Below are 111,699 nucleotides of genomic sequence, written 5' to 3'. Positions count from 1 at the left end.
GCTGACCAACCTCGGTCGGAACACCTCCAGGTCGACAGGGGCAACCGCTACCTTCCGAGCGCGATGCTGTTCTTCGAGAACGGATACGCCGGTCTCGACCACTTCGGCCAGTGGTTCCCCGACCTCGCCGACCTCGACGCGTCACCGGAGACCCGGGGTGCCGCTCGCGCCGCCACGTTCACGACGGAAGCAGCGGCAATCGAAGAAGTCGCCCGGATCTGGGCGGATTCGGGCATCGTCGACCCGAGCGACAAGTACTACGTCTTCTTCGACTCGCATGATGTCGACGAGGACCGAGCCGAACGAGCCGAGCTGCTCCAGTTGATCGAATTCCTCGGTCTCGAACGAGTCGACGCCCCGGCCGAGGCCGCCGGGGGCGAAGTCTGGGTGCGCACCGACCCACGCCTTGCTGTCGAATGTGCACGGTGTTTGTGAACAGATGACAGACATCGTTTTCACGCGCAGCGGCGACGGCTGGATCCCGAAGGTGATCCACGAGGACGGCGAGCTGAAGCTGATGCTCGCCGCCGGGGCCGACGCCAACCACGACCCTCGAACGTTCACGTTCCCGATCGGGGAAGCCCACCTCGCGGTGATCCGGGAGGACCTGGCCAGACACTTGCTGCTGTGGAGTGCGGTCCTTCCGCTGTGCGACGCCGCCGGAACCCGGGGCCAGCTCGACGAGGACGCTGCCGTCGCGCTCCTGGACCCGATCCTGCTCTCCCCGCCCTCGGATGTTGACGCGCTCTTTCGGCGCATCCGGTGGGACAGGAGTCGTCTCGTCGCCCACGGCGCCGACATCGAGCTGCTGGAGCGCGGCCAGGTCTGCGAGGCGATGCGCACGGCGACGGAGCTGTCGAACGCGAAACGTGCCCAGGAGTATCACGCGAACCGCCGTCGCGGCGAGCGCGGAGTAGTCCTCGGGCCACTCGACACTGAGATTCTGAGGTACACGGGCCAGTATCTGCACGGCGCGACGGTTCCACGGCGGAGCCCCGATGCCGTCGACCCCGCACTGCTGCCCCAGGTCATGCGCGTGATCGCCACCGCGGAGCAGGCGTGCGCCGGGATGCGGATCGGCCTCGATCCGCGGCGGGGAAAACGGGCCACCGACAAGCGCGACTGGGATCGGATGGCGGCGACGGTCGACGCGGCAGTGCGCCGCGCGTACCCCGAACTCGTCGATGACGCGGTGCGGACGGTGAGCTTCCTGATGTGCTCGGAGGCCGCGGACCGCTCCCAGCGGACACCGGTGGAGGACGACGAGGAGACCGCCGGCGACCACGGTAAGACGGTCCTGTCGTTCACCGATGACAAGGGCGGCGAGAAGAAGTGGGTACGGGGCGGTCCTCGCACCGCCTCCGCCGAGTTCTGGGAGTTCGTCGCCGATCGCTCTGCCGGGGACAACGAAGTGTTCACCATCGAGGACGAGGAGATGGGCGAGGGGATTCAGCTGCACTTCTACGCTGACTCCATCGCCCGGATCACGACCGTGCGACACGGGGAAGCCGGGTCGGATCCGCAGTACCAGGTCGAGTACAGCCTGGTCGACGGGATGGGCGGGTACCGGCACCTGGTGAGCGCCTTCGTCCGCGGCGGCTGCGCCGCACTCGAACAGCACGGTCCCTGGATGTCGGGCGTCGCCGAGTTCGAGCGCGCACGTCGTCGGCGCGACGCCCGGTAATCCCAAAGGGAACTCGTCGGGCACTTGGGCCCGAGGCTGGTGCCGAGGCCAGCGTCGCCAGTCGCGCCACGCCGGCCGGCGCCGGCTGCGTGCGGGCAACATCGGCGATCACGGTACGCGCCAGAGGCCGACACCGAACCTCGGCCGGCGCGATACTGTCCGCGTCCACGACCATTTCCGCCAACACGCTGTGCGCTTCAAGGCATCGCCGAGCCGGACCTAGAAATCCTATCGGCATTGACGAAGGTGGCGTTTATTTCCAAGCGCTGCTACCGCCAACGCAATAACGTTCCCAACCCCAGCCCCGACCTCTACACGCTCCCGTTCACTGGCTTGAACTTTCGTGGATTATGATGGAGCCTTGCGGGCAATGTATATCATCCAATTCTTTCCAAATGGGTCAACCAGATCCCAAGTGCGAAGTATTCGGAAGCGGCCACGCGACAGAACATCCACGAACTCGCCACGCTGCCAAGACTTACGATAGCGGACTGGCTGGCCACCATAGTCATTCTTCGCCAGCCATCCTTCACTAGAGCTACTCTCAACCGTGGTCGATATGAATAGAACGCCACCATCTTCAAGCAAATGCCACATTCGTTCGATAGCAAGGATGGCCGTTTGCTTTGGGAATAAGTGTATGAACGACTGGGCGTACACGGCATCAAATTTGCTTGAGAAGTTCGCCGTGAGGAAGTCGCCGATGAGTACTGTTCGGCCTGGATTACGTCGGCGAGCATACGAGGCCATTTGTGCCGATATGTCCACCCCTGTAGGGATCAGGCACAGTTCAGTCATAATTGACATCGCAAGACCCACCGCACAACCCACGTCCAGCACGCGCCGTTCTCCAGCAACAAACGAAGAAACGCGCTCAACCTGGGTTCTGGTGTTTTCAACGTGATACGCCGACTTGACCTCATACTCGTCAGCTAGGCCGTCGTACGTGACGCGATGCCGACGGCCAAGCTCGCCCGCATCGGCACCCAGCACGACAGCAAGATTACCAGCGCCGATGCCGAGATGGAACCCGGTAAGTCCGACCATTTTCCGATCTGCGATGAAGAGCTAAGCTATGTCCATCCATAGATGGGAGGCATGGTCGACATGTCAAATGCAATCGTCCGCTTAGCCTTGGTCGCGCCGACCGGTTCGGGTAAGACCACCACCGCTTGGCTTATGCAGAAGATGACTCCAGGCGCCGTAGTTGTCTCCGTGGCACAACCACTACATGATGTCGAGGAGTTCCTATACCGGCTCCTCGCGCGCCCGTCACCATCGGTGACCGGGACGCAGGATGGCGTTCTTCTACAGAGCATCCGCGATCTACTCTTCATGCGGGAGCCGCAATTCCTGAGCAGGATCTTCAAGGAGACTGTCGACCGTTGCTCAGGCTTTCCTCTAGTCGTTAATGATGACTGCCGCCTCGGCTCAAAGCCCACTCTGGACACACTTGGATTCACCTACGTCTGGATCGAGGGAGACCATGGCCGTCGACGCATGGACGCGACACCTGCTGAAGTCACCGACCACGCCCACGACGCAGTCATTCCTAGATCCATGTGTCGGTATGTAATTTCAAACAGGGGCGGCGTTGGAGATTTGGTGACCGAGATCCGTCATCTACTCAAAGAACTGGGGTTGGACGTTGCTAAATGAAAGCTTCATTGGCGGATGGCTTTCCGGCACCGCGATCGCCGCAGCGATCGAAGATCACGAGATTTACGTTTCTCCGTTCGATCCGGCCGCAATAAACCCAAATTCTTACAATTACCGATTGGGCGCTAGCATCTCTCGGCTGGTCTCACCTGAGATCGATCTACGAGTAGAGGATGAGTTTGAAGAGATGACGATCGAGCCAGAAGGACTCGTACTACTACCTGGCGAATGCTATCTGGGCCATACGGTAGAAGTTTTCGGTTCCTCCGTTTACGCGTCTTTGGTAACGGGGCGCAGTTCCATAGGCCGAAAATTCATAACCAACCACGTGACAGCAGGTTTAATTGATGTCGGGTTCTGCGGACAGATTACACTGGAGATAACTGTTCAGCGCCCGACCAGGGTCTACGAGGGCTCTCACTTCGGGCAGATATTCTGGTTCTCACTACTGGGAAATGCTCAAATTCAGTACCAGGGGAAATATCAAGGACAGCGCGGAGCGACGCCAGCCCGACTAGGTCCGGAGAACTTGCAGCCTGCAATCTCGAACCCACCCCTCTCCCGTATCCAGCCTGCGGCGCGGGCACAAATGGTTTCACCAGCTGGACTCTTCAACGGTCCGTGATATCTATCAATCAGACATTCCATGGCGAGCTTGGTTACGTCTCGGCCGATATGCGTTTAGCATCGTACAGCCCGATTCGCGATACGATCCAGGTTCGAATCGATGGGAACCACGGGTCAGTCTTAGAGAGGCGGTAGCATGGGCTTTCAGGGCCGAGGAAGTCGGAGTGCTCAGACGACCACGTGAATGCCCCCCAATAGACGACCTTATCGCCAATGACATATGCGTAAACGTATGGGTCTTCAGTATAGTATGTTACCGTTACGGTCAGAGAACAGTTTCCCTTCAGTACGCCAGTCAGCGCAGCCATTTCGGTGGTCAAGCTTCGGACCGAATTCGAGGCGGCGTTATTTCTTCGCTCTTGAGCGACAGGATCCACACCCCCCGGCAGCACCTGTTTCGCGACGTAATCGGGATGCATGCAATACATGGCGATGTCGATGTGGCCCTCGACGCGGCCCATCCGGAGATCCTCATAGACTTGACGGACGATATCTGACATCGAGCGCATCCGGCCGGCAAGAAGTGCGACTTTTAAGGGCTCACCTTGATCGGTCTTAGCAAGAGCCGCCTCGATATCCCTCACGATTCCGGGTCGAGCCAAGTGCATATTGTAGAATAGCTTTCGATCCTGAACTTTCGGCTGGATACTGGCCTTGATCTCGATCAAGGTCCAAACTATAGCGTTAGCCCCGAGCAAGTAGAAGAATGTGACATACCGCTGAAGTGGCGGGGCAAAGGTGAACACCATGACACCAACAGTCGCGGTTCCAGCCACGATGGCATTCCAATATTTGACTAGGAATCTGTAAACTTGCACCAATCGTTCTTCCATATTTTAACGATCCTCCTCGGCAGCCGCGATCCTGCGCCAACTTGATTCCGCACCAGAGTACTGTTTGGACGCAACCCCCATTACCACGTGCTCCGGCAGTAGCGGCATAGGACTACTCCGCCCTTAGCCCACGACCGGCCAACCCAGCCCAATGGCCTTCGCATTGACCCACACCGCGCCGTCTGCAAATTTAGAGACGGGTCGAAGGACCCGGCAGCGCTGAGGAGTGGTGACGAGGACGCCCACAAGCCGCTACCGCAAGTCCAAACGGAGTGATTGTGTTCCGCGCCAGTCCTCGGAGGGCTGGCGTTGTTGCGATAGCGGTTGCGAGATGCCGCAGGCTGTCAACAACCGCGGTCACGGTCGATCCTGAACTCTAACTATCGGGAATCACGCATGGACCGGCGTGAGCGGCGGCGTTCACCCTCGTCAACTCCCCCGCAGCGGGCCAAGGCGCACCCACTCAGAGCGCCACGATCGCCGCAGTCTCCGCCGGCAACTGGATCCGGTCCCGCATCACGGTGACCCCCTCCCCCGTAGCCAGCAGCACCCGCCGCGCCACCCCAGGCAGCGACACTCCCTGCCCCCGCCCAGCCAGGTTCGCCACGACCAGCGTGTCTCCCCGCCGCATCACCAGAAACTGGTCCCCGTGCTGCACAGAAACAGCGTTCAGCCGAGGATCAGAGAGGTCAGGAAGAGACCGTCGCAGAGCGATCAACCGCTGGTAAAACGCCAACATCGAAGCATGCTCAGGCTTGTCCAGCTCCGCCCAGTCCAACCGCGACCGCACGAACGTCTCCGGGTCCTGCGGGTCGGGCACGTCCCCTTCAGGCCACCCGTGCGAGGCGAACTCCCGCCGCCGCCCGGTGCGCACCGCTGAGGCCAACTCCGGCTCCGGATGCGAGGTGAAGAACTGCCAGGGCGTAGAGGCAGCCCACTCCTCCCCCATGAACAGCATGGGAGTGAACGGCGCCGTCAACAGCAACGTAGCCCCAACGCGGAGCAGCGAAGGCGACAGCGAAGCCGAGATCCGATCCCCGGTAGCTCGGTTCCCAATCTGGTCATGGTTCTGCAGGTAGGCCACGAACCGATGCCCAGGCACCCGAGGATCAACAGGCCGCCCATGGTGCCGGTTCCGGAAGCTGGACCAGGTCCCGGCGTGGAAGAACCCGCCCGTCAGCACGTCAGACAACGTCTCCAGGGACCCGAAGTCCCCGTAGTAACCCTGCCGCTCCCCCGTCAGCAACGTGTGCAGGGCGTGGTGCGCGTCGTCGTTCCACTGGGCGTGCAGCCCGAACCCACCCGCCTCGCGCGGCGTGATGACCCGCGGGTCGTTGAGGTCCGATTCGGCGATCAGCGACAGCGGCCGCCCCAGGTGCGTCGACAACGACTCGACGGAGACGGCCAGCTCTTCCAGGATGGGAACGGCCCGCGAGTCGTGCAGCGCGTGCACAGCATCCAGACGCAGCCCGTCGACGTGGTAGTCGCGCAGCCACATGAGCACGCTGTCGATGATGTAGCGGCGTACCTCGTCGGAGTGCGGGCCGTCCAGGTTGATCGAGCGGCCCCAACTGTTGCTCTGCTCGGCGAGGTAGGGCCCGAACTGCGGCGCGTAGGCCCCGGAGGGCCCGAAATGGTTGTAGACAACGTCGAGGATCACCCCCAGACCGCGAGCGTGGGCGGCGTCGACGAACCGTTTCAGGCCGTCGGGGCCGCCGTAGGGCTCGTGTGGGGCGTACCAGCAGACGCCGTCGTACCCCCAGTTGTGTTCGCCGTTGAAGGCGTTGACCGGGAGCAGCTCGATCAGGTCGACGCCCAGCGACACCAGGTGGTCGAGGCGGTCGATGGCCGCGTCGAAGGTGCCTTCCGGAGTGAAGGTGCCGATGTGCAGCTCGTAGAGGATGCTGCCGGGCAGTTGCCGGCCGGTCCACGCGCTGTCGGACCACGCGAAGGCGGCGTGGTCGTAGCGGCGGCTCGGCCCGTGCACTCCCGCAGGTTGCCACGGTGACCGGGGGTCGGGCAGTGGGGTTTCGTCGTCGTTCAGCAGAAAGGAGTAGTCGAGGCCGGCGTCGGGCACGTCGACCCGCCACCAGCCGTCGGCGGCGGCGCGCATCTCGTGGTCGGTGTCGCCGGCCAGGCGCAGCCGCACCCGCTCGGCGTCCGGCGCCCACACGCTGAATTCGGTCATCACGCAGCCTCCACGGAAGTGGTGGAAGGAGTCAGCAGAGCCACGGGATAGTCGGCCAGAAGGTCGTCCAGAGGGGTCTCCCCGCCACTGTAGACCCGGCCGGTGAACAGGTCCTTCATCTCGTGAACGGGAAGTGACAGAGCTGTGTCACACCACCCACCGGCGCGTGCCAGGCCCAGCGGCAGCCGGGTCGCCACGGCGATCGCGCCGCCCCGGTCGAAGGCCACCACGTGCCGGCCCACCGGCCCGTGCGCGGGCACCGGCCGGTAGGTGGTGAACAGCTCCGGGTGCGCCCGCCGCAACCGCAGGGTCCGCGACACGACGAGCAGCTTCGCCGCTCCGTCGGTTTCGACCGGGGGACGCCAGCCGCCGTCGATGCGTGCCAGCAACTCTCGGCGTACGTCGAAGTCGACCGGGCGGCGGTTGTCCGGGTCGACGAGGGAGTTGTCCCACAGCTCGGTGCCCTGGTAGGTGTCCGGCACACCGGGCATGGTGAGTTGGATCAGCTTCTGCCCGAGCGAGTTGCACCAGCCGGCCGGGGCGATGGCGGCGGCGAGTTCGCTCAGCTCGTCGTGCAGGCTCGGGTCGTCGTACATCTGGTCGACCACTGCGTGCACTGCCTGCTCGAAGGCCGCGTCGGGGTCCGCCCAACTGGTCGAGGCCCCGGCCTCCCGGGCGGCCTTCTCGACGTACGCGTGCAGCCGCTCCCGCTCGATCGGCCAGGCGCCGACGGCGGTCTGCCAGAGCAGGTGGGCGAAGGCCGGGTCGGGCAGCGGGGCGTACGCCATCCAGGTCTTGACCTGCTCGGCCCAGCGGCCCGGCAGTTCGCTGAGCACGGCGAGGCGGGCCCGGACGTCCTCGCCGCGTTTGGTGTCGTGGGTGGAGAGGGTGGTCATGCTGGCCGGCCAGCGGACCTGTTGGGCCGCGGCGAAGCGGTGGAACTCCGCCGGCGGCACCCCGAAGTGGGAGGGGTCGTCGCCGACCTCGTTGAGCGCCACGAACCGGGTCCAGCGGTAGAACGCGGTGTCCTCGACGCCCTTGGCCATCACCGCGCCGGTGAGCTGCGGGAACCGCATGCCCAGCTCGTCGTCGGGGTTGCGTAGTCGGCGGGTGACAGCGTCCAGGGCGCCGGCCAGGTCGGGGCGGCGGCGGCCGGCCTCGGAGCGGGCGGCGGCGAGGTGCCGGGCGCCGTGCGGTGGGTAGCCCCGGTAGACGGCGAACGCGGTGGCCAGCTCGGCGAGCGCCGCGCGGGCCTGCTCGGTGGGCACCTCGGGGGCGAGGGCGGCCAGCCGGGTCAGCTCGGCGGCGAGCAGTTGGGTGGCGGCGGCCAGCTTCGTGGAGTGGGTCAGGTCCTCCCAGGAGGTGTGCTGCCCGGTGAGGCGGTTGTCCAGCGCGGTGAAGTCCCCCTCGGCGTCGGTGTCGACGAAAAGTCCGCCGACAGCGGCCATGGCGTCGTAGCCGGTGGTGCCGTCCACCGGCCAGTCCGGCAGTTCCTCGCCGTACTCCAGGATCTTCTCCACCACGAGCCAGGCGTCGGGTGCGGCGGCCCGCAACCGGGCCAGGTAGCCGGCCGGGTCGCGCAGGCCGTCCGGGTGGTCGACGCGGATGCCGTCGACCTCCCCGGCGGCGGCCCAGCGCAGGATCAGCTCGTGGGTGGCGGCGAAGACCGCCGGGTCCTCCACGCGCAGACCCGCCAGGCCCGCGATGGCGAAGAACCGGCGGTACGTCAGCTCGGCGTCACCGCGCCGCCAGGAGACCAGCTCGTAGTGCTGCCGGTCGTGCACCTCGCGGGCGTTGCCGTCGCCGGTGCCGTCGGCGAGCGGGAAGCGGTGCTCGTGGTAGCGCAGCTCCCCGTCGACCACCTTGAGGTCGTCCAGAGCGGCCGGGTCGTCGGCCAGCACCGGCAGCAGCAGCCGGCCCCGGTCCCAGTCGATGTCGAACCAGTCGGCGTACGACGAGTCGCGCCCTCGGCGCAGCACGTCCCACCAGGCGGGGTTGGCGGCCGGGACGGCGACCCCGGCGTGGTTGGGCACGATGTCGACGACCAGGCCGAGCTGCTTGTCGCGCAGCGCGGCCAGCAGCCGCTGCCGGGCGGCCTCCCCGCCCAGCTCCGGGTTGACGGCCCGGTGGTCGACCACGTCGTAGCCGTGCTGGGAGCCGGGGGTGGCGGTCAGCAGCGGGGCGCTGTAGAGGTGGCTGACGCCGAGGTCGTCCAGGTAGTCGACGATCGCGGCGGTGGCGTCCAGGTCGAAGCCGGGGCGGACCTGGATCCGGTACGTGGCCTTGGGAGGGGTGGCCGGCATGTCAGATCGTCCTCTCCAGCACGACGAGGGAGCGGTCCAGCACCCGGATGGTGCCGCCCGCGCTGATCACCGTGGCGTCGCCCGGCTCGGGTTCGGCGGTGCTGATCACCCGTTCCCACTTCTGGCCGTACTCGCTGCCGGGCATGGTGAAGTCCAGCGGCGCGTCGTGGGCGTTGAAGCAGAGCAGGAACGACGCATCGTGGTGCTTCTGGCCGTACTGGCCGCGTTCACGGATGCCCTCGCCGTTGACGAAGAGCGCCACCGAGCGGCCGAAGTCGTTGCCCCAGTCCTCGCCGGTCATCTCCCGCCCGTCCGGGGTGTGCCAGGCCAGGTCGGGCAGCGGCTCGTCGATGCCGCGCCCGTTCACCGGCAGGCCGGTGAAGAAGCGGCGACGCCGGAACACCTGGTGACGTTTGCGGAACGCGGTGAGCGTCTGCACGAACTCCAGCAGCTGCTCGTCGACGTTGTCCCAGTCGACCCAGGCCAGCTCGCTGTCCTGGCAGTAGACGTTGTTGTTGCCGTGCTGGGTGCGGCCCAGCTCGTCACCGTGGCCGATCATCGGCACGCCCTGCGACAGCATCAGTGTGGCCAGGAAGTTACGCCGCTGCTTGGCCCGCAGCGCGAGGACCGCCTCGTCGTCGGTGTCGCCCTCGACCCCGCAGTTCCACGACCGGTTGTGGCTCTCGCCGTCGCGATTTTCCTCGCCGTTGGCCTCGTTGTGCTTGTCGTTGTAGGACACCAGGTCGTTGAGGGTGAACCCGTCGTGCACCGTGACGAAGTTGATGCTGTGGAACGGTCGGCGGCCGTCGTCCTGGTAGAGGTCGGCCGAGCCGGAGATCCGGGACGCGAACTCGGCGAGGGTGGCCGGCTCACCGCGCCAGAAGTCCCGCACCGTGTCGCGGTACTTGCCGTTCCACTCCGTCCACAGCGGCGGAAAGTTGCCCACCTGGTAGCCGCCGGGGCCGACGTCCCACGGTTCGGCGATGAGCTTCACCCGGCTGACCACCGGGTCCTGCTGCACCACCTCGAAGAACGTGGAGAGCCGGTCCACCTCGTAGAACTCGCGGGCCAGGGTGGCCGCCAGGTCGAACCGGAAGCCGTCGACGTGCATCTCGGTCACCCAGTACCGCAGCGAATCCATGATCAGTTGCAGCGAGTGCGGGCTGCGCACGTTGAGGCTGTTGCCGGTGCCGGTGTAGTCGACGAAGTAGCGGCGGTCCTCCTCGCTGAGCCGGTAGTAGCTCGGGGCGTCCACGCCTTTGAAGCTCAGCGTCGGGCCGAGGTGGTTGCCCTCGGCGGTGTGGTTGTAGACGACGTCGAGGATGACCTCGATGCCGGCCGCGTGCAGCGCCTTGACCATGCCCCGGAACTCCTGCACCTGCTGGCCGGTGCGGCCCAGCGCGGAGTAGCCGTGGTGCGGGGCGAAGAAGCCGATGGTGTTGTAGCCCCAGTAGTTGCGCAACCCCAGGTCGACGAGGCGGTTGTCGTGGATGAACTGGTGCACCGGCATCAGTTCGATCGCCGTCACCCCGAGCCGGGTCAGGTAGTCGATCATCGGTGGGGAGGCGATGGCCGCGTACGTGCCGCGCAGCTCCTCCGGGATGTCCGGGTGGCGCATTGTCAGCCCGCGCACGTGCGCCTCGTAGATCACCGAGTGGTGGTAAGGGGTGCGCGGCGGCTTGTCGTTGCCCCAGTCGAAGTACGGGTTGACCACCACCGACTTCGGCATGAACGGCGCCGAGTCGGTCTCCGACATGCGCTCCGGCTCGTCCAGGTCGTAGTCGTAGACCGCCGGGTCCCACTGCACGTCACCGTCGATGGCCTTGGCGTACGGGTCGATCAGCAGCTTGTGCGGGTTGCACCGCAGCCCGTTGGCCGGGTCGTACGGGCCGTGCACCCGGTAGCCGTAGCGCTGGCCCGGCTCGATGCCCGGCAGGTACGCGTGCCACACGTAGGCGTCCACCTCGCGCAGCTCGACGCGGCGCTCCGCGCCGGTGTCCCACTCGTCGAAGAGGCACAGCTCGATCCGCTCGGCCACCTCGGAGAAGATGGCGAAGTTGGTGCCCATCCCATCGTAGGTGGCGCCCAGGGGGTACCGCTCGCCCGGCCAGACCTGCATGTCGCTCCTTAGACCATGGTTATGTGCGCACCGGCCGAGATCGCCCGCGCGCACGCAGGTAGTGCCCCCGGCCCGGTCGCGCCAATCCATCCTTTCAGGCGGTGAGCGGAAACCACCTGTCTGATGCGCACTACACCGATCGGGTGTCCTCCGTCACGATGACCCTTTTCAAGGTGCGTTCTTGGGTCCGATGGACTTTCCTTGACCGGGGACAAGCGTTCGCGCGTGCCCCGCCAGGCCCTTCGGCCACCCCTTACACCTCTCACTCCGCCGCCACTGATGTCGGCGCGTACCCCCATGCATGGACGGAGATTGATGTGACACTGCGGGTCGACGAGCAGTTCGCTGCCACCACCAAGGACCGGGCCCACCGGCCCACAGTGACCTCCCGACCCCCCGCGCAGTCCGGTCCCACAGCGCAGCCCGGCACGCCAGTGCCGGCGCAGTCCGGCCCCGGGGTCCCCCCGCAGACCCGCCGCATCCTCATGCTGTCCTGGGAGTACCCGCCGGTGCTCGTCGGCGGTCTCGGCCGACACGTGCACGCCCTCTCCGTCGCCCTCGCCGCCGCCGGCCACGAAGTCACCGTCGTCACCCGCCACAGCGAGGGCGCACCCCTGGAGGAGTACGCCGACGGCGTACGCATCCTGCGCGCCCCCGAAGACCCGGTCACCTTCCCCCTCGCCACCGGCTCACTGCTGGCCTGGACCATGGCCTTCAACCACACCCTCACCCGCACCGCCCTGCGCGCCACCCAGGCCGGCTCCTACGACGTCATCCACGCCCACGATTGGCTCGTCGCCCACACGGCTATGACGTTGCGCGACCACCTGGACATCCCGCTGGTCAGCACGATCCACGCCACCGAGGCCGGTCGGCACCAGGGCTGGCTGCCGGAGGAGATGAACCGCACCATCCACGGCGTCGAGCAGTGGCTCAGCAGCGAGTCCAACCGGGTGATCGTCTGCTCCGGTTACATGCGCGACGAGGTGAACGCGCTGTTCGGCGTACCGGCCGGGCGGGTCGACGTGGTCGCCAACGGCGTGGAACCGCACCGCTGGCGGGTGCCCGCGCGTGCCGTGGCCGCCGCCCGCGCCCGCTTCGCCGGGAACGGCCCGCTGGTCACCTTCGCCGGCCGTCTCGTGTACGAAAAGGGCGTGCAGCACCTGATCGCCGCGCTGCCCCGGCTGCGCGAGCGGCACCCCGGGCTGCGTGCCGTGATCGCCGGTGACGGCCCGTACCGCGCCGAGCTGGAGGCCGAGGTCCACCGCCGCGGCCTCGGCGGCATGGTCACCATGCCGGGCTTCCTGGGCGGCACCGACCTGCCGGCGCTGATGGCCGCGTCCGACTGCTTCGCCGTGCCGAGCATCTACGAGCCGTTCGGCATGGTCGCCCTGGAGGGCGCCGCGGCCGGTGCTCCCCTGGCCGTCGCCGCCACCGGTGGCCTCGGCGAGATCGTCGAGCCGGGCGTCACCGGGATGACCTTCCGCCCGCACGACCCGGACAGCCTCACCGACGCCGTGGACGCGCTGCTGTCGGATGCCGACCGTTCCCGCGTCATGGCCCGCCGCGCCCGCCGGATGGTCCACGACCAGTACGGCTGGGCCGCGATCGCCCAGCACACCGCCGCCAGCTACGCGGCCGCCATCCACCACGAGGCCGCATTCACCGCCGAGCGCGCCGAGCAGCGGATGTCGCAGGGCCGCGCCCTCCCGGCGCTCCCCGAGGGCAACCTGCTCGCCGCCGCCGGCCTGCGCTGACCTCGTCGTCCAGGCCCGAATCCGGCTCGGCCGGGACTCGGGCCTGGCCCCGGACTCGGGCCTGACCCCGGACTCGGGCCTGACCCCGGACTCGGGCCTGACCCCGGACTGGGGCGGGGTTGATCGACTCGGTTTTCTTGAAGTCGGGGTGTCCCGGTGCTGGGGATGCCCCGACTTTCGGTTGATCGACTCGGCTTCCTGAAAGTCGGGGGGTCCCTGCACGACGGACCCCGCGCCTTCAAGGAACCCGAGTCGATCATGGCGTGGCGTGGCGGGGCGGGGCGGGGCGTGGCGGGACGGGACGGGGCGGGGCGGGGCAGCGCGGGAACGCGGCAGGCCGCCGACCCGGAGGGGTCGACGGCCTGCTGGTGCAGCGAGGAGCGGGTCAGCGCTCGCCGAAGGGGACGTAGTCCCGCTCGGCGGAGCCGACGTAGACCTGCCGCGGACGGCCGATCTTGGTCTCCGGGTCGTTGATCATCTCGCGCCACTGGGCGATCCAGCCGGGGAGCCGGCCGAGCGCGAAGAGCACAGTGAACATCTTGGTCGGGAAACCCATGGCCTTGTAGATCAGGCCGGTGTAGAAGTCCACGTTCGGGTAGAGCCGACGGGAGACGAAGAAGTCGTCGGCGAGGGCGATCTCCTCCAGCTCCATGGCGATGTCCAGCAGCGGGTCCGGCTTGGCCATCCGGCCCAGCACGTCCTGCGCGGCCTTCTTGACGATCGCCGCCCGCGGGTCGTAGTTCTTGTAGACCCGGTGGCCGAAGCCCATCAGCTTGACGCCGTCCTGCTTGTCCTTGACCTTGCGGACGAAGGACCGGACGTCGCCGTCGCCGGCGTGGATCTGCTGGAGCATCTCCAGCACCGCCTGGTTGGCGCCGCCGTGCAGCGGGCCGAACAGCGCGTTCACGCCGGCCGAGACCGAGGCGAACAGGTTGGCGTTGCTGGAGCCGACCAGGCGGACCGTCGACGTGGAGCAGTTCTGCTCGTGGTCGGCGTGCAGGACGAAGAGCATGTCCAGCACCTTCGACATGACCGGGTCGACCTCGTACGGCTCCGCCGGCACGCCGAACGTCATCCGCAGCAGGTTGTCCACGTACCCGAGCGAGTTGTCCGGGTACAGCAGCGGCTGACCGATGGACTTCTTGTACGCGTACGAGGCGATGGTGGGGACCTTCGCCATCAGCCGGACCGTGGAGATCTCCACGTGCTCGGAGTCGAACGGGTCCAGGCTGTCCTGGTAGAAGGTGGACAGGGCGCTCACCGCGGACGAGAGCACCGCCATCGGGTGGGCGTCCCGGGGGAAGCCGTCGAAGAAGCGGCGCATCTCCTCGTGCAGCAGCGAGTGCCGCCGAATCCACTCGGTGAACTCGGTCAGCTGCTGCTCGGTCGGCAGCTCACCGTAGATGAGCAGGTAGGAGACCTCCAGGAAGGAGGACTTCTCGGCCAGCTGCTCGATCGGGTACCCCCGGTAACGCAGGATGCCCGCGTCGCCGTCGATGTAGGTGATCGCGGATGAGGCAGCGGCGGTGTTGACGAAACCGGGGTCGTACGTGGTCATCCCGGTTTCCTTCAGCAGCTTGCTCACCCCGATACCGGCGGGGCCCTCGACCGCAGGATGCACCGGCATCGACAGCTGCCCACCGGGGTGATCGAGCTTGACTTCCGTCATGTGGTTCCTCGCTTCGCCGGCAGATCTACGTTGAATTGCCTTCGCTTCTACCGTAATTGCGGCTTGGGGGACAACGCCCGCCGTGGTTCGGCGGTGAGGTATGCGTCACCCGATTCCCGACCGGACGGCCGGGAAACCCGGCATCCCGCCAGACGGGACCGGACCGGACCGGACCCGGAAGCCAGGTCAGGAGAGGGTGAGGCGTCGCAGCGTACCGTCCGTCGCGACCTGGAAGACGTCGAGCTGGTTGGTGCCGGCGTGGAACAGCTTGTCGTCGGCGAGCAGCGCGGCGAACCGGCGTCCGCCGGGGTCGGCCGGCACCACCGGGACGACGGCTCCGATGCGGCCGTTGACGGCGACGGCGAGCAGTGTGCCGTCCGGGATCCGGTCCGGGACGTCTCCCCAGACCAGCGCCGGAAGGGTGCCGGTGTCCGGGTCCGTGGCGGTGAACGCGGCCAGGTCGGCGACCCGGGCGCTGCCGGCGGCGGGGCCGGCGCGGACCTCGGTGCCGACCAGGGGGTGGGGTGCCGGCAGGGGTGGCGGGGCGGGCACGCCACCTCCGAAGGTGACCGGTTCGCCGGGGCGGTCGTAGAAGTGCTTCGTACCGTCGGTGCGGGGGGCCTGCCGGGCGGAGCGCCCGTCGACAGGCCAGGGCAGCCGGACGCCGGCCTCGTCGGCCACGGTGGGCAGCAGATCGACGTGTTCCCAGTTGCGGTCGTCCACCCGGCCGGTCTGCTGCCGGGGTTCCTTGACGAACGTCGGCACCCAGGCCACCTCGCCGGCGGCGGCCTTGATGGCGTCCATGCCCCGGCCCTGGGCGCCGGGGCGGAAGCTGACCCCGTGGTCGGCGGTCACCACGACGAGGGCCTGGTCGTAGAGGCCGTTGGCGCGCAGCGTCCGCAGCGTCTCGCCGATCAGCCGGTCGGTGTAGCCGAGCTGGGCGAGGTGCCGCTGCCGGGCCAGGTCGACCCACCCTGCGCCGTCGTTGGGCAGGTCCTCGGGGGCGTCGTAGCGCGCCCCGGACGGCAGGTACGCCCACGGTGAGTGCGGCATCAGCAGGTGCAGGAAGTGCAGGGTTGGCCGGGTGGTCGGCTTCAGCCCGGCCAGGAAGCTGGTGAACCGGGCCGGTTGGTTGTCGTCCAGGCTGTCCCAGCGGAACTTCGGGTCGGCCGGCACCGGTTCGGCGGCGTCCAGGCCGGCCTCGGCGCGGGTCTGCTCGCGGTAGGAGTCTTCCGGGTCGACAGCGCTCTCCGTCGGCCCGGCGACCCGGCCGAGCAGCTTGCCGGTCTCCCGGACCAGCACGCCGAGCCCCTGCTCCGGGGTGACCGGCTGCTCGCAGCGGCTGGGTGGGCAGAGCCGGGTGATGCTCTCCTCGGCGCGGATGTCGTACAGACCGCCGAAGGCGGTGAAGATGTTGTCCGGGTACTGCGAGTAGTGCGGGGCGACCGGCTTGGCCGGGTAGCGGCCGGTGAGCATCGCCGGCAGCGCGTTGGGCGTCCACCCGCTGACGCCGGTGGAGTTGCGGTACCAGGTGGAGCCGCCGGCCAGCTCGGCGAAGTGCGGGTACCGCCCGGCGTCGATCTTCCCGTCCGGGCCGAGCAGGCTGACCAGCGGCAGCTCGTCGAGGATCAGCATGACCACCGGCGGGTGCACGGCCGAGCCCTGCGCGGTGCCGGCCGCGCCGCCGTCGCCGCGCGGCAGGACCACCGCCGAGGTCGGTGAGGCGAGCAGGAAGAGCGCCACGAAGGCCACCGGGCCGGCGGCGGCCAGTCGCAGCGCCCGGCCCGGCGCCCGCCACCGCCGGTGCGCGGCCGCGCCGGCGGCTCCGGCCACCAGGGCCACCAGCAGCAGGGGTACGCCCCGAAGCGGCGTGACGTGTCGGCCCACCTGCACGGCGAGGGCGGCGACCAGCAGCCCGACCAGCGCGGTGTGGGTGAGGGCGCGGGCGGTCCGGCCGGCCAGTCGACTGAGCGCGCCGAGCAGCGCCACCGCGGCCGTGGGGAGCACCGTCACCAGAGCGAGCAGCAGCAGGATCTGGGCCGGGTCGGCGCGATGGAAGAGGAAGAAGTCGGGGCTGCGACCGAGCACGTCCAGCAGCGGCTGGGTGACCACGAGGCCGACCAGCGCGACGATCTCCAGCAGCCGGCCCAGCTCACCTCGCCAACCCCGGTCCCACCGTCCGGGGGTCGGGGGCGGCCGGTGGTGAGCGGCCGACGGGTCGACGGAGGCCGGTTCAGCCACCCATCACCGTCCGGTAGAGCGTGCGGGTGCCCGAGGGCAGTTCCAGCCGGTCGGTGATCCGTCCTCGGGCGGCGAGCAACGTCTCGAAGGTGTCGCGTCGATATTCCGGGAAGAGACCGGCGGGCTTGTTGGCCAGCAGCCGGGTCGCCATCGGGTCGTCCGGGTGGACGAACTCCACCACCACAGCGCCGCCCGGCGCGGTCAGCCCGGCCAGCCAGTCGATGACCTCCGGCAGCGGCACGTTGCGCCCGATCGCCAGGTGGTGCACGACGGCCAGGGCGAGCACCACGTCGGCGGACGCCCGCTCGGCGAAGCCGGCCCGCTCGACGCCCCGCCAGCCTCCACCGGGCGACGGGTCGGCCAGGTCCAGCACCAGCGGCAGGATGCGGCGCTGCCCCTCGGAGCGCAGCTGTCGGTACAGCTCGTCGACGACTGTCGGGTCCTGCTCGACGGCGACCACGTAGTCGGCGTGCCCGGCCGCCAGCCGGGAGTAGCGGCCGTCGTTGGCGCCGAGGTCGAGCACCAGGCGGGGGCGGGTGCCGGCGGCCACAGCTGTGGCCACGAACTGTTCCTTCGCCACCCGGTCGCGGGCCGAGTAGCCGCAGGTGCGTTGGTAGTCCGACCAGTGGCTCTCGGGCGGGCGGCGGTCCAGCTTGCGGACCAGCTTCTCGATGCCGCGGACGGTGGCGAGCAGCAGGTCCCGGGAGAAGCCGGCGGCCCGCAGTTGGTCGCGGACCTCGGTGGTGCTGGCGGCGGCGTTGCGCTGCTGCATGGCCCCGTGCAGGTGCAGGTGGGTCAGCACGCCGGGGCGCAGCCGGCGGGCCCCGTTGAACAGTGGCCGCAGCTCGTCGGCCTCGATGCCGTCGACCCGGGCGCGCAGCCACGGTTGGAAGTCGACGCCCAGGTGGGCGGTGAGCATCAGCGGGTAGAGCACTGTCTGGCAGAACTGCCGGTAGCCGGCCCACGGTTCGCCGTCGCGGACCGGCTCGAAGGAGCCGATGTCGATGAAGACCGGTTGGGCGCCGCGCCACTGGAGGTTGTACGCCGAGCCGTCCTTGGTGGTGAATCCCTCGCCGAGCGCGGCGGTCAGGATCTCCAGGTGCAGCAGGGCGGCGTCGCGCAGCATGCTGAACGACCACTCGTACGGGTGGGAGACGAACGGGATGCGCTCGTGGCGCAGCACGGCGGCCCACGGTGTTCCGGTCGCGGCGGGCACCAGGGTGGGCGGGGCGTCCTCGGTGGCACAGACCTTGCGCGCGGCGACGAGCGCCGGGAAGAACGTGCTGCCAGTCAGCGCCCGCCAGTGCTCGGCGGCCTGGGGGTCCAACCCGCGCAGCACCTCGTCGCCGACGTGGAAGACCCGGTTGGCGGGGTCGCGGAAGGAGGCCGGCTCGGGCCGTACCTCGGTGGGTGAGATCGCCATCGTCGGGGCTGGCCCGTTCAGCGCTGGTCGGTGGGTTGCCGGCGGAACCGGTCGACCAGCCGTCGCCAGTAGAGTTTCGCGGCGACCGCGGCGCCCGCCACCCCGCCGACGACCGCCTGCACGATCAGGCTGCCGGACCCCGCGTCCAGGTAGGCCAGATGTTCCACCGATCGCTCCTTGCCTCGCCGCCTCGACACCGGCGTCCCAGGCGTACACCGATGAGGCTTTTGACCCAGAAAGCCGGACTTGTCCCTCACCGTACGCCGGTCGTCCTCGCCGTCGCGGGCACATCGGCGTACTCCCAGCCTCACCACAGAATGCGGCCGGGACGGCCGGCCGCGCCGGTACGCTGCGGACGTGCGCTGGATGATCGTGGACGCGCCGCTGGACTCCTCCGGGGCAGGGCGCGGCGAGGAGCGGGCCCCGGCCGCGCTGCGCCGGGCCGGCCTGCGCGAGGCCCTGGGCGCCGACGACGACGGGCGGATCGACGAGGCGCGGTTGCGCGACCCGAACCGCGACCCGGCCAGCGGGGTGATCGGCGCGGCGGGCCTGGTCCGGGCCGGCGGCGCCATCGCCGCGCGGATCGGCGCGCTGATCGCGGACGGCCACCGACCACTGGTGCTCGGCGGCGACTGCGCGATCCTGCCCGGCATCTGCCGGGCCCTGCCCCCGGCGACCGACCTGTGGTTCGTCGACGCCCACCCGGACTTCCTCGACGGCACGACCTCGCCGACCGGTGAGGCCGCCGACATGGACCTCTCGGTGGTCACCGGCAACGGCCCCGCCGCCGCCGTCGGCCCCGGCGGCGCGCTGATCGAGCCGAACCGCGTCCACCTGCTCGGGCACCGCCCGGCCACCGACGAGAGCAGTCGGGTCGAGGAGGCCCGGATCGACCCGGCGATCCACCAGGTCAACGCCGCCGAGCTGCTGCGGCGTGGCGCGGCGACGGTCGGCGCGGGCCTGGCCGCCGACGGCGACGGACCGGCGTGGCTGCACCTCGACCTGGACGTGGTGGACCCGCGCGACCTGCCCGCGGTGACCTACCCCGAGCCGGACGGGCCGCGCTGGGCCGACCTGATCGCGCTGGTCACGCCGTTGGCCCGCGCCGACCGGCTGCTCGGGATGAGCGTGACCGACCTGAACACCGACGAGGACCCCGACGGGCGGCACACCCGCCGCGTCGTCGAGGTCCTCACCGAGATGCTGGTCGGCTGACCGGTCGGTCGCTCAGCTGCGCCGGTGGTGCATGCCCAGGCGCAGCAGCACGAACCGCAGCACTGTGGCGGCCAGGTTCGCGGCCACCAGCACTGCCAGCTCCACCGGCCGGGCCGGTACGGCGGAGACGACGTGCAGCACTGCCAACGCGCCACTTGTCAACGCCAGACCGAGGGCGAAGGCCAGCAACCCCTGCGCGTGGTGCCGGGCGGCGTGCCGGCGTCCGCTGATGCCGAACGTCAGCCGCCGGTTCGCTGCCGTGTTCGCCACCGCTGTCACCAGCAGCGCCAGCAGGTTCGCCGGCTGCGCGCCGAGGATGCCCCGGGTCGCCACGAACAGCAGCAGGTACGCGAGCGTGCTCGCCACCCCGACCGCCGCGAACCGGACCAGCTGCCGGGGCAACCCGACCGGCACCTGACCGGGCTGGGCACGCGGCGCGGTGAGCGGCGCCCGGCCGAGTTGTGCGCGCAGGTCGGTCAGGGGCAGCGCGCCGGTCAGCAGCGCCCGGCCCAGCCGGCCCACGCCACGCAGGTCGGCCAGCACGGTGGCGACGATGTCGACGCGGCTGTCCGGGTCGTCGACCCAGTCCACCGGCACCTCGTGGATGCGCAGCCCGGCCCGCTGGGCCAGCACCAGCAGCTCGGTGTCGAAGAACCAGCCGGTGTCGCGTACCAACGGCAGCAGCTCCGCGGCCACGTCGGCGCGGATCGCCTTGAACCCGCACTGCGCGTCGGAGAACCGCGCCGCCAGCGCCCCGCGCAGCAGGAGGTTGTAGGCCCGCGAGATCACCTCCCGCTTGGCGCCGCGCACCACCCGGGAGGTACGCGCCAGCCGGGTGCCGATCGCCAGGTCGGAGTGACCGGAGATGAGCGGCGCGACCAGTGGCAACAGCGCCGCCAGGTCGGTGGAGAGGTCCACGTCCATGTACGCCAGCACCGGCGCGGACGACGCCGACCAGGCGGCGGAGAGTGCCCTCCCCCGCCCCTTGGCGTCCAGGTGCAGCACCTCGACGCCGGGCAGCTCGCCGGCGAGGCCGTCGGCCACCTTCAGGGTGTCGTCGACGCTGGCGTTGTCGGCGATGGTGATCTGGAACGGGTACGGGAAGTTCGCGCTCAGATGGGCGTGCAGTCGCCGTACGCACGACCCGAGGTCGACCTCCTCGTTGTAGACCGGGATCACCACGTCCAGCACGGCGGCCGTGGGTCGGGCCCGGACGGTGGCCCGTGGTCCGCCCAGCGCGGTCACGACGCCTCCGTACCGGCGCTGAGGTCGTAGACGGTGACCCCGTCGACGGTCTGCGCCGTGAACGTCTGCGCGACCCAGGCGGCGATCTCCTGGGAGGCCGAGCTGCCGCCGTTGGCCCGGAAGCCACCGCCACCGACGAAGTAGTGGATCTTTCCCTCGCGGACGTACCGCTGGAACTGCGCGAGGGTCGGTGACGGGTCGCTGCCGTTGAAGCCACCGATTGGCATCACCGGTTCGCCGGTGGCGAGCTGATAGCCGGACGCGTTGTTCGAGCCGATGGTCGCCGCCACCCAGGTGTACTCGGCGCTGTCGTGCTCCAGCAGCTCGCGGAGCGCGGCGCTGGGCTCACGGGCGTCGAGCAGCCCGCCCATTCCCCCACCTGCCGGGCGTCCCTGGCCGCCAGGAACCTGACCACCGCCCGGGAAGCCGGGTGCGCCGTTACGACCACCGGCGGAAAAGCCGGGCCCCTGACGGCCGTTCTGGCCGCCGCCTGGGAGTTGGCCGCCGCCGTTCTGGCCGCCGCCGGGGAATTGGCCGCCGCCGGGGAGTTGACCGGCGGTCGGCAGTTCCGTGCCGCCGCGCGGTTGCCCGCCGGGGAAACCGCCCCGGCCGAACCCGCCGGCCACGGACGGGCCGGCGCTCGGGATCGACCCGGTGTGCGGGGTCGCGGCGGTCTGCACCGCGTACGCCACCGGGCCGGCGAGGGCAGCCGCCGCGCCAAGGCCCAGCACCATTGGCACCAGCCGGCGGGGCAGTCGGGTGACCAGCAGGAGCAGCACCGCCCCGACCAAGCCCGCGACGAGCACCGTGGGCCGCAGCCACGGGTACCAGTCGGGGCTGCGGCCGAGCAGCACCCACGCCCACCACACGGTGACCGCGAGTGTGCCCGCGAGCGTCGCCGTGGCGGCCAGCGGACGCCATCGCTGCCAACGAGGCCCGGCAGCTTCGGCGGACCCGGACGCGGGCAGCGGTCGGCGTTGCCCCCAGAGCAGCGTCACACCGATGCCGACCAGCGCGCCGATCGCCGGTGCGAGCGCCACAGTGTAGTAAGCGTGGAAGATCCCGGACATGAAGCTGAAGATCAGGCCGGTGACCAGTAGCCAGCCGCCCCAGAGCAGCAGCCCGGCGCGGGTTCGGTCGGTGCGGGCCGCCCTTCCGGCCAGCAGCAGGCCGACCACCAGCAGGATCAGCGCGGCCGGCAGCAGCCAGGAGATCTGACCACCGATCTCGCCCCCGAACATCCGCAGCACGCCGTTCTGCCCGGAGAACGGGCCACCGCCGCCGCCCGGTCGTGCGCCACCGCCGCCGACGCTACCGACCTCCTCGCCGGTGATCCGGCCGAGGCCGTTGTAGCCGAGGGTCAACTCCAGGATGCTGTTGCCCTGCGAGCCGCCGATGTACGGGCGGGCGCCGGCCGGCACCAGCTCGACCAACGCCACCCACCAGCCGGCGGAGACCACCACCGCCAACCCGGCCAGCAGCAACTGCCGGACCCGCCGCCACAGCCCGGTCGGCGCGGCCAGCAGGTACACGCCAGCGAAGACCGGAACCACCAGGAACGCCTGCAACATCTTGGTGAGGAAGCCGAAGCCGACCAGCACACCGACCAGCACGATCCACCGGGTGCTGGCCGTCTCCAGCGCGCGCACTGTCGCGTACGCCCCGGCGACCAGCAGCAGGACCAGCAGCGCGTCGGGATTGTTGAACCGGAACATCAGCGTCGCCACCGGGGTGAGGGCGAGGACCGCCCCGGCGATCAGACCGGCGGCCGGCCCGTACCAGCGCTTCACCGTCGCGTGGAGCACGCCGACCGAGGCGACCCCACAGAGCGCCTGCGGCACGAGCATCGCCCAGCTGTTCAGCCCGAAGACGCGCACGGACATTGCCATCAGCCACAGCGACGCGGGTGTCTTGTCGACGGTGATGGAGTTCGCGGCGTCCGACGAGCCGTAGAGGAACGCCTTCCAGCTCATCGAGCCGGCCTGCACGGCCGCCGCGTAGAACGAGTTCGCCCAGCCGGACGCGCCCAGGCCCCACAGGTAGAGCAGGCCGGTGACGAGCAGCAGGATCACCAGCGCGGGCCGGGCCCAGGCCGGCGAGCGGCGCGTCGGCGGCGAGTGCTCGTCGGGGCGGGCGGCCGTCGGCGGCTCGGGTGCGGCGGGTGCCGTCAGCAGGGTCTCGGTTCTGTCCATGCGGCCAGCCTTGAGGGCTCGACTGGCGCGACCCCGTGCGCGAACTATGCGTCAGCTGTGGGATTGGGCAACCGGACGGTGAACAGTGTCCGACCTGGACGGCTGTCCACCCCGACCGTGCCGTGGTGGGCCTCCACCACCGCCGCGACGATCGCGAGACCGAGGCCGGTGCTGCCGTGCGCGCGGGAGCGGGAGCTGTCGCCCCGGGCGAACCGCTCGAACATCTCCGGTTGCAGCTCCACCGGCACCCCAGGCCCGTCGTCGGCGACGATCAGCACGGCACTGGCGGCGTCGACGGCCAGCGTGGTGGTGACAGTGCTGCCGGGCGGGGTGTGCACCCGGGCGTTGGTGAGCAGGTTCGCCACCACCTGGTGCAGCCGGGCGGCGTCGCCGGGCACCCGGATCGCCACCTCGGGCAGTTCGAGCTGCCAGCGGTGTTCGGGACCGGCGACGTGCGCGTCGCTGACCGCGTCCACCACCAGGGCGGTCAGGTCCACCGGTTCGACAGCGAGCGGCCGGCCGGTGTCGAGGCGGGCCAGCAGCAGCAGGTCGTCGACGAGGCTGGTCATCCTGGTGCTCTCCGACTCCACCCGACGCAGGGCATGCGCCACGTCGGCGGGCACCTCGTCGCGGCCACGCCGGGCCACCTCGGCGTAGCCGCGGATCGCCGCGAGAGGCGTCCGCAGTTCGTGGCTGGCGTCGGCGACGAACTGGCGTACCCGGGTCTCGCTGGCCTGCCGGGCGGTGAGCGCGTCGGCGACGTGGCCCAGCATCCGGTTCAGCGCCGCACCGACCTGACCGACCTCGGTGCGCGGGTCGGTGTCGGCGGCCGGGACCCGGACGGCGAGCGCCACCTCCCCCCGGTCCAGGGGCAGCTCGGTGACGCGGGTCGCGGTGGCGGCCACCCGGTTGAGCGGTCGCAGGGTCGCCCGCACGATCAGCGCGCCCGCCACACCGGCGAGCAGCAGCCCGACCGCTGCCACCCCGGCCTGCGCGGCGACGAGCGCCCAGACGGTCTCCTGGACGCCGGAGAGGGGGATCGCGACGACGCGTACCCGGCCGTCCCAGTACTGCCGGGCCACGGCCCGGTAGTCACCGCGATCGCCGAGGTCGACGGTGCGCGGCCTGGCGTCGACCGGCAGGTCCGCCAGCACGGCGACCTCCCCCACCGCGACGGACTGTTCGTCGGGGAACGGATCGGCGCTGGAGACGCTCCTGGTCAGGGTCCGGGCGCTGGTCACCCGGCCATCGGTGATCTCGGCGACCACCGCGCCGGAGGGCAACCCGGGCGGGATGCCCGGTCCGTCGCCGGGAAACGCCGGCCGTCCCGGCCGGTCGCCCCGCATGGCCGTCGCGGGGGCCAACTGGGCGTCGAGCCGGTCGATCAGGAAATGCCGCAGCGCCACAGTGGTCAGGCCGCCGATGGCGACGCTGACCAACGCCAGCAGCGCGAGCAGCGCGAACACCAGTCGGGTACGCAGGGAGCGCCCGGCCAGCCACCGACGGGCGGCGCGCAGCGGGCGGCGCCTACTCGGCGGGTTTGAGGACATAACCCGCGCCGCGCAGCGTGTGGATCATCGGCGCCCGACCGGCGTCGATCTTCTTGCGCAGGTACGAGATGTACAGCTCCACCACGTTGGCCTGGCCGCCGAAGTCGTAGTTCCACACCCGGTCGAGGATCTGCGCCTTGCTGAGCACCCGACGCGGGTTGCGCATCAGGTACCGCAGCAGCTCGAACTCGGTAGCGGTGAGGGTGACGAGCTGACCGGCCCGGCGGACCTCGTGGCTGTCCTCGTCGAGACTGAGGTCACCGACAGTCAGCACCGCCTCCTCCCGGGCGGCGATCGCCAGCCCGGAGCGGCGCAGCAGCGCGCGCAGCCGGGCGATCACCTCCTCCAGGCTGAACGGCTTGGTCACGTAGTCGTCGCCGCCGACTGTCAACCCGGCGATGCGTTCCTCGACAGCGTCGCGGGCGGTCAGGAAGAGCACCGGCACTGTGGGGGCGTGCTCGCGCAGCCGACGCAGCACCTGGAAGCCGTCCAGGTCGGGCAGCATCACGTCGAGCACCACGGCGTCCGGCTGGAACTGTCGGGCGGTGCTCAACGCCGCCATGCCGTTGCCGGCGGTGCGGACCTGCCAGCCCTCGTAGCGCAGGGCCATCGACAGGAGGTCGGTGAGCGTGGGTTCGTCGTCGACCACCAGCACCCGGACGGGTTCACCGTCGGGGCGACGCAGCTCGATCCGGCTCGGCGCGGCCTGCCCGTTCATGACCATGGGCCCCATGGTGGCCGCCACGCCTGTGCCGCGCCCCTGCGGAAGCTGTGCGCGAGCTGTGCGGCCGGGCCGACGCGACGCCGGCGACACCACGGGTCAGCCCCGCCTCGTGATCACTCGGACACCCCGTACGCGTCGGTGCGCACGAACCGCATGCTCCAGCCGCCGGCCTCGTCGGGCCGATCGCGTTCGTAGAGGTGGTCGGGGCCGGGCTGCACCGGGCCCGTGCCGTCCGGGTGCCGCATGATCCAACGTTGGGGTGGGGCGCCGTCCGACCCGGCCGGCAGCAGCCGGACCAGGCCGTCCGCGGGCCCGCCGACGAAGCGTACGGTGACCTCGCTCATCGCGGCGTCCCCTCGGGTGACCGTGCCGGCACAATCGGTGACACCGGCTCTGGCTCGCAAGCTACCGCACCCGCAGCCCTGGCGCAGCGAGGTGCGCGGGGCCCGTCCGCCCCGAGTCGGGCTCCGGTTTGCCCAGCTCGGCGCTCGGGTACCGGCACCTGAGCACCCGTCGTCGACGGGGCGAGGACGAGGAGCTGTCGATGCGGATGCTGGACGGGCGGTACCGGCTCGAACAGCGCATCGGTGTGGGCGGGATGTCCGAGGTGTGGCGGGCCTACGACCAGGTGCTGGACCGGCCGGTCGCGGTGAAGCTCATCTCGCCCGGCCGCGACGATCGGGACGGCCCGGTGGACCGGATCCGCGCGGAGGCCCGGTCCGCGGCCCGCCTGGAACACCCCAACGTGGCGACAGTGCACGACTTCGGCACCTCCTCGACGTGGCCCGGTCGACCGGTGCCCTACATCGTGATGGAACTGGCCGAGGGTGAGACGCTCGCCGTGCACCTGCGCGCCGGGCCGCTGGACTGGCAGATCGCGGTGCGGGTCTGCGCGGAGGTCGCCGCCGCGCTGGCCGCCGCGCACGCCGAGGGCATCGTGCACCGCGACGTCAAGCCCGCCAACGTCATGCTCACCCCGGCCGGCGTGAAGGTGCTCGACTTCGGCATCGCCATCGCCGCCGGGGAACCGGACCCGATGCCGACCGGGATGGTGCTCGGCACCCCGGCGTACCTGGCGCCCGAACAGCTGGACGAGGCGCCGGCCACCCCCGCCGCCGACATGTACGCCCTCGGCGTGCTGCTCTACTACAGCCTCACCGCCCGCCTGCCCTACCGCGCGGCGACCGCCAGCGAGCTGCTGCACGTCCGCCGCCGTCGGCCACCGGAGCCGCTGCCCGACATCGCCGGGCTCCCGCCGGAGGTCGCCGAGCTGTGCCACTCCTGCCTCGCCGACGACCCCGAGCAGCGTCCGACCAGCCTGGTCGCCGCGCTGCAGCTGGCCGAGGCGGTGGACGCCCGGGTGTATGTGCCGATGACGATCCCGACGACCCGCCGGCCGGCCCCGACGTCTCCGTGGACCGAACGGGCCGCCGCGGAGGCCACCGAGGCGGTGGCGCTGGTGGACCAGCCGAACCTGCCCGCCGGGCGCTGACCGCAGCACAGGCGGCGTTTCGCCGGGCGGCGAAGGGGTAGCCGGCCTGGTGAGCGACGGGAGAAACGCGATGCCGGATCAGAGTTCCTGGCTGCGTGAGGCCACAGCGACCGCCGAGGGCGGTCACGTACGCACCGACGATGGCGGGCTCTCCACCGCGCTGGCCTCACCGCTGGCGCCGCACTGCACGGGGTTGACCCCGGAGCAGTTGCTGGCCGCGGCCTTCGCCTCCTGCCTGCATCACGCGGCAGTGGAGGTGGCCGGGGAGATCACCGACGAGGCGCACACCGTGCAGGTCCGGGCGGAGGCGAAGCTGGGACGGGACAACGACGGTCGATACCGGGCCGACGTGCACGCGGAGATCTCCTCAGCCGGTCTGAGCCGAGAGCAACTGGCCGACCTGGTCGAGTACGCCGACCGGCTCTGGCCGTTCTCCAGCAGCGACACCAGCCGACACCGCCTAACCGTCACCCCAGCCGAAAACGGCCGACACTAACGCCACACCCCGCCCACCCACACGCCCCACACGCCCCACCGCACGCCCGCACGCCCGCACGCCCACCCCCCACCGCGCCGATCTTGCAGTTTCGGTTGTCGATATCAGGGGGGATGCCCCTCTATGTCGCGACAGAAAATGCAAGATCGGCGCGGTGGGGCGGGGGCGGGAGGGGCGGGGGTGGGCGGCCGATTGGTGGAGGTTTGGCTCGGGTGTTCGGGTGAGTGCTGGAGGTGGCCGGAGACGCAGCCGGCAGGGTGGCGGGGTGGGTGCATTCTGCCGGCAAGTCGGGAATAACCGTCTGGAGTGATGCGCGAGGTTGATCAGCTTCGCTGACGTTTTGCGCGCTAAAGTCGGCATGATCAGGGCAAATTGTGGCGCATGCCACCGTACGGGCTGGTGGCATCGGGCATTCAGGTCTTTAGCCTCGTCAGGTGCATCCCGACGACCCCTCCGACCAGAAGCTGACCGAAGCGCGCCCGACGACCCTTTCGGACGACGCCACATCAACCGAACGGACGATCGGCCGTCACCGCGCCGCCGAACCGTCGCGGCGTGCCCTGCTGGGCTCGACCCCGGTGCGGGTGGCGCTGGCCACCGGTGTCACGTGCTGCCTCAGCCTCGTCGCGGTCGCCACCGCGCGCGGCAACCACGACGACACCCCCCGCACTGTCGAGCCGCTCGCCGAGGCGGTGGCCGACCGCGCCGCCATCGCCGACGAACGCGCCTCCCGGTCGCTGGACCGTGACGCCGCCCCCGCCCGGATCCTGCCGCCCAGCCCGACGGCGAAGCCCACGCCGACTCCCACCGCCGTGCGCAAGGCGCCCAAGAAGCCGGTCAAGCCCCGCCGCCCCCGGCCGGTCGCCGGCCTCGACCAGGCACAGATGGACAACGCGAAGATCATCGTGGACGTCGGCCTGGAGATGAAGATGCCGCGTCGGGCCCTGGTGGTGGCACTGTCCACCGCCATGCAGGAGAGCAACCTCTACAACCTGGCCAGCGACGTCCTGCCGGAGTCGGCGGAGTACCCGAACCAGGGCAGCGGCTCCGACCACGACTCGGTCGGGCTGTTCCAGCAGCGGCCCAGCAGCGGCTGGGGCACTGTGGCCCAGCTGATGCGCCCGTCGTACGCCGCGCGGGCCTTCTACACGGCGCTCAACGAGATCCCCGGCTGGCAGGACATGAGCGTCACCGCCGCCGCGCAGTCCGTGCAGATCTCCGCCTACCCGGACGCGTACGCCCAGCACGAGGACCGGGCGACCACAGTTGCGGCGGCGCTCACCGCCTGAGCCGGGCACCCACGCCCACGCGTCTCAGCGACGGCCGGGCGGAGGCTCCACGCCCGCGTCCAGGCCGCCAACCCCGACCCGACTGCCCGGCACCCCAGCGGCCGCGGTGGGGGTGTCGGCGGGCACCTGGTCGACAGTCACCTGGCTGAGGATCTCGTCCACCCGCACCTCGCGCCGTCGGCGGGCGTCCAGCGCAGCCTCGAAGTCGCGTCGGGCCTGCACGGCCTCCGCGTATGCCCGCTCCCGCACCCGCCGTGCCTCCTCGCGGGCCTCGTCCAGCTCGGCGCGGGCCCGGGCGCGGATCTCGGCCGCCTCGCGCCGCACGGCGTCACCGGCATGCCGGGTGGCGGCGGCGTCGCTCAGGTCGAGCCGTTGCAGGAGCCCGCTGAGCCAGGCCGCCTCCTGGCGGATCTCGTCCCACTGTCGGGCCGCTCCGGCCGCGCCCTCGGCCCGCGCGGCGAGCCGGGACAACCGGATCCCCAACTCGTCCAGGCAGTAATCCACCTGCCGCTGGTCGTAACCGGTCTCAACGACGGAGAACCTCATACTGTCGCCCCCCAGGCAGCTGCTGTTACTTCCCCACCTGGATCCTCGGCCGCGACCGCTCGCGCCGAGGGGGTTCGGGAAAAATGTTCAGCATGCGCGCAGGTGGCGCGGGCGTCAGACCCGCTTGGGCAGCACGACGACCCGGCCGAAGAACTCGTCGATGCGGCGGACCACGTCGTTGAAGTCGTCCAGGTCGATCGGCTTGGTGACGTACGCGTTGGCCTGCAACGTGTAGCTGCCGACGATGTCGGTGTCGGCGTTGGAGGTGGTCAGCACGACGATCGGGATGGTCCGTAGATCCTCGTCCTGCTTGACCGCCCCGAGCACCTGCCGACCGTCCATCCGCGGCATGTTCAGATCCAGCAGGATCACGTCCGGTCGGCGGGCCTGCTGGTGCCGGCCCTCGGCGCGGAGGAACTCCATCGCCTCCTCGCCGTCACTCACCACGTCGATGATCTTCTCGACGTCGGAGTCCGCCAGTGCCTCCTCGATCATCAGCACGTCACCCGGGTCGTCGTCGACCACCAGGATGCGTACCGGCTGCGGGCTGTCTGCGCCCATCACTACCTGCCTCGGAGTCGGCGGGGACGGGACCCTGACGGTCACCGCGTTGGCGGGGAAATGCTGGCGGGGAAATCTAGCCCATCAGGAAGCAGTGCGGGACGCGGGGTCGACCGACTCCGGTTCGTAGCGCAACACGTCGGCGAGGCCGGTCACCCGCAGCACGCGCTCGACCCGCCCGTTGGCACCGGTGAGCCGGAGCCACCCCCCGTCGGCCGCCGCCTGATTGTCGCCCCGGACGAACACGGCCATCCCGGTGGAGTCGCAGAACGTGAGGTCGGTCAGGTCGAGCAGCACCCGGGTCTCGCCCGCCGCGGTGAGCCGGTCGATGGCGGCGGCCAGCTCGGGGGCGGTGCTCAGGTCCAGCTCGCCCACGAGCCGCAGGCAGGCGCCACCACTGTCGCGCTCGACGTGATTGACGCTGAACGTCACCGTTCTCCCCCTCGCTCCACCCTCGGGTGGGACGTTTGCAGTCCGGCAAGTATACGCAGAGCTGCCTCGTCCGCCGCCGAGCGCGGTGATCGATCCGGCTGCCGCCGGCGGGTCGGTCAGCGGGCCTCGCCGGGCAGCGCCGCACATCCCAGCGCCAGCGCCCGCGCCGCCCGGGGGAAGTCCCGCAGCGCTGCGGCGTAGTGCTCCAGCGGCAGGACGACCGCCCCGGCGGGCACCCCACGGCTGCGCAGAATCCCCGACAGCCACTGCACGAACTCGGTGAACAGCGAGGGGTCGTCGACGTAGACCGCCGCGGCCAGGAAATCCACTATGTGGCCCAGGTCGCTCACTGTCGCGTCGAGCTGCGCGGCGCTGTACTCCCGCGCCGCCGGCACCCGCTCCCGCAGCTCCGCCAACGCGCTGTCGATCAGCTCACCGCGACGGCGCACCAGGCTGGCGTACTCGTCGTCGGCCAGGTGGGCCAGCCGCGCCGGCGGCACCCCGCGCAGCGCCCGCTCGTCGGCGATCAGCTCGGCCGCCGAGGGCGCGTCCGGCGCCCAGGCCACCCCGAGCCGGCGCGCCCACCGGCCGTCCGTGCCGAACCCACGCCCGCCGACCACCACCGGCACGTCCGAGCGGCGGCAGGCCTCGATCATCCGGTGGGCGTACGGCAGGCGCATCGGTAACGCGCACGCCAGCGCGACAGCGTGCGCGTCGTAGCGGTGCAGGTACGACACGAGGTGCGCCGCCGGGACGCTGGCGCCCAGGAAGGTCACCTGCCACCCGCGTAACCGCAGCACCTCCGCCACCAGTCGGGGCGGCAGCGCGTGCCACTCGCCGTCCATGCAGGCGACAACGATCCGGCCGCCGGTCGGCCGCGGTTTGACGTGCGCGGAGACCGCCCCCACCACCTGTTCGCTGATGTGGGTGGCCGCGTGCTCCTGGGCGACGCTCCACTCGTTGCGCGCCCACCGCTCACCCACCTCGGCCTGCGCGGGCGCGACAAGGTCGAGCAGCACCCGCTCCGCCGGGACGCCCGCGTCGAGCAGGCCGATCGCCAGGTCGGTCGCGGCGTACTCGTCGGCGTCGGCGAGGTGGTCCAGGTATCCGGAGTACGCCTCGCCCAGGTCGGTGGTGGCCGTGGCGGCGGTCACGCGTCAGTCTCCTCCGTCTGGTCGATGCCGGCGGGCACCGAGTGCAGGTGCCGCGCCCCGCGCCCGCTCAGGCCGGCCGCCCGTAGCGCCAGCACGGCGATGTCGTCGTGGTCGCCCTGCGCCAGCCAGTCGCAGGTGAGCTGCTCGACCCGTTCGGCCAGGGCCGGCGCGGGCATCCGGTGGCAGCCGGTCAACGCGGTGACCAGTCGCTCGGCGCCGAACTGCTCGTCTCCGCGTCGGCCGCCCCGGGCCTCGGTAACGCCGTCGCTGTAGAGCAGGCAGGTTTCGCCCGGCGCCAGCCGCACTGTCACCTCCCCGACGCGGGGGTCGGGCACCACTCCGATCAGCATGCCGCGCAACGGCACCGTCTCGACCTCGCCGGAGGCGCGCAGCACCAGTGGTGGCAGGTGCCCGCCGCCCGCCATGGCGAGGGTGAGGCCACCGTCGCGCTCCGGGCGGGCCACGCCGAGCACGATCGTGGCGAAGCGGCCCTGGCCGTGCGCCTGGGTCGTCTCCAGCAACGCGTCGTTGAGCAGCCGCAGCAACCGCGCCGGGTGCGACTCCAACCGGTGCAGCGCCTGGAGGCACTGGCGCAGTTGGCCGGTGAAGACGGCGGCTTCGACGCCCTTGCCCGACACGTCGCCGAGGAAGAACACCGAACCACCGTCGGTGAGCCGGTGTGAACCGTAGAAGTCGCCGCCGATGCGCAGCCCCGCCTGCGCGGGCCGGTACGCGGTGCCCCACTGCACACCGACGGCCTCGACCGGCTCGACCGGCAGCAGGCTGGCCTGGAGGGTGTCGGCCACCTCGGCCTGGTCGCGGTAGAGCAGCGCTGTGGTCAACGCGGCGCCGGCGCGGGCGGCGAACGCGCGGGCCAACTCCACGTCGTCCTCGTCGTACCAGCGGGTGGCGCGACGGGCCACCAGCAGCACACCGACCGGTGCGTCGCGGCCCGGCAGCGGGACGACCCGGGCGGCGCTCTCGGTGCCGGCCAGCCCCGGTAGCCAGCCGGCGTCGACCGCCTGCTCGACCAGCCAGTCCACAGCGTGCGGCTCGGCTCCGGTCAACCCGTCGGCGATGGCGGTCGGCAGCTCGCCGCCGGCCAGTACGCCGCTGTCCACATTCGGCACCTCGTCGTCGGTACGCGAGGCCCGCCACCAGCGGGCGCGCCCGGCCCGCGGGGCGAGCACCAGCACCGCCACCTCGGCCAGGGTCGGCACGGCGAGTCGGACGACAGCGGCGGCCGCCCGGTCGGGGTGCAGGGGGTTGCCCAGCTTGTCGCCGACCACGGCCAGGAAGGCCGAGCGGGCACGCTCGGCGAGCAGCGCGTCGGCGCGGCTGACGCTGTCGGTGACGTCCTCGACGTACCAGCAGCAGCGGTCGCCGGAGAGCGGCACCTGGCGCGCGGTGAGCCGGCGCCCGCGATGGGTGAAGCCCCCGGGGACGCCCTCGCTCAACCCGGGCACACCGGCGGCGCTGAGCAGCTCGCCGGGTGTCACCTCGGGCAGCAACCGCTCGGCCACCGGGCTGACGTGCCGCACGACGCCATCGGCGTCGCAGACCACCAGGCCCTCGCGGAAGTGCTCGACGACCTCTAGCCAGTCGGGCGTGGCCTGACCCCGGTCGGGGGCCAGCGGCGGCAGGGCCGCGGTGGGACGGCGAACGTCGGCGGACCACGCCGAGGGTCGTGTCGTGCTCGGCGTGGAGAGCCGTCCGTCGCCCGGGTCCCAGTCCCTGACGTCGGAAGCAGTCACCAGCTGAGCCTCACTCCTTGTCGTTCACCGAACCCGTGCCGGAACCGGCGTCCACTGTCAAAACTCTCCAGCCACCCTACGCCCGAACCCGGATAGCGGCATCTCACGGCGGGTGGCGGGCGCCGCCGGGGTGGGGGTCTTGAACGATCGACAGCGGGGGCGCGTCGCCGCCCCCGCTTTGCGTTTTGTCGCTCGGCAAGCAGAATGGTGGGATGCCCGACCAGCTGTTGACCATCGAGACGACCCGGCTCGCCGCCGGCAACGTCCGACTCCGGCTGATCGGGGAGCTCGACTACGACAGCGCGCCCGAGCTGATCGCCGTGGCAAGTGAGCTGCGCGGCGACGATGACGCCCCGGTGCTGGTCGACCTGACCGGGGTGACCCTGTGCGACTCGTCCGGGCTCAGTGCGTTGCTGGTGGTGCACCGCGCCGCCGGGGCGATGCGACTGACCGGGGTCAGCCCTCAACTTCAGCGGATGCTGGACCGCACCGGTCTGAGTGAGTTGCTGACCGTGGCGTACGCCGACGACGACGTGCGCGCCATCGGCTGACCCGCAGGCCACCCCGTGAACAGACGGGGTGGCCCCCGACCCTGGGACCTGGGGTCGGGGGCCGGAGGAATGTCTAGGGTGCCGTCATCGGCTGGAGCCGGGGGCCGTCCTCACGCAGCTCGCCGATCGGAGCCGCGTCCACGTCCTCGGGCTTCCCCGAATCGGGCGTCTGGTACAGGTAGCGGACGAACTGCCCACCCGCCTCGTTGTCGTCCGCGCCGGGCCACTGACCGATGCAGTCCATCCCGATCACCTCGCGGCCCGTTCCGTCGGCCTCCTCCAGCAGCGCCCACAGGCTCACCGGGTAACACCTGGTGACCTCGGGTGTGAGCTGCCAGCGGGCGTACCAGCCGGGTCGAGCGGGGACGATCTCGACAACTTCCTTCATGACGACCTTCCTTCCGCGTACCTCGGAAGAACTCCGGTCCTGACCCGATCGTGCGGGCCGTGCGGGTGAGCACCCCTCACCCCCGCCGGATGAAGCGTCACGCAGGCCGGTCCGACCCGGCCGGCGGCCTCCGTTTCCTTCTCGGGCGCGGCGGGAAGGCGACTGGCGCAGCCACGATCCCCAGCGGAAGGGATGCCAGCATGCGCAAGCAGATGGAGGGCGACAACCAGAGGCGCCGGGCACTGGCCCGGCAGGCCCGGGAACAGAATCGACAGCCCAGCGAGATCGGCGCCAGCCTGAGCGCGTCCAAGCAGCTCACGAGCCTCGACGCGGGTAAGCGGGCCGGCCCACCGGCGGCCGGAGCACACAAGTCGGACACCACGCGTGGCGGTCCGGCGCCGCCGCCGGTCGGTAGCGCCGACAACCCGAGACCCCAACCGTCCCCGCCGAGCGGCGCGGCCGGCGTGAACAGCATGGGCTACCACGACCTGGTCGACGAGGTCCGGCGTCGCGCCGGGGTCGACTTCAAGACCGCCAAGGTGGGTACCGAGGCGACAGTGCTCGTCCTCGCGTTCGCCCTGGAGGCCGCCGAGCGGCAGCGGCTGCTCGCCGCGGTGCCAGCGTCGCTGCATGACGTGCTGCCGGTCGACGGCATCGAACGGCACCAGGACCTGCCGGGCTTCCTGGCCGAGGTGGGCCGGATCAGCGGCAACACCCCGGAGCAGGCCCGTTACCAGGCCGAGGCGACGATCGCCGCGCTCGCCGAGCAGGACGGCGACCTGGTCGAGTCGTTGCACGTACCCGACGGGTTGCGCGACCTGCTGAACCCGCCGGAGGCCGGCGGCGGCCTGGTGGGCGCCTCCACCACCACACCCACCCTGGACGCCGACGAGATCAACGCGGCGCTGGAGGACCTGCCCTACTGGGCCGGCGACAGCCAGGGCCTCTACCGGGTGGTAGCCCTGCCGCCCGACAACCTGGACCGGGTGCTCGCCCGGCTCGACCGGCTACGCCAGGACAACGGCCGCGGCCCGAGCATCGGGCGTCCAGGCGACACCGCCGCCGTGTTGACAGTGCGGACCAGCCAGGCCAACGGGGTCACCGCGCTCGACGTGGACCTCGCCCGCCAGGTCGACGACGCGATCGACGAGGTGGGTGCGGGGATGGCCGGCGGCTGACCAGCCACCACACATCGGCGGGCCGGCGGACCGGGGGCGACCCCGCTCCGTCGGCCCGTCCGCTGTGCCGGGCCCCGGAACGTGCGCACCGGGGGCTCGGCTAGCGTGCCGGACATGAACCGCGCCGCCGACCGGCTGGAGCTGGTCGCCGACCCGGTCCGCCGGACCGGGCGGACGCTGCTGTCCGCCGGGGTGGAGCAGTCGTACGTGGATGTCGAGGACCCCCGGCACCTGCACTTCGAGTACGTCCGGAGGATCGCCTCGGCGGTGGAGGTGGCGGCCCCGGCCGGCGCCCCGCTGACCGTCCTGCACCTGGGCGGCGGCGCGTTGACGTTGCCCCGCTGGCTGGCCGCCACCCGACCCGGCTCACCGCAACGGGTCGTCGAGCGGGACGCGGCGGTGGTCGAGCTGGTGGCCCGGGAGTTGCCGCCACTGCCGCCGGAGGTGCGGGTGGAGGTCGCCGACGCCCGGGACGCCCTGGCCGACACCCCGGACGGCCGGTACGACCTGGTGATCGCCGACATCTACCGCGCGGCCCGGATGCCCCGGCACGTGCGCACAGTCGAGTTCGCCGCCGAGGTGGCCCGCGTCCTGCGCCCCGACGGGTCGTTCCTGGTCAACGTCACGGACCTGCCGCCGCTGGTCGGGACCCGGGTGCAGGTGGCCACGTTGCGGGCGGTCTTCGCCGACGTGTGCGTGGTCGGCGACCGGCGGATGCTGCGCGGCCGCAGGTACGGCAACCTGGTGCTGGCCGCGACCTCCCGCCCCGGCGGGCTGCCGGTGGCCCGGCTGGCGGTGGCCGGCCTGCGCGACCCGGTGCCCGGCGGGCTGCTGCACGCCGCCGCGCTCGACACGTTCGTCGCCGGCGCCCACCCCCTCACCGACGCGGACGACAACTCCCGCCGTTGATCGCCGTTGTGCCCGCAATGCCGGGTTTCCGACGGCGCGCGCGGGGAAGGCCCGCCGAATGAGCAACGCCGACGATCGGGAGACCGGCCGCCGAACTCTGGTCGTGATCGGTCTGGTGCTGGCGACCGCGCTCGCGCTGGGGTTCGTGTACGCGACCCGGCGGGTGCTGGTCTGGGCGGTGGTCGCCGCGTTCTTCGCCGTCGCGCTCAAACCCCTCGTCGACCGGCTGCAACGCCGCTTCGTCCGGCGTCGGGCACTGGCCACCCTGCTGGTGTTCCTCGCCGCGTTCGTGCTGCTGGCGATCCTGGCCGCGCTCATCGTGGTGCCGTTGTTCGGGGAGTTGGGCCGCTTCGCCGACCGGGCACCCGAGCTGCTGCGGGAGGCCCGCGCCGGACGGGGCCCGGTGGGGCAGGCGCTGGAGCGCACCGGGGCACGGCGTTATGTCAGCGAGCACTCCGAGCAGCTCCGTGACCTGGGCGGCCGGCTGCGTCAACCCGCTGTCGGTGTGCTGCGCGGCGTCGTCGAGTCGGTCGCCGGGCTGGTCACTGTCATCGTGCTCGCGTACCTCATGGTGTTGGAGGCGCCGCGGATCACCCGCGGCCTGCTCGCGGCGGCCGGGGACGGTCAGGGCGAGCGGCTGCGTCGGGTGGGCCGGGAGGTGTCGCGCACCGTCACCGGCTATCTCACCGGGAACCTGCTGATCAGCGTGATCTGCGGGGCGTTGACCTTCGTGGTGCTGACCCTCACCGGGGTGCCGTTCGCGGCGGTGATCGCGCTGCTGGTGGCGGTGGCCGACCTGATACCGCTGGTCGGTGCGACCCTCGGCGCGGTGATCGCGGCCGGTGCCGGCTTCCTGCACTCCCCCACCGCCGGGGTGGTGGTGCTGGTGTTCTTCGTGGTCTACCAACAGCTGGAGAACCACCTGCTCCAGCCGCTCATCCTGTCCCGGGCGGTCCGGCTGAACCCGTTGACGGTGCTGGTCAGTGTGCTGCTCGCGGCGGAGCTGGCCGGTCTGCTCGGCGCGCTGCTGGCCATCCCCGCCGCCGGCATCATCCAGACCCTGCTGCGCGAGTACGGCCCGCGCCGGCTCCGACCCGCACCGCCGGCCGGTCCGGCCGCGCGGTCCGCGCGGCCGGCCGGCTCCACCGACTGACCGGTGCGGGGCCCGGTCAGCGGGACCGGCTCGCGACCTCGGGTGTGGTGCTCTCCAACGGCACCGCGTTCGCCGGCACCAGCCCCAACTGGACCGCGGACCGGGTCAAGGCGGCGTCCAACGCCCAGTCGGCGCTGACCCGCGTGCGGTTTCCCGGCATCGCCATCAGGTGGTACGCCCGGGTGACCGCCTTGGCCGGCAACCCGGCCAGGTTGACCTGCAACGGGTTCGCCGCCGCGTCCTTGCCACCCAGGTCGACGACCCAGCCCAGGTCGTGGTGCTTGTACGGCTTGCGGCGGCCGAACCCGTACGACGCGGCGATGTTGTACGCCGCCCGCTTGCCCTGCCGCTGCGCGTGCTGGGCGGTCATCCCGCACACCTTGCCCGGATTGACCAGGTCGGGCACCGCTGCGGCGTCACCGCAGGCGAAGACCTCCGGATAGCCGGGAACGTTGAGGAACTCGTCGGTGACCAGTCGACCCCGGTCGGTCCGCAGGCCCAGTTCGTTGACGAACGGGTCGGGGCGCACCCCCACACACCACACGAGGGTGCAGGTCGGCACGTACTCGCCGTCGGTGAGCTTCACCCCGTCGCAGGTCGCCTCGGCCACCGAGGTGCCCATCCGCACGTCCACCCCACGCCGGTTGAGCACCTTGTGCGAGGTGTCCGACATCCGCTTGTCCAACTCCGGCAGCACCCGGGACGCCACGTCGAGCAGCATCCAGCGGGGCCGGACGGTGAGCCGGGGCCGCTGGGCGTGCAGCGCGTCGGTGAACAGCTGCCCGTGCGCCGCGACCTCGGTGCCGGTGTAACCCGCCCCGACCACCACGAACGTGGACCGGGCCTGCTGCTCGGCCGGGTCCTCGGCCTGCTCGGCCAGCTCGATCTGCCGGACGATGTGATCATGCAGGTAGACGGCCTCGGGCAGGCCACGGAAGCCGTGCGCGTACTCGGTCACCCCCGGGATGGGCAGCAGCTTGTTGACGCTGCCCACGGCGAGCACCAGCCTGTCGTACGCCAGTCGGTTCTTCTCCCCCTCGGCCTGGGTGAACCCGACCCAGCGGTTCTGCAGGTCGACGTGGTCCGCCTCGCCGACCACCACCCGTACGCCCTTGAGCGTCCCGGTCAGCGGCACGGCGATCCGTTTGGGCTCGACCACCCCGGCCGCCACCTCGGGCAGCAGCGGCAGGTACAGGAAGTAGTCGGTGGAGTTCAGCACCACGATCTCGGCCCGGTCCCGGGCGATCCGGCTCAACGTCTTCGCCGCGTGGTAACCGGCGAACCCGGCCCCCACGATCACCACACGAGGTTTCGTCATTGCGGGCCGTTTCCCGTCGAAGCCCGCGACAAACGTCCTACGCGCCAGCCGTGCTCAGCTCGGCTGGAGCCGGACGTGGCCGCTGCGACCGATCGCCTCCAACTCCCACTGTTGACCGAACGCCCGCATCCGCTCGACGGCGATCCGGCCCAGCTCCGCTGGGATGTCCGGATCGAGGACCAGCCGGCCGTCGACCGGGTTGAGGCCGAGCATGGCCCGGATCAGGGCCAGCGGCGTGCCGGCCGCCCATGCCTGCGGGCTGCACGCGGTGGGATAGGGCACGGCGAAGAGCAGTCGCTCCCGATCGAACCCGCTGAGCGCCTCGGGCAGCCGATGGCCGAACTGTTCGGCCGCCTCGATCATCGCCAGGCTGATCCGGTTCGACTCGGCCCGGTAGCCGTACCGGGCCAGGCCGAGGGCGGCGATGGAGTTGTCGTGCGGCCACACCGTGCCCAGGTGGTAGCCGAGGGCGTTGTAGAGCCGCTCCTCCCGCGACAGCGTGCGGATGCCCCAACCGGAGAACATGTCCGGCGACATGAGTTGACGCACCACCGCCTCGGCTCGCTCCGGTGGCACGATGCCGCTCCACAGCAGGTGCCCCATGTTGGAGGTCTTGGAGTCGACGCGGTTCTTGTCGCCGTCCAGGGCGACCGCGTAGTAGCCGCCCCGCTCCTCGATCCAGAAGTCCTGGTTGAACCGCTCGTGCAGGGTGTTGGCCTCGTCGCGCAGTCGCCGCGCCAACGTGGGATTGTCCAACGGCCCGTCGAACAACTCGGCCAGCCGCATCTTGGCGTCGTAGGTGTAGCCCTGGAGGTCGCTCGTGGCCAGCGGTAGCACGGGGATTCGGCCGTCGGCGAAGCAGACGCCGTCCGGGGAGTCCCGCCAGCACTGGTTGCCCAGCCCCTCGGGCGAACGGGTGGCGTACTCGACGTAGCCGTCACCGTCCCGGTCGCCGTACTCGTCGATCCAGCGCAACGCGGCCACCGCGTTGTCCCGCAGGTGCCGGACGGTCTCGTCGTCGCCGGTCCAGCGCCAGTACTCGGAGAGCAGGATCAACCAGAGCTGGGTGGCGTCGGCGGTGCCGTAGTACGGCCCGAACGGCTTCTCGCCGCTGCGGGTCAACTCGCCGCTGCGCACCTCGTGCAGGATCTTGCCGGGCTCCTCGTCGGTGAAGTCGTCGCACGTCTCACCCTGGAGCTTGGCCAGGGCGAGCAGCGTGCCCTTCGCCAGCGCGGGCCCGGCGACGAGAGTCTGATAAGCGGTGATCAGGGTGTCCCGGCCGAAGACGGTGAGGAACCACGGCAGTCCGGCACCGGGCAGCAGAATCCGCTGGCCCTTGACCTCCAGGTCGAGTCGCAACGCCGCCAGGTCGTTGCGGGACTGCCGCACGGTGTGCTCCACCGCCGCGTTGTCGCTGTGCAGCACCGCCCGGTCCTCCAGCCACCGGCGCAGCGGGTCGTCGGCCCGACCGTGGATGACGTCGGCGATGTCGCCCCGGACCGGCTCCACCACCCCCATCCCGGGCGGCAGTGGCACGTGCAGGTCGACCTTCCACTCCTCGCGGGGGCCCAGCTCCAGCTCCCAGACCAGGTCGTCGCCCTCGATACGGTCGGCCGGCCTCGCGCTGCACACCCGGGTCTGCGCGGAGAAGTCGCCGCGCTGGTAGGAAAAGCACAGCTCGGACCCGTCGGCGGCGTGGTCCCGACTGATCTCGGCGGAACGGTCCTGGACCCTCGACTTGACCTCGAACAGGTCGGCGAAGTCGGCGGCGACGGCCAGCCGCAGCTCCACCCGGACCGGCTCCAGCCGGAAGGAGACCAGTTCCACGCGTTCGTGGAACCCGTCGCCGACGTAGCGCAGTCGCCGCAGGCCCAGCGTGTTCGGGGGCAGCCCGGGCAACTCCGGGTTGGTGAGCACGTACTGCGCCGAGTAGTGGTCGATGGTCTCGGCGCGCAGCACCAGCAGCTCGCCGCCGTTGACGGTCAGGCTCCAACCGCTGATCAGTCGGGTGTCCAGGTGGACGAGCCCACCGATGCTGCCCGTCGGCACGTCCCCGCACGCGTTGGAGTACAGGAACGTGGGCCCGCTGAGCACCGCGAGGGAGTTGGGGCCCAGCTCGGGCGGCATGGCGCGCTGGTCGGCGCTGTCCGCCTCGGCGACGGACCGGCCGGGGAAGGGGTTGGCAGGGGTCGCGCGAACGGCAGCCATGACACCCACCGTAGGAAGCAGGGTACGGGGAGTCATCACCCGGTCCGGGTGAAAGGTCCGGACTCCGCTACCGCGCTGATGCCCTGCCGTCGGCCGCGCCGACGGTCAGACGGGGGTTGGCGCCGTGATAGCCCAGCGCTCGTGGTCGCGCCAGGCGCCGTCGATGAACAGGTAGTCCGGGGAGAAACCCTCCAACCGGAAACCCAGCTTGCGGGCCACCCGCCGCGACGGCTCGTTGCCCGGTTGGATGTTCGCCTCCAGCCGGTGCAACCCGACCGAGGTGAACGCGTGGTCGATCACCAGGGAGACGCCCGCCGAGGCGTGCCCGGTCCCGCTGTACGGCAGGAACGCCGCGTACCCCAGGTAGCCACCACGCAGCGCACCGAGCACGATCCCGCTGATGTTCACGTAGCCGGCGATCTCGCCGCTGGCCCGGTCGCAGATCAGGTAGCCGGCACTGTCGCGGCGACGGATCCGGCGCAGGTAGAGCTCGTACTCCTCCGGGTTGGCCGGGGCGGCCAACCACGGATGGTGCAGGTCCTGACTGCGACGCACGGCGGCGACGAACTCGTCGGAGTCGGTGGGCCGGGGTCGCCGGATCGCGGCGGGACCACCGGTACGCAGGTATCTCACGGCGGATCACTCTGACCGACCGGTACCGCCGTTGTCCAACCGGCCGCCGCGTGAGCGTCGTGGCGCGCCATGATCGCCGGACTAACGGGACGTCAGCAGGCTGAACTCCTGACCATCGGGGTCGGCCAGCACCAGTCGACCTGGCCCCTCCTGGTCGGTGTCGACCCGGGTCGCCCCGAGCGAGAGCAGACGGTCGACCTCGACCTGCCAATCGACGCCGACAGCCGGGGCGAGGTCGAGACGAACCCGATCCCTGCCTCCGTTCGGCATGTACGGCGGACCGCCCCAGGAAATCTTCGTGCCTCCGAGCGGTGACTGGATCGCGGTCTCCTCGTCCTGGTCCCAGACCAGCGGCCACCCCAGCGCCTGGCTCCAGAAATAGCCAACCTTCTGTGACCCGTCGCTGGCCAGCGCACCGACGAAGCCGCAGCCGGCGAGGAAATTGTTGCCCGGTGCGATGACGTCGAACTCGTTGCCCTCCGGGTCGGCCAGCACCACATGATCGATCTCCGGGCCCTGACCGATGTCCGCGTGCCGCGCGCCGAGTTCCAGTGCCCTGGCCACCGTCTGTCGCTGGTCCTCCAGCGAACTGCTGGTCAGATCGAAGTGCATCCGATTCTGGACCACCTTCGGCTGCTGGTTCGGGGCGAAGCGGATGTGGAACTCGTTGTCGTTGGTGGGTAGGAGCAGGACGCCCTCGTGCGGATCGTCGGCGATCTCCCGCCCCAGGAGCCCGGCCCAGAACTGCGCGAGCCGCAGAGGCTCGCTCGCGTCGAAACTGATCGCGAACAGGTGTGTGGTCATCGCTGCGCTCATCTCCCGTTGGACCGGACGTCGAAGCGGGAGCCTAGGTGTGTGGCAGGTCGACCGCACCCGAGTTTCGGGTCACGCGGTGAGGTACGGCGGGGCGACACCCCAGCCCCAGCGTGGGACCGGCGCCTGCCGGATCGGGTCCGCGTTTGGTTGAGAATTGCCCACCGCCAACCGGGTGCCCCACTCCAGATAGCTCGCGAAGGCGGCGCGAAACTCCGGATCATCGGGTAGGTCGACCTCGTCGGCAGCGTCCATCATCAGGTTCACCCACCGCCGACGCTGCGCCTCGCTGATCGCCCTGCCCAGGTGCTGGCCGAGCATGTGGCGGTAGCCACCGTGCTGCGCCGTGTAGGTGGCCGGTCCGCCGAAGACCTCGGCAAGCCAGACCGCCACATGCCGGGCGTGGTCTGGGTGCATCTGCGCGAACATCGGCGCCAGCAGGTCGTCGGAGCGGACCAGGCGGTAGAAGGCCTCGCAGAGCTTCAGAAACGCGTCGGTGCCGCCGGCCCACTCGTACAAGCTCGGCGGCGCGGCGCCGCCACTGCCGGCAACCGACGTCCGGGTGTAGTGCCGCATTTCCTGGATGTCCTCGACGTACGGCCTGATCGCGGCGAAGAACTGCCCGAACACCGGGCCGCCCCGAAACCCCTTGAGGTGCTCGTCCACCGATGTCCAGGTGATGCGCAGCAGGTAGCAGGCGGGGTCGTCCAGGCAGCGGCTCAACTCGTAGTCCACACACTGCGGCGCGGCGCGTAACGCGACAGCGGCCCGGTCGTACGCCGCCTCGAAACCGTCCAGCCGTTCCTGCGGGACGCGGTACCTGATGTACTCGACCACCATGGATACAGCTCAACACCCGCAGCAGCGGTGATCAAGTACGCACCTTTTGGTACGTGCCGAGGGAGGCCACGGTGCCTAAGCGATACCACTGCCCGGTGGAGCTCGCCGTCGACGTCGTCGGCGGAAGATGGCGACCGGTGATCCTGGCCCATCTCAAGGAGGGCGTGCACCGCTATGGCGAACTGCGCCGCCGGATGCCAGAGATCAGCGAGAAGATGCTGACCCAGCGTCTGCGCGAGTTGGAGGCCGACGGGCTCGTCCTACGGCACGACCACGAGACGACACCACCTCATGTCGAGTACCGGCTCACCGAGGAAGGACTCAGCCTGGCCCCGGTGTTGCAGGCCCTGTACGACTGGGGCGCGGCGCGGGCCGCACGTACCGGCATCGCCATCGACGAACCCTCTGCTGCCTGACGCCCCGCAGCAGTCGAAGGACCGTCGTCGGGGACGTGCAGGGTTGTGATCCACTGGACCGGTGAGCCGAACCCCTCCGGTCCCTGCGGCCGACGTCGAGGAGCGACTGTCGCGGGAGCTGAACGTCTGGCTGTGCACGGTGCGGCGTGACGGGTCCCCGCTCGCGGGCATCGCCCAGTGAGTCGTCGATGCGAGAATCGGACGTGAAGGCCCTGCTCCCCGTACTCCTTGAGCGCCCACCAAGGGGCTCCTCGCTTCGCGACCAGACCACGTGCACCCGACCGAGCCGACGTCGATCAGAAGCGCCGTGATGAGGAGGCCGAATGGACACCGAGTCGCAGGACCCCGTCGTCGTCGCGCTGTCCAGCCTGGTGCCAAGTGGTGTTGACAGTGGCCGGCTGACCCGGGAGTCCGGCCGACAGTTGCGGTGGGTAGCAGCCGGGAGCGCCACGCCACCGCTCATCCTGATTCCCGGAGCCGGCGAAGTGGGGTTGGACTGGGCCGTCGTCCTCCCCTCGTTGGCTGAGAGGGCCCGCGTCATCGCCTACGACCGGGCCGGTCTGGGAGCCAGTGACCCCAGTTCGTTGCTGACACTGGACTCCCAGGTACGCGACCTCGTGGCACTCCTGGACTACGTCGGTCCCGCCGTGCTGGTCGGTCACAGCTGGGGTGGACTGCTCGCCCAACTAGCCGCTTTCACCAGTCCGGACCAGACGCTTGGCCTGGTGCTGCTCGACCCTTTCCACGAAGACAGCACGGCAGAGGTGCCGCTGGCTCTCCGTGTCTCATCGAACCTCCTGCTCAACGCCATCCCGGTGCTCAAGGCCATCGGGCTCTTCGATCGCATCGCGGCCAGCATGGGTCGCACGCTCGCTGAGCGCTGCACCGACGACCCGGAGGTGCAGGCATTGATCACCCAGGCATACCGGGCCAGCTATCGCACGTTCGCTCAGGTCACGACCATTCGTGCGGAAAACCGCCTCGCCAACACTTGCACCCGAGAGGTAACCGCCGCTCGCGCCACGTCGACCGCCCCCGACGTACCGATGAGAGTCCTGACCGCGACCCGCGGCAAGCCCGCAGCCCTGCGACAGCGCTCCGGTGACCTCGCCGACCAGACCGCAGCGGTCTTCCCACGCGGCGTCCACGTCGTAGTGCCCGACAGCGGCCACTACATCCACAAGGACCAACCCGCCGCCGTGGTCGAAGCCGTGCGCGCTGTCCTCGCCCAGGCCAACCGGGATACGCCGTAGCGGGACAGGGTCAGCGCCGCTGGACCGCCGACCGCGCGAACCACGGCGCCAGCCACGGGGTGAGCGCGACGAGACCGACGGCGAGGCCGGTGATGACGGCCTGCCCGATCCGGCCCGGGGTGACACCGACCGCCGGGTCGAGTACGTAGTTGGCGTACCCGTTCGCGGCCGCGTCCGTCACCAGCACCGCGCAGCCCAGCACGAGCCCCTGCACCCGGCGAACGGCCAACAGCACCGCCGCCAGCGGATCCCACAGCGTCAGCGACGTGAAGTAGAACGCCAACCACCCGGGCAGGGCGAGCTGCGGCCCGAACTGGGGCAGGAGCAACTGCACCACGTGCACCGCGGTGCCGTAGGCGAAGACCAGCACGGCGACAGCCACCACGCACCGGACCGCGAGCGGCACACCACTCCACCGACCGGTGCCCATCCGGCCATCCTGCCTCAGCCGGGCGAGCGTCCCGTCAGAGCGGGCCGGGGAACGTCTGCTCCATCGGCATCGGCACCTGGAGGAAGGTGGTGCCACGCATGTCCAGCCAGGCCCGGTCCGGCCCGCGCACCAGGCGCACCATCACCTCCTCGCAGGAGGGGCAGCGGGCGACGAGGCCCGGGGCGTGCGAGTAGACGTGCAGGCTGGCCATCGAGCCGGTCGTCCCGCAGTTCTCACAGCGGCCCATCGCGCTGCTCAGGTCGACGGTGAACAGCTCACGCATCGGGCCGTCGAGCATGTTGCCGTCCAGGTACGACATCTCGGTCATCGAAATCTCCTCGGCACTGCGTGAGCGAGCGGGTGGTCAGCCGGTGGGGCCGAAACGTTCGGTCTTGACCCGACGCGACGGGTGACCCAGCCCCACCAGCAGGTCGGCGACGGTCTCCACGAAAGCGGTCGGACCACAGACGTAGGTGAGCGGTTCCAGGTCCGGTGGCCACCCGTGGGTGTTGACGTCGGCCAGCCCGATCCGGTGCGGCTCACCGCGCCAGCCCTCGGGCGCCTCACGGGTGTAGACGTACGCGACGTCCAGCCCGAAGTCGTCGCGGCCCCGGCGGCGCAGCTCGTCGGCGTAGATCACGTCGCCGGGGGTACGCACCGAGTAGATCAGCCGGAACGGCGCCTTGCTGCCCACCGCCCGCCGCGCCCGGATCATCGCCATCAGCGGCACGACGCCGGAGCCGCCGGCGACGAGCTGCACCGGGGCGGTCTCCTCGGGCCGCCAGATGAACCAGCCACCGAGCGGTCCGCGTACCTCCACCGGGTCGCCGGCGCCAAAGACATCAATGAGGTACGGCGACACCTCGCCGTCGTGCACCCGCTGCACTGTCACCTCGATGCGCGGCCCTCCCGGCCCGTCCACCGCCGGGCCGGCGATCGAGTACGACCGGGCCGCCTGGTAGCCGTCCGGGGCGGTGAGCCGCAGGTCGACGTGCTGACCGGGCAGGTGCCCCGGCCAGTCCGGCACCTCCAGCACCAGGGTCTGCGCTGTGGGTGTCTCCACCCGGCGCTCCACCAGCCGGCCGACCTGCCAACGGTTGGGTGTCCGACGTTGCGTGCTCGTCGCCACGGCGCGCTCAGTCACCCTGGTACCGCTGCTCGCGCCACGGGTCACCGTAGTCGTGGTACCCGGCGGTCTCCCAGAACCCCGGCTCGTCCATGGTCTTGAGCCGGATGCCCCGCACCCACTTCGCGGACTTCCAGAAGTACAGGTGCGGCACCAGCATTCGCGCGGGGCCGCCGTGTTCGGCGGGCAGCGGAGCGCCGTCGAAGGTGTGCACCACCCAGGCCTGGCCGCCGCGCAGGTCGTCCAGCGGCAGGTTGGTGGTGTACCCGCCGTACGAGTGCGTGAGCGCGAAATGCGCTCCGGTCTCGACGCCCTCCAGCAGCGTGTCCAGTGAGACGCCCTGCCAGGTGGTGCCGAGCTTGGACCAGCGGGTGACGCAGTGGATGTCGACCGTCGGGGTCTCCTGCGGCAGGGCCATCAGCTCCTGCCACGACCACCGGTGTTCGCTGCCGTTCTCGGCGGAGATGACGAACTCCCAGGTGTCCAGAGACACCCGGGGCGTCGGGCCGGCCGAGAGCACCGGATAGTCCTCGGTCAGATACTGGCCGGGCGGCAGGGCCGGCTCCTGCGTTCGGGGCCGACCCTGAAAGCCCGGTGACACGATTCCCATTGCACAGTCGTACCACCCGTACCGGTGGGGGCGGGAGCTTTCCCGCGTACCCCGTGGTCTACCGGCGCGGCGCGGTCAGTGCCGCTCCGCGACGACCTTGCGGTCCTCGGGCAGGTCTCCGCCCCGGGTGGCGCGCAGGCTGGTCAGGGTGACCACCACCAGCACACCGATGATCACGCCGAGCGAGGCCAGGGTGGGGATCTGCGGCACGCTGTCCCAGATGCCGTGCGCCCAGTGCAGACCCAGCTTGAGGCCGATGAATGCCAGGATGATGGCCAGGCCGTAGCTGAGGTGCACCAGCCGGCTCAGCGCCGCGTGCAGGACGAAGTAGAGCGCCCGCAGGCCCAGCAGGGCGAACGCGTTGGTGGCGAACACCAGGTACGGGTCCTCGGTGATGCCGTAGACCGCCGGCACCGAGTCGACCGCGAAGACGATGTCGGTGGCCAGCACCGCGACCACCACCAGGGCGAACGGCGTGAGTGCCCGCTTCGCGCCCTGCCGGACGGTCATCTTGGTGCCGTGGTAGTCGTCGACCACCGGCATGACCTTGCGCAGCAGCTTCACCGAGCGCATCTTGTTGATGTCGACTTCCTGCTGATGCCCGGACATGGCATCGCGCAGCAGCTTCACCGCCGTGGCGATGAGGATGATCGCGAAGAGCAGGAAGGCGAAGTCGAGGGTCTGCAACGCCGCCGCGCCGAGGGCGATGAAGACGGCCCGCAGCACCAGCGCACCGGCGATGCCGTAGAGCAGCACCCGCTGGGCAAGCACCGCCGGCACCGCGAACGCCGCCAACAGCAGCATGAAGACGAAGAGGTTGTCGACGGAGAGCGACTTCTCGACGAGGTAACCGGTCAGGTACTCGACGCCCTGCTGGGAGCCGAATCGCCACCAGATCCAGCCGCCGAACGCCAGCGGCAGCGCTATGTAGAACGCCGACCAGCCGATGGCCTCCCGCATGGACACCTCGTGCGGGCGGCGGGTGACCAGGAAGTCCAGCACCAACAGCAGGAGGACACCGATGATGGTGACCGCCCACAGCGTGGGCGTGCCCACCGACGACAGGTCACTGGCGGCGGACAGATACGACACTTGACTCATGTGGGGTCTCCTCGAACACCGTCATGTTCGAGGTCTCCTTCACCCACCACCTGATGGGCAACCACCCGAGGCGCGCCGGGCGCGCCGTACTGACCGGAATGGTTCGTGGGAAGTACTCCCCTCGCACGACAAGGTTAGGCCAGGCGGAATCGCCACGCCAAGCGGGACATCGATGGTTGCCCTGGTAAACCGCTGTGTGTGCCCGGCGCGAAGGCTGTCAGCCGCGGCGCAACGTCGCGCCCGGGGCCATCGCCTGCTCGACCAGGCCCCGATAGTCACGTGGCAGTTGGGTCACCACGTCATCGAACTCGCCGCCGGTGATCGCCTCGCGCAGGGTGGTGAAGACCGCCCGGCTGGCGTCCTCGGCGGCGGCCTCCCGCACACCCGCGCGCACCGCGACCCGGGCGACGAACTCCGCCGCGCCGAACCGGTCCGCCTGCTCGGTGCTCGGGCTCGGTTTGAGCACGAGTTGCAGCGGTTGGGGCAACTGGGCGGCCAGGTCCAGGACCTCACCGCCGGTCAACCGCTCGGCGAACGTCTCCAACACGGCCCGGGTCAGCTCGACCGCCCGCTCGGAGGACGTGGCGGTGCGCTGGGAAACCTGGTCGATGAAGGTGTCGTAGTTCATCGCGTACTCCCTTGGGCTCGCGTCGGCGTCTGCGGGTACCCGCGGCGGCCGAGGAGAAACGGCGCCGGTTTCCTGCGCCCGGCGGGCGTGACGAGCCGGCGGGCGGGTAACCGCCGCCGGTCGTCACCACATCGATGCCCGAGGGAGCCCACGCCATGGCGAGCTACGCCGACGTCTTGCAGTACCTGTCGAGCCTGGACTACCCGGCCGAGAAGGACGACGTGGTCCGCGAGGCCGAACGGGAGGGTGCCCCGCCGGACGTGTTGAAGGCGCTGCGCGCCCTGCCGCCTGTCGACTACGCCAACGGGACCGAGGTGGCCCGGTCGGCCGGGATCGAGGCGGCGCCCGAGGTCGGCCCCGCCCAGCGGGCGGAGCAGGCCCGGGACAAGAAGCACAACCGGGTCTCGCAGCACCTTCGCGGCATCTGACCCGGCGGTGACGCCCACCACCCGGACCCGGGAGCGTCCCGAATGACCCAGACCGGCCCCGACCGGCCAGCGGACGTGCGCTTTCCGGCTGCTGCGAAGCAGCTCGCCGTGGTGGCGGTGGTCGGCGTCATTTCCGGCTGCGCCTTCGCGCTGCTGCTGCCCCTGCCGCTCGCCGCGCTGGCCGGCTGGGACGTGGGAGCGCTGAGCTGGCTCGCGCTGGTCTGGCACAAGATCTGGCCGATGGACGCCGAGCGGACCGCCCGACTGGCCGTTCACGAGGACCCGAACCGGGCGATCCGGGACGCCCTGCTGCTCGTCGCCTGCCTGGCCAGCCTGCTGGCCGTCGGGTTGGTGGTGGCCAGCGCGCAGAGCGCGCCCCCCGGGACGGCCCGGGAACTGCACAGCAGCCTGGGCGTGCTCAGCGTGGTGCTCTCCTGGTTCGTGGTGCACACCGTGTTCGCCGCCCGGTACGCCCGGATCTACTACACCGGCCCGGACGGCGGGGTGAACTTCAACCAGCCCGAACCGCCGCGCTACTCCGACTTCGCGTACGTGGCGTTCACCATCGGGACGACGTTCCAGATCTCCGACACCAACCTCACCAGCAACGAGATGCGTCGTACTGTGCTGCGGCACTCGATGGTGTCGTACCTGTTCGGCGCGTTCATCATCGCCGTGACGGTGAACCTGCTGGCGGGTCTGGCGCGGTGAAGACTGGCTTCTCGGCCGCGCACTCCCCGGAGTGCGACACGGGGCGGGGCCGATCGAAGGGCCGGGACAGGCGGGCGCCCCTGGTCACGAACCGCGACCTAGGGCGCCACGCAAGCCTGCCCAGGCGGTGAACCGCATCCGAACCGGTCGCGGTCACCAGGCGGTGGAGGTCCACTCGAACCGAGCGGCCAGCACTGCCGGGTCCAACCATACGGCAGAACATCCTCCGTTTGGTCAGAATTTAGGGAAGTGTGGGCCAGGGCACGTCACGGCCGACCAGTCACCTCCGCGTACCGGTGCTCCAGGTCGACCCGGGCCAACGCCCCCACCAGCCAGGCCAACTGCTCGGACTCGCCGGTGGCCAGGCCGGCCAGGTCGTCCGCAGACCTGCCCAGCCCGAGCCGACGCGCGGCAGCCAGCGCCCGCCGGTCGGCGACCGGGGCGACCTCCCGCCACAACGCCTGCGCCTCGCGGAGAAACAGGTCCACGACCTGCTCGTCCACGCCCGGAAGCTCGGCCAGCAGCGCCCGCTCGCGGACCGGGTCGTGGTGCGCGACCGCCCGCAACCGGCGCAGATCACCCCGGTACCGCTCGACCACCGTCCGAGCCAGGTCACCCAGCACATCGGCGAGGGCGTCCACATCACCGCGCTGGCCGCTGGCGCGCAGCACCCGGACCCGGTCCTCGTGCAGCGAACGGGCCAGCCGGGCCGCGCTGTCCCACCCCTCGTCACGCACCGCCCGCGCCCCGTCCAACGCCCACCGGAAGTCACCACGACGGGCCAGCAGCACCGACAGGTAGAGCACCTGGAACAGGCTCGCCGGGTTGTTGGTCACCCGGAACCCGTACTCCTCGGCGAAGCCCCGTCCGCTACCGGCGAGCCGGCGCGCCAGACGTTTACGGTCCTCCACCGAAGTGATCAGACTGGTCGCCATGGCGGCGACTACCCGCGCCGCCACCAGCCACACACCCACCGCCCCGATCGGGCGTCGTCGTCAGCCGTGCAGGCCGCCGGTGCGGTCGCGGGCCTTGAGGCGGGTCGTCGGCAGGGCGGGCGCCGGCAGCGGCGGCGCCGAATCGTCGGCGACCACACCGAAGCGCCCGTCGCCGGCCATCCAGGCCTCCCGGGCGGCGGCGATCTCCTCGTGTGACCGGCCCACGAAGTTCCACCACATCACCAACGGTTCCTCGAACGGCGTACCGCCCAGCAGCAGCAACCGGGCCCCGGCCCCGCCACGCACCGTCAACTCCCGGCGGCCCGAGCCCAGATACAGCAGCGCCCCCGGCTCGAACCCGACCCCGGCCGCCTCCGCGGACCCGGACATCGCCAGCACGGCGTACTCGAAGTCCGGCCGCAACGCCATCGTCGTCGGCGCCTCGCCGCGCAGCTCCAGCTGCACCCCCACCAGCGGGGTGTGCACCACCGCCGGTGACCGCTGCCCGGCGAACTCGCCGACCAGCACTGTGACGTCCAGATCGCCGTCCCGCCAGCGCGGCAGGTCGGCGTGGTGCGCGAAGTCGGCCGCTCCGGCCCGCGCCGGGTCCGGCAGCGCCACCCAGAGCTGCACACCGTGCATCACCGGCGGATGGGTGGCCGGCGACCGCTCCGAGTGGGCGATACCGTTCCCGGAGGTCATCACGTTCAGCTGGCCGGGCACGATCGGCTGCACGTTGCCGAGGCTGTCCCGGTGCAGAATCTCCCCGTCGAGCAGCCAGGTCACCGTCTGCAGCCCGGTGTGCGGGTGCGGCGGCACCTCCATACCGGGCCGCTGCGCCACATCGTCCGGGCCGAAATGATCCACGAAACACCACGCGCCGACCATCCGGCGGGCCCGCTGCGGAAGCAGCCGCCGCACCGTGGTGTAGCGACCCAACGGCACGTCGTGGCCGGGCAGCAACACACTGCCGGGATCGACGTCGGCCACGCCAGGCGGTCGGGTCTGCGCCAGCATTGATTCAGTACGCTCCACCGCCCGACTGTACGCGTACGCCCGTTCGCGACCGCGGCGCTTCCGGCCAGGGCGGGCGGGGTTCACCTGTCGCTGGAGGAGACCAGCACGCTGTTGGCACCGGCGACCAGGTCCAGGTACAGGCGCTCCGCCGACCGGTCCCAACCCGGCGTACCCAGCACCGAGCCCGCGGCCACCCCATCCCAACGCTCGCCGCGTACCACCACCGAGCCGGCACCGGCACCCGCCCGAACCCGTACCGGAGTCTCCCCGGGGACCCGGACGTCGAGCTGGCTGGTCCCACCGGTGAGCCGTACGGTGAGGATGCTGGCGGGCTGGTCTAAGCCCGCGCCGGTGGGGTTGCCGGGGCCGACGGCGGTGATCGGTGGCAGGAGAATCTCGGTGCGGCTCGACCCGCCGGCAAGTTCCACGCCCAGCAGCCGGGCCCGGGTCAGGTCCAACACCTGACTGCTCACCCCACCGACGAGGTGAAGACGCCAGGCGACCCGCTCGTTGAGCAACACGCGCACTGCCCGTGGCCCGCGCATACCGGACTCCACGAGGTCAAGCCGCACGGTCTCCCCCTGTACCGCAGGTCGGCCCGCCACAGCCGAGCCGGCCGGGGTACTGATCCGGTACAGGTCATCGCCCAACTCGGCCACCCGCAGCTCGAACGAGGACAGCCCATCCGCGAGCACGAAGGTGCCCTTCTGCCGACCCGCCAGCGGCGCTGTCAACAGTTGCGCGGCAGCGGCGCCCGAGCCACCGCGGCGCCCCTCGGCCGCATCCGGGTCAGCGGCGCCCTCCGGACGGCCGCCGTCGGGGCGGGTGCCGTCGGGGCGGGTGCCGTCGGGGCGGGTGCCGTCGGGGCGGGTGCCGTCGGGTTGGCCGGAGTAGGTCATGCCGAGGCGGTCGGGATCGGCAACGATCACGGCCACCGCTGCCGCGCCCAGGAGCAACACGACGGCGGCAGCAGCCACCAACAGTCGAGCACCGGTGGACCACCGCCGCGGTGCGGCCTCACCGGACGGTTCCGGCTCAGACTCCGGTTCGCGATCCGCGCCGTACCCCACTGCGGCCATGCCTTCTGTCCCTCCGCCGGTCCCCGTCCAGGGGTACGTACCCGCCGGCCGCTCGGATCACTCGGCGCCGATCACGGCGACCGGTAGACAGGCCGCTGGCCGGCACCCCGGGTTGCGGGTGCCGGCCAGCTGTCGGTGTCGTGCTGTGGTCTTGCCAGGGTCAGCTGTTCCAGTACTGGCCAACCAGGTCGGCGGCCTGCTGCTCCCACTGGGCGTAGGCGTCCGGGTAGGCCGACACCTGCACCGTCTGCGCCGCGTCGGTCAGCGGCATGTCCTGCCAGCCGTCAACCTGCTTCAGACCCTTGAGGAACGCGGTCGTCGAGTACTCGGGGTCGGTGATCTGCTCCGGCGTACCCCAACCACTGGACGGGCGCTGCTGGAACAGGCCCAGCGAGTCGTGGTCGTTCATGTCGCCCAGGTGACCCAGGTTCTCCAGCTTCGACTCCTGCAGGCTGGTCGCGATCGAGATGACCGCGGCCCGCTCCGGCAGGCCCGCCTTCTTCGTGGCGGCGATGATCGCCTTGACGTTGGCGGTCTGCTCGTCGTTCAGGGTGATGCGGGACTGGTCGCCCTGGGTGCCGTGCGGGATCAGCTTGCTGATGTCGGGCTTGTCGGCCTGCACCGCTACGGCGACGGGCTTGGCGTCGACGGGGTTGGCCACGTGGGCGATCGGACCGGCGAAGACACCACCGGCGAACGCGAGACCAGCAACAGACAGCATGCTCTTACGCATGATCGTGTTCATGGGGGTAGCTCCTTCGGGGGTAGGACACCCGAACCGCCAATAGGGGGCGGCGGCAGGGTGTGAGCACCTCGTCCGGCGCTGCACATACAAGGGGGAAGGCCTGGGGTGACGCCTGTCGGGCGTCGGGTCCGGCGGCCTGGCGAGCGGGGGCTCGTGGCGCCGGGTCCATCTGTAACGACCGGGGGGCCGGGGTCATTCCGGGGCCGGCACCCTGGATCGGAGCGGTGCCTGCGGTCGTTCGTGGGGACTGTAACGACCGGGTGCGGGCTGGCATTCCCACCTGCGCGACCAGCCCCCAAGCGTCGGGCGGCGGGTCGGTGGTACTGCGATCGTCAGGGTATGTAACGACCCCGGCCCCGCCATGATTCCGGCCCGAGGGTGCGGCCGGTCACCACCCGAAACCGCACATCACCGGACCAACCACCCAGGCGACGCGGCGTCCACGGCGTCGAACCGGCCCTCACTCGGGTGATCCACTCGGGTTCACGGAAGTCGGGGCATCCCCGACGCCAGGACACCCCGACATCAAGGAACCCGAGTCGATCACGACGGCGCTGACCGGACGCCAGGGGCGTTACTGGCCGGTCAGGCGGGAGCGCACCTTTGCGGCGCAGGCGTCCAGGACGGTCTGCGCGTCCAGCCCGAGGCTTTCGATGGCCACCAACGCGGTGAAGGCGACGTCGGCCAACTCCGCCGCGACGTCCTCCCGGGTGTGGGTGACACCTTTGCGCGGATTCTGCCCGAGCAGGCCGATCCAGGCAGCCGAAGCCTCCCCCGCTTCCTCGGTGAGCTTGAGGATGCGGCAGGTCAGTTCGGTCTGCCCGCTGCCGTTCGCCGCGTCCAGCCAGCTGCGCGACGCTCGGGCCGCCTCCCAGATCGACTCGTCCACGGCGACCAGTCAACCCGATCGGCCCACCGGCCCGAACGACCGGGTACTGCGAACAGTCGTGTTGACCGACCGATCAGCGAACCCATTGACACTGGTCGACGGCGGTTCTAGGTTCAGGACGCTACCGGCCGGTAGGCAACCGTCCCGCTGGTCGCCCCCCGGGCGACAACCGTCCGATGGGGAGCATCGATGCTGTCCACACCCGTTCGTACCCTCCGCAGGCTGCTCGCCGCCGCCGCGACGCTGACCCTCACGGTCGGGCTGGCCGGTGCCGCGCCGGCCAGCGCCACCGGTCACGACGTGGGGGGCGGCGAGCCGCTGCCCGGCTACACCATCGAGAATCCGCCGTTGGCACCGCTGGTCGTGGGCGGCAAACCGACGACGGTACGCCAGGGCGTGCACCGCCACGCCGGGTACATCATCGAGGTCCCCGCCCGGTGGAACGGCGACCTGCTGTTGTGGGCGCACGGCTACCGCGGCCAGGGCACTGTGCTCTCGCCGGAACCGCCGGCGTTCGGGCTACGCCAGCGCCTGCTGGAGCAGGGATACGCGTGGGCCTCGTCCTCCTACGACCGGAACGGCTTCGACATCCGCTCCGGAGTGCTCGGGACGAAGGATCTCGCGGACCACTTCGGGCGGACGGTCCGTCGGCCGCAGCACACCTACGTCGCCGGTGTGTCGATGGGCGGGTACGTCATCGGTCGTTCGCTGGAGCAGTATCCCGGCTTCTACGACGGCGCGTTGCCGATGTGCGGGGTGCTCGGTGATCAGACGTTGCTCGACTTCTACCTGGACTACAACCTGGTCGCGCAGGCGCTCGCCGGGGTGCCAGCCTACCCAACGCCGGCTGACTACCTGACCAACGCGGTGCCCCGCATCCAGGTGGCGCTCGGCCTGGCCGGGCTCACGCCCACCGGGCCGGACACCACGACGGACCGGGGCAAGCAGCTGCGGGCGATCACTGTGAACCGTTCCGGCGGGCCGCGCCCGGGAGCGGATGCGGCGTTCGCGGTCTGGAAGGACTTCCTCTTCTCGATCAGCGTGCCCACCGGGAGCGGCAACTCCCCCGCCCAGCGGCCCGGTCAGCTGTCCACCAACCTGCTCACCCGCTACACCCCGAACAGCCCGGTCAACGTCAACGCGACAGTGCAGCGGGTCGCACCGGAGAACGTGTGGCAGCGGCTCCTGCCGACGCTGACCGAGGTGCCGCGGATCGCCGGTCGCCCGACCGTTCCGGTGCTCAGCCTGCACGGTCTCGGCGACATGTTCGTACCGTTCAGCATGGAGCAGGCGTACGCCACCGACGTGGCGCGCAACGGTCGCAGCAGGCTGGTGGTTCAGCGGGCGATCCGGGCCACGCAGCACTGCGAGTTCAGCCCGGCGGAGGCCGGCGCCGCCTGGGACGACCTGGTGTCCTGGGTACGCACCGGCAAGCGCCCGGCCGGCGACACCGTGACCGACCCGGCGGTGGTGGCCCGACCCGACTACGGCTGCCGGTTCAGCGACCGGGACGCGTACGCGGCCGGGGTCGGCACCCGCCGCCTCTACCCGGCCTGCTGAGGTACGCGAACACGAAGAACCGGCCGGCTCCCGTCGAAGGGAGCCGGCCGGCCTCGTGTGCGGGTGTCACCAGATCTGCTGGACGATGTCCGCCGCCTGCTCCTCCCACTGCGCGTACGCGTACGGGAAGGCGGAGACCTGCACGGTCTGCGCGGCGGCGGTCAGCGGCAGGTCCTGCCAGCCGCCGACGTTCTTGAGTGCGGTGAAGAACGCCGTGGCGGCGTACTCCGGGTCGGTGATCTGGTCGGGCGTGCCCCAACCGGACGACGGACGCTGCTGGAACAGGCCCTGCGAGTCGTGGTCGTTGTACGCGCCGAGGTGGCCGAGGTTGTACAGCTTCGACTCCTGCAGCGAGGTGGCGACGCCGATCACCGCACCCCGGTCACCGACGCCGGTCTTCTTGGCGGCGTCGACGATGGCCCGGGCGTTGGCGAGCTGCGCGTCGTCGAGCGGTACGCGCGACTGTGCGCCCTCGATGCCGTGGGGGATCAGCTGGGCCCGGCTCGGCTTGCCGGCCGGCGGCTTACCGGTGGCGGAACCGGTGGTCAGGCCCGACTCGACGGGCTGCTCATCCTGGTGTGCCGAGGTGGCGGCCTTGCCGGTGGCGAGGTCGATGGCGGCGACGGCGCCCTGGTGCGGCCCGGAGGTGACCGGGGCGGCGGCTGCGGTCGGCGCAAGCGCCAGACCGCCGAGGGCTGCCACACCCGCCACGCTCAGCGCGGTCTTGCGGTACGAGTCCTTAGCGATGGCGGGGAGCCATCGAGTGAAGTCGACCTTCACGATGGTTGCCCTTTCGATCGTGCGAAGCGCTCCGGGGTGAACACTTCTCGGGAGATGACCGCGGAAAAGGGTTTGGGCTCCGGCGGTACGGGGGACACAACCGGGTTCACGTGTCGGGCATTCCGGAAATGCCAGGGCCTGGGTCAGGTGCGGTCCCGGTCACCCGGCGAAATGGGATGGGTCGACGCCACCGACCGAACGCGGTGGAAAACGGACAACCGGCGCAGCCGGAACGAGTCAGCAGGTCAGGTGCCGTACGGCGTGCCGAAGCGGACCAGCACGTGCCAGAGCTGCTTGAGGTGCTGAAGCGTGTCCGCGATCGGGCCGCGATCCGCCCAGCGGTGCGGTTCAACGACCACCGAGGCCGCCGCCCGACCGATCAGCGCCGCATCCACCGGGCCGCCCGCCCGGGCGAACTCCCGGTGCACCCGGGCTGCCAACACCGGGATCGCCGGGCCCCGGAACTCCGCGTCGACCTGGTCGACGGCCAGCACGAAGCCGGCGTGCCACCGCAATGGAAAACCGAACCGCTCGGCGATCGATTCCAGCGTCACGCCGGTCGGGGTGCCGGCGAAAGACGGGTCGACCACCAACTCCTCGACGTCGTACGCGAGGTCGAGCGTGCCGTGAACCTGGGCCTCCACGTAGTCGTCCAGCGCGCGACCGACCGCGCCCGGGGTGGTCGGCGGATCCAGCAGCGTCCACGCCAGCGCGGCGACGCCTGTCCCGGCGCGGCCCAGGCATTCGCCGCTTGCGGCGACGCCGGCCAGGAGCCCGGCGAGCACCGCCTCGAACGCGTCGGCCGTGCCCACCACCTCCGGGCTGAGGTGGCTGTCGCCGAGGCAGAAGGTCGCCCGGCCCAGCACCGCCGGGCGCAGCCGCAGGTGGCAGGAGCCGAAGCGGGGGCAGGCGCCGTCCGCGTGGTCGAGCAGGTTCAGGCCGCCGTAGGTGGGCCGATGAGCCGGCATCACGCCGTCGCGCTGGTACGCGCCGTCGAACATCCGGTGCTCCCAGCGGTCCCGGTCACCACCGGGGTACGCGGTGACGCTCGAGCACGACCAGCGACCGCACGTGCGCGACGGCAGCCGTCTGCGCCGGGGTGAGAGCAGCGGCGCGCCGGCCGCCCCGTTCAGACGTCGCCGTCATGTCCGGGGTCATCATCGTCCATCCCGGTGCCCAGCTCCTGGAAGATGGTGATGTGCAGGTCGGCGGGGGCGTCGAGGCGGGAGTTGAGCGACTGCCACGGCGTACGCGTCGGCGGCGCGACCTCGCTCGCCCCGGCGGCCACCAGTCGGGCGGTCGTCGCCTCCGCGTCGTCCACCTCGAAAGCCACCCGGATACGCGGCGCGACCTGCCGACCCACCTCGACCTCGTCGATCAGGCGTTTCTGCGCGGGGTTGGCGATCTCCAGGGTGGCGCGGCCGGCGTCCAGGATCACCACCCGCGCATCCCCCTCGCCACTGAACGCCGCCTCCTCCGGCAGGCCCAGGGCGTCGCGGAAGAACGCGACGGCGGCCTCGTGGTCGGCGGCCTCCACCACGAGGCGCAGCTGACGGACGACGGGGGCGGGCGAGTCGGCGGCCATGAGCGGGATCCTAACGTCGCGACGGGGCTAGGTTGGGACCGTCCAGGAGGGAGCGAGGGTGGTCGAGGCAGTGAGCGATGACGCGTGCCTGCTGCGCCCGGTCGGTCGGGTCGCCTCGTCGCTGACCGACGCGGCGAGCGCGCCACGGCAGGGCGACGAGGGTGCGCCACCGGCGTGGCTGGTCTTCGACCCGCAGGTCGAGCGGGCCCTGCGTGAGCTGCGGGTCGGCACGGAGCTACTGGTGCTGACCTGGTTGGACCGCGCCCGGCGCGACGTGCTCGCGGTGCACCCACGCGGCGACGAGAACCGGCCGGAGACCGGGGTGTTCAGCACCCGCTCCCCGCACCGGCCCAACCCGATCGGGCTGCACCGGGTGCGGGTCCTGGCGGTGGACGGGCTGCGTATCGAGGTGGCCGACCTGGAGGCCCTCGACGGCACCCCGATCCTGGACGTCAAACCGGTGCTGGGCGCGGCCGACGAACGTTGAGCCCGTCGACCACGCGCCAACGCGGCAGCCAAACCTGAGACGCCCGCGGGGGTCAGTGGCCGCGGTCCAGCCACTCCTGCAGGTGCGGCGCCTCCGCGCCGATCGTCGTGTCGTCGCCGTGGCCGGTGTGCACGACCGTCTCCGCGGGGAGCGTCAGCAGGCGGGTGCGGATCGACCGGACGATGGTGCCGAAGTCGCTGTACGAGCGGCCCGTCGCGCCCGGGCCACCGGCGAAGAGCGTGTCACCGGTGAACACCGCGCCCAACTCCGGCGCGTGGAAGCTGCACGCCCCGGGGCTGTGCCCGGGGGTGTGCAGCACCCGCAGCGTGGTGCCGCCCACCTCGATGCTCTGCCCGTCGTGCAACTCGCCGTTGGGCGGCAGGTGCGGGTGGACCATGTCCCAGAGGACCCGGTCCGCGGCGTGCAGCAGCACCGGCGCCCCGGTGGCCTCGGCCAGTTCTGGCGCCACGCGGACGTGATCGTCGTGGCCGTGGGTGGCCAGGATCGCCCGGACCTGCCGGTCGCCCACCAGGGCGAGGATCGCCGCCACGTCGTGCGGCGCGTCCAGGACGACGCACTCGCGGTCGTCACCGATCACCCACACGTTGTTGTCCACGTCGAACGTCTGCCCGTCCAGGGAGAACGTGCCCGAGGTGACCGCGTGGTCGACGCGGGCGGTCACGGGAACACCACCACCGAGCGGAGCACGTCGCCGTGGTGCATCCGGTCGAAGGCGTTCTCGACCTGGTCGAGCGCGATCTCCTCGGTGACGAACGCGTCCAGGTCGAGCCGGCCCTGCAGATACAGCTCGGTGAGCATCGGGAAGTCCCGGCTGGGCAGGCAGTCGCCGTACCAACTGGACTTGAGGGCGCCGCCGCGCCCGAAGACGTCCAGCAGCGGCAGCTCGATCTGCATCTGCGGGGTCGGTACGCCGACCAGCACCACAGTGCCGGCCAGGTCGCGGGCGTAGAACGCCTGCTTCCACGTCTCCGGACGGCCGACCGCGTCGATCACCACGTCGGCGCCGAAGCCACCGGTGGCGGCACGGATCGCCTCGACCGGGTCGGTCTCGGAGGCGTTCACCGTGTGCGTGGCGCCGAACTTGCGGGCCCAGTCGAGCTTGCGGCTGTCGGTGTCCACCGCGACGATCGTGGTGGCGCCGGCGAGGAGCGCACCGGCGACCGCCGCGTCCCCGACGCCGCCGCAACCGATCACCGCTACCGAGTCGCCCCGGGTGACGTTCCCGGTGTTCATCGCCGCGCCCAGCCCGGCCATCACTCCGCAGCCGAGCAGACCCACGGCGGCGGGACGGGCCGCCGGGTCCACCTTCGTGCACTGCCCGGCGTGCACCAGGGTCTTCTCGGCGAACGCCCCGATGCCCAGCGCCGGGGCGAGTTCGGTGCCGTCGGTGAGGGTCATCCGCTGGGTGGCGTTGTGGGTGTTGAAGCAGTACCAGGGCCGACCCCGGCGGCAGGCGCGGCACACGCCGCAGACGGCCCGCCAGTTGAGCACCACGAAATCGCCCGGGGCGACGTCGGTTACGCCGTCGCCGACCTGCTCCACGATGCCCGCCGCCTCGTGACCGAGCAGGAACGGGTAGTCGTCGTTGATGCCACCCTCACGGTAGTGCAGGTCGGTGTGGCAGACGCCGCACGACTGAATCCGGACGATCGCCTCACCGGGCCCGGGATCGGGCACCACGATGGTGGTGACCTCGACCGGTGCGCCCTTGCTGCGGGAGATGACTCCCCGGACTTCCTGGCTCACTTCGCCTCCTGCTGGTGGTCTGCGGCGGGACCGGGTGCCGGGGTGCGCGGGTGTGCCACGGGCTCGGCGGTGGGCCCCCGGCGAACCTACCGCGACCACCACGGCCAGCCCAGCCGGCCCGGCGGTTATCGCGGGCGGTCCGGGGTACGCGGGCCGCATTGGACCACGGCCAACGGGAGTGACAATGAAATTCGCGCACCTGCCGCTACGGGTCAGCATCGGCGCGTACTTCCTCAACTCGGGTCTGGGCAAGCGCACCCTGGAGGGCACCGCCGCGGAGGGCCTGCACGGGATGGCGGTCGCCGCCATGCCCCAGCTCGGCCAACTGGAGCCGACGCGCTTCGCCAAGCTCCTGTCGTACTCGGAGATCGCCCTGGGGGCCGCGCTGATCGCGCCGTTCGTCCCGGCGCCCCTGGTCGGGCTCGGCCTGACCGCGTTCGGCGCGGGCCTGGTGCAGCTGTACCTGAAGACGCCGGGGATGCGCGAGCCCGGCAGCATCCGCCCGACCCAGCAGGGTGCGGGGCTGGCCAAGGACGTCTGGCTGGTCGGCGCGGGGCTGACCCTGGTGCTGGAGGGGCTGACCCACGGCCGTCGGCGCGGCTGACCCGGCGCGGGCGGCCTGAGGAGCTGCGGTGACCCAGTCTCGGTCGGTGCGGCCGTTCTACCGGCCGATGCGGCCACATCGTCGCGACGAGCCGCACCGCACGGCCACGCCGCTGGAGCTCTTCTTCGACCTGTGCTTCGTGGTGGCCGTGGCGCAGGCCGCCGGCAACCTGCACCACGCCGTCTCCGAGGACCAGATCGGCCACGCGCTGGCCGGGTACCTGATGGTCTTCTTCGCGATCTGGTGGTCGTGGATGAACTTCACCTGGTTCGCCTCGGCCTACGACACCGACGACGATCTCTACCGGATCACCACGCTGGTGCAGATCGCCGGAGCGTTGATCATCGCCGCCGGGGTGCCCTCGGCGTTCACCGACGCTGATTTCCGCGTGATCACGTACGGGTACGTGGTGATGCGCCTGGCCGCCGTCGTGCAGTGGAGCCGAGCGGCCATCGGCGACCCCGCGCACCGGGCGGCGGCCAGCCGCTACGCGATCGGCGTGACGGTGGTGCAGCTCGGCTGGCTGCTGCGCCTGTTGCTGCCCGCCGAGTGGGGCATGGCGGCGTTCGTGCTGCTGGTGCTGGCCGACCTGGCGGTGCCGGCGGTGGCCGAACGCCCCGGGATGACCCCGTGGCACCCCGCGCACATCACCGAACGCTACGGACTGTTCACCCTGATCGTGCTCGGTGAGGCGGTGGGGGCCGTCTCCCTGGCGATCCAGGACGGGCTCGACGCCGGCGAACACGACCTCTGGTCGCTCGCGGCGGCCGGGGCGGTCATCGTGTTCGCGCTCTGGTGGCTCTACTTCGACCGGCCGAACAAGGCTCCCGACCGGCAGCCGTACTCCCTGATCTGGGGTTATGGCCACTACCTGATCTTCGCGGCGGTCGCCGCAGCCGGCGCGGGTCTGAGCGTGTCGGTGGACTACGAGCGGCACCTCGCGCACATCTCGGAGAGGACCGCCGGGTACGCGGTGGCCGTCCCGGTCGCCGTCTTCCTGCTCACGGTCTGGGTGCTGCACGTACGCCGGCAGCAGCACGGCGCTGTGGTCGTCGCCTTCCCGGTCGTCGCGCTGCTGGCGCTGCTCGCGCCGCTCGGTCCGGCCCCGGTGTACGCGGTGGCGGCGCTGCTCGTCGCTCTCGTGGCGCTGACAGTGGTGATGCGCAGCCGCGACGTGGCCCCGGGCGCGACGGTGGCCGAACCGGCCTGAACCGCCGTCACGCCACCTCGCGGGCCGGGTCGGCGAGGGTGTCGGCGGGGCGTTGCACGGGAACGCCGGAAGTGGGCGGCACCGGGCGGACCACGCCCCGGTTCAGGCCGGTGACCAGGAGCCGGTTGTACGAGGCCGGCATGACCCGGGCCAGCAGGTCGGGCAGCTTCGCCGACCAGCCGATCAACACCCGGCCCCGTCGCCGTTCGACGCCGCGCAGGATCACCTCGGCGGCCCGCTCCGGCGCGATGGTCAGCAGTTTCTCGAACTGGGCCCGACCGGCCGCGTACTCGTCGTGGGAGACGCCACTGCCGATCCGGGCGTTCTCGGTGATCCGGGTGCGGATGCCGCCGGGGTGCACCGATGTCACCCCGATGCCGTCGTCGACCAGCTCGTGGCGCAGCGCCTCGGTGAAGCCGCGTACGGCGAACTTGCTCGCCGCGTACGCGGTCTGCCCGGCCGGCGCGATCAGCCCGAACAGGCTGGAGATGTTGACCAGGTGCGCGCCCGGCTCGGCCCGGAGGGTGGGCAGCAGGGCGTGGGTCAGCTGCGCCACGGCCCGGAAGTTGACGTCGATCACCCAGCTGAACTCGTCGAACGTCACCTGGTCGAACCGACCGCCGAGGCCCACGCCGGCATTGTTGATCAGCAGGCGTACCCGGGGGTGCCGCTGGCCGATCTCCACGGCCACCTGGGCGGTGGCGGTCTGGTCGGCGAGGTCCACCAGGTACGTGGCGAGCTGACGATCCGGGTGCTCGGCGCGGATCGCGGCGGTGACCGCGTCCAGCCGCTCGGCGTCGCGGTCCAGCAGGACCAGATCGCTGCCTCGGCGGGCCAGCGCGTGGGCCAGCGCGGCGCCGATGCCACTGGCTGCCCCGGTGACCACCGCTGTCGCGCCGGCGAAGTCGAACCTCTGCACGATCCTGCTCCTCTGCTCGCGGTTACCGACGCTCGGACGCGACGGGACGTCGGGTGTCCTCGGGCACTGTCACCTCGCCGGGGCGCGAGAACCGCACACCCTCGTCGGTGAGCCGGCCGTGCCGCATCAGCAGGACGTCGCGGGCGTAGTTCTGGTGCAGCCGCCACGGCGCTGTCGCGCCCTGTCTGGGCAGCGTGTGGACGGCGCGCAGGACGTAGCCGGAGCGCAGGTCGATCAGCGGCACCCGCTCGGCGTCGGGCGGTGGGAGCGGGGTGACGACCTGCTGCCCGGTGCGGTCGAGGTGCCGCAGCAGTCGGCAGACGTAGCCGGCGACCAGGTCGGCCTTGAGCGTCCACGACGCGTTGGTGTAGCCGAGCGTCAGCGCGAAGTTCGGCACGCCGGAGAGCATCATGCCCTTGTAGGCCACGGTGCTCGGCAGGTCGACGTCGACGCCGTCCACCCGCAGCGTCAGGCCACCGAGGGCGAGCAGGTTGAGCCCGGTCGCGGTGACCACGATGTCGGCGGGCAGCTCCGCGCCGGAGGTCAGTCGGACACCGTTCGCGGTGAAGGTGTCGATGGTGTCGGTGACCACCGACGCGGTGCCCTCGCCCACGGCAGTGAACAGGTCGCCGTCGGGTGCGACGCAGAGCCGCTGGTCCCAGGGGTCGTAGCGGGGCGAGAAGTGCCGGTCGACGTCGTACCCCACCGGGAGCCGGCCCCGCGCGGCCCGGCGCAGCGCCCGCTTCACCAGGCCGGGCGCACGCCGGCTGAGCTGGAAGTTGACTGTGGACAGCAGGACGTTCTTCCAGCGCACCACCGGATACGCGGCCTTCGCGGGCAGCCAACGCCGCACCGCGTCGGCCAGCCGGTCGCGGGCGGGCAGCGCCAGAATGTACGTCGGTGAGCGCTGGAGCATCGTCACGTGCGCGGCCCGCTGGGCCATCGCCGGCACCAGTGTGACAGCCGTGGCGCCGCTGCCGATCACCACCACCCGCTTGCCGCTGTGGTCGAGGTCCTCGGGCCAGTGCTGCGGGTGCACCAGCCGCCCGGCGTACGCGTCGACACCCGGCAGGGGCGGGGTGTAACCCTCGTCGTAGCGGTAGTAGCCGGCGCACGCGAAGAGGAACGAGCAGGTCAGCACCACGATCTCGGCGGTGTCGGTGCGCTGGGCGTGCACCGTCCAACGGGCGGTGTCACTGTCCCACTCGGCGCGGAGCACCCGGTGGCGGAAGCGGATGTGCCGCGGCACGTCGTACTCCCGGGCGGTCTCCCGCACGTACTCCAGGATGGTCGTGCCGTCGGCGATGGCCTTCGGCGCGGTCCACGGCTTGAACGAGTAGCCGAGGGTGAACATGTCCGAGTCGGAGCGGATGCCCGGGTAGTGGAACAAATCCCAGGTGCCGCCGATGGCGTCGCGCGCCTCCAGCACCGCGTACGTCTTGTCGGGGCAGTTCCGGCGAAGGTGGCAGGCGGCACCGATGCCGGACAGGCCGGCGCCGATGATCAGCACGTCGACGTGGTCGGAGGCCATCGCGTTCCTCCATCCGGGGCGGTGATCGGACCCTAACACCGCGCCCGTTTGGCCGGGAACTATCGGGAGGCCGCTCCCCGACTGTCGAGCCGACCTCCGGCACGTCCGCGGGCGGCATGCTGCTCGGCCAGCCGGACGAGCAGCTGGTCGAAGTCCGCCACGGCGAGTACCGGCCCGTTGTTCTTCCGCCAGCCCCCACTCCTGCTCCGCCGCTGCACCGCCGACTCGAACGCCCCGTCGGTCGTGCGCACCCAGCAGGCGAGGCGCGACGTGGGCCCGCCGAGGAACAGCGCTGGGCGCGCCTCGAACCGGGTCACCTGCGACCACGGCAGGGTCCGGGTGGAGAACAGGTGCCGAAGCCGTACGCCCCGGTCGTTGACGTAGATCCCGGCCAGGTGCATACGGAGGACGAGGGTCAACCACACCCCCATGACGGTGAGGCCGCCGGCCATGCCCAGGGCGGTCCGGACGTCGACCTCACCCCGGATCAATGCTCGCCCGGCGAAGACAACAGTGGTCACGGTCAGCACCGACCCGGTGGCGAACATGAACCCGGTGAGCACCTGCCCGACACCCCACGGGTCCATCCGCTGCCATCTCCGCATGGCCCGCAGGCTAGTCCGTGGACGCTCGGGTGAACGTCATGATCCAGTTGGTCTCCCAGGTCTGCTCGCCGTCGACCGAGAACGCCTGCTCCCAGCGGGCGGTGGTCGCGCTGATGTCCGACCAGATGAACCGGCACCGGACCGGCCGCCCCTCGTGTTGGTCGTCGGCGTAGAAGCGGCCCACCCCGTCGACGAAACGACCCACCATCGGTGGCAGTCCCAGCACCCCGTCGACGCTGCTCAGCCAGTAGATCGACCACTCCTCGCGAGCCGGGTCGAAGATCCGGACAGTGGCACCAGCGGAGCCCTTGGTCGGGAACGTGATCTCGTCGAAGTGACCGCCACCGGCGAAGAACCCGTGCGCCACCGACACCCCCGGGAACTCCTCCCACTCGTCCGAGCCGACAAGTCGCTTACGCAACCGCCGATTGACGACGTTCCAGGTGCCCACAAAGAAGTCGAAGTCGCCCATCAGCGGCCCACCGGCCCTTCCGCTCGCGTGTCACGCAGATAATCGGTCAGATTCGGACTGCCCGGCAGCAGCATGTGCTGCACCCAGGCGGCCCGCTCGTGTTCCAGAACCGCCAACTCCCAGACGCAGCCCACTGCCGGGCGGCGTAGGTGGACGAAGTGTGCCGGGTCGTCGTCGGGACAGTCCAGCGCCGGCTGCCCGGCCGCGGCGACGCGGACCTCCACGGCGTTGTCCCACACCCAGGTGTACGCCAGCAGATAGGCGCCGCTGTCCGCGCCCCGGTGCAGCACCACCCACCCGGCGGCCGGGGTGCCGTCGTCGACGACGTCGGCCAGCAGGTCGGGCAGCAGGTCGTACGCGGCCTTCTCCACGTCGGGTTCGATTGGTCGCTCCGGCTGGTCTATGTGGTAACGCTTCAGGTGCCGGCCGCCGATCAGCACCGGTCCGGGCGTTCGTAATTCCTTGTCGCGAAATGCCATGCCGGGACGGTAGGACGGGTCCCCTGACAACTAGTGTCAGTGAAGTGCGGGCTTCTCGACTTCTCTCCGTCCTGCTGCTGCTCCAGTCGCACGGGCGGTTGACCGCAGCGCAGCTCGCCGAGCGGTTGGCCGTCTCCCCCCGCACCATCTACCGGGACGTCGAGTCGCTGCACGCCGCCGGCATCCCGCTCTACGGCGAGGCCGGGCACGCCGGCGGCTACCAACTGGTCGACGGCTGGCGGACCCGACTGACCGGGCTGACCGCCGAGGAGGCCGACCGGCTGTTCCTCGCCGGGCTGCCCGGCCCCGCGGACGAGTTGGGCTACGGCGACGTGGTGGCGGCGCTGCAACTCAAGTTGCACGCCGCGCTCCCCGCGCCGCTGCGCGACCGGGCGACCCGACTGCAACAACGCTTCCACCTGGACACTCCCGGGTGGTACGCCGACGGCGACGCCTCCCCCGAGCTGGCCCGCACGGCCGAGGCGGTCTGGCGACAACACCGCGTCGAGGTGCGCTACCGCGGCTGGAACGGCGAGGTGACCCGGGTCCTGGAGCCGTACGGCCTGGTGCTCAAGGGCGGCCGTTGGTATGTGGTGGCCGACCAGCCCGGCCGGGGCGCGCCGGCGACCTACCGGGTCAACCAGATCCTCGCGTTGACCCCACTGGCGCAGGAGTTCGACCGACCCGCCGACTTCGACCTTCCGTCCTGGTGGCGGGCGCACGTGGTGCAGTTCCGGGCCCGGCTGCACCGCGACGAGGCCCACGTCCGCCTGTCCCCCGCCGGGCGGGAGCGGTTGCGCGAGGTCGGCAGCGATCCGGTGGTGACAGCGATGGACAGCAGCGCCGGATCACCGGACGCGCGGGGCTGGGTGACAGCGGTGCTGCCGATCGAGTCGCTCACCCACGCCCACGGTGAGCTGCTACGCCTCGGTGCCGACGTCGAGGTGCTGGCCCCGGTGGCGCTGCGGGAACGGCTGGCCGCCACGGCGGCCGGGCTCGCCGCGCTCTACTCCCCCGACTGAACAGCCCCGACCCTCTCCACAGTGGAAGCGTCGGGGGCGTCGATTGTCGTCACGGTGTGCCACCCTGGGACGGTCATCAATGGTCACCGGAGGTGAGGGTCACGTTACGGCTACGCGCACTGGTCGCCGTCCCCGGCACCGGGCCGGTGACCCTCGACGTTCCCGCCGGCACGCTCGCCGCCCTGGTGGCGCCGCCCCGGTTCGGCACGGCGGTCGCCCGGGTGCTGGCCGGGCTGGCCCCGCCGGTGACCGGTCGCGTCCTCGTCGGCGACCGGGACGTCACCGGCCTGGCGCCGCCCCGCCGGCAGATCGGCTACGTACCCGCCGGTGGCGCGCTGCTGCCGCAGCTCACCGTGCGGCGCAACATCGAGTACGGGCAGCGCAAACGCGAACGGGTGCACGAGGTGGCCAACGACTGGACGGCCACGGTGGTCGACCGGCTCGAGTTGGGGCTCTCCCTCGCCCTGCTGCCGCACCAGATCTCCGCCGCCCAGCGGTTCCGGGTGGCGCTCGCCCGCGCGGCGGCCTGCCTGCCCGAGGTGCTGGTGGTCGACCTGCCGGCCGGTTCGGCGGGCGACAGCCGTCTCGGTGACCTGATGCCTCGCCTCTCGCCGCCGGACGCCCCCGGGGTGGCGGTGCTGGTCTGCACCGCCGACCCGGCCACCCTGGCGGAGATACCGGTGCGGCACGAGCTGGTCACCGAGCCGAGCGAGGCGACCCGATGAGACCGTCCGCCGGCGTGAGTCGTCGTACGCTGCTGCGCGCCGCCGCCGCGGGTGCCACCGCGCTGGCCGCCGGCTGCTCCGGCGGGACCCGGTCGGTGCAGGTGGCGGTGGTCTGGAGCACCAGCGAGCTGGACCGGTTCCGCGAGGTCGTCGCCGGCTACCCCGCCCCGGTGCAGGTGGTCAGCGCCGGCAACGACATCGACGCGTTCCTGCGCGCCCGACACCTGGCCGGCACCAGCCCGGACGTGGCGATCCTGCCGCGCCCCGGCCTGGTCACCGAGTACGCCCAGCGCGGGTGGCTGAGCCCGGTGCGCCCGTCCACCGACTACGCCGTGCGCGTCGAGCTGAGCGATCTGCTGATGACCGAGAGCGAACGCTACGGCGTGTGGGTCAAGGCGGCGCACAAGTCGCTGGTCTGGCACCTGCCCTCCATGCTGCCCGCGCCGCCGACCACCTGGGACGAGCTGCTCCAGCGGACCAGGGAGCTCGCCGCGCGCGCTCGACGCGACGGCGGCCCGGTGCCCCTGGCCATCGGCGCCGCGGACGGCTGGGTGCTGACCGACTGGTTCGAGAACGTCCTGGCCGACATGGCACCCGACAGCTACTACGCCCTCGCCCAACAGGGCGCCGACTGGCGGGACAAGCCGGTACGCGACGCCCTGGACCGCCTCGCCGGGCTGTGGAGCATCGACGGCGCGTTCGTCGGCGGCGGCCGTCGTGCCCTGCTCACCCAGTACGAGGAGTCGGTGATCCAGGTGGTGCACGCCCGACGGGCGGTGATGCTCCTCGGAGCCGACTTCACCGCCGACGTCGTCCGTCCGTTCCGACGCGGCCCGGAGGCACCTGTCACGTTCCGGTTCCCGGGCGCCCAGCCGGGCGGCGGTCCTCTGATCGTCGGTGGGGACGCGGCGGTGGCGTTCGCCGACGCCCAGGGCGGGGTCGAGCTTGTCGAATGGCTCGCCAGGGCCGACTCGTTCCAGCCGTGGCTACGCCAAGGCGGTTACCTGTCGCCCAACACCAATGTCTCGATAACCAGCTACACCGACGGCGTCGGCAAGCAACTCGCCACGGAGATGCGGGCCCCCGGCACCCTGCGTTTCGACCTCTCCGACCAACTGCGCGGGGCGTTCACCGGCTCGGACGGGGTCGGCATCTGGCGGATCATGCAGGGCTTCTTCGCCGACGTCACCGACGGGGTCCGTGCCAGCGAGGCGATCCGCCAGGCCACCGGCCTGCTCGCCGCGGCGGCCCGCAGCGTGGGGGGCGGGCGATGAGCCAGGTGCGGGTCCTCGGTGAGCTGGCGGTCCTCGACGACGTCGGCCCGGCCCGACGGGGTCGGGCCTATCCGGCCGCGGGGGCCACGTCGGCCCTGCTGCTGCCGGCCGCGGTACTGCTCGGCGGGCTGGTGCTGTGGCCGGTGCTGCGGACCATGCACGCCAGTGTCACCACCGACGGTCGCTGGGTCGGCGCGGCGCACTTCCGGACCGCGCTCGCCGCCCCGGGCACCGGCGCGGTGGTCGGCCGGACGGTCCTCTGGGCCCTGCTGGTGCCGGCGGTGGTGACGGCCCTGGGCTATCTGCTCGCCGCCGCGTCCCGCCGTTCCCAGGAGGGCGGCCTGGTCCGGTTGATCCTCCTGGTGCCGGTGGCGTTGCCGCTGGTCGTCACCGGGGTCACCTTCCGGCTGATGTACGACCCGGACCCGAGCCGGGGGCTGGCCACGCTGGTCGCGACCCGGCTGACCGGCCGCTCGGTGGAGGACGCGCCGCAGTTGCTCGGGCCGGGGATGGTCACCGTCGCGTTGATGTCGGCGTTCGTCTGGGCCTGGGTCGGGTTGGCGGTGCTGGTCTTCCGGTCCGCGCTCGACGCGGTGCCGCCGAGCCTCGCCGACGCGGTCCGCGCCTACGGCGGTAAGCGTCGCCATGTGCTGTGGGACGCGCAGTGGCGGCCACTGCTGCTGCGGACGACAGCTGTGGTCTTCGCGTTGGTGGCGGTCGGCACCAGCCGCACGTTCGATCTCATCCTGGTGATGACCCCCGGTTCGGTCCGGGACGAGGCCTCGGTGCTGGCACTGCGGATCTGGCAGACGTCCGGGGGCACCACCACCGGCGACGGCGCCGCGCTCGGCGTGGTGTGGCTGGTGGCGGTGATCGGCGGGATCATGGTGGCCGCGCTCTTCGTCCGACAGGCCTGGCCCCCGCCGCGCGTCGAGGCGGCACCGGAGCCCGCTCCGGTCGCCCCGCCCCGGCGGGTGTTCCGGCTGCTCGCGGCGGGCGCCGCGATCGCCTGGCTGGTGCCGCTGGCAGTGCTGGTCGCCACGTCGGCGCACGGGCGGGTGGACGCCGCCGCGCGCGGTTGGTGGTCGACACCGCCGAACGCCGAGTCCTACCGCAACCTGGTCACCGGCACCGAGCTGTGGCGGACGCTGGGCTTCACACTGCTGTTGGCCACCGCGGTGACCGCCACGGTGCTGGTGGTCGCGCTGCTGGCCGCGTACCCGTTGGCCTGGTTGACCGGGCCGGCCGCGCAGGCCACCGGGCTGCTGCTGCTGGCGGCCAGCGTCGTGCCGATCCAGGTCATCGCCGGGCCGGTCAACGAGGTGCTGGGCCTGGTGCTCTCCTCCGGCACGGCCCAGGGCCTGGCCCTGGTGCACATCGCGCTGGGTGTGCCGTTCGCGGTGCTGGTGCTGCGCAACGCGTTCGCCGACCTGCCGGTCGAGCAGGTCCGCGACGCGCGGCTGGGTGGGCGCCGGTGGTGGCACACCCTGCGCCGGCTGGCCCGGCACAACCGGTCAGCGGTGGTGGCGGTCTCCGTGCTGGAGTTCGTCCAGGTCTGGAACGACCTCGTGGTGGGGCGGTTGTTCGGTGGGCCGGGGTCGTCGCCGCTCGGGCCGTTCCTGGCCGAGCAGACCCGCAGTTTCGTGAGCAACAGTGGCGCGCTGGCCGCCAGCTCGGTGCTCGCCTCGGTGCTGCCGGTGGTGCTGGTGGTCCTCTCGCGGCGGCACCTGGTCGCCGGGCTCGTCTCCGGCGGCGTGCGGTGACCGGGCCGGGTGGCCCGCGCGGCGGCTCGCGCTGGCCGGCGCTGATCGCGATCGGCGGCGTGGTCGGCAGCATCCTCGCCAACGTGGCCAGCAACCTGGCCGGCAATCTCCTCTCCGAACTGGCGGCCAGCGTGCTCGGGCCGGTGACCATCGTCCTGGCCTCCAGCGGCGTGGTGGGTTACGTCGTGTACGAGGTGCGCCGCCGCCGGGCCGGCCGGGAGGTCGGCCCCGAGCCGACGGAGGTGCTCACCACCCCGGCCACCGGGGCGCCCACCCTGCCCTACACGGCCGAGTTCACCGGTCGCGACGAGCACGTCGACGCGCTCGTCGGTCTACTCACCCGGGAGCACGCGGTGGCGGTCCTGGGCCGGCGCGCGGTGGGCACCTCCGCGTGCGCGGTACAGGCCGCCAACCAGTGCCGGGAGGACTTCCCCGACGGGCAGTACTACCTGGACCTGCGGCGGCGGGGCCGACCCCGCTCGGCCCGGAAGGTGCTCACCGCGCTGGCCCGGATCCTGGGCACCGCCCCGCCGACCTCCGGCCGGCCGGACGCGCTCGCCGCCGCCGCTGACGCGCTGCGCGGTCAGCTCGACGGTCGCAAGATCCTGCTGGTGCTGGACAACGTCGACCGCCCCGACCAGGTCCGGCCACTGTTACCGCCCACCGCGCGCACCTGCCGCCTGCTGCTCGCCGGCGGTCCGGCGCTGGTCGGTCTGGAGGGTGTGGTCGCGCACTGGATCGCCGAACCGGGCACCTCCGAGGCGGTGGAGCTGTTCGCGACGGCGGGCGGGGCCGCGCCCGCCGCCCGGGTCCGTCGCGCCGACCCGCGCACCGACCCGGCGGTACGCGAAATCGTCGACCTGTGCGGGCGACAACCGCGGACCGTCCGGGCGCTCGGTTACCGCACCGCTCAACACGGCTGGCGGCACTCCGACGTGCTGGACGCGCTGCGCCGCGCGGTGCAGACGCCACCACACCAGCGGCTCGCCGTCTCACCGGCGGCCCGCCTGGTCACCGAACGAGACATCGCGTACCGGGTGTTGCCCCGCCAGGCCCGCCGGTTGTACCGACTGATGTCGCTGGTCCCCGCCCCGGTGGACCGGCCCACCATCGCCGCGCTGGCCGGGCGGCACCCCGAGCTGGTCACCGCCCTGCTCGACCGGTTGGCCGCCGCCGCGTTCGTGATCGGCGCGCCCGGCGACCGGTACGAGATCCGCCCCCTGCTGGCCGGAAGCGCCCGACTGCACCTGCGGGACGCGGACCCGGCGCGGGCCCGGGTCGCCGCGCAGGCCCGGCTGACCCGGCACCTGGCCCGCCGGGCCGAACGGCACGCGGCCAACCTGGCGGTGCTCGGCTCCCCACCCGACCGGGAGTGGTCGCTGCCGCTGGACGACGACCCGTACGGGTGGTTCGACCTGCACCAGGAGCTGCTGCTGGCAGTCGTGCGGGTGCCGGCCGGCGCGAAGGAGACGTTGCCCCGCCGGGTCCGCCGGTGGTGGTTCCGGCTGGCCGTGGCGCTGTGCGGGTGGCTGGCGTACGCCGATCGGCTCGACGAGTGGGAGCAGGTCTGCCGCACCGTACTGGCCACCCCGACCGCCGACGACCGCCCCGAGATCGCCGGGTGGGCGCACAACGAGCTGGGGGTGCTGCGTCGACGCCGGCACGACCCGCAGGGGGCGGCGGCCGCGCTCACCCTCGCGGTCAACGAGCGGGGGCGGCGGGGCAACGCCCAGGCACGGATGAACCTCGGCCTGGCCCTGCTCGACCTGGGGCAGCTCGACGACGCGGTGGAGCACCTGGAGATGTCCCGCCGACACCGCTCCGGCGCCGACCGGGCCGGGCACGCCCTCACCGAGCTGGGTCTGGGCGCGGCCCAGCTGGCCCGGGGCGAACCGGACACCGCGCACCACCATCTGGTGCGGGCGGCGAACACGTTCCGGTCGGTGGGCGACGCGCGCGGGTACGCGGCGGCGTTGACCAACCTGGTGCTGGTGCACGCGGCGCTCGGTGAGCACCTGGACGCCGCCCAGGCGTGGCGGGCCGCACTGCGCGAGTACGAGTCGGTCAACGACCCGACCAGCCGGGCGACGGCGCTGCTCAACGCCGGGGCGACGCTGCTGAGCAGCACTCCGGGGCAGGCGCGGACGGCGTACGAGCTGCTGGCCGAGAGCCGCCGGCTGCGCGAGGAAATTCAGCCGACCGCCGGGCTGGCGCGCACCCTGCTCTACCTGGGTGACGCCTGCGACGCGCTGGGTGACCGGGCCGACGCGCGGCGGCACTGGGCGGACGCGGCGGCGGTGGCCGAGGAGGTCGCCGACGCCCAGGGGTTGGCCGCCGCCGACTCCCGACTGGAGGACGACGCCGACAGTCGAGTGACGTAGGTCGCTCGGGTTGGTCGGTGGCACGGCTCTGGGAGACTCTGTGATCGTGGACGCGCTCTCGGTACGGGGACTCAGTCGCAACTTCGGCAACCTGGTCGTGCTCGACGAGGTGAGCTTCACGCTCCCCGCGGGCCGGATCGCTGTGGTGCTGGGCCCCAACGGCAGCGGAAAGACCACACTGCTGCGCTGTGTCGTGGGTGCCGACCGGCCGGACGCGGGTGAGGTGCTGGTGCAGGGCCGCCGGGCCGACGAGACCGATCCTCAGGTGAGGGCGCTGGTGGCGGCCGCCCTGGACGACATCGACTTCTTCCCCGACCTGTCGGTGGTCGAGCACCTGGAGTTGGTCGCGTACGCCCACGGGGGTGACGCCGAGCCGGTCGAGGAGGTCCTCGCCGAGCTGGGTCTGGAGCCGGCCCGCGACCAACTGCCGGTGACACTGTCCAGTGGGCAGCGCCGCCGGCTGGCGCTGGCGTCCTGTTTCGTGCGGCCACGCCGGGTGCTGATCCTGGACGAGCCCGAGCAGCGGCTGGACGTCCGCGGGCGACAGTGGCTCGCCGACCGACTGCTGCGGGAACGGGCGGCGGGCACGGCCGTGCTGCTGGCCTCGCACGACCCGGAGCTGATCGACGCGGTGGTCGACGAGCGCATCGAGATCGGCAAGTGACCGCCGCACCGGCCACGATCGCCGACACGCTGGCCGGGGTGCCGACCGCTCGACAGGTGCGGACGCACCTGCGCAAGGCCCGCAGCCGGCACCACGACCATTCGCTCGGTGACGTGCTCGGCGACGCGTACGTCATGGTCCTGTTCGTGGGCATGTACGGCTGGTTCGCGATCAGCGCCAGCCGCGACCTGCTGGACTCCCCCACTGTGGGGCAGGCCGAGCCGGGGGTGCGGTGGTGGCTGGCGGTGGCCGCGCTGCTGGCCGGCGCGGGGCTCGCCTGGCGTGGTCTGCGCGCGCTCGGCCCGCTGCTGGTCACCCCGGCGACGCAGAGCTGGGCGACGAGCGCGCCCATCGACCGGCGGGCCTGGCTGGCGCCGCGCTTCGTTCTGTTGCTGATGGGTGCGGCGGCCGGCACCGCGGCGCTCGGAGTGGCGGTGGCGGCGCTTGGTGGGGTCACCGAGCCGCCCGCCCTGGGCTGGGCGGCGGCGGCCGGCGCGGGCTGGGGTGCGGCCGCGCTGGCGCTCAGCGTCGTCGCCCAGAGCAGCCGGTCGGGGCGACGCTGGCCGACAGTGGTCGGGGCGGTGCCGATGGTGGCGGCGGCCGTGATCACCGCTCTGGTGGTGCTCGTCGGTCGCCTCGGAGACGGGCTGCCCCGGCCGGCGACGACGCCCACCGTCGCGTTGTTCGCCGCCGCGTTGCCCCTCGCTGGCCTGGGCATGACCCTCGCGGTGCGCGCGCTGCCCCGGGTCGACCGGGCCACCCTGACCACCGGCGCGCAGTTTGCCAACGCCGCCGCCACGGCCACGATCCTGCTGGACCCGAGCCTGCTCGCCGGCCTGGTGGAGAGCCGCCGCTGGCGCCGGATCGGCCGGGTTCACAGCCGCCGGTTCCGGCCCGGCCCCGGCTGGTGGGCGCTGCTCCAGGCCGACGTACGCCGGTTGCGCCGCCACCCGAGCGCCGTGCTGATCTGGGCGGCGCTGATCGGGGTGCAGTACGCTGCCGCGCTCGCCCTGCCCGGGTTGGCCGGGGCCGCCCAGGTGGTGTTCGCGTACCTCGCCGCGAACCGGCTGACCGGCGGTCTGCGATCGGTCAGCCGGTCTCCCGGGCTGCGCCGGGCGCTCGGTGGCAGCGACAACCTGCTGCGTGGGATCCACGTGGTGGTGCCGGCGGTCGGTGCGGGCCTGTGGTGGTTGCTGACCCTGCCGTCTGTCGATCCGGGGCCGGCCTGGCTGGCGCCGACGCTGGCGCTGGGGGTGGTGGCCGCCGCGTTCCGGGCCGGCACCCGCCCGCCGATCAACTACGGCGGCGCGACGGTCAACACGCCGTTCGGAATGATTCCGGTCGACCTGATGCGTCAGGGGTCACGGGGGCCGGCGCTGCTCGCCGTGCTGGTCCTCGTCCAGCTGTTCCTGGGCTGAGCCCGGTGGGCCCGGGGCCCGGTCGCGGCACCACCCGCTGTCGTTTCCGTCCAAGACAGCGGCGCGACTGCGATCTAGCGTGGACCCGGCAGCCCGCTTCCAAGCATGAGGAGACACCACAATGCGTGACCTGGTCTACACCGGTTTCATGTCGCTCGACGGCGTCGTGGACTCACCCGGCGGCGGGCCGGGTGAGGAGCACCGCAGCGGCGGTTGGGTGTTCAAGGACCTCGAGTTCGTCCCGGAGGCCTGGTCGCTGAAGGGCGAGGAGCTTGTCGGCACGACGGCGTTGATGTTCGGCCGTCGCAGCTACGAGGCGTTCGCGCCGGTCTGGCCCGGTTCGGAGGACCACGCCGGCTACAGGGAGCTGCCCAAGTACGTGGTGTCGAGCACGCTGTCCGACGACGCGCTCGTCGACGGGTGGGGGCCGACGACGATTCTGCGCTCGACAGCTGACGTCGCCGCGCTCAAGCAGGGCGAGGGCGGCGCGATCTTCATCCACGGGAGCGCGGAGCTGGCCCGGCGGCTTTCCGATGAGGGGCTGATCGACCAGTACAACCTGCTCGTCTTCCCCGTGCTGCTCGGTGCCGGCAAGAGCCTGTTCGGCCGGGCCGACCGCGACAAGCACATGCTGACGCTGCGGGAGTCGGAGAGCTACCCGAACGGGATCCTCAAGGTGGTCTACGAGGTCAGGCGCTGATCCAGGTCGAGGGCGATGGCGCCGCCGGTGCCCTCGCGTAGCTGCCGGACTGTGCGTCCGAGGTAGGCGCGCAGTGCCCGGGCCAGGTGCGGCTCGTCGAAGTAGTCGAGCTTGGCGACCACGTCGGAGGCCGGGTCGCCGGTAGCCAGCAACTCAGCCGCCGCGCGGGCCCGCTCGATCTGCCGGACCGCGCCGCGCGTCAGCCCGGTCGCGGCGCGGAACCGGCGTTCGACGGTACGCCCCGAGACGGCCGGACGGTGGCCCCGCAGCAGCTCGGCGACGAGCGGGTCACGGACCACGGTCCCGGCCCGGACGAGGCTGTCGACCAGGGCTTCGGCGTCGTCGGGGCCTGGTGTCTCCCAGCGCGTGCCGTCCAGCCGGAACGTCCGGGGTGTGGTGTCGGGCAGCTCGATGCCGCCGTCGACGAGCGTCGGCGTGGGCACGGCCCGCAGCGAGGTGCCCACTGCGAACTCGATACCGGTGAAGGTAGCGCCCTCGGGCACCGGCGCCGTGCCGGTTCGGGTCTCGGGGCCGCTGATGCTCGCGTACGTCCGGCCGGCCTGCTCCCAGAACACCAGGCCCCACCGCACGCCTGCCACTGACGTCATCGTGGTGACCTGCTCGCTCGTGCAGGTCCACACGGTGTCGACCCATGGCGAGTCGGACCCGCGCGTCTCGAACCGCAGTCCCACCGGCGAAGGATACGTCGGGGAGCACTTCCGAAACACGCCCTAACCGGAGCCGAGCGCGGCGGCGACAGCGGCGACGCCGTCGGCGATCTCGGTGGGTGTCCGGGCCGCGTAGCCGAGCACCAGGCCGGGCCGGTACGGCCGCTGGCAGTGCCAGGACAGCGGTTGCACCTTCACTCCGCGCGCCAGCGTCGCCGCCGCCAGCTCGGTGTCGACCACTGTGTCGTCCAGCGTGATCATCAGGTGCAGGCCGGCGGCGGCGCCGTGCACCGTCGCCGAGGGCAACGCGCGGGCCAGCGCGGCGATCATGGCGTCCCGCCGCCGGATGTGTCGCCGCCGCAGCAGCCGTAGGTGCCGCTCGAAGGCGCCGGAGGTCATCAGCTCCGCCAGCACCAGTTGCGGGAGCACGGCGTTGCCCAGGTCGGCGTTGCGCTTGGCGGCGACCACGGCCTCGCGTAGCCGAGCCGGCACGAGCAGCCAGCCGACCCGCAGGGCGGGGGCGAGCAGTTTGGAGACGCTGCCGGCGTAGCAGACCTGCTCGGGCAGCAGACCGCGCAGCGCGGGCACCGGAGGACGGTCGTAGCGGTGCTCGGCGTCGTAGTCGTCCTCGATGATCAGACCGCCGGCCCGCGCCCAGGCGACGAGCTGGCGGCGGCGGTCGCCGTCGAGCACCACGCCGGTCGGGAACTGGTGCGCGGGGGTGAGCATCACGGCCGGTATGCCGCTGGCTGTCAACTCGTCGACCCGCAGCCCGGCGTCGTCGACGGTGATCGGCGGGGTGTCCATCCGCCAGTTGTTCAGGTGTTGCCGCACCCCGAGCGAGCCCGGGTCCTCGACGGCGATCCGGTCGACGCCGGCGGCGGTGAGCGCCTGGGCGAGCAGCCCGAGCGCCTGGGAGACGCCGGCCACGATGATCACCTCGGCGGGGTCGACGCTGATGCCGCGGTTGCGGGCCAGCCAGGCGGCGACGGCCTGTCGCAGCGCGGGTGTGCCACAGGGGTCGCCGTAGCCGAGGTCGGCCGCGGCGACGCGGCGCAGCACGCTCCGTTCGGCGCGCAGCCAGTCCGCGCGGGGGAAGGCGGCCAGATCGGGTACGCCGGGCGTCAGGTCGATGCTCGCGTGCGCCGCGCGTACCGCGTCGAAGATGTCGGTGCCCGGTGCCGGCGGAAAGGTCGCGGCCGGTGCCGGCGCGGCGGCCGGTGTGGGTGTGGGCGCGGCCGGCGCGGCGACGACCACGGTGCCGGCCCGGCCCCGACCGGCGATGTGCCCCTCCTCGGTCAGGCGTTGGTACGCCTCGGTGACCACGCCCCGGGAGACACCGAGGTCGGCGGCGAGCACCCGGGTCGGGGGCAGCCGGTCACCGACCGGCACCCGCCCCTCGGCGATGGCCTGCCGCAGCCGGTCGGTCAGCCAGTCGGCGCGCCCGCCCGGCGCCGCGTCGGTGACGGTCAGGTGCAGGAAGTCGGACCCGGCCGATATGGACCCCTCGGACGCGGACGCTTTGGCTCTGCCCATCGGACCATTGTGGCAGCAGAGTGAGCAGGAGCCAGACCTGCCAACTCCGCCGGAGGACGATCATGACCATCCCGTTCCTGATCACCACGCTGATCGTGGTGGTCACCCCCGGCACCGGGGTGATCTTCACGCTCTCCGCCGGCCTGTCGCGGGGTGCACGGGCCGGCGTGCTGGCCGCGTTCGCCTGCACGCTGGGCACGGTGCCGCACCTGCTGGCCGCGATGACCGGGCTGGCCGCGCTGATGCAGACCAGCGCCGCGGCGTTCGAGACCGTCCGCTACCTCGGCGTCGGCTACCTGCTCTACCTGGCCTGGTCCATGGCACGGGACCGCGACGCCTTCGCGGTGACCACCGACGCCCCACCCCGCTCGGCGATCCGGGTGATCGTCTCCGGGGTGCTGGTCAACCTGCTCAACCCGAAGCCGACGATGTTCTTCGTCGCGTTCCTGCCGCAGTTCGTGGACACCACGGCGCCGGGGTCGACCCGGGCGATGCTCGGCTGCGGCGCGGTGTTCATGCTGCTCACCTTCGTGGTGTTCAGCGGCTACGGCATCTTCGCGGCCAAGGTACGCGACCGGGTGCTGACCCGACCCCGGGTCACCGACTGGCTGCGCCGATCCGCCGCCGGCACGTTCGTCGCGCTCGGCGTGACCCTCGCCCTCACCGAACGATAGGACCACAGTGCAGTTCGAACATGCTCCGCAGCTTCGTGAGGCGTACCCCGACCTGGTCGCCGGTGTGGTGCGGGCCGCCGGGATCACCGCCACCGTCGACGTGTCGGCACGCGCTGCCGGCTATCTCGCCGAGGCGCGACGACGGTTGGCCGACGGACCCGAGAGCGGGTTCCCGGAGATCCAGGCGTGGCGGCGGGCTTACGCGGCGATGGGGCTGCGGCCCACCAGGTACCGGTGCGCCGCCGAGGCGCTGCTGCGCCGGCTGCGCCTGGACGGCGAACTGCCCCGGGTGCACCCACTCGTCGATCTCTGCAACGCCATCTCGGCCGCGTACGCCATCCCGGTCGCGGCGCTCGACCTGGACCGGGTCGATGGCGACCTGGTGGTCCGGCCGGCACACGGCGACGAGGCGTACCTGAGTTTCGCTGGCGACACCGAGCATCCCGAGCCGGGCGAGGTGACCTTCGTCGACTCCGCCGGGCGGGCGCACGCCCGACGGTGGACCAACCGGCAGAGCGGCTGGTCGGCAGTGCGGGCGGGCACCTCGTCGGTGCTGATCGTCGCCGAGGCGCTGCACCCGGGTGGCGAGCCGGCGGTGACCCGGCTGGTCGCCGACCTCGTGACGGAGCTGACCGACGGGTGGTTCGCCCCGACGGCCGCCGCGGTGCTCACCGCCGCCGCGCCCCGCTTCCGCACCCCGGCGGCGGGCGACGACAGGGGTCAGGCGGTGTCGCCGGGCCGCAGGTGACGGTAGCCGGGGATCGTCTCGGCGAACCAGCCCGCGACGCTGGCCAGGCCGCGGTCGTTGAGCTGCGCGTCGTGGATCGGGTACGTCGCCGCCGCGCCCACGGCGCCGGCGAACCGGATCGCCTCGTCGAGGCGCAGCCAGGACCCCTGGGCCGGAACGAGCAGGGTGCGCACCGGCTCGTCCGGCACGTGCAGGGCGTCGCCCGGGTGGTAGAGCTCGTCGCCGATCAGGTAGCCGAGGTTCGGGCAGTCGGGCTGCCCCTCGTGGATCGCGGCGTGCCGGCCGCCGTGCGCGCTGACCGCGATGCCGGCCGCCGTGAACCGCTGCCCCGCACGGACCCGGGTCACCGGCAGTGGGGCTAGATCCGGCAGTCGGGCGCCCTCCGGCGCGTACACGGGGACACCGAGACCGGCGAGCCGCAACACGTCTATGTGGTCGGTGTGCTCGTGGGTGACCAGGACGGCGTCCGCGCCGACCAGGGCCCGCGGCTCGCTCCACGTCCCCGGGTCGACGACCAGCACCCCGCCGTCGTGCTCGACGCGGACACAGGCGTGCGTGAACCGGGTGATCCGCATCAGGCGACCGTACGCCGTCGGCACCTCAGTCATGGTTCCCGCGGCGGTTGGGCCGGCCCTGCCTGGGTAGTGCGGCAGCATGCCACAGCGATACGAGAACTACCCCCGGATCGCCGTCGTCACCGGCGCGGACTCCGGCATCGGCAAGGCCTGCGCGGTGGCGCTGGCCACTGCCGGCTTCGAGATCGGCATCACCTGGTACGGCGACCCCGACGGCGCGGAGCGGACGGCCACCGAGGTCCGCGCGACGGGGCGGCGCTGCGAGGTCGCCGAGGTGGACCTGACCCGGCTGCCGGACGCGGCGGCGGTGGTGGACGAGCTGGCCGACCGGCTGGGCGGCATCGGGGTGCTGGTCAACAACGCCGGCATCGGGGCCTCGACGCCGTTCGTCGACACCGGGTGGGAGCAGTGGCGCGAGGTGCTCGCCGTCGACCTGGACGCGCCCTTCCTGTGCGCCCAGCGGGCCGCGCGACGGATGCGGGCCACCGGCGCCGGCGGGCGGATCATCAACATCACCAGCGTGCACGAGCACGCGCCCCGGGTGGGCTCCGCCGCGTACTGCGCCGCGAAGGGCGGGCTCGGGCTGCTGACCCGGGTGATGGCCCAGGAGTTGGCCCCCGACGGGATCACCGTCAACGCCGTCGCCCCGGGCGAGATCGCCACGCCGATGACAGGTCAGGAGGATGTCGACCCGTTCACCCAGGAACGCCCCGGCGTGCCGCTGGGACGGCCCGGCGACGCCCGGGAGGTGGCCGCGGTGGTCGCGCTGCTCGCCTCCCCCTCCGCCAGCTACGTCACCGGCGCGTCCTGGCCGGTCGACGGGGGCATGTTGCTGATGGGCCCTCAGGCCGCGTCGTTGACGAACGACGACTGGCGATCGGTCTGAGCGGCGTCGTCAGCGCATCGGCGCGGCCGACGCCCGGACGATGTACACGAACTGCACACCGAACGCCACCACAGCGACCAGCACCCCGACCACTACCGTCAACGCGCCCCCGACCCCGACGGTCGTGGCCACCAGGGCGATGCCCAGCCCGCTCAGCACGGCGTTGACCGCTCCCACGAGTGCGGCAGTGGTCAACATGAACTCCCACCGCCCCGGGCGCGTGCCGACCAGGTTCCAGGCGGTGCTCATGGCGTCGTCGGCAACCACCGCGTCGGCGAAGAAGTCGTGCTCGCCAGCGAGATTGTGTTGGTAGTAGGCCCGGATGCGTTGGATCCGCCGCAGGTCCAACGAGTTCTCCACTGTGGTCTCCACCAGCCGCAGGAACGTCAGCACCCCGATGATGACCAGCGTCGGCAGCACCGCCGCCAGGTACGGCCGCACCAGCTTGTCGTTGCTGGCGACGAAGCCGAGACCGATCAACGCCGCCGACAACACGGACAGGAAGATGGTGGCGCGGCCGGTGGCCTCGGCGATGGTGCCGGCGCGCGACGTCTGCAACGCGTAGTGCTCTGTGGTCAGGACGGTGAGAAGCGCCTGCTCGCGTTCACTCTCGTCCACCCCGCCACCCTCCGTGGTCGCACGACTCCGTTACCGTCACTCTATGAGCGGTGGACCGGCTCCGAACGGCGAACCGGTCGCTCGGAGAACGGGACGGCGCCCGGCAAAGCGGGCACGTATCCTCCGAACTCCGGTGATCAGCGGGCGGCGGTGGGGCCGACCGACGGCGGAAGGGGACCGGATGCCCGGGTGGGCTGGTCGGGGCGGGCGGCAACGACGCGCCTTCGTCGTCGGTGGGGCACTCTTCGCGATCGCCGTCGTCATGTTGCTGGCCGCCTGGCGCAGCACCGGTTTCCTCAGCGACCTGCTGCTCAACCTCGGGGCCAGCGTGGTCCTCGCGGCCATCTCGTACGTCATCTTCGACCCGTTGTTCGAGGAGGCCCGCAAGGCTCGGGTGCAGGAGCACCTCAGCTTCGACCAGCAGGCGTTCGTGACGCGGCTGCACCGCTCCGGTCGTCGGGTGCGCATCCTCGACACCTGGACGATCCTGTTGGAGCAACGGCACCGGGAGGACACCCTGAGCGCGGTGCGAGCGGCGCTCGCCAACGGCGCCCAGGTGCAGTTGCTCCTACTCGACCCCGACTGCACCGCCGCCCAGCAACGCTCCGAGGAGCTGGAACGGCAACGGGTGGACGTGCCCCGGCAGATCCGCACCAACCTGCGCCACCTGGCCGCGTTCGCCGAGGCACTCGACTCGCGGCTGCGACACCGCCTACAGGTCCGGCTCTACGACGCGTCCCCGTCGATCCAGCTCTACCAGTGGGACGGGCGGGCGCTGATCTCGTTCTTCCCGATCGGGAAATTGTCGTTCAACGTGCCGCAGCTCGAGGTGGACATGGACAGCCCGTGGGGCGGGTTCGTGCACGCCCGGTTCGAGGAGCTGTGGGAGCACGAGCAGGCCACCCTCGACCTGGAGCGGTACTGGTCGGTCATGGTCACGCTGCGCCACGACGAGTCGGACGTGGTCGAGGTACGCGTGCCGTACGTGACGGTGGACGGGCAGCACTACGTCGACTGCCGGGGGTTCCGGGTCACCGGGCCACTGACAGTGCGAGCCGTGCTGCCGCCCCGCGCGCCCGGGGCGGCCCCCGGCGTGTTCGCGCTGGCCGAGCCCGCCGACGGGGACCGCACCCCGGCCGCAGTGGTGAAACGGCACTTCGACCAGAAGTACGGGCACGGCGACGGCGAGCGGGACGTCCGCCGACTGGTGCCGCCGCCGGGCGATGCCCGTACCCCGGCGCCCCGACCCGCGACGGCCAGCGACACGCACGCACGGTGACCCCCGACCTGCCCGGGCGGGTCGGCACAGGAAACAATGGTGGTCCACCCTGATCGCCAGGAGGACCGTCGGCGTGTCGCATCGCACCGCACCGCCGTCCGGGGCGGCGCAGCTGCGCGCCGACTGCGGACGCTGCTTCGGGCTGTGCTGCGTGGTGCCCGCCTTCGCCGCGTCGGCGGACTTCGCCATCGACAAGCCGGCCGGTTCGCCCTGCCCCAACCTGCGCCCAGACCACCGCTGCGGCATCCACACCGAGCTGCGGCAGCGGGGTTTTCCCGGCTGCACCGTGTTCGACTGCTTCGGTGCCGGGCAGCAGGTCGCCCAGGTGACCTTCGGCGGGCGGGACTGGCGGGACGCGCCGGAGACGTTGCCGGCGATGGCGGAGGCGTTCGCGGTGCTGCGACCGCTGCACGAACTGCTCTGGTACCTCACCGAGGCGGTGGCGCTGCGCCCGCCGGCCGACCTGCGCGCCGAGCTGGAACGCGCCCGCGCCGAGACGCTGACGCTCACCGACGGTGACCCGGCGCACCTTCGGGCCGTGGACGTCGCCGACCAACGGAACCGGGTCAACCCGCTGCTGTCCCGGGCCAGCGACGTGGCCCGCGCCCCCGGCGGCGCCGACCGGCGGGGGGCGCACCTGCTCGGGGTGGACCTGCGCCGCGTCGACCTCCGCCGGGCCAACCTGCGCGGGGCGCTGCTCATCGGCGCCGACCTGCGCGGGGTGGACCTCGGCCTGGCCGACGTTACCGGCGCGGACCTGCGCGGCGCCGACCTGCGGGGCGCGGACCTGCGGCGCACGCTCTTCCTGCACCAGACCCAGCTGGACGCCGCCCGGGGGGACACCCACACCGGGCTGCCGCAGACGCTCACCCGGCCGGCGCACTGGACGGCGCTGCCGCTCACCCCGGTCCGTCAGCCGTCCCGCTCCCCTGCCCGTCGGGGCCGCCGCCGTTAGGTTCGGCGCGATCCGGTCCGCCGCACGCTTCCGTCAACTCCTGGAAGCCGGCATGGACCGGGCACTGTGGGCAGCGGGCGCGGTCGCACAGCCGGCAGAGGTGGGCCAGGCTGCCGGCGTCCGCCACCTCGTCGTGCAGCAGGGAGCGGGCGATGTCGGCGAGTTGGCGGCGCTGCTCGACGGTCAGCGGGGCGAGCAACGCGGTGAGCACCTCCTGCCGGGCGCGCAGGGTTCGGGCGGCGGCCGCCGTGCCCTCGGTGGTGAGGTGCAGGGCGCGGCTGCGCGCGTCCGCGCCGGGACGCCGCTCCACCCAGCCCTGCTCCCCGAGCCGCCGGACCAGGTGCGCGACGCCGGGCTGGGTCAGCCCCAGCACCTGGCCCAACCACTCGGCGGTCACCCCCGGCTGGTCCTTCAGGACGACGAGCGCCTCGGCGAGGGCGCCGCCGGCTCCGACGGACGCGCTGACCGACGCCCGCATCCGCGAGCCGACGAGCAGGGCGAGTGCGCCGAGCAGGTTTGGCGAACCATCCTCGGGTAGATTCATAAGTTGTGAATGTACCCCGGCGGGCGCTGTTGCTCATCGTGTTGATGACAGTGGCGCAGCTACCTGTCGCGCTGCGGCAACTGCTCGTCGTGCTGCTCGGTCACCAGAACACCGGCAGCTTCGCCACCGCCGGCGTGGCCAGTGCCGGCTGCGGGATCGGGCTGGCGGTCACCGCGCCGCTGGTCGGTCGACTCCTGGGCCGGTTCGGTGCCCGCCCGGTGCTCCTCGCCACCGGCCTCGCCCACCTGCTCGCCCTGCTCGGCCTGGCCGTCACCACCGAACCGGTGGCGTTCGTGGCGCTGGCCACAGTGGCCGGGCTCAGCACGCCACCGGCGGTCGGCAGCGGACGCGCCCGACTGGCCCGGCTCGTCGCCCCCGCCGGGCTGGCCCGCGTGTACGCGGTCAACGCCGTCGGGCAGGAGGTGCTCTACGTGGGCGGCCCCCTCGCGGTGACACTGAGCCTGCTGATCAGTGGGCCCACTGCCGCGCTGCTCGCCTTCGCGGTGATCGGCAGCGTCGGGCTGCTCGGCATGGTCGCCGTACTGCCGGCGCGCGAGGTCGACCGGCAGCCTCGCGAGAAGGGATCCGCGCTGCCCGGCCAGGCCACCCGCCGCACCGTCGTCGGCACCCACGTCGGCTACATGATGGGCATCGGCGCGATGTGGGTGCTCGTGCCCGCGTTCGCCACCACAGTCGGGCACCCGGACCAGGCCGGGCTGCTGGTGACCATCTGGTCGGTGGGCAGCCTGGCCGGTGGTGTGCTGCTGGCGAGCCGGGGGCGGCCCGGCAGCCCGGCGGCGGCGTACCTGGCGATGCTCGGAACGTTGGCCGCCACCTCGGTGGCGCTGCTGCTGCCGCGCAACGTGCCGCAGATGGCCGTCGCGCTGGCGGTCTTCGGTCTCGCGCTGGCGCCGTTCCTCGCCGTCACCGACGAGATCCTCGCCCGGTCCACCCCGGCGGTCCGGCTCCCCGAGACGTACGGGTGGTTGCAGACAGCCGGGCAGCTCGGTATCGCCGCCGGCTCCGCGACCAGTGGCGTGGTCAACGACCACCTCGGTAACACCTGGGCGTTCCTGGTGGTCGTCGGCGCGCTCGCGGTGGCGCTGATCGTCGCGCTCAGCCGCCGCCGGACGTTGCGCCTGCCGGCCGCTGCGCCACCGGTCGAGATGGTCGGATCGGCGGTTCCCGCCGCCGGGTCAGGTTTCGGTCGGGACGACGCCGGGTAGCCAGCGCCGACGCGGACCGGCATCGACGGGGGGCACGGCGTGGGCTACCGAAATCGCCAAGGTGAGCAGCCGGGCGACCCGCAGCACAGCGAGGACGAGGCCGGCCAGACGCCACTGGTGCAGGTCGAGACGGACACCGAGGTCCCCGCACCGGCGGACACCGATGTCCGGCCGGACATCGTGACCGAGCCCGACAACTCGGGCGTCGCCGGTGGCTCGTCGGGCAGCAGTGGCGGCGGGTCGAGCATGCCGGGGCACCCCGACGCGAGCCGCTGACCCGGGCTCAGCGACTGGTCAGCGCACCCCGGGCCTCGGTCATGCCCTTGTTGGCGAGCCCGTCGGCCCGCTCGTTCTCCGGGTGGCCGTTGTGCCCCTTGACCCACAGCCAGGTGACCTCGTGCCGTTCGCAGGCCGCCTCCAGCCGCTGCCACAGGTCGGCATTCTTCACCGGCTGCTTCGCGGCGGTCCGCCAACCGTTGCGCTTCCACGACGCCAGCCAACTGGTGATGCCGTTGCGCACGTACGTGCTGTCGGTGTGCAGCTCCACGGTGACCGGCCGGTTCAGGCTCTCCAACGCCTGGATGGCCGCCATCAGCTCCATCCGGTTGTTGGTGGTGGGCGTTGCCTCACCGCCGCACAGCTCCCGCTCGTGATCGCCGTAGCGCAGCAGCGCACCCCAACCACCCGGACCGGGGTTGCCACTGCACGCCCCGTCGGTCCAGATCTGCACGCCCCTGCCGGCCGCCGCGTCCACCATGCCCGGCAACCTACCGGGCGCGCACGTCGTCCTCCCCGCTCGGGGGGCCGCCGCGCCGAGCCGTCGGCGCCGAGCCCAGTGGGTCGCCCACCACCGCGGGTGGAATGGCCGGCGCGGGCCGGGTGGGACGCAGCCGGTCGCGAACCCGGTGTACGGCGTCACCGGCGGTCGCGGTGATCATCGGCAGCAGCCGGGTCGAATTCATGATCGCGACCTCCTCGGCCGGTGTGGTGCCGCCGTCGAGGAAGCGCAGCACCCGCTCGGCCGGGTTGCGGTCGAAGAGCCGGTCGAAGAACTCGGGACCGCCCACCCCGCCCCGGTCCAGCGCGCGCAGTGCCACCGCGTCCATCCACCGGTGCCGGCGCGGGTACGCCGGCGCGGGCACCGGCGCGCGGCCCGCGGCGAGGGCGCGGGCCACCTGGTCGGCCTGGCGGTACATGGCGGAGAACGTGAAGCCGGTGGAGGGGCGGGTCGCGCCCCCGGCCGTGCCGAGCCGAACCACACGGGGGGTGGGCCGGGCCGGGAACGGCGCGTCCGTCATCGGGATTACCCCGTTCTCCACCTCGCGCACCCGCAGCCCGGTCGGATCCAGCCCGAGCAGATCCCGGTAGCCGGCCAGCGCCGCGTCGTAGCCGGCGTCGGTGAGCAGGTCCGGCGAGAACTCGGTGTACTCCACGAGGGCGTAGCGGTCGCTGACCGGCAGCACGTACCCGAAGGAGACGCCCCGGGGCGGCTGCGGGGTACGGAAGTCCATCAGCACCGCACGCGTCGGGTCGAACACCGGCCGGTCGGCCTCCAGCCACCATCCCCGGAAGTGCTGCAACCAGGTGGTTCGCCCCGCTCGTGCCGGCGGGCGGGGGCGGGAGTCGAGCACCCAGCCGGCCCGTACGCTGCGCCCGCCGCCGGTGCGCACCAGCACCCGGTCGCCGTCGTCGCGCACCGTCTCGGCGGGTGCCACGATCCGGGTGGCGTCGAGGCGACGCTCGGCCTCGGCAGCCCGGTCGTAGACCGGGCCGGAGCGGAGCATGGCGTACCGCAGCGGGGTGAGGTCCAGGACGCGGCGTCGCGCCGCCGTCGCCACCTCGACCTGCTGCCAGCTCGCGCTGAGCAGCGGGTCCAGGTCGCTGTCGGGGTGGCCCCAGAACGCCCAGGTGCGGTCCTGACCGCGTCGGCGCACCGGGTCGACGACGGCGATCCGCAGATCCCGGACGCCGTGCCGGTCCAGTGCGGCGAGCAGCAACGACGCGGCGCCGCCGCCACCGAGCAGCACGAGGTCGACGTCGAGCGGCGCGGAGTCGGTCACCCCCACCACGCTGCCACACGGCCGCCCGACACCACCCGATGGGCCGCAACGGCGCTCAGGCCACCGGGGCGGGCGCCTCGACCGGGGGCGGGTCGGCGAACGCGCGCGCGACCGCGGCCCGGTTGAAGACCCGCCAGGTGGCGGCGGAGACGCCGATCGCCACCACCAACCCCACCCAGTACGGCGCGGTGATGCCGAACCGGGCGGCGAGCAGCCCGCCCAGCAGTGCGCCCACGCAGTTGCCGCCCGCCGCCACGAAGAGGTTGGTGCTGGCCACCCGGCCCTGCAGGTTCGGTGGGGTGAGTCGTTGGCGCAGTGAGTTCGCCACGATGTTCCACAGCCCGCCGTGCACGCCGAAGGCGAACAGCGCGAACCCGACAACGATGGTGCTGCGGGACGCCGCCAACGCGAGGTGCAGCCCCGCCTCGACGAGCAGACCGATCCGGATCGTCCAGGTGGCGCTGATCCGGGCGATGATCCGGTCGCCCAGGAGCGCGCCGAGCACTCCACCGGTGGCCATGCAGGTGAAGAGCAGGCCGTAGCCGACGGATCCGAGTCCCAGTCGCTCGCCGGCGAGCAGCACCAGCACCGCGAGCGCGGCGGTGAGGGTCACGTTGAGCAGACCGATCAGCAGGGCCATCGTGCGCAGCAGCCGCTGGTTGGCCAGCCAGCGCAGTCCTTCGACGATCTCGCCGCCCATCGAGCGCGTACGGAGTGCGTGCGTGTCGCCGACGGCGGCCCGGAAGTCCCCGCCGATCAGCGCCACCAGCACGGCGCTGAGGGCGTACGTGACGGCGTTGACCAGGAACGGACTGCCCGCCGAGAGCGCGAACAGGAAGCCGCCGAGCGGGCCGGCGAGCATGCTGTGCATGAGGGTGGCGCCGCCGCTGAGCCAGCCGTTGGCACGCTCCAGCCGGTGCCGTGGCACCACGACCGGCACCATGGCCTGGCTCGCCGCGCGGAACACGATCTCACCGGTGTTGACCAGGAACAGCACCGCGAACAGCAGCACCACCCCGCCTCGGCCGCTGAGGATCGCCGTGGCCAGAACCGCGAGCGCGACCACCCGGACCAGGTCGATGACGATCATCAGGCGGCGCCGGTCCATCCGGTCCACCAGCACCCCGCCGGGCAGGGCGAAGAGCAGCCACGGCAGCCACGCCACTGCTGACGCCCCGGCGACAACGAGCGGGTCATCGGTGCGCGACGCGACGAAGAGCGGCGCGGCGACGGTGGCCAGGCCGCTACCCAGCGCCGAGAGGGTGCTCGCCGCCCAGAGTCGGGCGAACACCGGTCCCAGGCCAGCTCCCACGTTCGATGTCACGGCGAGCGAACCTACCAGCGTCTCCCCCGGTCGCACGCGGATTTATCCCGCCGGCAGAGTGGCCGCCCGCAGCCAGGTTTGACAGGCAACCCACCCGACCCCGAACGCGTATCCGACGCGCCGGCCGGTCCAAGATCCGCACAACTTCAGGGATGTCGTGGCCTCCAGACCGCGCGAGGCACCCACGTCCCTGTTCTTTGTGGGGATCTTGGATAGGGGCGCGAGGGCGACATCACGTCAGCCAGGTGGTGCATTTCCGCCGTCTCCGGCAATACCTCGCCATAGGCCCAGCGACGACAGCCCGACCGGATGGACATCGATCGGAGCACCGGTGCCGGTCGGGCCGTCCGGGCCTTTCCGCAGCTCTCCCCGCCTTCGGGTGGACACGTGACGGCAACGAGGATTTCTCATTTTCACCTGATCGAGGACCCAACCCACCTAGTGTTGGGCACACCGGTGCTAGTCACGGAGTTGGCCACCCGAACGACGTCCCACGCAGTCAGCGGACGAAAAGTGAGGGAAGACGCGTATGAAGGTCTCAACAGCACTCTGCTCGGCGGCGCTCGGCGTGGGCCTCGGCACGCTCCTGCTGCCAGGCGCCGCACTGGCCGACACCACAGTGTCACCGGCCACCACCCCGGTCGGTGGGACCGTCGTGCTCACCGCGACGACCTGCAACCCGAAGTCGGGTGACGCCATCTTCCGGGTCACCGGCCCCAACCGCGACCAGAACGTCCGATCCACAACGGCCGCCGCCGGCGGCGGGCTGAGCGCCGAGCTTTTCACCGCCGGGTTCACCCTGGGCACGTACACGGTGGCGGCGACCTGCGGCGACGGCAGCTCGGCCGGCACCGCCACCTTCGCCGTCACCCCGATCGGCGGCGCGCCGGCCGGCTCCGGCGGCGACAACAGTGACACCGGCGCTCTCGCCGCCGGCGGCACGCTGCTCGGCACCGCCCTCGCCGGCGCGGTGATCCTGATCCGCCGGCGCCGTCCGGTGTCCACTGTCGCCTGATCGGCGACCGTTCCATCCCTGAGACGGGTGCCCGCGCCGGGAACACCGGTGCGGGCACCCCGACGATCCGGTACGGAGGCGCACACGTGTGGTGGCGGCGGACCCTACCGGCAGTGGTCGCCCTGCTCGGCGTGAGCGGGCTCGGGCTGATCACCGTCGGCCTCACCTCCGACCCGGAGCGGCCACCACGACCGTCGGCCGACGCGCCGACCCGCACCCACCCCGCACCGGACCTGGCGCCGCTGCCACCCTCCGCGCCGGTCCGGGTGCAGATCCCCGCCATCGACGTACGCGCTGAGATCGTCCCCGTCGGCGCCGACGCCGCCGGGGTGCTGGAGGTGCCGCCACTGGACCGGCCCACCCTCGCCGGCTGGTACCGGCACGGGGTCAGCCCCGGCGAGACCGGCAACGCCGTCCTGGTCGGACACGTCGACGCGCCGTCCGGACCGGCGGTCTTCTTCGACCTCGGTCGGCTCCGCGCCGGGCAGCAGGTACAGGTCACCCGCGCCGACGCGCGGGTCGCCACGTTCACCGTGGACGACGTCCGGGCGTACCCCAAGGAGCACTTCCCCACCACCCTGGTCTACGGCCCTGCGGACGCCGCAGGGCTGCGCCTGATCACCTGCGGCGGCCAGTTCGACTCCGCCACCGGCAACTACGTCGACAACGTCGTCGTCTTCGCCACCCGCACCGCCTGAGCCCCGCCGCAGGCCCGAACCGTCCACCCGCCGGAGCCACCGCCCCGCTGTCGGGAGCCGGACCCCGCTCGGCAGAATGCGGTGGCACCATCCCCTGATCGGGACGGTGCGCCGGCGACGGGGAGGCACGCGGTGGATCAGCGACCGGTACGGGACCGGACCGGTCGAGGCGTACGCGCCCTGGCCCGTCGACTGCTCGGACGGGTCGAGGGCGACTCCCCCACCCCCCGCCGGTCCAACCCGGACGCCGTGGTCGACTGCGCCGTCTACGTCAACGGCCGGCGCGAACCCGGTCAACAGCACTACGCCGACGCGTACGCCCGGGCGCGGCACGGCCGCGACGCCTTCGTGTGGCTGGGACTGCACGATCCCGGCCCGGCGGTGCTCGCCGCGGTCGGGCAGACCTTCGGCCTCGACGAACTGACAGTCGAACAGGCGCTCGCCGACGGGCACCGGCCCACAGTGCAGCGCCACGGGCCGGTCACCCTGCTGGTCCTGCGCACCGCCGGGTACGTGGAGCACGACGAGCTGACCGACACCTCCGAGGTGATCGACACCGGGGACGTCATGGTGCTGCTCGCTGACCGCTTCGCCATCACGGTGCGGCACGGCGCCGCCGGGGCGCTGCGCAGCGTCCGCGCCGACATCGAACGCCGCCCCGCCCTGCTGGCAGCCGGCCCGTGGGCGGTGGCGTACGCGGTCTGCGCCCGCATGGTCGACTCCTACCTGGAGGTGGCCGGGCACGTGGAACGGGACCTCGAGCGGGTCGAGGAGGCGGTGTTCGCCCGCGACCGCACCGCCGACATCCAGCACATCTACCAGCTCAAACGGGAGGTGGTGGAGTTCAAGCGGGCGGTCCTGCCGTTGCAGGCGCCGATGCGGACGCTGCTCGACCCCGACGGCCCGCCGCGTGCCCTGCACCGCTGGTTCGTCGACGTCGACGGCCGGCTGAGCCGGGCGGTGGACCGGGTGGCCGCGTACGACGACCTGCTCACCTCGATCGTCCAGTCGCGACTGGCGCAGCTCGCCGTCGAGCAGAACAACGACATGCGCAAGATCGCCGCCTGGGCTGCCATCGCTGCCACCCAGACCGGCATCGCCGGCATCTACGGCATGAACTTCGACCACATGCCCGAGCTGGCCTGGCGCTACGGCTACGCCGGGGCCCTCACCCTGATGGCGGCGGCTGCCCTGTTCCTGTACCGGCTGTTCCGCCGCTCGGGCTGGCTGTGACGCTGCTCAGCGGTGCGCGGTGAGGAAGGCGCGAATCCGCTCCCGCGGGTTGTCGGTCAGCTCCGGGCCGTGGGTGAAGGCCGCGAGGTCGTAATCCAACTCGCCGAGGACGTGCGCTGTCTCCCGGGTCATCTGGAAGTCGCTGCACAGCCACTTGATCGGCCACCGGATGCCGACCATGTTGAACAACGCGTCACCGGTGATCAGCAGGCGCGTCGGCTCGTGCAGCAGCGACACGTGCCCGGGCGAGTGCCCGGGGGTGTGCACCACCCGCAGGCCACCACCGACGTCGAGCAGGTCCCCGTCGGCCAGCGGCTGGGCCACCTGGACCGCCGGAAACCGGCCGCTGTTGAGGCGGGCGAAGAGCCGGCCGCCGGTCACCGTCGGGTCGCTGACCGGCGCGTGACCCGCCTGCGCGTACGGCACGTCGGCGGCGTGCGCCGCGACCGGGGCGCCGGTACGGCGGGCCAGCTCCGCCGCGCCGCCGGCGTGATCGGGGTGCGCGTGGGTGAGCACGATCCGGGTGACGTCCGCCGGCGCCTTGCCGATCGCCGCGAGCCCGCGCACGATCCGGGCCGGCGCCTTGGCCAGCCCGCAGTCGACCAGCGTGACGCTGCCGTCGTCGTCGACGAAGGCGTACGAGTTGACGGCCGCGCGGCCCACCGTGGGGATACGCCAGACGTTCGGGGCCAGTGGCACCGCAGGGGCTCGCGTCATGCCGCGAGTCTAGGAACGATCGTCAACTGTCGTTGTCCGACCGGCCGGCGGTCCGCCTGAGCTGACCGAGGGCTAACCTCGCGCTGGTGATGTGGCAGCGGTACGTGGCGATCGGCGACAGCACCACCGAAGGGCTCGACGACCCGGACGGCGTGGGCGGCTACCGGGGCTGGGCCGACCGGTTCGCGCTGGCGGTGGCCCGCGCCCAGGGCGGCCTGGAGTACGCGAACCTGGCCATTCGGGGCCGGACCACCGCGTTGATCCGCGCCGAGCAGCTCCAGCCCGCCCTCGACCTGGCTCCCGACCTGGCCACCGTGGTCGCCGGCATGAACGACGTGCTGCGACCCTCCTTCGACGCGGACCAGGTCGCCGGGGATGTCGCGGCCATGCAGCAGGCACTGGTCGAGCAGGGCGCCACAGTGCTGACCTTCACGATGCCGGACCCGGCGCCGGTGATGCCGCTGGCCCGGCCGCTCCGGGGTCGCATGCTGGCACTCAACGAGGCGCTACGGGCCGCCACCGCGCGGACCGGCGCCACCCTCCTCGACCTGGGCGCCCACCCGGTCTCCTCCGATCCCCGGCTGTGGAGCGACGACCGGCTGCACGCCAACAGCGCCGGGCACGAGCGGATCGCCGCCGCACTGGCGTACACGGCGGGTCTTCCCGGGTTCGACGACTCCTGGACGCTGCCGTTGCCGCCGGCACCACGGCGGCGCCGCGGTGAGGTGTTCGGCGCCGAGCTGGCCTGGACCCGCCGCCACCTGATGCCCTGGCTGGTCCGGCACCTGCGCGGCCAGTCGTCGGGCGACGACCGGGTGGCCAAGCGGCCGGTGCCCCTGCCGGTGCCGCTGGACTAGACGGGGTCAGGGAGGATTGGCGACGTGGGTAAGGGTGCGGGACGTCGGCGGGCGAACGCGACGACGGGACGGGTGTGCCCGTGCGGCTCCGGCCGGGCGTACGCGGACTGCTGCGCGCCGGCGCACGGCGGCGACGCCCCGGCGACGGCCGAGGCGTTGATGCGCTCCCGGTTCAGCGCCTTCGCCCTCGGCGACTCCGGTTACCTGCTGCGCAGCTGGCACTCCTCGACCCGACCCGCCTCCCTTGAGCTCGACCCGGGGCAGCGGTGGACCCGACTGGAGATCGTGGAGACCGAGCGGGGCGGCCTGCTCGACACCGCCGGCACTGTGACCTTCCACGCCCACTACCGGGATGCGGGCCGGCCCGGCACGGTGACCGAACACAGCCGGTTCCTCCGCGAGGACGGCCGGTGGGTCTACCTCGACGGTGACCAACCCTGACGGGTTTTTGGGCGTAGGATGACGTCGGCGTAGTCCTGCGCCGCACCTCCCTCCCGGCGCTCACGCCGCCGGCAACGCGGAGGCAAAGGGGGCCTGGAGCCCTCGGGACGTGGTGCCACATGCCCCACTCCGGCGGGGTCGGCGGGAGCGTGAGTCCCGGTGACCGTGCCGTTCACCGGGAGCATGTGATGACCACCCAGAGATCGTTCAAGGCCCGGGTCCGGGCCCGGATGGAGAAGACCGGCGAGAGTTACACCACCGCCCGCCGGCACCTGATCAATCGGACCGTCGAGCCGACAACGGCGTCCATCGCCGCGTCCCCTCCAGCACCCACCGGACCGACCGCCGCGGCTGCCGCAGCGCAGACCGAGCGGATCGCCGACGACCTGATCCGCGCCCGGACCGGCAGCGGCTGGGCCGAGTGGTTCGCAGTGCTCGACGCCGCGTCCGCCACCGAGTGGACGCACACCCGGATCGCCCGTCACCTGACCACCGAACACGAGGTGCCGGGCTGGTGGGCGCAGACCATCACCGTGGGGTACGAGCAGGCACGCGGCCTGCGCGCGCCGGGTCAACGACGCGGCGGCGGCTTCGAGGCCAGCGCGAGCCGGACGGTGGCCGTGCCGGCGGTGCGCCTGTTCGAGGCGTTCGCCGACGAGACGGCACGCGCCCGCTGGCTGCCCGACGTCGAGGTACGTGTCCGCACCGCCACCGCGCCGCGCAGTTTCCGGGCCGACTGGGCCGGTGGCCCCACCAGGATCGTCGTCGGCATCGACGCCGTCGGCGAGTCAAAGGCCCGGGTCAACGTCCTGCACGAGAAGCTGACCGCAGCCGAGCAGGCCGCGGAGCTGAAGGCGTACTGGCGGGACCGGCTCGCCGCACTGAAGGCACTGCTCGAAACGGACGGAGACCACCGATGACCATGACCTTCATCAACCTGCCGGTGCGCGACCTGACCACCGCCACCGAGTTCTACCGGGCGATCGGCTTCACCAGCGACCAGGCCGTGCCGGACGGCGACAGCGCGGTGCTCACCATCTCCGACACCACCCGGCTGGTGCTGCACCTCCGCTCGGGCTTCGAGGCGTACACCGGGGTCGCCACGACGGACACGGCGACCAGCCGGGAGGTCATCGTCGGGCTGTCGGCGTCGAGCCGGGAGCAGGTCGACGAACTCGTCGACCAGGCGGCGGTCGCCGGCGGGGAGTCGCTCGGGCCGGGGATGGCCAACGGGCCGATGTACATGCGCGGCTTCCGGGACCTCGACGGCCACCAGTGGTCGTTCCTGCACATGGCCGGCTGACCGGGCGGCCCGGCGGCGGCCCGAGCAGGCCGCCGCCGGGCCCCGGTCAGTCCGGGCCACCCGGCGCAGCCACTGCCACACCGACGGGCACTGCCGTCCGGCGCCGGCGGCGGGTCAGCAGCACCAGCGCCACCACGAGGTACGCCCCGGCGGTCAGCGCGAAGGCCACCGCGTTGCCGGCCGCCGTGGCGAGCAGACCGTAGCCGCCGTACGTCACGATGATCAGCACGTCGGTGGCCATCCCGGCCAGGGACGTGACTGTGGCACGGCTGGAGCCGGTGATCCGGGCCTGGAGCCGCGCGTCGGCCAGCACGGTGGCCAACTGCGCGGCGCCGAACGCCACCGCGAGCAGCACGAACCCCGCCGGGTGCCGCAGCAGGGCGCCGCCGGCAAGCGCGACACCGACCAGCCCCAGCAGCGCGGCGTAGCCTCGGCTGCCCAGCCGCTCCCCCGCCGGGGCGAGCAGCCCACCGACCGTCACTCCGGCCCAGAGCAGCAGGAGCAGCAGGGGTACTGCCTGCGCACCGACGCCGGTGTCCAGGGCGAGCAGCGGGGTGTACTCGTCCAGGGCACCCCAGTCGGCGGCGACCACTGCCACCAGCAGCACGGCGGCGCGTACCGGCGGACGGGTGCGGACCTGCGACACGCCGGCCCGCAGCGTGTCCCACCACCCCAGGTCACCATCGTCGTCCGGGCTCGCGGGCGCGACGGTGTCCGGCTCGTCCTGCCGGGGTGGCGCCGCGCCCACCGGCCCAGCGGTCATCGCCGGCTCGGCGACCGGAACGCGTACGACCCTCGACGCGCGGTGTTCCGGCAAGCGGGTGGCGACGATCGTGGCGAGCAGGCAGGCGAGCACGCTGGCCGCGCCGACCGCCGGGTAGCCGCCGACGGCGAGCACCGGGCCGGCGAGCACTCCGGAGACCACCACACCCAGCACACCCGCCGTCCGCGCCCTCCCGAGCACCCTGGCGTACCTGTCGACAGCGCCGAGCCGGTCCAGCTCGGTCCAGACCAACGCCTCCAGCGCGCCGGAGACCAGTGCTCCACCGGCGCCCCAGAGCAGGAAACCGACGGCGAACGCCGGGTAGGACGGCAGCAGCACCCAGAGCGCGAAACCGGCGGCGGCCACCAGCGGGGCCAGGCACAGCAGCAGCCGGCGGGACAGCACATCCGCCCAGGCGCCGGAGGGCACCTCGAACAGGATGCCGGCGGCGGACCAGATGACGAAGAGCGACGCGATCTGCCCCACCGACAACCCGGTGTCGGCGAAGAACACCACGTACAGCGGGTAGAGCAGGACGAGGTCACTGAGGAACGCGTACCCGTAGAGGGTCGCCGTCAGCCGACGGACCGCCGGCTCGGGCACGCGCGAAGCGATGGGGATCATGGGGCCTTCCCGTGGGAGTGGAGACGGACACCGGACGTGCGGTGCCCGTGGTGGCCCACGGGATCGGCCAACGCTGCTGGATCAATGTCGCCAGGTCATGCCCGCGATGCTAGACAACCGGCGCGGCCGCGGCCAGCGCTTTCGGCGGGGCGGACAGCGCGAGGCAGGGCGGGATCAGCGCGATCCCGCCCCGCCGCCGTACCGCTGGTGTCAGCGCCGGTCGACCGGCGGGATGACAGTGGTGGTCTCGCTGTCGTCGCTGGTGCGCTGCCCGGGCACCGCGCGGTCGGCGCCGCCCGTGACCACCTGGGTCGTGTCGGGGTCGACACCGGTGCCCACCGCCTGCGTGACATCCGAACCGGCCGAGCCGCCGACCACCTGGGTGGGGTCGGAGCTGACCGGGAAGCGAACGACCTGGGTGGCGTCCGTGTCGGCCGGTCGGGTCACCACCTGGGTGGCGTCGGCGTCGGCCGGTCGGGTCACCACCTGGGTGGCGTCGGCGTCGGCCGGTCGGGTCACCACCTGGGTGGCGTCGGCGTCGGCCGGTCGGGTCACCACCTGGGTGGCCTCCGGGTCGCTGGTGGTGGTCGACGCGCGCGCCAGCTCCGCCTCGGCGTCGCGGCGGCCGGCCCGGTACGCCTGGGCGTGCTCGGCGATCAGCTGCGACTCCCGCTCGGCGCGGGTCAGCCACGACTCCCAACGGCTCTGCATCGGACGGATCAGGCCACCGCCGACACCGACGACGAGGATGCCACCGATGGTGGCCAGCACGGCGATCAGCACCGGAGTGGTGACCGCTGTGGCAACGCCGATCTGGTTCAGGGCCGCGATGACACCGAGACCGAGGATGAACACCGAGGCGATGGTGGCCAGCACCCGGCCGTACGACAGGCCACCGAGCGCGCCGCTGATGATGTCCTTGACCGCGTTGGCGATGGCTGCGGCGACCACGACGATGACGATCGCGACGAAGGCGCGGGGCAGCCACGCGATCACCGCGCCGAGCAGGTCGGAGATCGGGTTCGGCCCCCAGATGCCGAAGGCGAGCTGAAGGGTGAACAGCAGCACCGCGTAGTAGACGAGTTTCGCGACGATGTCGCTGGCGTCGTACCGGGAGCGGCTCAACGCGCGGCGGATGCCGCCGCGCTCGACGGCGCGGTCGAAGCCCACCCGTTCGAGGACCTTCTCCACGATCTTCAGTACGGCCTTGGCGATCAGCCATCCGGCCACCAGGATCGCCAGGAAGGCGACGGCCTTGGGCAGGAAGAGCATCACCGAGCGGAGAGCGTCGCCCACCGCGTCGCTGACGTTGTCACTCATCTGGTCATTCCTTAAGTGGGGCAGCCGGAACGGTCAGCCCCGGACCTACCCCCGACCCGACGCGCGGAAACGCCGACCAGGCGGGGTCGCCCTCACGACCGAGTGCTGGTGAGCGAACAGCACGCGGCCGCGCGGATGTGGAGTGCCCCGAACCCGCCCTCGCCGTCGAGGATCTGTACGTGGTGATGAGGTGTGCGTGTTGCGGTGTTACCTGTCCTCGGTGCTGGGCTGCATTGTGCTTGGGGAATCGAACCCCGCGCTGCCCACCGCGCGCCAAGAAAGGTGCCGGGGTTGCAGCCCGGACCTGTGTGTACACGCCTCCACGACGGCTACCTGCTCCACATCGCTACTGGCATAGGTCAGTCCAGCAGGTCAGCCTCCCAGTTGGTGCGCTGAATCCGCACCTCGAGCTCGCGGAGCTGCCCGGCGAGCCCGTCGGCGCGTTCCCTGAGCTCGGCGACCGGCAACGCCGCGAGCATCTTCAGCTCGGAGCGGAGCTGCCGGGCCAGGTGACCACGGCCGCTACCGGCGGCGGCGTCGGCGGCTGCCGTGATGGCCGCGTGCCGCAGTCGCAGGACGTCCCGCCGGGCCAACGCGTCGGTGAGCGTGCCGAGGTCGTCGACCGGCACCGTGGCGTTGGTCCGGTTGATGCGCCGGATCAGCGTCTCCAGGTTGTCGAGGACCTGGTCCAGCTCGGCCATGAGCACAGTGGCGTCCTCCGGAGGCAGCTCGCCCTCCTGGTACCGGGCGCTGCCGTTGATCCGGGTCCGCAGCTGCTCGACCCGTCGTGCCGCCTCGGCGCGTTCGGTCAGCGCCTCACCAAGTTTCATCTTCCACCCCCGAGTCAGCGGCCAGGTTAGCCGAAGGTTGATCTCATGGCCGACCGGTTTTCCGGCTGCCTGTTGGGGTTGGGCGCCCTCTAGCGCGCGGGCGAGTCTTGGCAATATTCTCCGGAGTACGTGCGGCCACTGGAGCTACTTTTCATCCCCCCGCCGTCGGCCGCAGGAGGAGATGCAATGCACGTCGACCATTCCGAAGTGGATCGCCGGACGCTGCTGCGGGCCGGTCTCGGCGCCGCCACGGTCGCCGTCGTCGGGAGCGAACTCGCCTTCCCGAACGCGGCGCAGGCCGCGCCGGGCACCGACCTGGACTGGATCATCAGCTGTGACGAGTGGGCCGCCCGCCCGCCGAAGGACCCGCTGTCGGTGAGCGCCATCGCCACCAACAAGATCATCGTGCACCACATGGCGTTCCCGAACGTCACCGACTACTCCCGCGAGCAGGCGGTCAAGCTGGCCCACGACTGCCAGGACCTGCACATGGACGGCAACGGCTGGTCGGACACCGGCCAGCACTTCACGGTGAGCCGGGGCGGGTACGTGCTGGAGGGCCGCCGGGGCAGCCTGGAGCGCCTCGAAGCCGGAGACCGGCAGATGATCTCGGCGCACTGCCCGGGCGAGAACGGCCGAGCCATCGGCATCGAGAACGAGGGCACCTACGTCACCGAGACGCCCCCCGAGGCGCTGACCGACTCGCTGGTCAAGCTCTGCGTGGCGATCTGCCGCCAGTACGGGCTGCACGCGCACGACATCTTCGGCCACTGGGACTTCCGCACCACCGAGTGCCCGGGCGCGGCCTTCTACCGGCAGTTCCCCGAGCTGCGGCGGCGGGTGCACGCCGCCCTGGGCACCAAGCTCGGTGACGTGCCGGCACGCCGCTGGCCGGACCTGTGGCGTTTCGTCAACTCTCCCTCGGTCCGGGTGGTGCAGCACCTGCTCGCCTACCGCGGCTACCCGGTGACCGTCAGCGGCACGTTCGATGCCGCGACCGTCGCGGCGGTGCAGGACTGGCAGGCCCGCAACGGCATCGCTGTGGACGTGGACGCCACACTCACCACGCCGACCTGGGAGACCCTCGCGCCGGAGCTGGACCAGCACGCCGCCGGAGCGCCGGTCACGGCCGTGCAGGAAATCCTCGCCACCAAGGGGTACGCGGTCACCGTCACCGGGGCGTACGACCACGCCACCCGGAAGGCGGTGCAGGACCTTCAGGCGCTGCACGGGCTGCCTCGCAACGGCAAGCTCAGCACGAGCACCTGGTGCACTGTCGTCGGCGGATCGGTCCGCGAGTCGTTCCGGCACCGCTGAGCCCGTGGTGGCGGTGCGGGGCGCACCCGCACCGCCACCAGCCGGCTCACCGGTTTGATCCGCCGCCCCGGCGGAAAGAACCCCGGGCATGACCTGGGCCCGTCGAGCCGTACCCGCTGTCGCCGCCGCCGTCGCGGCCCTCGCCGCGCGGGACCTGATCCAGCGCGACCACGCGCTGCTGCGCAACTTCCCGGTCCTCGGCCGCGCCCGCTACCTGTTGGAGACGATCGGGCCGGAGCTTCGGCAGTACATCGTGGCCGGCAACAACGAGGAGCGACCGTTCACCCGCGACCAGCGCCGCTGGGTGTACGCGTCGGCCAAGCAGGAGAACAACTACTTCGGTTTCGGCACTGACAACGACATCGAGTACACCCCCGGGTACCCGATCATCAAACACCGCACGTTCGGCCGTGCCGTGCCGCCATCGTCACCGACCGCCGGGCACGACGTGCGGTTGCCCTGCGCGAAGGTGCTCGGCGCGGCACGGGGACGCGCCCGGGCGTTCCGACCGGAGTCGGTCGTCAACATCTCCGGGATGAGCTTCGGCTCGCTCTCCGGCAACGCCATCACCGCGCTCAACAAGGGGGCGGCGCTCGCCGGCTGCCTGCAGAACACCGGTGAGGGTGGCTTGTCGCCGTACCACCGCAACGGCGGTGAGCTGGTCTTCCAGCTCGGCACCGCGTACTTCGGCTGCCGCGACGAGCACGGTCGGTTCAGCCTCGACCGGCTGAAGGACCTGGTCGCCGGCGCACCGGTGCGCGCGCTGGAGATCAAGCTGAGCCAGGGCGCCAAGCCGAGCCTCGGTGGGCTGCTGCCCGGGGCGAAGGTGTCCGCCGAGATCGCCGCTACCCGGGGCATCCCGGCCGGTCAGGACTGCGTCAGCCCGTCGCGGCACGCCGAGTTCTCCGACTGCGACAGCCTGCTCGACTGGGTGGAGTTGCTGGCCGCCGAGACGGGTCTGCCGGTCGGCATCAAATCGGCAGTCGGTGACCTGGGCTTCTGGCAGGAGCTGGCCACCCTGATGCGGGACACCGGCCGGGGTGTGGACTTCGTGACGATCGACGGCGGCGAGGGCGGCACCGGCGCCGCGCCGCTGATCTTCACCGACTCCGTGTCGCTCCCGTTCCAGCAGGGCTTCTCCCGGGTGTACAAGATCTTCGCCGAGCACGACCTGCACGAGCAGGTGGTCTTCGTCGGCGGCGGCAAGCTCGGCCTGCCGGACAACGCCATCGTGGCGTTCGCGCTCGGCTGCGACCTGGTCAACGTCGGTCGGGAGGCGATGCTGGCGATCGGCTGCATTCAGGCGCAGAAGTGCCACACCGACACCTGCCCCACCGGCGTCGCCACCCAGAACGCGTGGCTCGCCCGGGGCCTGGACCCGACGTTGAAGTCGGTCCGGGCGGCCAACTACCTGCGGACCCTGCGCCGGGACCTGACCAAGGTCGCCGAGGCCTGCGGCGTCGAACACCCCGGCCTGATCGGCACCGACGCCGTGGAGATCCTGGACGGCCGCACCGGCTCCACCCCACTGCACCAGGTGTACGACTACCGGCCGGAATGGGGACTGCCCTCGCCCGCCGACCAGGCGGAGATCATCCGGCTGATGATCCCGGAGGCACCCCGGGGCGGCAGCGCCCCACCCTCCGCCACCGCCGTCGGCTGAGATCGCGCCCGCCCAGCAGCCCGGACAGGGGTCCCAGGCCCGGGGGGCAGCCTGCCTCCCGCTGCTGGACCACTGTCGCTCGGGTCGCAAAGCCCCGATCGCGGACCGACTTGATGACTGTGCGGCATGTTGATGACTCACAGACATCAAGCGTTTTCCCGCCATGTCCGCGAAGCGCCGCGATAAACGCGTGGAGCTGGCGACACGCCGCGTCTATGGTGGCGCGGTGCTGATCAGACGCGAGACACCGGCCGACGTCGACGCCATTCGGGCGGTGCACTCCGCAGCCTTCGCGAAGGCCGACGGCGGTGACGGCGTACCGGTCGAGGCGACCCTCGTCGACGCGCTGCGCGCCGACGAGGGCTGGCTGCCCGCGTACTCCCTGGTGGCGGCCGACTCGGACGGCCAGGTGGTCGGTCACGTGGTGGCCACCCGCGGCCGGGTGGGCGGTGCGCCGGTGGCGTTGGGCCTGGGGCCGCTGGGCGTGTTGCCCACCTGGCAGCGGCGCGGTGTCGGCAGCGCGTTGATGCACGCGGTGCTCGGCGCCACCGACGCGCGGGACGAACCGCTGGTGGTGCTGCTCGGGCACCCCGACTACTACCCGCGCTTCGGTTTCCGGCCGGCCGTCGAGCTGGGCGTCACCCCGCCGCAGGCGTGGGGGCCGCAGTACTTCATGGCGAGGCCGTCGCACGCGTGGCGCGAGTCGATCCGGGGCGAGTTCCGCTACGCCGGCCCGTTCGACGACCTGTGAACCGACCCGCTCTCCGTCGGCGGCGCGCCACCGACCTGGACGGCTGCGTCGCGGCGCTCGCCGAGGTTCACCAGGTCGACGGGTACCCGCTGAACTGGCCCGCGGATCCGCACCGCTGGCTGCGCGAGCCGCACCCGGCGCGAGCCTGGGTCGCCGTCGACGCCGAGGCGGCCATTGTCGGACACGTCGCGGTGCATCGGATCCCCGATCAGGTGGACGGGCCGCCCGGCCGACCGACGGCCGAGGTGGCTCGCCTCTTCGTGGTGCCGAAAGCGCGTGGGTTGGCGCTGGGCAGCGCGCTGCTGGACCGGGCCCGTCTGTGGGCGGGCAAACGCGCCACGGATCTGGTGCTGGAGTTGGCCGGCGGTGGCACCGCGGCCGCTGCCCTGTACGAGCGCGCAGGATGGCGGTTGGTTGGCACCAGCACGGCTTCCTGGACGGCACCCGACGGCGGCCCGGTGTCGCTGCGCCACTACGCGCTGCGGCACCGCGCGCCCGGCTCCGACGTCGTACCGGCCAGCACCGCCAGGCGACGGGCGAGCCGGCCTGCGGCCTCGCGCAGCTCCGGAGGCTCCAGCACCTCCATCTCGTGATCCAGGCGGGCGAGGTGAGCGGCGAGCCAGTCCAGGTTGTCGCCGCCGACGATTAGCACCGACCACCCGTCGCGGTCGTCCTCGACCCGCCCCACCTGGGGCGGGACCACCTCCCGCAACCGCTCCGGTTGGGCGTGCACCCGCACCCGGGCGAGGTACCGGTACGGCGCACCGGTCACCGCCCGCTGCACGAAGGCGACCGGGTCCGGGTGCTCGCGCGCCGGGAAACGCCAGGTCGTCGCCACCGCCGCCCGCATCCGGTCCAGCCGGAACGTCCGCCAGTCGTCGCGGTCGACGTCCCAGGCCATCAGATACCAGCGGCGGCCGGTCGTGACCATCCGGACCGGCTCGACAGTCCGTTCCTGCTCGGCAGCCTCCCGACCGGGATAGTGGAATCGAACGCGCACCCCGTCCCGACAGGCCCGGGCGAGTGTCACCAGCAACTCCGCGTCGATCTCGGCGACCGGGCCGATGAGGGTGTCGGTGGAGCCGTGCACCGCCCGCACCTCGGCGCGTAGCCGCGACGGCATCACCTGGTCGAGCTTCGCGAGTGCCCGCAGCGCGGCCTCGCTCGCCCCGGCGACGGTGCCCCCGGAGGCGAGCCGCAGAGACACCGCAGTGGCGATCGCCTCCTCGTCGTCGAGGAGCAACGGCGGCAGCCGGGTGCCCGCACCGAGTTGGTAGCCGCCGCCGACGCCCGACACCGCCTGCACCGGGTAGCCGAGTCTCCGCAGACGCTGCACGTCGCGGCGCACGCAACGCCCGGTGACCCCCAGCTCGGCGGCGAGTTCGGCGGCCGTCCAGGACAGTCGTCGTTGCAGCAGCGCCAGCAGGCGCAGCACCCGCTCGGTCGTCGCCTCGACGGTCACCCGTCGATCGTTGCACGGATAGCGGAACGACCCTGTCCGCTATCTGCGAGAGGCTGGGATCATGACCGACCAGAACAGGAAGCAGGGATCCGCCGTGACCCGCGACGTCCAGATCACGTTCGACTGCGCCGACCCGGCGGGGTTGGCCACGTTCTGGGCCGAGGCGCTCGGCTATCAGGTGCAGGCCCCACCCGGCGACTTCGAGTCCTGGGACCAGGCGCTGGAGGCGATGGGTGTGCCGCCGGAGAACCGCAACGACGCGTCGGCGGTGGTCGACCCCGAGGGCACGCGACCACGGCTGTTCTTTCAGCGGGTGCCGGAGCACAAGCAGGTGAAGAACCGCGTCCACCTCGACGTACGCGCCGCCCCCGGACTGGAGGGTGACGAGCGGATGGCGGCCCTGGAGGCGGAGGCCGAGCGGCTCGCCTCGCATGGTGCCAAGCGGCTCAGTCGGCACGAGCCCGCTCCCCCGTTGGGCGCCGGCCATCTCATCATGGCCGACCCCGAGGGCAATGAGTTCTGCCTCGACTGACCGGGCGTTCGCCCAGCTCACTGCCACACCGGCCGTTCGTCATGCGAACATGTGTACGTGTCGCCCGGGGCCAGCATCCTGCACGCCGACCTGGACGCGTTCTACGCGTCGGTCGAGCAGCGCGACGACCCGCGCCTGCGGGGGCGGCCGGTGATCGTCGGTGGCGGCGTGGTGCTCGCGGCCAGCTACGAGGCGAAGGCGCGGGGCGTCCGCAGCGCGATGGGCGGCCAGCAGGCGCGAAGGCTCTGCCCAGACGCGATCGTCGTGCCGCCCCGGATGTCGGCGTACACGGCGGCGAGCCGCGCGGTCTTCGAGATCTTCCGGCAGACCACACCGCTGGTCGAAGGGCTCTCCATCGACGAGGCGTTCCTCGACGTGGGTGGCCTGCGGCGGCTGGTCGGTCCACCGGCCGAGATCGCCGAACGACTGCGCCGGGAGGTCAGCGACCGGGTCCACCTGCCGATCACGGTGGGGGTGGCCCGCACGAAGTTCCTGGCCAAGGTGGCCAGCGGAGTGGCGAAACCGGACGGCCTGCTGGTGGTCGCACCGGACGCCGAGCTGGCTTTCCTGCACCCACTGCCGGTGGAACGGCTCTGGGGCGTCGGCCCGGTCACGGCCGCCAAGCTGCGCGAACGCCGTATCCGTACCGTCGGGGAGGTGGCCCGCCTCGGTGAGGCGGCGCTGGTGTCGCTGCTCGGTGCGGGCGCCGGCCGGCACCTGCACGCGCTGGCGCACAATCGCGACCCCCGGGCGGTCCAGGTGGGGCGGCGGCGCGGTTCGATGGGCGCGCAGCACGCGCTGAGTCGTACCCCGCACGCCTCGACGGAGCTGGACGCCATCCTCGCCGGCCTGGTCGACCGGGTCAGCCGGCGGATGCGGACGGCCGGGCGCTCCGGCCGCACTGTGGTGTTGCGGCTGCGCTTCGGCGACTACACCCGGGCGACCCGCTCGCACACGGTGGGCAAGGCGACGGCCGACACGACACCACTGCTCGCCGCCGCGCGTGCGCTGCTACGCGCCGCGCTGCCCGAGATCGATCGCCGTGGTGTCACGTTGATCGGTGTCTCCGTGGGCAACCTCGACGACAACCCGGTCCAGCCTGAGCTGCCGTTCCAGCCGGACGCCGGGTCCGATCTGGACGCTGCGGTCGACGCGGTCCGCGACCGGTTCGGATCAGCAGCGCTCACTCGGGCAGTGTTGCTCGGCCGGGAGCCGGGCGTGGAGATGCCGCTTCTGCCGGACTGACCGATAAGCGTGCGGCGTCCGCGGCCGAGCTGCGATCAGAGACACATCACAGCAGGTCGGCGGTTTAGCCGGCGGCTGACGGGTGACCCTTGTGGGGTACAGCCTGACGAGGGGGGCCCACCATGTCCGACGACACCAGCAACCGACCGAGTCGCACCGCCGAGCGCCCGCACGACGTGACCGATCCGCTGCTGTGGCAGTTGGCGGTCGACGTGCTGAGCGCACACGAGCCGGACGACGAGGGCCAGTGCCGCAACCTCCAGTGCGCCGGGCAGTCCTGGCCGTGCGCGGCTCGCACCGGCGCCGAGCACTCACTGCGACTGGCCCGCAGCACACCCGACTCGGTCGAGCTGACCATCGACGAAACCGACAGCGACGACGTCGACACGGACGGGCGGCGCGACGCGGCGGTACCGGCCCCCCGCTGGGGCTGGAACGCCGGCCCGGTGGCGTCGCACCGGGGGTCGAAGGCCGCCTCCGCGGCGTGACGGACCACCCACACCTGAACTGATCCGCACCGCACAGGCGAACGCTCGGCCGGTTGTCCGGCCGGGCGTTCAGCTGTCGTGGCGCAGCCAGGCCACTATGCGCCGCAGCAGCTCCCGATGCCCCGGTGACTCGTACGACCGGACGTCGTGGCCGAGTGCGTCGTAGACGATCCGGCTGCTCCCGACGGTGCGCGCCCAGACCAGCGGGTGGGTGTCGCCGCCCTCGTCGTGGACGTAGAGGGGCTCGACGTCGACACCGTCGACCAGCTCCAGCTCGGTGTAGCGCTCGTCGTGAACCTCGAAGTCTCCGAGCCCCGCGCTGATCGGGTGTTCCACACCGCTGCGGCGGATGAGACTCGGCCCGATCGGCGGGTGGAAGGTCCGGCCATGGGCCCAGGCGGCGCCGACCGTGCAACGCCAGCTTGTCAGCTGGGGGAACGCGATAGTGGCGCTGTGCATGGCGAGCAGGCTGCCGCCGCCGGCCAGGAAGTCGTCGAGGACGCGGCCGAAGGTCTCGTCCTCCGGGATCGGGGTGGTGCGGTCCGCGCTGGCGTTCACCACCAGCAGGCGCGCGCCGTCGAGCGCGGCCTTGAGCTGGTCGACGGCCGTGACGACAGCTACCGAACCCTCGTCGCCGATCAGCCGGGCCAGCGTGGCACTGGTTTCGGCCAGCGGGTGCCAGGGGTCGGCGTGCGGGCCTTCCCCGCTGAAGATCACAGTGTCGACAGGCATGACGATGCTCCGCTCATCATTTGGATAATTTTCGAAATCACGAAATGAAAGGTAGCATGGCCTCCATGAGAGCCCTGCATCATCCCGATCTCACCTCGGTCGACCTGGCCACCCTGCTAGGTGCCCTGGCCGACCCGGTGCGCCTCAGCGTCGTACGGCAGTTGGCGCAGGCCGGCGGTGTCGTCTGCGGCCAATTCGACGCGTTGTCCGAGGTCAGCATCTCCACGCTCTCGCATCACCTGAAGGTCCTGCGGGCCGCCGGCGTCCTCCGTGTCACGCCGAACGGCAGTTTCCGTCGCCACGAGTTGCGGGCCGACGAGATCAACGACCGATTTCCGGGCATCCTTTCCGCGATCGTCGCCAACCTTGACCTGCCGGAGCGAGTGGGAGTCCCCGCATGACCGACGCCATATCGGCCGGAAACAACCCGCCGAGCACCCTGGGCCTGTCCGCCGACGAGGTCCTGAGCACGACCCGCGCCGTCCGCAAACGTCTCGACCTGGGCCGCCCGGTCCCCCGCGACGTGATCGAGGACTGTCTGCGCATCGCGCTTCAGGCACCCAGTGGCCGCAACAGGCAGCGCTGGGACTTCATCTTCGTCGAGGACCGCGAGACCCGGGCGGCCGTCGCCCGACTGTGGCGACTCGGCCTGATGGCGCCGCCACCGGCGTCGGGCGGCACCGGGCCGGCCTTCAGCCGGATGAACTTCGCCTCCGAGCAGTGGGGTCGGATCGCCGGCAGTCTGGCGCACCTGGCGGACCACCTGCACGAGGTCCCGTTGCTGCTCATCCCCTGTCTACGCGTTGAGTCACGCGCCGAACTCGACACTGTGCGCGGGCAGGCGGGGGCCTGGGGTTCGGTCATTCCGGCGTTCTGGAGCTTCATGCTGGCCGCCCGGGAACGCGGGCTCGGCACCGCCTGGACCACCAGCCACCTCAGCTACGAGCGGGAGATGGCCGAGTTGCTCGGCATCCCCTACGACACCGTCGTGCAGGTCGCCCTCACCCCGGTGGCGTACACAGTGGGCACCGACTTCAAGCCCGGTCCGCGGGCCGACGCGGACGCCTTCGCCCACTGGAACCGCTGGTAGCCGGCCACCACCGCGCCCCACCCACGGCCAGGACCAACAGGGCCACTGACAACAGCGGAAACCAATCTCCGGTACGCGAATAGACAGTGCCCCACCCCGACGTCGGGGTGGGGAGCAGCAGCTCCGCGTCACCGGCGGTGGCCTCACCCACCATCCTGCCGCCGGGGTCGGTGACCGTCAGCCGGCCGAAGGCCGCGGCCCGCACCACGACGAGCCCGTTCTCCACGCCCCGCACCAGTGCCATCCGTCCGTGCAGCCAGCCATCGGAGGTGAAGTCCAGGGCGGGGACGAGCAGCACCGAGGCGCCCTGCGCCCGATACCGCCGGACCAGGCCGGGATAGTCGAGGTCCTTGCAGATCGCGACGCCGAACCGCCCGTCCACGAACACCTCGCCGTCACCCGGCGTCAGCCAGTCTTCCAGGCCCGGGATGAGATGCTGTTTCTCGTACGTCGCGACGGTCCCACCCGGTTCGAGCACCAGCGCGACGTTGCTCGACCTGTCGGCCCGTCGCCGCACCGCGCCGACGACGACCTCAGCCTCGGCCTGCTGGAGCGCGGCCACGAGCACGGGCATCGTCGTGTCCGTCACGGCGAACACCTTCTCCGGCAGGACGACGATCCGTGCCCCACGGGCGACCAGACCCTCGACCCGCGCGGCGTAACGGGCGAGCAGGTCACGTCCGGGCTGCTCGTCGATCGGGAGCCCGTCCTCGGGTTGCCGCAGGGCCACCAGGCCGACGGTCAGCGGCTCGGCCGGGTCGGGGGAACGGCTCAGCGACCAGGCCGACCATCCTCCGGCGCCGAGCAGGAGGACGAGCAGGCTGGTGAGCGCGGGGCGTGGGCTTGCGCGCAGGGCGGCGAGCGCGATCGGGACGGCGAGCAGCAGGTAGGTGACGCCCCAGACGCCGGTGAGCGCGGTCAGTTGGATCACCGGGCGGACGTCGGCCTGGGTGTAGGCGAGGCTCCACCAGGCGCCGTGCGGCAGCAGGCGGGACGCGGCGTACTCCCCCAGCACCCAGAGCGAGGGCACGGCGAGGACGGCGAGAACTGTTCGTCCGCGCAGCAGCAGCACCCGGGCGAGCAGGACCGTGCCGGTCGCCAGACCGACGCCGAGCAGGATCACACCGGCGACCGCGGGAACCGGTAGTCGCAGGGTGCCGAGGTAGTAGCCGAGCACGCCGCCCTGCCCGATCGACCAGGCGAGGGCGGTGGCGAAGAGTGCTGTCCTCGGGCGTACCCGCGTCGAGGCGAGGATCAGCGGGAGCGGGGCGAGCCAGGTCAGCGCGGGGATCGGGTGCAGCCCGGTGCCACCGAGCCAGAGCAGGCCACTCAGGAGCGTGGCGAGGATCGTCATCATTCCTCGAGCGTGCGGCGCGGGCGGCCGGAACGGATCGCCGTACGAGCCGGGATCGATCTGGTCCCGTGGAGGGAGGCGTCAGCGCACCGGGCCGGACGATACTGCCGACGTGAAGCGGTACGTCAATCTCGTCGTCACCGTGGCCGCCGTCGCCGCGACAGTGCTGCCCGCGCTGGCCGATGGGCCACGAGCGTGGTGGGTGCTGCCGCTCGCGATCGCGTCGTCGGTGCCGGTGCTGTGGCGGGACCGGGCGCTGATCCCGGTCGCCCTCGTCGTGGGTGTCGCCACGACCGTCTCCGCCGCACTTGGCGCGCCCCCACTGCTGCCGGTCGGACCGCTCGTCTGTCTCTACACGTTCGCGGCACGGGCCTCCCTGCCGATCCGCCTGCTCGGCATCGCGCTCACCGCCACCGGCCTGCTGGTGTCGCTTCTCTATCCCCGCCCGGACGTGGAGGTGCTGCGTTACCTGTCGGTCGCCTACCTCTTCGCGTACGCGCTGGGCACCAGCACGCGGGCCCGCCGAACCCAGGCCGCGGCTCTCGCCGAACGCGATCGTCGTATCGCCGGTGAACGTGCGGCGGCGGTGCTGCGCGAACGCACGCGGATCGCCCGCGATCTGCACGACATCCTCACCCACGCGGTTGGCGTCATGATCGTCCAGGCGGAGGCGGGTCCGCTGCTGGTCCGCCACCAGCCGGATCGCGCCGATGCCACGTTCGCCACGATCGCCGCCACCGGCAGGGACGCTGTCGTCCAGCTCCGCCGCGCGGTCGGCAGCCTGCACGAACCTACCGACCAACCACTCGACCAGCCGGGTCTGGACCACCTTCCCGTCCTCGTCGAGCGGGTCCGGGCCGCCGGCCTCGATGCCGTTCTCACCGTCTCGTCGTCCGGAGGTGCCGTCGAGCCGACGCTCGCACCGCCCCCGGACGTCGGGGTGGCCGCGTACCGGATCGTGCAGGAGTCCCTGACCAACGTGGTGCGGCATGCCGGAGCCCGATCGGTTCGCGTCCGGCTGGACTACACGGCGTACTCGTTGATCGTGTCGGTCACCGATGACGGCCGCGGCCACCGGGCGTCCGAGACCGGCCGGCCCGGGTACGGGATCGTCGGCATGCGCGAGCGCGCCCACGCCTGCGGCGGCACCCTGCGCACCGCCCCGGCCTGCGACAGTCACGGCTTCACGGTGACCGCCACCCTGCCGCTGTCGGCATCGGCGGTGCTCTGATGCTGCGTGTCGTGCTCGCCGATGACCAGGACCTGTTCCGGGCCGGGTTCGCCACCATCCTCGGCGCCGAGCCGGACATCGAGGTGGTCGCCGAGGCCCCTGACGGCGCGGCAGCCGTGCGGGCCGCCCGCGACCATCGTCCCGACGTCGTTCTGATGGACATGCGGATGCCCATCCTGGACGGTGTCGCCGCGACCCGGCAGGTCTGCGCGCTCACCACGAGCCGGGTTCTCGCCCTGACCATGTTCGACACCGATGACTACCTGTACGCGGCCCTGCGGGCCGGGGCCAGCGGCTTCCTGCTCAAGGACGCTCCCCGAGCCGACCTGGTGAACGCGGTCCGTGTGGTCGCCGCCGGGGACGCGCTGCTCGCTCCCCCCGTCACCGCCCGGGTGATCGGCGAAGTGCACCGGCCCGGCCATCCGTACACCAGCTCGGCAGAGCGTTGGGTAGACAAAGAGGGTAAAGCACGGTAGTCGCCG

Annotated in this window: 112 protein-coding genes and 3 pseudogenes (1 of these 115 only partly in view); 54 read left to right on the top strand and 61 right to left on the bottom strand. The window is 71.8% G+C overall.

Annotation, left to right across the window (positions count from 1 at the left end; genetic code table 11):
- Both NIE79_RS14375 and NIE79_RS14370 read left to right on the top strand, forming a co-directional pair.
- Window positions 1-435: the 3' portion of a hypothetical protein gene (locus tag NIE79_RS14375; protein WP_238679039.1), read on the top strand. It extends 339 nt beyond the left edge of the window; 435 of the gene's 774 nt are visible here — the last part of the coding sequence; its start codon lies beyond the left edge, outside the window; it ends in the stop codon at window positions 433-435.
- Window positions 436-439: 4 nt separating this feature from the next.
- Window positions 440-1,684: a DUF6357 family protein gene (locus NIE79_RS14370; RefSeq protein ID WP_238679038.1), complete on the top strand. Its 1,245-nt coding sequence runs from the start codon at window positions 440-442 to the stop codon at window positions 1,682-1,684.
- A 348-nt stretch (window positions 1,685-2,032) separates the two neighbouring features.
- Here the strand turns inward: NIE79_RS14370 and NIE79_RS14365 are convergent, their stop codons facing one another.
- Window positions 2,033-2,731, bottom strand: coding sequence for a class I SAM-dependent methyltransferase (locus NIE79_RS14365; RefSeq protein WP_238679037.1), 699 nt, complete (start codon window positions 2,729-2,731; stop codon window positions 2,033-2,035).
- A gap of 51 nt (window positions 2,732-2,782) precedes the next feature.
- On the opposite strand from NIE79_RS14365, the gene NIE79_RS14360 reads away from it, so the two are divergent.
- Window positions 2,783-3,343: an ATP-binding protein gene (locus tag NIE79_RS14360; protein ID WP_238679036.1), complete on the top strand. Its 561-nt coding sequence runs from the start codon at window positions 2,783-2,785 to the stop codon at window positions 3,341-3,343.
- Window positions 3,333-3,968 carry a dCTP deaminase gene (gene dcd, locus NIE79_RS14355; RefSeq protein ID WP_238679035.1) on the top strand — a complete coding sequence of 212 codons (636 nt, stop codon included), beginning with the start codon at window positions 3,333-3,335 and terminating at the stop codon, window positions 3,966-3,968. The genes NIE79_RS14360 and dcd overlap by 11 nt, the downstream gene beginning before the upstream one ends.
- A 34-nt stretch (window positions 3,969-4,002) precedes the next feature.
- Here the strand turns inward: dcd and NIE79_RS14350 are convergent, their stop codons facing one another.
- The 4 genes from NIE79_RS14350 to glgX all read right to left on the bottom strand — a co-directional run bounded on the left by NIE79_RS14350 (window position 4,003) and on the right by glgX (window position 11,413).
- Window positions 4,003-4,638, bottom strand: coding sequence for a hypothetical protein (locus NIE79_RS14350; protein WP_238679034.1), 636 nt, complete (start codon window positions 4,636-4,638; stop codon window positions 4,003-4,005).
- A 628-nt stretch (window positions 4,639-5,266) separates the two neighbouring features.
- A complete protein-coding gene (gene treZ / locus NIE79_RS14345; RefSeq protein ID WP_238679033.1) occupies window positions 5,267-6,991 on the bottom strand; it encodes a malto-oligosyltrehalose trehalohydrolase in 1,725 nt (574 codons plus the stop codon).
- On the bottom strand, window positions 6,991-9,294 hold the full coding sequence (gene treY, locus NIE79_RS14340; protein ID WP_238679032.1) for a malto-oligosyltrehalose synthase: 2,304 nt from the start codon (window positions 9,292-9,294) through the stop codon (window positions 6,991-6,993). The genes treZ and treY overlap by 1 nt, the downstream gene beginning before the upstream one ends.
- A 1-nt stretch (window position 9,295) precedes the next feature.
- The gene (glgX, locus tag NIE79_RS14335) at window positions 9,296-11,413 is read right to left on the bottom strand and encodes a glycogen debranching protein GlgX (protein ID WP_238679031.1); all 2,118 of its coding nucleotides are present in this window, start codon (window positions 11,411-11,413) and stop codon (window positions 9,296-9,298) included.
- A gap of 485 nt (window positions 11,414-11,898) precedes the next feature.
- On the opposite strand from glgX, the gene NIE79_RS14330 reads away from it, so the two are divergent.
- Window positions 11,899-13,170: a glycosyltransferase family 4 protein gene (locus tag NIE79_RS14330; protein WP_238679139.1), complete on the top strand. Its 1,272-nt coding sequence runs from the start codon at window positions 11,899-11,901 to the stop codon at window positions 13,168-13,170.
- 385 nt (window positions 13,171-13,555) lie between these two features.
- Here NIE79_RS14330 and NIE79_RS14325 read toward each other — a convergent pair whose 3' ends face one another.
- The 4 genes from NIE79_RS14325 to NIE79_RS14310 all read right to left on the bottom strand — a co-directional run bounded on the left by NIE79_RS14325 (window position 13,556) and on the right by NIE79_RS14310 (window position 18,670).
- Window positions 13,556-14,839 (bottom strand): citrate synthase, encoded by a 1,284-nt coding sequence (locus NIE79_RS14325; protein WP_112698363.1) that lies wholly within the window; start codon window positions 14,837-14,839, stop codon window positions 13,556-13,558.
- A 186-nt stretch (window positions 14,840-15,025) separates the two neighbouring features.
- Window positions 15,026-17,080 carry a sulfatase-like hydrolase/transferase gene (locus NIE79_RS14320; RefSeq protein WP_238679030.1) on the bottom strand — a complete coding sequence of 685 codons (2,055 nt, stop codon included), beginning with the start codon at window positions 17,078-17,080 and terminating at the stop codon, window positions 15,026-15,028.
- Window positions 17,073-18,503 carry a class I SAM-dependent methyltransferase gene (locus NIE79_RS14315; protein WP_238679029.1) on the bottom strand — a complete coding sequence of 477 codons (1,431 nt, stop codon included), beginning with the start codon at window positions 18,501-18,503 and terminating at the stop codon, window positions 17,073-17,075. Before NIE79_RS14315 ends, NIE79_RS14320 begins: the two co-directional genes overlap by 8 nt.
- Before the next feature lie 17 nt (window positions 18,504-18,520).
- The gene (locus tag NIE79_RS14310) at window positions 18,521-18,670 is read right to left on the bottom strand and encodes a hypothetical protein (RefSeq protein ID WP_165947858.1); all 150 of its coding nucleotides are present in this window, start codon (window positions 18,668-18,670) and stop codon (window positions 18,521-18,523) included.
- A 199-nt stretch (window positions 18,671-18,869) separates the two neighbouring features.
- Here NIE79_RS14310 and NIE79_RS14305 point away from each other — a divergent pair, with 199 nt between their 5' ends.
- Window positions 18,870-19,718, top strand: a complete 849-nt coding sequence (locus NIE79_RS14305) for an arginase family protein (RefSeq protein ID WP_238679138.1) — start codon at window positions 18,870-18,872, stop codon at window positions 19,716-19,718.
- Between the two features lie 12 nt (window positions 19,719-19,730).
- Here NIE79_RS14305 and NIE79_RS14300 read toward each other — a convergent pair whose 3' ends face one another.
- The 5 genes from NIE79_RS14300 to NIE79_RS14280 all read right to left on the bottom strand — a co-directional run bounded on the left by NIE79_RS14300 (window position 19,731) and on the right by NIE79_RS14280 (window position 25,773).
- The gene (locus NIE79_RS14300) at window positions 19,731-20,963 is read right to left on the bottom strand and encodes a bifunctional glycosyltransferase family 2/GtrA family protein (protein ID WP_238679028.1); all 1,233 of its coding nucleotides are present in this window, start codon (window positions 20,961-20,963) and stop codon (window positions 19,731-19,733) included.
- Window positions 20,960-23,155: an ArnT family glycosyltransferase gene (locus tag NIE79_RS14295; protein WP_238679027.1), complete on the bottom strand. Its 2,196-nt coding sequence runs from the start codon at window positions 23,153-23,155 to the stop codon at window positions 20,960-20,962. Before NIE79_RS14295 ends, NIE79_RS14300 begins: the two co-directional genes overlap by 4 nt.
- Before the next feature lie 44 nt (window positions 23,156-23,199).
- Window positions 23,200-24,705 (bottom strand): sensor histidine kinase, encoded by a 1,506-nt coding sequence (locus NIE79_RS14290; RefSeq protein ID WP_238679026.1) that lies wholly within the window; start codon window positions 24,703-24,705, stop codon window positions 23,200-23,202.
- Window positions 24,683-25,423: a response regulator transcription factor gene (locus NIE79_RS14285; RefSeq protein ID WP_372433046.1), complete on the bottom strand. Its 741-nt coding sequence runs from the start codon at window positions 25,421-25,423 to the stop codon at window positions 24,683-24,685. Before NIE79_RS14285 ends, NIE79_RS14290 begins: the two co-directional genes overlap by 23 nt.
- A gap of 119 nt (window positions 25,424-25,542) precedes the next feature.
- Window positions 25,543-25,773: a DUF8847 domain-containing protein gene (locus tag NIE79_RS14280; protein WP_091408172.1), complete on the bottom strand. Its 231-nt coding sequence runs from the start codon at window positions 25,771-25,773 to the stop codon at window positions 25,543-25,545.
- Between the two features lie 200 nt (window positions 25,774-25,973).
- Here NIE79_RS14280 and NIE79_RS14275 point away from each other — a divergent pair, with 200 nt between their 5' ends.
- From NIE79_RS14275 to NIE79_RS14265, 3 genes are all read left to right on the top strand, one after another.
- Complete coding sequence (locus tag NIE79_RS14275) at window positions 25,974-26,921, top strand: serine/threonine-protein kinase (RefSeq protein ID WP_238679025.1); 948 nt, start codon at window positions 25,974-25,976, stop codon at window positions 26,919-26,921.
- Window positions 26,922-26,991: 70 nt separating this feature from the next.
- A complete protein-coding gene (locus tag NIE79_RS14270; protein ID WP_238679024.1) occupies window positions 26,992-27,417 on the top strand; it encodes an OsmC family protein in 426 nt (141 codons plus the stop codon).
- Window positions 27,418-27,851: 434 nt separating this feature from the next.
- Entirely contained in the window at window positions 27,852-28,706 is an 855-nt protein-coding gene (locus NIE79_RS14265) for a hypothetical protein (RefSeq protein ID WP_238679023.1), read from the top strand.
- Between the two features lie 24 nt (window positions 28,707-28,730).
- Here NIE79_RS14265 and NIE79_RS14260 read toward each other — a convergent pair whose 3' ends face one another.
- The 5 genes from NIE79_RS14260 to NIE79_RS14240 all read right to left on the bottom strand — a co-directional run bounded on the left by NIE79_RS14260 (window position 28,731) and on the right by NIE79_RS14240 (window position 33,153).
- On the bottom strand, window positions 28,731-29,252 hold the full coding sequence (locus NIE79_RS14260) for an ATPase (protein ID WP_238679022.1): 522 nt from the start codon (window positions 29,250-29,252) through the stop codon (window positions 28,731-28,733).
- A gap of 114 nt (window positions 29,253-29,366) precedes the next feature.
- Window positions 29,367-29,813 carry a response regulator gene (locus NIE79_RS14255; RefSeq protein ID WP_238679021.1) on the bottom strand — a complete coding sequence of 149 codons (447 nt, stop codon included), beginning with the start codon at window positions 29,811-29,813 and terminating at the stop codon, window positions 29,367-29,369.
- An 84-nt stretch (window positions 29,814-29,897) separates the two neighbouring features.
- A complete protein-coding gene (locus NIE79_RS14250; RefSeq protein WP_238679020.1) occupies window positions 29,898-30,245 on the bottom strand; it encodes an STAS domain-containing protein in 348 nt (115 codons plus the stop codon).
- 116 nt (window positions 30,246-30,361) lie between these two features.
- The gene (locus NIE79_RS14245) at window positions 30,362-31,399 is read right to left on the bottom strand and encodes a cobalamin B12-binding domain-containing protein (protein WP_238679019.1); all 1,038 of its coding nucleotides are present in this window, start codon (window positions 31,397-31,399) and stop codon (window positions 30,362-30,364) included.
- Window positions 31,396-33,153: a PP2C family protein-serine/threonine phosphatase gene (locus NIE79_RS14240; protein ID WP_238679018.1), complete on the bottom strand. Its 1,758-nt coding sequence runs from the start codon at window positions 33,151-33,153 to the stop codon at window positions 31,396-31,398. Before NIE79_RS14240 ends, NIE79_RS14245 begins: the two co-directional genes overlap by 4 nt.
- 212 nt (window positions 33,154-33,365) lie before the next feature.
- On the opposite strand from NIE79_RS14240, the gene NIE79_RS14235 reads away from it, so the two are divergent.
- A complete protein-coding gene (locus NIE79_RS14235; protein ID WP_238679017.1) occupies window positions 33,366-33,704 on the top strand; it encodes an STAS domain-containing protein in 339 nt (112 codons plus the stop codon).
- Window positions 33,705-33,777: 73 nt separating this feature from the next.
- Here the strand turns inward: NIE79_RS14235 and NIE79_RS14230 are convergent, their stop codons facing one another.
- A complete protein-coding gene (locus NIE79_RS14230; RefSeq protein WP_238679016.1) occupies window positions 33,778-34,092 on the bottom strand; it encodes a hypothetical protein in 315 nt (104 codons plus the stop codon).
- A 200-nt stretch (window positions 34,093-34,292) separates the two neighbouring features.
- Between NIE79_RS14230 and NIE79_RS14225 the strand changes: the two genes are divergently transcribed.
- The 3 genes from NIE79_RS14225 to NIE79_RS14215 all read left to right on the top strand — a co-directional run bounded on the left by NIE79_RS14225 (window position 34,293) and on the right by NIE79_RS14215 (window position 37,332).
- Window positions 34,293-35,270, top strand: a complete 978-nt coding sequence (locus NIE79_RS14225) for a DUF2267 domain-containing protein (RefSeq protein ID WP_238679015.1) — start codon at window positions 34,293-34,295, stop codon at window positions 35,268-35,270.
- A gap of 114 nt (window positions 35,271-35,384) precedes the next feature.
- Window positions 35,385-36,179 (top strand): spermidine synthase, encoded by a 795-nt coding sequence (locus tag NIE79_RS14220; RefSeq protein ID WP_238679014.1) that lies wholly within the window; start codon window positions 35,385-35,387, stop codon window positions 36,177-36,179.
- A gap of 58 nt (window positions 36,180-36,237) precedes the next feature.
- Complete coding sequence (locus tag NIE79_RS14215; RefSeq protein ID WP_238679013.1) at window positions 36,238-37,332, top strand: AI-2E family transporter; 1,095 nt, start codon at window positions 36,238-36,240, stop codon at window positions 37,330-37,332.
- Window positions 37,333-37,348: 16 nt separating this feature from the next.
- Here the strand turns inward: NIE79_RS14215 and NIE79_RS14210 are convergent, their stop codons facing one another.
- The 5 genes from NIE79_RS14210 to NIE79_RS14190 all read right to left on the bottom strand — a co-directional run bounded on the left by NIE79_RS14210 (window position 37,349) and on the right by NIE79_RS14190 (window position 43,144).
- Window positions 37,349-38,650 (bottom strand): NAD(P)/FAD-dependent oxidoreductase, encoded by a 1,302-nt coding sequence (locus tag NIE79_RS14210; RefSeq protein WP_238679012.1) that lies wholly within the window; start codon window positions 38,648-38,650, stop codon window positions 37,349-37,351.
- Between the two features lie 54 nt (window positions 38,651-38,704).
- On the bottom strand, window positions 38,705-40,858 hold the full coding sequence (locus tag NIE79_RS14205) for an amylo-alpha-1,6-glucosidase (RefSeq protein ID WP_238679011.1): 2,154 nt from the start codon (window positions 40,856-40,858) through the stop codon (window positions 38,705-38,707).
- A gap of 105 nt (window positions 40,859-40,963) precedes the next feature.
- Complete coding sequence (locus NIE79_RS14200) at window positions 40,964-41,491, bottom strand: GNAT family N-acetyltransferase (RefSeq protein WP_238679010.1); 528 nt, start codon at window positions 41,489-41,491, stop codon at window positions 40,964-40,966.
- Window positions 41,492-41,572: 81 nt separating this feature from the next.
- Window positions 41,573-42,295 carry a VOC family protein gene (locus NIE79_RS14195; RefSeq protein ID WP_238679009.1) on the bottom strand — a complete coding sequence of 241 codons (723 nt, stop codon included), beginning with the start codon at window positions 42,293-42,295 and terminating at the stop codon, window positions 41,573-41,575.
- An 81-nt stretch (window positions 42,296-42,376) separates the two neighbouring features.
- The gene (locus NIE79_RS14190; RefSeq protein WP_238679008.1) at window positions 42,377-43,144 is read right to left on the bottom strand and encodes a group II truncated hemoglobin; all 768 of its coding nucleotides are present in this window, start codon (window positions 43,142-43,144) and stop codon (window positions 42,377-42,379) included.
- A gap of 71 nt (window positions 43,145-43,215) precedes the next feature.
- On the opposite strand from NIE79_RS14190, the gene NIE79_RS14185 reads away from it, so the two are divergent.
- Both NIE79_RS14185 and NIE79_RS14180 read left to right on the top strand, forming a co-directional pair.
- Entirely contained in the window at window positions 43,216-43,560 is a 345-nt protein-coding gene (locus tag NIE79_RS14185; RefSeq protein WP_238679007.1) for a winged helix-turn-helix transcriptional regulator, read from the top strand.
- Between the two features lie 323 nt (window positions 43,561-43,883).
- Complete coding sequence (locus tag NIE79_RS14180; RefSeq protein WP_238679006.1) at window positions 43,884-44,813, top strand: alpha/beta fold hydrolase; 930 nt, start codon at window positions 43,884-43,886, stop codon at window positions 44,811-44,813.
- Window positions 44,814-44,823: 10 nt separating this feature from the next.
- Here the strand turns inward: NIE79_RS14180 and NIE79_RS14175 are convergent, their stop codons facing one another.
- The 6 genes from NIE79_RS14175 to NIE79_RS14150 form a co-directional block, all read right to left on the bottom strand.
- Window positions 44,824-45,243 carry a hypothetical protein gene (locus NIE79_RS14175; RefSeq protein ID WP_238679005.1) on the bottom strand — a complete coding sequence of 140 codons (420 nt, stop codon included), beginning with the start codon at window positions 45,241-45,243 and terminating at the stop codon, window positions 44,824-44,826.
- Window positions 45,244-45,277: 34 nt separating this feature from the next.
- A complete protein-coding gene (locus NIE79_RS14170) occupies window positions 45,278-45,571 on the bottom strand; it encodes a DUF6510 family protein (RefSeq protein ID WP_196922747.1) in 294 nt (97 codons plus the stop codon).
- A gap of 36 nt (window positions 45,572-45,607) precedes the next feature.
- Window positions 45,608-46,372, bottom strand: coding sequence for a ferredoxin reductase (locus NIE79_RS14165; protein WP_238679137.1), 765 nt, complete (start codon window positions 46,370-46,372; stop codon window positions 45,608-45,610).
- A 7-nt stretch (window positions 46,373-46,379) separates the two neighbouring features.
- Window positions 46,380-46,979 (bottom strand): sulfite oxidase-like oxidoreductase, encoded by a 600-nt coding sequence (locus NIE79_RS14160; protein WP_238679004.1) that lies wholly within the window; start codon window positions 46,977-46,979, stop codon window positions 46,380-46,382.
- 75 nt (window positions 46,980-47,054) lie between these two features.
- Window positions 47,055-48,080 (bottom strand): TerC/Alx family metal homeostasis membrane protein, encoded by a 1,026-nt coding sequence (locus NIE79_RS14155; RefSeq protein ID WP_238679003.1) that lies wholly within the window; start codon window positions 48,078-48,080, stop codon window positions 47,055-47,057.
- 217 nt (window positions 48,081-48,297) lie between these two features.
- Window positions 48,298-48,708, bottom strand: coding sequence for a DUF2267 domain-containing protein (locus tag NIE79_RS14150; RefSeq protein WP_238679002.1), 411 nt, complete (start codon window positions 48,706-48,708; stop codon window positions 48,298-48,300).
- A gap of 155 nt (window positions 48,709-48,863) precedes the next feature.
- Between NIE79_RS14150 and NIE79_RS14145 the strand changes: the two genes are divergently transcribed.
- Together NIE79_RS14145 and NIE79_RS14140 are read left to right on the top strand one after the other, a co-directional pair.
- Window positions 48,864-49,136 carry a DUF2795 domain-containing protein gene (locus NIE79_RS14145; protein ID WP_030332551.1) on the top strand — a complete coding sequence of 91 codons (273 nt, stop codon included), beginning with the start codon at window positions 48,864-48,866 and terminating at the stop codon, window positions 49,134-49,136.
- Window positions 49,137-49,178: 42 nt separating this feature from the next.
- Window positions 49,179-49,847: a DUF1345 domain-containing protein gene (locus NIE79_RS14140; RefSeq protein WP_238679001.1), complete on the top strand. Its 669-nt coding sequence runs from the start codon at window positions 49,179-49,181 to the stop codon at window positions 49,845-49,847.
- A 266-nt stretch (window positions 49,848-50,113) separates the two neighbouring features.
- Here NIE79_RS14140 and NIE79_RS14135 read toward each other — a convergent pair whose 3' ends face one another.
- From NIE79_RS14135 to NIE79_RS14115, 5 genes are all read right to left on the bottom strand, one after another.
- Window positions 50,114-50,782 carry a hypothetical protein gene (locus NIE79_RS14135; protein WP_238679136.1) on the bottom strand — a complete coding sequence of 223 codons (669 nt, stop codon included), beginning with the start codon at window positions 50,780-50,782 and terminating at the stop codon, window positions 50,114-50,116.
- Between the two features lie 60 nt (window positions 50,783-50,842).
- Window positions 50,843-51,817 carry a pirin family protein gene (locus tag NIE79_RS14130; protein WP_238679000.1) on the bottom strand — a complete coding sequence of 325 codons (975 nt, stop codon included), beginning with the start codon at window positions 51,815-51,817 and terminating at the stop codon, window positions 50,843-50,845.
- A gap of 62 nt (window positions 51,818-51,879) precedes the next feature.
- On the bottom strand, window positions 51,880-52,878 hold the full coding sequence (locus NIE79_RS14125; RefSeq protein ID WP_238678999.1) for a hypothetical protein: 999 nt from the start codon (window positions 52,876-52,878) through the stop codon (window positions 51,880-51,882).
- A gap of 160 nt (window positions 52,879-53,038) precedes the next feature.
- Window positions 53,039-53,623: a hypothetical protein gene (locus NIE79_RS14120; protein WP_238678998.1), complete on the bottom strand. Its 585-nt coding sequence runs from the start codon at window positions 53,621-53,623 to the stop codon at window positions 53,039-53,041.
- A gap of 574 nt (window positions 53,624-54,197) precedes the next feature.
- On the bottom strand, window positions 54,198-54,512 hold the full coding sequence (locus NIE79_RS14115) for a MazG-like family protein (protein WP_238678997.1): 315 nt from the start codon (window positions 54,510-54,512) through the stop codon (window positions 54,198-54,200).
- A 189-nt stretch (window positions 54,513-54,701) separates the two neighbouring features.
- Here NIE79_RS14115 and NIE79_RS14110 point away from each other — a divergent pair, with 189 nt between their 5' ends.
- Window positions 54,702-56,072 (top strand): alpha/beta hydrolase family protein, encoded by a 1,371-nt coding sequence (locus NIE79_RS14110; protein ID WP_238678996.1) that lies wholly within the window; start codon window positions 54,702-54,704, stop codon window positions 56,070-56,072.
- A 66-nt stretch (window positions 56,073-56,138) separates the two neighbouring features.
- Here the strand turns inward: NIE79_RS14110 and NIE79_RS14105 are convergent, their stop codons facing one another.
- From NIE79_RS14105 to NIE79_RS14095, 3 genes are all read right to left on the bottom strand, one after another.
- Window positions 56,139-56,852: a hypothetical protein gene (locus NIE79_RS14105; protein WP_238678995.1), complete on the bottom strand. Its 714-nt coding sequence runs from the start codon at window positions 56,850-56,852 to the stop codon at window positions 56,139-56,141.
- Window positions 56,853-57,097: 245 nt separating this feature from the next.
- Window positions 57,098-57,853, bottom strand: coding sequence for a DUF3626 domain-containing protein (locus tag NIE79_RS14100; protein WP_238678994.1), 756 nt, complete (start codon window positions 57,851-57,853; stop codon window positions 57,098-57,100).
- Window positions 57,854-57,981: 128 nt separating this feature from the next.
- Window positions 57,982-58,437, bottom strand: coding sequence for a VOC family protein (locus NIE79_RS14095; protein WP_238678993.1), 456 nt, complete (start codon window positions 58,435-58,437; stop codon window positions 57,982-57,984).
- A gap of 70 nt (window positions 58,438-58,507) precedes the next feature.
- On the opposite strand from NIE79_RS14095, the gene tsaA reads away from it, so the two are divergent.
- Window positions 58,508-58,924 carry a tRNA (N6-threonylcarbamoyladenosine(37)-N6)-methyltransferase TrmO gene (gene tsaA, locus NIE79_RS14090; protein WP_238678992.1) on the top strand — a complete coding sequence of 139 codons (417 nt, stop codon included), beginning with the start codon at window positions 58,508-58,510 and terminating at the stop codon, window positions 58,922-58,924.
- A gap of 52 nt (window positions 58,925-58,976) precedes the next feature.
- Here the strand turns inward: tsaA and NIE79_RS14085 are convergent, their stop codons facing one another.
- Window positions 58,977-59,606 (bottom strand): MBL fold metallo-hydrolase, encoded by a 630-nt coding sequence (locus tag NIE79_RS14085; protein WP_238678991.1) that lies wholly within the window; start codon window positions 59,604-59,606, stop codon window positions 58,977-58,979.
- Entirely contained in the window at window positions 59,603-60,691 is a 1,089-nt protein-coding gene (locus tag NIE79_RS14080; protein WP_238678990.1) for an S-(hydroxymethyl)mycothiol dehydrogenase, read from the bottom strand. The genes NIE79_RS14085 and NIE79_RS14080 overlap by 4 nt, the downstream gene beginning before the upstream one ends.
- A gap of 184 nt (window positions 60,692-60,875) precedes the next feature.
- Between NIE79_RS14080 and NIE79_RS14075 the strand changes: the two genes are divergently transcribed.
- Window positions 60,876-61,295: a hypothetical protein gene (locus NIE79_RS14075; RefSeq protein ID WP_238678989.1), complete on the top strand. Its 420-nt coding sequence runs from the start codon at window positions 60,876-60,878 to the stop codon at window positions 61,293-61,295.
- A gap of 28 nt (window positions 61,296-61,323) precedes the next feature.
- On the top strand, window positions 61,324-62,505 hold the full coding sequence (locus tag NIE79_RS14070; RefSeq protein ID WP_238678988.1) for a low temperature requirement protein A: 1,182 nt from the start codon (window positions 61,324-61,326) through the stop codon (window positions 62,503-62,505).
- Window positions 62,506-62,512: 7 nt separating this feature from the next.
- Here NIE79_RS14070 and NIE79_RS14065 read toward each other — a convergent pair whose 3' ends face one another.
- From NIE79_RS14065 to NIE79_RS14045, 5 genes are read right to left on the bottom strand one after another with little or no spacing between them, the layout of a single operon-like run.
- The gene (locus NIE79_RS14065) at window positions 62,513-63,424 is read right to left on the bottom strand and encodes an SDR family NAD(P)-dependent oxidoreductase (RefSeq protein WP_238678987.1); all 912 of its coding nucleotides are present in this window, start codon (window positions 63,422-63,424) and stop codon (window positions 62,513-62,515) included.
- Window positions 63,425-63,446: 22 nt separating this feature from the next.
- Window positions 63,447-64,955, bottom strand: a complete 1,509-nt coding sequence (locus NIE79_RS14060; protein ID WP_238678986.1) for a flavin-containing monooxygenase — start codon at window positions 64,953-64,955, stop codon at window positions 63,447-63,449.
- Window positions 64,956-65,014: 59 nt separating this feature from the next.
- Window positions 65,015-65,560, bottom strand: coding sequence for a PH domain-containing protein (locus NIE79_RS14055; protein ID WP_238678985.1), 546 nt, complete (start codon window positions 65,558-65,560; stop codon window positions 65,015-65,017).
- Window positions 65,561-65,570: 10 nt separating this feature from the next.
- Window positions 65,571-66,032 (bottom strand): hypothetical protein, encoded by a 462-nt coding sequence (locus tag NIE79_RS14050; protein WP_238678984.1) that lies wholly within the window; start codon window positions 66,030-66,032, stop codon window positions 65,571-65,573.
- Complete coding sequence (locus NIE79_RS14045) at window positions 66,032-66,511, bottom strand: hypothetical protein (protein WP_238678983.1); 480 nt, start codon at window positions 66,509-66,511, stop codon at window positions 66,032-66,034. The genes NIE79_RS14050 and NIE79_RS14045 overlap by 1 nt, the downstream gene beginning before the upstream one ends.
- Before the next feature lie 44 nt (window positions 66,512-66,555).
- On the opposite strand from NIE79_RS14045, the gene NIE79_RS14040 reads away from it, so the two are divergent.
- From NIE79_RS14040 to NIE79_RS14005, 8 genes are all read left to right on the top strand, one after another.
- Entirely contained in the window at window positions 66,556-67,533 is a 978-nt protein-coding gene (locus NIE79_RS14040) for a helix-turn-helix transcriptional regulator (RefSeq protein WP_238678982.1), read from the top strand.
- A gap of 92 nt (window positions 67,534-67,625) precedes the next feature.
- Complete coding sequence (locus NIE79_RS14035) at window positions 67,626-68,258, top strand: ATP-binding cassette domain-containing protein (protein WP_238678981.1); 633 nt, start codon at window positions 67,626-67,628, stop codon at window positions 68,256-68,258.
- A 14-nt stretch (window positions 68,259-68,272) separates the two neighbouring features.
- Window positions 68,273-69,532 (top strand): type 2 periplasmic-binding domain-containing protein, encoded by a 1,260-nt coding sequence (locus NIE79_RS14030; protein WP_238678980.1) that lies wholly within the window; start codon window positions 68,273-68,275, stop codon window positions 69,530-69,532.
- Complete coding sequence (locus NIE79_RS14025; RefSeq protein ID WP_238678979.1) at window positions 69,529-71,295, top strand: ABC transporter permease; 1,767 nt, start codon at window positions 69,529-69,531, stop codon at window positions 71,293-71,295. Before NIE79_RS14030 ends, NIE79_RS14025 begins: the two co-directional genes overlap by 4 nt.
- Window positions 71,292-73,676, top strand: a complete 2,385-nt coding sequence (locus NIE79_RS14020; RefSeq protein WP_238678978.1) for a tetratricopeptide repeat protein — start codon at window positions 71,292-71,294, stop codon at window positions 73,674-73,676. Before NIE79_RS14025 ends, NIE79_RS14020 begins: the two co-directional genes overlap by 4 nt.
- 40 nt (window positions 73,677-73,716) lie before the next feature.
- Window positions 73,717-74,340: an ABC transporter ATP-binding protein gene (locus NIE79_RS14015; RefSeq protein ID WP_112602474.1), complete on the top strand. Its 624-nt coding sequence runs from the start codon at window positions 73,717-73,719 to the stop codon at window positions 74,338-74,340.
- Complete coding sequence (locus NIE79_RS14010) at window positions 74,337-75,758, top strand: DUF6297 family protein (RefSeq protein WP_238678977.1); 1,422 nt, start codon at window positions 74,337-74,339, stop codon at window positions 75,756-75,758. Before NIE79_RS14015 ends, NIE79_RS14010 begins: the two co-directional genes overlap by 4 nt.
- A gap of 121 nt (window positions 75,759-75,879) precedes the next feature.
- Window positions 75,880-76,458: a dihydrofolate reductase family protein gene (locus NIE79_RS14005; RefSeq protein WP_238678976.1), complete on the top strand. Its 579-nt coding sequence runs from the start codon at window positions 75,880-75,882 to the stop codon at window positions 76,456-76,458.
- Here NIE79_RS14005 and NIE79_RS14000 read toward each other — a convergent pair.
- Window positions 76,440-77,150, bottom strand: a complete 711-nt coding sequence (locus NIE79_RS14000; protein WP_238678975.1) for a helix-turn-helix domain-containing protein — start codon at window positions 77,148-77,150, stop codon at window positions 76,440-76,442. The genes NIE79_RS14005 and NIE79_RS14000 overlap by 19 nt on opposite strands.
- A gap of 39 nt (window positions 77,151-77,189) precedes the next feature.
- Window positions 77,190-78,662, bottom strand: a complete 1,473-nt coding sequence (gene pdxR, locus NIE79_RS13995) for a MocR-like pyridoxine biosynthesis transcription factor PdxR (RefSeq protein WP_238678974.1) — start codon at window positions 78,660-78,662, stop codon at window positions 77,190-77,192.
- A 62-nt stretch (window positions 78,663-78,724) separates the two neighbouring features.
- Between pdxR and NIE79_RS13990 the strand changes: the two genes are divergently transcribed.
- Complete coding sequence (locus NIE79_RS13990) at window positions 78,725-79,336, top strand: LysE family translocator (protein ID WP_238678973.1); 612 nt, start codon at window positions 78,725-78,727, stop codon at window positions 79,334-79,336.
- A 7-nt stretch (window positions 79,337-79,343) separates the two neighbouring features.
- A complete protein-coding gene (locus NIE79_RS13985; RefSeq protein WP_238678972.1) occupies window positions 79,344-80,084 on the top strand; it encodes a B3/B4 domain-containing protein in 741 nt (246 codons plus the stop codon).
- Here NIE79_RS13985 and NIE79_RS13980 read toward each other — a convergent pair.
- Entirely contained in the window at window positions 80,057-80,659 is a 603-nt protein-coding gene (locus tag NIE79_RS13980; RefSeq protein WP_238678971.1) for an MBL fold metallo-hydrolase, read from the bottom strand. The genes NIE79_RS13985 and NIE79_RS13980 overlap by 28 nt on opposite strands.
- Before the next feature lie 79 nt (window positions 80,660-80,738).
- Here NIE79_RS13980 and NIE79_RS13975 point away from each other — a divergent pair, with 79 nt between their 5' ends.
- On the top strand, window positions 80,739-81,545 hold the full coding sequence (locus NIE79_RS13975) for an SDR family oxidoreductase (protein ID WP_238678970.1): 807 nt from the start codon (window positions 80,739-80,741) through the stop codon (window positions 81,543-81,545).
- Between the two features lie 9 nt (window positions 81,546-81,554).
- Here the strand turns inward: NIE79_RS13975 and NIE79_RS13970 are convergent, their stop codons facing one another.
- Complete coding sequence (locus NIE79_RS13970) at window positions 81,555-82,163, bottom strand: hypothetical protein (RefSeq protein WP_238678969.1); 609 nt, start codon at window positions 82,161-82,163, stop codon at window positions 81,555-81,557.
- A gap of 181 nt (window positions 82,164-82,344) precedes the next feature.
- Here NIE79_RS13970 and NIE79_RS13965 point away from each other — a divergent pair, with 181 nt between their 5' ends.
- A complete protein-coding gene (locus NIE79_RS13965) occupies window positions 82,345-83,442 on the top strand; it encodes a DUF5919 domain-containing protein (RefSeq protein WP_238678968.1) in 1,098 nt (365 codons plus the stop codon).
- A gap of 73 nt (window positions 83,443-83,515) precedes the next feature.
- Entirely contained in the window at window positions 83,516-84,397 is an 882-nt protein-coding gene (locus tag NIE79_RS13960) for a pentapeptide repeat-containing protein (protein WP_238678967.1), read from the top strand.
- Here NIE79_RS13960 and NIE79_RS13955 read toward each other — a convergent pair.
- On the bottom strand, window positions 84,342-84,941 hold the full coding sequence (locus NIE79_RS13955) for a MarR family winged helix-turn-helix transcriptional regulator (RefSeq protein WP_238678966.1): 600 nt from the start codon (window positions 84,939-84,941) through the stop codon (window positions 84,342-84,344). The genes NIE79_RS13960 and NIE79_RS13955 overlap by 56 nt on opposite strands.
- Window positions 84,942-84,946: 5 nt before the next feature.
- Between NIE79_RS13955 and NIE79_RS13950 the strand changes: the two genes are divergently transcribed.
- Entirely contained in the window at window positions 84,947-86,167 is a 1,221-nt protein-coding gene (locus tag NIE79_RS13950) for an MFS transporter (RefSeq protein WP_238678965.1), read from the top strand.
- A 39-nt stretch (window positions 86,168-86,206) separates the two neighbouring features.
- Entirely contained in the window at window positions 86,207-86,443 is a 237-nt protein-coding gene (locus NIE79_RS13945; protein ID WP_238678964.1) for a preprotein translocase YidC, read from the top strand.
- A 7-nt stretch (window positions 86,444-86,450) separates the two neighbouring features.
- Here the strand turns inward: NIE79_RS13945 and rnhA are convergent, their stop codons facing one another.
- The 3 genes from rnhA to NIE79_RS13930 are packed head-to-tail and all read right to left on the bottom strand — an operon-like array spanning window position 86,451 to window position 89,551.
- Window positions 86,451-86,924 carry a ribonuclease HI gene (gene rnhA, locus NIE79_RS13940; protein WP_091406604.1) on the bottom strand — a complete coding sequence of 158 codons (474 nt, stop codon included), beginning with the start codon at window positions 86,922-86,924 and terminating at the stop codon, window positions 86,451-86,453.
- Between the two features lie 10 nt (window positions 86,925-86,934).
- Window positions 86,935-88,227: a lycopene cyclase family protein gene (locus NIE79_RS13935; protein WP_238678963.1), complete on the bottom strand. Its 1,293-nt coding sequence runs from the start codon at window positions 88,225-88,227 to the stop codon at window positions 86,935-86,937.
- A gap of 55 nt (window positions 88,228-88,282) precedes the next feature.
- A complete protein-coding gene (locus NIE79_RS13930) occupies window positions 88,283-89,551 on the bottom strand; it encodes an MFS transporter (RefSeq protein WP_238678962.1) in 1,269 nt (422 codons plus the stop codon).
- Between the two features lie 529 nt (window positions 89,552-90,080).
- Here NIE79_RS13930 and NIE79_RS13925 point away from each other — a divergent pair.
- The 3 genes from NIE79_RS13925 to NIE79_RS13915 all read left to right on the top strand — a co-directional run bounded on the left by NIE79_RS13925 (window position 90,081) and on the right by NIE79_RS13915 (window position 92,497).
- Entirely contained in the window at window positions 90,081-90,566 is a 486-nt protein-coding gene (locus NIE79_RS13925) for a hypothetical protein (RefSeq protein ID WP_238678961.1), read from the top strand.
- Between the two features lie 86 nt (window positions 90,567-90,652).
- Window positions 90,653-91,264, top strand: a complete 612-nt coding sequence (locus tag NIE79_RS13920; protein WP_443677168.1) for a class F sortase — start codon at window positions 90,653-90,655, stop codon at window positions 91,262-91,264.
- A 132-nt stretch (window positions 91,265-91,396) separates the two neighbouring features.
- Entirely contained in the window at window positions 91,397-92,497 is a 1,101-nt protein-coding gene (locus NIE79_RS13915; RefSeq protein WP_238678959.1) for a magnesium and cobalt transport protein CorA, read from the top strand.
- Window positions 92,498-92,503: 6 nt separating this feature from the next.
- Here the strand turns inward: NIE79_RS13915 and NIE79_RS13910 are convergent, their stop codons facing one another.
- A complete protein-coding gene (locus tag NIE79_RS13910; protein ID WP_238678958.1) occupies window positions 92,504-93,214 on the bottom strand; it encodes an MBL fold metallo-hydrolase in 711 nt (236 codons plus the stop codon).
- Window positions 93,215-93,303: 89 nt separating this feature from the next.
- Between NIE79_RS13910 and NIE79_RS13905 the strand changes: the two genes are divergently transcribed.
- From NIE79_RS13905 to NIE79_RS13890, 4 genes are all read left to right on the top strand, one after another.
- Window positions 93,304-94,071, top strand: coding sequence for an SGNH/GDSL hydrolase family protein (locus tag NIE79_RS13905; protein WP_238679135.1), 768 nt, complete (start codon window positions 93,304-93,306; stop codon window positions 94,069-94,071).
- A 24-nt stretch (window positions 94,072-94,095) separates the two neighbouring features.
- Window positions 94,096-94,512, top strand: coding sequence for a YchJ family protein (locus NIE79_RS13900; protein ID WP_238678957.1), 417 nt, complete (start codon window positions 94,096-94,098; stop codon window positions 94,510-94,512).
- Window positions 94,513-94,700: 188 nt separating this feature from the next.
- Entirely contained in the window at window positions 94,701-95,432 is a 732-nt protein-coding gene (locus NIE79_RS13895; protein ID WP_238678956.1) for a hypothetical protein, read from the top strand.
- Complete coding sequence (locus tag NIE79_RS13890; RefSeq protein ID WP_238678955.1) at window positions 95,429-95,815, top strand: VOC family protein; 387 nt, start codon at window positions 95,429-95,431, stop codon at window positions 95,813-95,815. Before NIE79_RS13895 ends, NIE79_RS13890 begins: the two co-directional genes overlap by 4 nt.
- Window positions 95,816-95,861: 46 nt before the next feature.
- On the opposite strand, the gene NIE79_RS13885 is transcribed toward NIE79_RS13890, so the two are convergent.
- The 3 genes and pseudogenes from NIE79_RS13885 to NIE79_RS13875 form a co-directional block, all read right to left on the bottom strand.
- Window positions 95,862-97,202 carry an MFS transporter gene (locus NIE79_RS13885; RefSeq protein WP_238678954.1) on the bottom strand — a complete coding sequence of 447 codons (1,341 nt, stop codon included), beginning with the start codon at window positions 97,200-97,202 and terminating at the stop codon, window positions 95,862-95,864.
- A 540-nt stretch (window positions 97,203-97,742) separates the two neighbouring features.
- Window positions 97,743-98,522: pseudogene (locus NIE79_RS13880) on the bottom strand (mechanosensitive ion channel family protein); the annotation flags it as partial.
- A gap of 359 nt (window positions 98,523-98,881) precedes the next feature.
- Window positions 98,882-99,352, bottom strand: a complete 471-nt coding sequence (locus tag NIE79_RS13875) for a DIP1984 family protein (RefSeq protein WP_238678952.1) — start codon at window positions 99,350-99,352, stop codon at window positions 98,882-98,884.
- Window positions 99,353-99,559: 207 nt separating this feature from the next.
- Here NIE79_RS13875 and NIE79_RS13870 point away from each other — a divergent pair, with 207 nt between their 5' ends.
- The 4 genes and pseudogenes from NIE79_RS13870 to NIE79_RS34015 form a co-directional block, all read left to right on the top strand.
- On the top strand, window positions 99,560-100,669 hold the full coding sequence (locus NIE79_RS13870; protein WP_238678951.1) for a peptidoglycan recognition protein family protein: 1,110 nt from the start codon (window positions 99,560-99,562) through the stop codon (window positions 100,667-100,669).
- Window positions 100,670-100,757: 88 nt separating this feature from the next.
- A complete protein-coding gene (locus NIE79_RS13865) occupies window positions 100,758-102,332 on the top strand; it encodes an FMN-binding glutamate synthase family protein (protein WP_238678950.1) in 1,575 nt (524 codons plus the stop codon).
- A 226-nt stretch (window positions 102,333-102,558) separates the two neighbouring features.
- Window positions 102,559-103,083, top strand: coding sequence for a GNAT family N-acetyltransferase (locus NIE79_RS13860; protein ID WP_238678949.1), 525 nt, complete (start codon window positions 102,559-102,561; stop codon window positions 103,081-103,083).
- Window positions 102,987-103,481 (top strand): annotated as a pseudogene (locus NIE79_RS34015) (GNAT family N-acetyltransferase); the annotation flags it as partial. The gene NIE79_RS13860 and the pseudogene NIE79_RS34015, both read left to right, overlap by 97 nt.
- 74 nt (window positions 103,482-103,555) lie before the next feature.
- On the opposite strand, the gene NIE79_RS13850 reads toward NIE79_RS34015, so the two are convergent.
- On the bottom strand, window positions 103,556-104,545 hold the full coding sequence (locus NIE79_RS13850) for a helix-turn-helix transcriptional regulator (RefSeq protein WP_238678948.1): 990 nt from the start codon (window positions 104,543-104,545) through the stop codon (window positions 103,556-103,558).
- A gap of 61 nt (window positions 104,546-104,606) precedes the next feature.
- Between NIE79_RS13850 and NIE79_RS13845 the strand changes: the two genes are divergently transcribed.
- From NIE79_RS13845 to NIE79_RS13835, 3 genes are all read left to right on the top strand, one after another.
- Window positions 104,607-105,077 carry a VOC family protein gene (locus NIE79_RS13845; protein WP_238678947.1) on the top strand — a complete coding sequence of 157 codons (471 nt, stop codon included), beginning with the start codon at window positions 104,607-104,609 and terminating at the stop codon, window positions 105,075-105,077.
- Between the two features lie 57 nt (window positions 105,078-105,134).
- On the top strand, window positions 105,135-106,322 hold the full coding sequence (gene dinB / locus NIE79_RS13840; protein WP_238678946.1) for a DNA polymerase IV: 1,188 nt from the start codon (window positions 105,135-105,137) through the stop codon (window positions 106,320-106,322).
- A 122-nt stretch (window positions 106,323-106,444) separates the two neighbouring features.
- On the top strand, window positions 106,445-106,810 hold the full coding sequence (locus NIE79_RS13835; protein WP_238678945.1) for a hypothetical protein: 366 nt from the start codon (window positions 106,445-106,447) through the stop codon (window positions 106,808-106,810).
- Window positions 106,811-106,879: 69 nt separating this feature from the next.
- Here the strand turns inward: NIE79_RS13835 and NIE79_RS13830 are convergent, their stop codons facing one another.
- A complete protein-coding gene (locus tag NIE79_RS13830; protein ID WP_238678944.1) occupies window positions 106,880-107,542 on the bottom strand; it encodes a ThuA domain-containing protein in 663 nt (220 codons plus the stop codon).
- A gap of 65 nt (window positions 107,543-107,607) precedes the next feature.
- On the opposite strand from NIE79_RS13830, the gene NIE79_RS13825 reads away from it, so the two are divergent.
- Complete coding sequence (locus NIE79_RS13825) at window positions 107,608-107,943, top strand: ArsR/SmtB family transcription factor (protein ID WP_238678943.1); 336 nt, start codon at window positions 107,608-107,610, stop codon at window positions 107,941-107,943.
- Window positions 107,940-108,632 (top strand): nitroreductase family protein, encoded by a 693-nt coding sequence (locus tag NIE79_RS13820; RefSeq protein ID WP_238678942.1) that lies wholly within the window; start codon window positions 107,940-107,942, stop codon window positions 108,630-108,632. Before NIE79_RS13825 ends, NIE79_RS13820 begins: the two co-directional genes overlap by 4 nt.
- Here the strand turns inward: NIE79_RS13820 and NIE79_RS13815 are convergent.
- Window positions 108,577-109,989 carry a nitrilase-related carbon-nitrogen hydrolase gene (locus tag NIE79_RS13815; RefSeq protein ID WP_238678941.1) on the bottom strand — a complete coding sequence of 471 codons (1,413 nt, stop codon included), beginning with the start codon at window positions 109,987-109,989 and terminating at the stop codon, window positions 108,577-108,579. The two genes, NIE79_RS13820 and NIE79_RS13815, sit on opposite strands and share 56 nt — an antisense overlap.
- Before the next feature lie 109 nt (window positions 109,990-110,098).
- On the opposite strand from NIE79_RS13815, the gene NIE79_RS13810 reads away from it, so the two are divergent.
- Together NIE79_RS13810 and NIE79_RS13805 are read left to right on the top strand one after the other, a co-directional pair.
- Window positions 110,099-111,217 carry a sensor histidine kinase gene (locus tag NIE79_RS13810; RefSeq protein ID WP_238678940.1) on the top strand — a complete coding sequence of 373 codons (1,119 nt, stop codon included), beginning with the start codon at window positions 110,099-110,101 and terminating at the stop codon, window positions 111,215-111,217.
- A pseudogene (locus NIE79_RS13805) lies at window positions 111,217-111,642 on the top strand (response regulator); the annotation flags it as partial. The gene NIE79_RS13810 and the pseudogene NIE79_RS13805, both read left to right, overlap by 1 nt.
- Between the last annotated feature and the right edge of the window lie 57 nt (window positions 111,643-111,699).

Origin of the sequence: Micromonospora trifolii (genome assembly GCF_022229005.1) — a bacterium.
GTDB lineage: Bacteria > Actinomycetota > Actinomycetes > Mycobacteriales > Micromonosporaceae > Micromonospora > Micromonospora trifolii.
This window is presented reverse-complemented; position numbering and strand designations above follow the sequence as displayed.

Excerpts from the sequence above, each read along its gene's own strand:
- NIE79_RS14370 (WP_238679038.1), top strand. The coding sequence starts at position 440 with ATGACAGACATCGTTTTCACGCGCAGCGGCGACGGCTGGATCCCGAAG.
- NIE79_RS14365 (WP_238679037.1), bottom strand. The coding sequence starts at position 2,731 with ATGGTCGGACTTACCGGGTTCCATCTCGGCATCGGCGCTGGTAATCTT.
- NIE79_RS14360 (WP_238679036.1), top strand. The coding sequence starts at position 2,783 with ATGGTCGACATGTCAAATGCAATCGTCCGCTTAGCCTTGGTCGCGCCG.
- treZ (WP_238679033.1), bottom strand. The coding sequence starts at position 6,991 with ATGACCGAATTCAGCGTGTGGGCGCCGGACGCCGAGCGGGTGCGGCTG.
- treY (WP_238679032.1), bottom strand. The coding sequence starts at position 9,294 with ATGCCGGCCACCCCTCCCAAGGCCACGTACCGGATCCAGGTCCGCCCC.
- glgX (WP_238679031.1), bottom strand. The coding sequence starts at position 11,413 with ATGCAGGTCTGGCCGGGCGAGCGGTACCCCCTGGGCGCCACCTACGAT.
- NIE79_RS14330 (WP_238679139.1), top strand. The coding sequence starts at position 11,899 with ATGCTGTCCTGGGAGTACCCGCCGGTGCTCGTCGGCGGTCTCGGCCGA.
- NIE79_RS14325 (WP_112698363.1), bottom strand. The coding sequence starts at position 14,839 with ATGACGGAAGTCAAGCTCGATCACCCCGGTGGGCAGCTGTCGATGCCG.
- NIE79_RS14315 (WP_238679029.1), bottom strand. The coding sequence starts at position 18,503 with ATGGCGATCTCACCCACCGAGGTACGGCCCGAGCCGGCCTCCTTCCGC.
- NIE79_RS14305 (WP_238679138.1), top strand. The coding sequence starts at position 18,870 with ATGATCGTGGACGCGCCGCTGGACTCCTCCGGGGCAGGGCGCGGCGAG.
- NIE79_RS14295 (WP_238679027.1), bottom strand. The coding sequence starts at position 23,155 with ATGGACAGAACCGAGACCCTGCTGACGGCACCCGCCGCACCCGAGCCG.
- NIE79_RS14290 (WP_238679026.1), bottom strand. The coding sequence starts at position 24,705 with ATGTCCTCAAACCCGCCGAGTAGGCGCCGCCCGCTGCGCGCCGCCCGT.
- NIE79_RS14285 (WP_372433046.1), bottom strand. The coding sequence starts at position 25,423 with ATGAACGGGCAGGCCGCGCCGAGCCGGATCGAGCTGCGTCGCCCCGAC.
- NIE79_RS14280 (WP_091408172.1), bottom strand. The coding sequence starts at position 25,773 with ATGAGCGAGGTCACCGTACGCTTCGTCGGCGGGCCCGCGGACGGCCTG.
- NIE79_RS14275 (WP_238679025.1), top strand. The coding sequence starts at position 25,974 with ATGCGGATGCTGGACGGGCGGTACCGGCTCGAACAGCGCATCGGTGTG.
- NIE79_RS14270 (WP_238679024.1), top strand. The coding sequence starts at position 26,992 with ATGCCGGATCAGAGTTCCTGGCTGCGTGAGGCCACAGCGACCGCCGAG.
- NIE79_RS14260 (WP_238679022.1), bottom strand. The coding sequence starts at position 29,252 with ATGAGGTTCTCCGTCGTTGAGACCGGTTACGACCAGCGGCAGGTGGAT.
- NIE79_RS14255 (WP_238679021.1), bottom strand. The coding sequence starts at position 29,813 with ATGGGCGCAGACAGCCCGCAGCCGGTACGCATCCTGGTGGTCGACGAC.
- NIE79_RS14235 (WP_238679017.1), top strand. The coding sequence starts at position 33,366 with ATGCCCGACCAGCTGTTGACCATCGAGACGACCCGGCTCGCCGCCGGC.
- NIE79_RS14230 (WP_238679016.1), bottom strand. The coding sequence starts at position 34,092 with ATGAAGGAAGTTGTCGAGATCGTCCCCGCTCGACCCGGCTGGTACGCC.
- NIE79_RS14225 (WP_238679015.1), top strand. The coding sequence starts at position 34,293 with ATGCGCAAGCAGATGGAGGGCGACAACCAGAGGCGCCGGGCACTGGCC.
- NIE79_RS14220 (WP_238679014.1), top strand. The coding sequence starts at position 35,385 with ATGAACCGCGCCGCCGACCGGCTGGAGCTGGTCGCCGACCCGGTCCGC.
- NIE79_RS14215 (WP_238679013.1), top strand. The coding sequence starts at position 36,238 with ATGAGCAACGCCGACGATCGGGAGACCGGCCGCCGAACTCTGGTCGTG.
- NIE79_RS14210 (WP_238679012.1), bottom strand. The coding sequence starts at position 38,650 with ATGACGAAACCTCGTGTGGTGATCGTGGGGGCCGGGTTCGCCGGTTAC.
- NIE79_RS14205 (WP_238679011.1), bottom strand. The coding sequence starts at position 40,858 with ATGGCTGCCGTTCGCGCGACCCCTGCCAACCCCTTCCCCGGCCGGTCC.
- NIE79_RS14195 (WP_238679009.1), bottom strand. The coding sequence starts at position 42,295 with ATGACCACACACCTGTTCGCGATCAGTTTCGACGCGAGCGAGCCTCTG.
- NIE79_RS14190 (WP_238679008.1), bottom strand. The coding sequence starts at position 43,144 with ATGGTGGTCGAGTACATCAGGTACCGCGTCCCGCAGGAACGGCTGGAC.
- NIE79_RS14180 (WP_238679006.1), top strand. The coding sequence starts at position 43,884 with ATGGACACCGAGTCGCAGGACCCCGTCGTCGTCGCGCTGTCCAGCCTG.
- NIE79_RS14175 (WP_238679005.1), bottom strand. The coding sequence starts at position 45,243 with ATGGGCACCGGTCGGTGGAGTGGTGTGCCGCTCGCGGTCCGGTGCGTG.
- NIE79_RS14170 (WP_196922747.1), bottom strand. The coding sequence starts at position 45,571 with ATGACCGAGATGTCGTACCTGGACGGCAACATGCTCGACGGCCCGATG.
- NIE79_RS14160 (WP_238679004.1), bottom strand. The coding sequence starts at position 46,979 with ATGGGAATCGTGTCACCGGGCTTTCAGGGTCGGCCCCGAACGCAGGAG.
- NIE79_RS14155 (WP_238679003.1), bottom strand. The coding sequence starts at position 48,080 with ATGAGTCAAGTGTCGTATCTGTCCGCCGCCAGTGACCTGTCGTCGGTG.
- NIE79_RS14150 (WP_238679002.1), bottom strand. The coding sequence starts at position 48,708 with ATGAACTACGACACCTTCATCGACCAGGTTTCCCAGCGCACCGCCACG.
- NIE79_RS14145 (WP_030332551.1), top strand. The coding sequence starts at position 48,864 with ATGGCGAGCTACGCCGACGTCTTGCAGTACCTGTCGAGCCTGGACTAC.
- NIE79_RS14140 (WP_238679001.1), top strand. The coding sequence starts at position 49,179 with ATGACCCAGACCGGCCCCGACCGGCCAGCGGACGTGCGCTTTCCGGCT.
- NIE79_RS14135 (WP_238679136.1), bottom strand. The coding sequence starts at position 50,782 with ATGGCGACCAGTCTGATCACTTCGGTGGAGGACCGTAAACGTCTGGCG.
- NIE79_RS14125 (WP_238678999.1), bottom strand. The coding sequence starts at position 52,878 with ATGGCCGCAGTGGGGTACGGCGCGGATCGCGAACCGGAGTCTGAGCCG.
- NIE79_RS14120 (WP_238678998.1), bottom strand. The coding sequence starts at position 53,623 with ATGAACACGATCATGCGTAAGAGCATGCTGTCTGTTGCTGGTCTCGCG.
- NIE79_RS14110 (WP_238678996.1), top strand. The coding sequence starts at position 54,702 with ATGCTGTCCACACCCGTTCGTACCCTCCGCAGGCTGCTCGCCGCCGCC.
- NIE79_RS14100 (WP_238678994.1), bottom strand. The coding sequence starts at position 57,853 with ATGTTCGACGGCGCGTACCAGCGCGACGGCGTGATGCCGGCTCATCGG.
- NIE79_RS14095 (WP_238678993.1), bottom strand. The coding sequence starts at position 58,437 with ATGGCCGCCGACTCGCCCGCCCCCGTCGTCCGTCAGCTGCGCCTCGTG.
- NIE79_RS14075 (WP_238678989.1), top strand. The coding sequence starts at position 60,876 with ATGAAATTCGCGCACCTGCCGCTACGGGTCAGCATCGGCGCGTACTTC.
- NIE79_RS14060 (WP_238678986.1), bottom strand. The coding sequence starts at position 64,955 with ATGGCCTCCGACCACGTCGACGTGCTGATCATCGGCGCCGGCCTGTCC.
- NIE79_RS14055 (WP_238678985.1), bottom strand. The coding sequence starts at position 65,560 with ATGCGGAGATGGCAGCGGATGGACCCGTGGGGTGTCGGGCAGGTGCTC.
- NIE79_RS14050 (WP_238678984.1), bottom strand. The coding sequence starts at position 66,032 with ATGGGCGACTTCGACTTCTTTGTGGGCACCTGGAACGTCGTCAATCGG.
- NIE79_RS14045 (WP_238678983.1), bottom strand. The coding sequence starts at position 66,511 with ATGGCATTTCGCGACAAGGAATTACGAACGCCCGGACCGGTGCTGATC.
- NIE79_RS14025 (WP_238678979.1), top strand. The coding sequence starts at position 69,529 with ATGAGCCAGGTGCGGGTCCTCGGTGAGCTGGCGGTCCTCGACGACGTC.
- NIE79_RS14005 (WP_238678976.1), top strand. The coding sequence starts at position 75,880 with ATGCGTGACCTGGTCTACACCGGTTTCATGTCGCTCGACGGCGTCGTG.
- pdxR (WP_238678974.1), bottom strand. The coding sequence starts at position 78,662 with ATGGGCAGAGCCAAAGCGTCCGCGTCCGAGGGGTCCATATCGGCCGGG.
- NIE79_RS13990 (WP_238678973.1), top strand. The coding sequence starts at position 78,725 with ATGACCATCCCGTTCCTGATCACCACGCTGATCGTGGTGGTCACCCCC.
- NIE79_RS13980 (WP_238678971.1), bottom strand. The coding sequence starts at position 80,659 with ATGCGGATCACCCGGTTCACGCACGCCTGTGTCCGCGTCGAGCACGAC.
- NIE79_RS13975 (WP_238678970.1), top strand. The coding sequence starts at position 80,739 with ATGCCACAGCGATACGAGAACTACCCCCGGATCGCCGTCGTCACCGGC.
- NIE79_RS13965 (WP_238678968.1), top strand. The coding sequence starts at position 82,345 with ATGCCCGGGTGGGCTGGTCGGGGCGGGCGGCAACGACGCGCCTTCGTC.
- NIE79_RS13955 (WP_238678966.1), bottom strand. The coding sequence starts at position 84,941 with ATGAATCTACCCGAGGATGGTTCGCCAAACCTGCTCGGCGCACTCGCC.
- rnhA (WP_091406604.1), bottom strand. The coding sequence starts at position 86,924 with ATGGTGGACGCGGCGGCCGGCAGGGGCGTGCAGATCTGGACCGACGGG.
- NIE79_RS13925 (WP_238678961.1), top strand. The coding sequence starts at position 90,081 with ATGAAGGTCTCAACAGCACTCTGCTCGGCGGCGCTCGGCGTGGGCCTC.
- NIE79_RS13910 (WP_238678958.1), bottom strand. The coding sequence starts at position 93,214 with ATGACGCGAGCCCCTGCGGTGCCACTGGCCCCGAACGTCTGGCGTATC.
- NIE79_RS13905 (WP_238679135.1), top strand. The coding sequence starts at position 93,304 with ATGTGGCAGCGGTACGTGGCGATCGGCGACAGCACCACCGAAGGGCTC.
- NIE79_RS13895 (WP_238678956.1), top strand. The coding sequence starts at position 94,701 with ATGACCACCCAGAGATCGTTCAAGGCCCGGGTCCGGGCCCGGATGGAG.
- NIE79_RS13890 (WP_238678955.1), top strand. The coding sequence starts at position 95,429 with ATGACCATGACCTTCATCAACCTGCCGGTGCGCGACCTGACCACCGCC.
- NIE79_RS13885 (WP_238678954.1), bottom strand. The coding sequence starts at position 97,202 with ATGATCCCCATCGCTTCGCGCGTGCCCGAGCCGGCGGTCCGTCGGCTG.
- NIE79_RS13875 (WP_238678952.1), bottom strand. The coding sequence starts at position 99,352 with ATGAAACTTGGTGAGGCGCTGACCGAACGCGCCGAGGCGGCACGACGG.
- NIE79_RS13865 (WP_238678950.1), top strand. The coding sequence starts at position 100,758 with ATGACCTGGGCCCGTCGAGCCGTACCCGCTGTCGCCGCCGCCGTCGCG.
- NIE79_RS13845 (WP_238678947.1), top strand. The coding sequence starts at position 104,607 with ATGACCGACCAGAACAGGAAGCAGGGATCCGCCGTGACCCGCGACGTC.
- NIE79_RS13835 (WP_238678945.1), top strand. The coding sequence starts at position 106,445 with ATGTCCGACGACACCAGCAACCGACCGAGTCGCACCGCCGAGCGCCCG.
- NIE79_RS13830 (WP_238678944.1), bottom strand. The coding sequence starts at position 107,542 with ATGCCTGTCGACACTGTGATCTTCAGCGGGGAAGGCCCGCACGCCGAC.
- NIE79_RS13825 (WP_238678943.1), top strand. The coding sequence starts at position 107,608 with ATGAGAGCCCTGCATCATCCCGATCTCACCTCGGTCGACCTGGCCACC.
- NIE79_RS13820 (WP_238678942.1), top strand. The coding sequence starts at position 107,940 with ATGACCGACGCCATATCGGCCGGAAACAACCCGCCGAGCACCCTGGGC.
- NIE79_RS13815 (WP_238678941.1), bottom strand. The coding sequence starts at position 109,989 with ATGATGACGATCCTCGCCACGCTCCTGAGTGGCCTGCTCTGGCTCGGT.